This window comes from Kribbella koreensis (assembly GCF_039525325.1).
GTDB classification, from domain to species: Bacteria; Actinomycetota; Actinomycetes; order Propionibacteriales; family Kribbellaceae; genus Kribbella; species Kribbella koreensis.
On sequence record NZ_BAAAHK010000003.1, the window covers coordinates 358,395 to 458,968 of the forward strand.

Below are 100,574 nucleotides of genomic sequence, written 5' to 3' on the forward strand. Positions count from 1 at the left end.
CCCACCCCCGGCACCTACCACCTCCTCCTGAAAATCGCCGACCCCCAACTCCCCAACCGTCCCGAATACTCAATCCGCCTAGCCAACCAAAACACCTGGCACCCCACCACCGGCACCAACGACCTGGCCACAACCCTCACAGTCACCCGCTGACCAACACCGCCGTCGTCTGGCGCTGCCCTGAAAAGTCAGCGCCAGACAGGCCGCCCGCTCCCATCAGGTCCACCCGCGTTCCTGATGTCCTCAACTCCCCGAAACTCCACCGGCACCGCACTCCCCGCCCGCACCGCCTCCACCGCCGACTCCGGAGCATCGGGCCTGATCGTGAACCCCACCGCGGTGAAGTCACTGTTCGGCCCAGCTGAATTCACCACACCCCTGTTGGCCCTCATCAGCGCCCACGCAGCCGCTACGAGTTCAGTTCGGCTGTAGACAGCGTTGCGAATCGCCACCGGCACCACCTGACTCGCCGCGACCAGCTTCAACTCAGCCGGCGGCTCACCCTTCCAATACACGACCACGGTCTCGCGATCCCTGAGAATCCGAACCGTCCCCGCATCGCTACTGGGATGCTCCACCAGCCACCCCATCACAGCCTGAGCCGCCTCGTCCGCGGGCGTCGGCAGAATCTCCCCCGCCACAGCCCCTTCCGGATCCCGAGGAACCTTCGGGTCACGACCACCAGACACCATTCCCCACCCCCAACGCCACACCGATCGTCTGCAGTATGAAGCTCACCTCCCAGGTCGTGAACCCCAAACCAACCAGCCATCTGCCGCTCCTCCCCCTGGGCTCGGCCTAGTCCGCCACCACAAGCCGTTCGACCTCAAGACCCACGAACAGTCGGCTCCTGCGCCGTCCTGAGGATCGGGGCGCCAGTCGTTCGCCTGGCGACGGTCATACCAACAGTTCTCCTGCCAGAAGCCTCTTGCATCCCTAGCAGTTGTGGATCCAAGAGGCAGTTACCGAACGCCGGGCAGTCCGGTTGGCGCCCGGCATCTAACACTGTCCGGCCGGGGTCGAACGCCACAGCCTCGCTCGCAGCGAGAGAGGAGGCGTCGGGACCGGACTGACTCCGCGCGAGATTGGCACCACCCCCGAGCCCCCCAGACGACGCCGCCGTACCGCCAGTCCTGTCACCCACTCTTCGCCCCACAGTCTCATCGCCGCTACCCGCAGGACTTCATCGCGACCCACAGGACGTCATCGCGACCCACAAGATGCCGCCGCCACCCACAGGACTTCATCGCGACCCACAGGACGTCGTCGCCACCCACAGGACTTCATCGCGACCCACAGGACGTCGTCGCGACAAGGCCAACCCCAGCCCGAAGCCGGCGTCGAGCTGAAGTCCCCTGATGCCGCGCAACTAGCGGACCCGTACCGCCAACTCCGGACGAGCCTCAACACTGCGCGGTGGAACGACGCGCTCACGTCATACCCTTTAGCAGTCGCCGCCACCTCGGCTCGCGTACGGCGGGAACTTCTACGCGGTCCAGTCGCTGGAGCAGCTCGCCACTGCCGAGACAGCCGTTGTCGCACCAGCGGCGCACAGGTGGATCCTGTGCCCACCCTCTGCCGCTGCAGAAAGCGAGCCATGCCCCTGAGCGAACAACCAACGATCGAAATGCCCGACGGCAACCAGGCGAAGACACTCCACGCCCAGCCCCAGCTGCGCACCTCACGACCGAACCCTCGGTCGTCGACGAGATGTCCGATCGCAATGGCAGGCCGGCCGTTGCGGCTGGTCTCAGACGCCGTTGCGGCTGGTCTCAGACGCCGTTGCGGCTGGTGTCAGGCGCTGTCAGCCTCAGCCCACCGGTCAAATGCGGCTGCTTCCTCGGGTGCGGCCCACGGGACGCTGCCGCCACCGGCGCAGCTCCGAGTAGACGTGCTGGCCGATCCAACTACCCCAGTCGAAGTACCCGCAGTTGGCGAGCCGTCGCCCCACGGATCGACACCAGCACTGTCCTCGCCAGCGCCCCACGGGACCTCATCCCGACAAGACCAACTCCACTCCCGAGCCAATGCCGAACCTGGCGCAGCCGCCGCCCCAGCCTCGTTACCGGCCCCAGTACCGGAGCCGGAGCCGATACCGGAACCAGTACCAGAGCCGGAGCCAGAGCCGGAGCCAGAGCCAGAGCCAGAGCCGGAGCCGGTACCGGAGCCTGAGCCGGTACCGGAGCCTGAGCCAGAGCCGGAGCGGGAGCCGGCTCCGGTACCGGAGCCGGAGCCTGAGCCGGTACCGGAGCCGGAGCCTGAGCCGGTACCGGGGCCGGAGCCTGAGCCGGAGTCAGAGCCGGTACCGGAGCCGGAGCCGGAGCCGGAGTCAGAGCCGGTACCGGAGCCGGAGCCGGAGTCAGTGCCGGTGCCGGAGTCGGTGCCGGAGTCGGTGCCGGAGTCGGTGCCGGTGCCGGTGCTGGAGTCGATGCCGGTGCTGGTGCTCACCGGTACTTCGTCAGCCGCCGCCGGCCGCATCCAGGAGCCAGCGTCAGCCGCCGCGGCTGCTCTGCTCGCGCCGGTCGATGGAGACCAATCCTCAGCATCATCTGCAGACCAAGGCCCAGCACCACTTGCAGGTGTCGTATCCAACCCTGGCAACTCAGACCAGGGATCGGCGTCAACCATCGCCGACGATGCACCCGGGCCGGACCGTCTCTTCGTGGCGGGCTGTGCGCCCGGACCCGGCCGTGTGTCCCGACCAAAGCCTATGTCCGTAGCAGACCGCGTGCCCGGACCAGACCGTTTGTCCGGGCCGGACCCTGTGTCCGGGGCAGACTGTGCCTCCGTCGCAGACCGTGTGCCCGTGCCCGACCGCGTGCCCGGGCCAGGCCGTGCCTCCGTCGCAGACCGTGTGCCCGTGCCCGACCGCGTGCCCGGGCCAGACCGTGCCACCGTCGCAGACCGCGTGCCCGGGCCAGAGTGTGCGTCCGTCGCAGACGGTGGAGCTGGTGGCTGGGGATCCGCGCTTGTCGGTGGTGCGGCCGTGGCGGTTGACCGGACCCAGGGGTCAGTGGCCGTCGGCGCGGGTGCGGTCGCGGGGGTGGTGCTGGGCTGGTCGGGTTTTCGGCCGGTGTTTCGGGGTGGTGGGTTGGCCCAGGTGGGGCGGGTGACGTGGACTTGGTTGTTGATGATGGTGATGGTCCAGTGGCCGTCGTGCAGTGAGTTGTGGTCGACGCGGCAGAGCAGGACGAGGTTGGTGAGGCTGGTGACTCCGCCGTCTTGCCAGCTGACCAGATGGTGCGCGTCGCAGTAGATGGGTGGGGCGTGGCAGATGACGCAGCCTTTGTCGCGCTGGTTCAACGCGTTACGCAATCCGTTGGTGACGTACCGGAACTCGCGGCCGACATCCAGCGGCTGACTGTCCGAGCCGAGCACGATGGGGATGATCCCGGCATCGCACGCCAACCGGCGGATCGCCGCCGCCGAGAGGCCGTCGCCGTAGGTCAGGTCACCGGTGGCGTGGCGGCCGGCGTCGAGGAGGTCGTTGAGGTTGATGGTGACCGCGATGTGCGGCTTGATCCCACCCCGGGTGGGCAGGTCACCGGACGCCAGCGCGATGTCGAGGGCATCGGTCAACGCGTCGGCCTGGCGTTTGCCGCGGGACCGCGGATCCTGTTCGCCGTCGTCGGTCTTGTGGGGTTTCGCGCCGGCCTGGAGGACGGTCTGGAGTTTCTCGGCGTTCTCGCCGGCCAGGTAGCCGCCGAACTTGACGCCGTCGTCGGCCTTCTTGACCCAGACTTCTTCGCGGGCGCGGGCGGCGGCTTCGCGGGGTTCGGGGCCGTCGGTGTCGAGGATGTTGCGGACCTGTTCGCCCAGGCTGCGCAGGTCGCCGGGGTTCATGTGCCGGGCGGCCTGGACCATCGCGTCGGCGGCGGCGTCGAGTTCTTCGACGGGGATGTTGGCGCGTTGGGGGAGTTTCTCCAGCGCGGACACGATCGCGTCGGCCTGCGCCGACGACAGCACCACGGCGTCGTCGGGCAGGTCGTTGCCGGGGGTGGGGAGCGCGGCGGCCACGGTCGGGTGTTTCGGGAGTGCGACGGCGAGGCGGACCCGGCGGCGGGCATCGGCGGGGTCGAGGCGGTAGCGTTTCTCGAGCAACCGGGCGGTGTCATGGGCACCGATCTCTTCGGCGTACCTGATCTCGTCCAGGCGGCGGACAACCTGGTGGCGGCGGGCCAGCAACTCTTCGATCGTGGCCTCGATGACGTCGGAGTCGGACAGCAGCTCGTCGCCGCTCATCGTCTCCACCGCCCGGTCGTCCATACCCGTAACGTTAGACGGGTCCGGCGACAGTTTTGGGCCGGAAAGCCCTTATCCACAAGGTGAATTCCTCACCACTTCACATCGACCAAGTACCTGTAGGTTGTTTGAGGAGCGGGGCCTCGTTCGGCGTTCGCGCCGCGGCTACGCCACTCGACGTCGACAGCAGCCGACCCGCCCCTGCCTTTCACCTCGGCGCCCTTGCCGCCCAGCAACCGACCTTCGTCCCAGCACTGCGTGAACCACAGCGACAACCGGGTTGGCCTGTAGTTCTGGCCTGTAGTTCTGGCCTGTACTTCTTGCCTGTAGGTCTTCGCCCACGACCGTCGCTCCCGGCACTGCCTAAACCACAACGGAAGCCGGTCTCTATGTAGTTCTTCGCAACTGGGAGCCCGGCACAGCGTGAACCACAGCAGCAGCCGGGACTGGCTGTTGCTCTTCGCTGTTGCTCTTCGCTGTTGCTCTTCGCTGTTGCTCTTCGCTGTTGCTCTTCGCTGTTGCTCTTCGCTGTTGCTCTTCGCTGTTGCTCTTCGCTGTTTGGTTGTTGCCCAAGGCACCCATCGGCCGGCCGGGGTGTCTTGCCTGTGTGGGGTCAGCGCCAGATCAGGTGGTCGGCGGGGCCGCCGGGGACTGGTTCGAAGGTTACGTTTTCGTTGGGGACGGCTTGGCCGGTGGTGTCGATGAAGGCTACTGAGACGAGTTCGCCTGTTTGGGTGTTGCGGCGGAGGACTGTGGGGCCTTCTTCGCGGGGTTCGTAGATGTCGCCCCATTGCTGGAGGGCGGCCAGGGTCAGCTTGAGGTCCTTGCCGGCCTGGGTGAGGTGGTAGGAGGAGCGGGTGCGTTCGCCTTCGGCGCGGTAGTCGTGCTTCTCGAGGACGCCGGCTTCCACCAGGGTGTGCAACCTGGCGGTGAGGATGTTCGGGGCGATGCCGAGGATTTCTTTGAACTCGGCGAAGCGGGTGTTGCCTCGGTGAACCTCGCGGAGGATCAGGAAGGACCAGCGGTCGCCGATGACCTCCAGAGTGCGGGCGATCGAGCAGGTCGGTCGAGCTGTTTCAGTCTTCATCGGGCCTCCGCTTCCAAATTACCCCGTACTGCGAGCAGCCCCGCCACTCCGAACGCCAGGACCGTAAGCACTCCGATTGCCAGCACGCCAAGGAGCAATGCCGTGCTGAGCCCGAAGGCGGTAGCGATGGCTCCGAGCGACAACGCCACCGCGCCTTGACCGACGTAGGCCACCAAGTAGACCGCAGAGACGGTACCGCCTCGGTGGTGGGCCGGTGCGTGGGTGGCGACGAGCCCCAGTCCACCAGAGAACAGCAGGCCATAGCTGACTCCGCCGAGCAGGCTGGTCACGATGAACAGCAGCAGCGAGTGCGTCTGCGCCGAGACCTCCAGCAACGTCAGCGCCGCAGCAACGAAGCCCGTACCGACGAGAACCTGCCGTCCTGCCGGGAAGCCACGGGTCAAGATCGCCGTCACCCCACCAGTCGCCGAGAGGATCGCGAGCACCAGCCCGGTCACGAAGATGTTGGTCGACCCGATCAGGTCACGAGCCAATTGGGCGCCCAAGGCAAGGAACACCGTGCCGAACGCGAACGACGTCGTCACCGCGAGCGCAGCAGCGGCGTACAGGAGCCGGATCCCCTTGGGCACCCTGATCGGGCGCGGGCGCCACCGGCCCTGGCTCTCGTCCTTGGTGTGCCGCGGCATCGCCCACACGAACGGGAACACCACAGCGATCACCGCCACCAACACCCAGAAGTCCAGATGCCGCGGCGCCGGACCGTACTGGATCAGCCCGCCACCAACAATCGTCGCCAACGACAACCCGACCGTCGTCGCCGCAGTCGTCACAGACGAGGCCCGCGCAGCCTTCCCGCGAGCACTGAACTCGACCGCGGCAGCGTCGCCGGCGCCAGCGCCAACCCGACGCCCACCCCCATCAGCGCCCGCCCGGCATAAACCCAGCCGACCGACGGGGCCACCGCGAACAGCAGCACCCCACCGAGCATCGCGCCGAGCCCGTACAGCATGGTCGTCCGTCGCCCGATGTAGTCGGACAGCTGCCCGAACACCAGCAGGAACACCACGAGCACGATCGGATAGACCGCGAAGATCGCCGTCGTAGCGGTCGGCGTCAGATGCCAGGTTCGAGCGTAGAGCGGGTACGTCGTGGTCGGCGCCGCGCTCGTCCAGAGGCTCAGCCCCGCGACAGCCGCCGCGGTCCAGAAACTGGCCTTCCGGCTCAACGTCCGCGGTTCTCGCGCGGTCACGACAGGTAGTTCGAGTGTGGTCATGCTGATCCTCAACACCTGAATATCGATTTGCAATCCAGCTACGGCTATGACCTGGGTCACACCACTGCCTGACCTTCAGCGGGTCAGGCTGGCATTACGGCCCCGACGCATACTCGGAGACATGAACGGAAGCGGGGAGCTCGGCGAGTTCCTGAAGGCAAGGCGAGCGCGACTGCTCCCCGAAGACGTAGGCCTCAAGACCTACCTCGACAAGCGCCGCGTACCCGGTCTGCGCCGCGAGGAGGTAGCGCTCCTCGCAGGAATCAGCGCCCCGTACTACACCCGCCTCGAGCAGGGACAGTCCCACCGAGCGTCGCCCGAGATCCTCGACGCCATCGCCCAGGCCCTCTGCCTGACCGAGTCCGAGCGAACCCACCTCCGCCTCCTCGCCGACGCCAAACAGCGTCGCCCCTCCACCCGCCGGCCCGCCCCCGAGCGCGTCACCGACGCGACGACTGCTCTCCTGGATGCCCTGAACGACGCGCCGACGATCGTGCTCGGGCGCAGTACCGACGTACTGGCCTGGAACCAGCTCGGACATGCCCTGTACGCCGGCCACCTACCGCCCGACGCACCCCGGCAACCGTCGACCCGGCCCAACATGGCAAGGCTGGTGTTCCTGGACGCGCATCTGCGCGAGCTCTACCCCGACTGGCTGAGCAAGGCCCGCGCCGTGGTCGGCAACCTGCGAATCGCGGTCGGCCGGAACTCCGACGATCCCCTGCTGCTCAACCTGATCGGCGAGTTGACCGTCAACAGCCCCGAGTTCGCCGCCCTCTGGGGTGACCACCGCATCCAGCCCTGCGACGTCGCGGCCTATGCGATGAACCACCCGTTGGTCGGCAGCCTGACGGTCACCCAGCAGACGCTGCAGAGCCCCTCGCGACCGGACCAGTACATCGTCGTCGCCACCGCCGAGCCCGGCTCGCCGTCCCAGACCGCGCTGAACCTTCTCGCCCAGGCGACCGCGCCCACCAAGACTTACCAGCCAACCTGACAACACCCAAAACCCAACAAAACAAGGGATACCCATGTCCAGAATCAAGGCGCTCTCAGCCGTCGCACTAGCCGCAAGCCTCGCCGCAGCCGGCCTCCAGTCGACCGCCGTCGGCGCAGCAGCGGCCGGCCCGTCGTCTCCCAGCCTCTCGGCCGCCGCCGTCGCCTCCCGCGCGACCGCTGCCCGCATCGCAGTGCACTTCGACCTCGCAGCCGGCCAAACGCCCGAGAACGTCGCCCTAGCCCCCGGCGGCGTCCTCTACGTCACCTTCGCCGTTGGCCGCCAGATCGCCCGAATCGACCCCGACGGCACTACCCGCGTCCTCGCCACCCTCCCCGCTCCCGCCGACGGCGCCAACCACACCCCCGTCCTCGGTTTCCCCCTCACCTCCGGCATCGTCCGCGACACCAACGGCACCCTGTACTTCCTCTACGCCACCGGTACGACGGACCTGACCGGCCTCTACCGCCTCCGCCCCGGCGGCAAACCCGAACGCATCGCACCCCTCCCAGCCACCGGCCTCCCCAACGGCCTCGCACTCGACAAGCGCACCGGCACCCTCTACATCGCCGACTCAGTCCTCGGCACGATCTGGCAGGTCCCGAAGACCGGCGGCACGCCCAAGGCCTGGTCGACCGCACCAGAACTGGCCAGCACCGGCTTCCTGGGTGTCAACGGCGTCAAGCTCCGAGACGGCGCCGTCTGGGTCACCAATCTCGACAAAGGCACGGTCCTGCGGATCCCCATCGATCACCACCAGCGGGCCGGCCAGCTCCAGACCCGCGCGACCGGCCTGCCCGGTATCGACGACTTCGAGTTCACCGGTCACGGCGACGACCTCGTGGCGACGATCGACTCGGCCGGCACCCTCGTCCTGATCCGCCCCGACGGCACCCGCAAGACGCTGCTCACCGGCGCCGACGGTCTCCAGAATCCGACCTCGGTCGCAGTACGGGGAAACACGGCCTACGTACTCAGCGCCGCCTACCTCACCCAGCAGGACCCCAACCTCGTCATCGCCCGCATCCACTAGGCACGACCGCACGACCGCACGAGCTGGCGACGATTGCGCCCGGGCCACCCGGATGCAAGCCTGGCCCCGTGGCCATCGGAGATCGTGAGCTGCGCGGACGCCGGCAGGAGAACGCCGTACTCGACGGCGTGATCGACGCCGCGCGGGCCGGCCGGGCCGGCGTACTGGTACTCCGCGGCGAAGCCGGTGTCGGCAAGTCGGCCCTGCTCGACGCGTTCGTCGCCCGCGGCAAGCGATGCCAGGTCGCCCGGGCCGCGGGCGTCGAGTCCGAGATGGAGCTCGCGTACGCCGGACTGCAACAGCTCTGCCAGCCGTTCCTGGGCCGGCTCGACCACCTGCCGCCGCCTCAACGCGACGCCCTCGGTACTGCGTTCGGCCTGGTGAACGGATCGGCGCCGGACCGGTTCCTGGTCGGCCTGGCCGTCTTGAATCTGCTCAGCGACGCGGCCGACCAGCAACACCCCGTGGTGTGCGTCGTCGATGACGCCCAGTGGCTGGACCGGGTGTCCGCGCAGGTACTCGCCTTCGTCGCCAGGCGGCTGGAGGCCGAGTCGGTGGTGCTGGTCTTCTCCGTCCGCGACGGCGAGGAGCACGAACTGACCGGCCTCCCCGAGCTGGAGATCCGCGGCCTCGACGGCGACGACGCGCGGGCGCTGCTCGACTCGGTACTGCCCGGGCTCGCCGACCAGCGCGTCCGCGACCGGATCGTCGCCGAGACCCGTGGCAACCCGCTCGCCCTGCTCGAACTGCCACTCGCCTGGACCACCGCGGAACTCACCGACGGATTCACCTCGGGAGGTCTGGCCGGCCGGATCGAAGAGGGCTTCGCACGACGCCTCGAACCGCTCCCCGCCGACACCCGGCTGCTCCTCCTCACCGCCGCCGCCGAACCGCTCGGCGACGCGACCCTGCTCTGGCGCGCGGCCGAGCAGCTCGGTCTAGGCGCTGACCCGGCAGCGGCCGCGATCGAGTCCGGGCTGATCAGCTTCGGCCAGCACGTCCGGTTCCGGCATCCGCTGGTGCGCTCGGCGGCGTACCGGATGGCCTCGCCGCAGGATCGGCAGGCCGTGCATCGGGCCCTGGCCGAGGTGACCGACCCGGCGGTCGATCCGGATCGGCGGGCCTGGCACCGCGCCCAGGCGACGGCGCGACCCGACGAAGACGTCGCGGCCGAGCTCGAGAACTCTGCTCACCGGGCCGCCGGCTGCGGTGGTCTCGTCGCGGCCGCCGCCTTCCTTGAACGCTCGGCGGCGTTGACACCCGAGCCCGCCCAGCGCGCCCGACGAGCCCTGGCAGCAGCCGGAGTGATGCGCAGTTCGGGCGCGCTGCGCGGCGCGCTCACCCTGCTCGGAAGCGCTGCCTCGGGACCACCGGACCCACTCCGGGCCGCCGAGATCGAACGCCTGCGGGGAGAGATCGCCTTCGACCAAGGGCACGCCGGCGACGCTGCCCGGCACTTGCTCGACGCGGCCAAGCAGCTCGAACCGCTCGACCCCGGCCAATCGCGCGAGACCTATCTCGAGGCGTTGTCGGCCGCGATGTGGTCCACCGGATCTGAGGCCCCGGCCATCCTGATGGAGACGGCGAACGCAGTACCGGCTGCCACTGAATCGGAGCGGCCGGTCGACCTCCTGCTCGACGCGCTCGCCTTGCGCTTCACCCGTGGATATCCAGCGGCCGCACCGGTGCTCGCCAAGGCACTCGCCCATGCTCTGCAGACTGAGATCGGCGCCGACGAGGTCAGCAGCTGGCTCTGGCTGGCCGGGAACCGCGCGGGCGGCACGATCGCGCTCGAGGTCTGGGACTTCGGCGCAGCGCTCGAGCTCGCCCTCCGGCAGGACCGGCTGGCTCGCGAGTCGGGCGCCCTGGTGCAACTGCAGTTCGCGCTCAACTTCCGGGCCAACCTCCTGTGCCTGACCGGCGAGCTGTCCGTCGTGGCGGGGCTGCTCGAGGAGGACCGCCGGATCGCGGCCGCCTCGGGCAACCCGCGAGTGGCCTACGGCAACCTCATGCTCGAAGCGTTCCGGGGCAACGAGGCGACGGCGACCCACCTGATCGACACGACCATCCGCCAGGCGACGGCCCGCGACCAGGGTCGGATGACGGCGTTCGCGACGTACGGGAGGGCGGTGCTGCACAACGGCCTCGGGCGGTACGACGTTGCGCTGGAGGCGGCCCGCCAGGTGTTCGAGCAGGATGTCGTCGGGTACGGCGTACTGGTGGTGAGCGAGCTCGCCGAGGCAGCGTCGAGGACCGGTGACACCAAGCTGGTCGAGGCCGCTCTCGCGTGGCTGACCGAACGGACCAGCGCCCTCCCGACCGACTGGGGGCTCGGCATCGAGAGCCGTGTCCGCGCATTGCTGACGTCGGACGAGGCGGCGTACCGCGAATCGCTCGACCGGCTCAGCCGGACCAGCCTGCGCGTCGAGATCGCCCGCGCCCACCTCCTGTACGGCGAATGGCTACGCCGCGAGGGTCGTCGCGTCGATGCCCGCGAGCAACTCCGGGCAGCCCACGACCTGCTGATCGAGATGGGACTCGGAGGATTCGCCGAGCGTGCCCGGCACGAGCTGCTCGCCACGGGTGAGACCGTCCGCAAGCGCTCACCCGAGACGGCCAACGACCTCACCGCGCAGGAGGCCCAGATCGCCGGCCTGGCCCAGGACGGCCTGACGAACCCGGAGATCGCTGCGCAGCTGTTCATCAGCCACCGGACCGTCGAGTGGCACCTGCGCAAGGCCTACTCCAAGCTCGGCATCACCTCCCGGCGGCAGCTCCGCGGCGCGCTCGCCCGCTCCCCTGCCTGACGCACCAGAGCCTTCCACGGATGCGAACGACCGCTGCCGGCACCGGATCGCCAGTACCAGGCTCTGCCCGTCGGCGAGTTCGCCGGTGGTGCGCCTGTGCGGAGTTCAGTGACCCGGACGGCAACGGGTGGATCCTCGTGGAGGCGCCTATTGTGGCAACTCCATGAAGGTGATGGTGACGCCCGCACTCGACCCGCAGCGAACGGAGTAATGATGAGCGAACTGGACGGCCAGACCGTCGTGGTGATCGGCGGCAGCCTGGGGATCGGGCTGGAGACCGCCCGGCTGGCGCGGGCCAAGGGCGCCAAGGTGATCATCACCGCCCGCAACGCCGAACGGCTCGAAGCGGCCGGACAGGAGCTGGGCGCGGAGACCGCTGCCTTCGACGCCACCGACTTCGCCCAGCTGACGAGCTTCTTCCAAGGCCTGCCGGCCCCGATCGACCACGTCCTCGTCACCGGCCCAGGCCCGTACTACGCTCCGCTGCCGGAGCTCGACCTCGACAAGGCCCGCGAGGACCTCGAGTCGCACCTGCTGCTTCCGATCCTGATCAGCAAGCTGGCGATCGGCAAGGTGCGCCCCGGCGGCACCCTGCTCTTCATGGGTGGCACCGGCGGCCGCAAGAGCGCACCCGGGATGTCCGTCATCGGCGCGCTGACCGCCGCGGGACCCGCCCTGACCAGGAATCTCGCCGTCGAACTCGCCCCGATCCGGGTCAACCTGATCGCGGCCGGCTTCGTCGACACTCCCCTGTCGGCGACACTGCTCGGCGATCAGCTCGACACCCGGCGCGAGCAGCTCCGATCGACGCTGCCGATCGGCCGGGTGGTCGGCCCGGAGGACATCGCCACCCTGGCCGTCCACCTGATGACCAACACCGCCCTGACCGGGGCCACCTACGACATCGACGGCGGCCAGCAACTCGTTTAACCAAATGTGAAGACGTAGGCCTCCGCGCCGGCTTCGAGAAAGGTGATCTCCACCGTACGGTCCCAGACCGGCCCGTCCTGCCGGATCAGCTGGTACATCCGGCCGGCCTCGAGCAACCCGTTGCCCTCAGCATCGACATCGACCCCGTGGGACGCGCCCGGCGGCTGCCCGTCGAGCAGCACCCGGAACGGAATCGGCTCACTCCGCCGCGACGACAGCACCAGATGCGCATCCCTGGCACGGAAGGGGAAGGCGATGCTGCCACCCGCCTTGTCCAGTACGACGTACTCCCGCTCAACCCTCCAGTCGCCGGCCAGCCCCTCGATCGGCTCACCACGCGTGTACCCGAGGTAGGTCTCCGGAGTACGCAGACTGGCCCAGTCGGCCTCCGCCTCGACGCCGACACCCACGACCGACGGCGAGACCAGCTCACGCTCGATCCCGAGCAGTTGCTGGATCACGCGCTCGGACTGCTCGTACCTGCCTTCGCCGAAGTGATGATCGCGGATCTTGCCGTCGCGATCCACGAAGTACAGGGCCGGCCAGTAGTGGTTGGCGAACGCCGTCCAGATCCCGTAGTCGTTGTCGAGGGCAACGGGATAGTCGATCTCCCGCTCGGCGACCGCCAGCCGGACCCGGTCCAGCTCGTGCTCGAAGCCGAACTCCGGCGTGTGCACCCCGACGACGACCAGCCCGTCGTCGCGGTAGGCGCGCGACCAGGCCCGGACGTACGGCTCGGTGCGCAGCCAGTTGATACAGGTCAGGGTCCAGAAATCCACCAGCACCACCTGGCCGCGCAGCCGGTCCAGGGCCAGTGGCGCGGTGTTCAGCCAGGCCGAGGCCCGGTCGAACGACGGCATGTGCATCCCTGCGAACATGACCACCCCTCCAGTCGGAGTCAGCCCCTGCGTTCGATCGCCCGGAGCGTCTTCTCGAACGCCTTGCCGAGGATCCGCCGGCCGCCGACGGTCAGCAGCGCGCCCAGCAGCTTGCCCTTGACGCCCATCCCGACCCGGTCGACGACGACCGCGATGTCGGTCTTGCCGTCGGGCCGCTCGGTCAGCGTGTACTCGTGACCGGAGCCCGGGCCCCACAGGTTGGACTCGGTCGTCTTCAGCACGATGTGGTGCGGGTCGGTCCAGTCGTAGGACAGCCGCTCCCAGATACCGTTCGAGCCCTCGGTGACGTCGGCATGGCCGGGGCTCTGGCTGTGCACCTTCAGGTAGCCGTCGGTGCTGTTGCCGAACAGGTCCCCACGCCCCGGGGCCGAAGTCGGTCAGGCCGGCGATGAATTGCTCAGGTGTCGCGGTGGTGGTCTGGGTGAAGCGAATTGTCGCCATACTCGAACCATACCGGCGGCGAGGCGGCCTGGCGGCCACCTCGCCACTGCCTGTGGACGGTTACTCGGGCAGGTCGGCGCCGGACTGTTCGGCGACCATGTACGCGGCGTACCAGGCAGGCCACTGCTCATCGTGTTCGCCGGTGCGCTTCTCGTGTTCGCCGTGCGCGGTCGCTGCCCGGATCAGGGCGTCCTGGACGTCCTGCACCGAGGCGTAGGTGGTCTCGCCGGAGTCGATCCGCCCGGGCAGGCGCTTCGTGATCTCCTGCAGAAGCCAGGTGTTGCCGTCGGGATCGCTGAAGGTCGCGAACGAGCCGTAGCTGGCCCCGTCCTCGGCCCGGCCACTCTCGCGCCCCTCGCCGTCGGCGGCGAACTGGGCACCCGGCGCGACGCTGTGGAAAACCTCGCTGACCTTGGCTCCCTTGGCCAGCAGTTCCTCGCGAGCGGCCTCGATGTCGGAGACGACCAGGTAGAGCCCCTGGGCCGAACCGGCCGGCGCCGAGGTGATCTTCGACCCGAACTGGACGGACGCCGGCGACCCCGGCGACGTGAACTGCACGACCCGGAAGCCGTTGTCGAACGCGAAGTCGGCGTCGAGCCGCCAGCCGAGATCGCCGTAGAACGTCTTCGCCCGGTCCACGTCGGTGACCGGGATGACAACCGCTTCGAGCTTCAGATCGCTCATGACTCTCTTCCTCCTGAGTAGGACTGGTGACTACACCCTCGCGCTCCAGCCCCCACTCTCGCACCAGTACGACCCCCTGGTCATCGCACGGGCCAGAACCTGGCGGGGCGGATTCCGGAGGCGCATCATCGGCAGTATGGGGTGGTACGTCGTGCGGATCCAGGTGCGGATGGGCTGGCCCGCGTCGGCGTCCGAGCTCCACGAGATCCGGTACGCCGGGCGCCGGCTGCCCTGGCCGATGCGGCTGCGCGCCGACCTCTGCTTCGTGCACGGCGACGTGGAGTTCACCCTCCGGACCCGGAGTCAGACCCCGGCAATGGCGATCCAGCAGGTCAGGCTCGCGCTGCCGATGCTCCGGTTGCGGCGTGAGCTGGTCCGGCAGATCGACGTACGGCGCCTGCATCCGCTCCCCTCCCACCGGGAGCTACTGGCCACCTGGATGCCTCCGCCGGACCGGCCGCGACTCGTTCGGCGACGCTCCGTCGGCCGCTGAATCCAGCGGGTGACAAGAACAATTCGCCCAGAGTTGTTCAGCTTCTGTTCGCCTGCGGCAGTGAGGATCGGGGTCACGTCCAGGATCCAAGGAGCAACGCAATGTCTCTCGATCGTCGTTCTGTCCTCCGGGGTGCCGCCGTCGGCGCCACGGGTGTCGGCTTCGCCGCCGTCGGCGCCGTCCCCTCGCTCGCCGAGGCGACCCCCGAGCCCGCTGAAGGCGGCTCGCGGCCGTTCCCGACCAACCGCCCGTTCCCGCCGCTGATGGACGACCCCAAGGGTCTGCTCGCGCTGCCCCCGGGCTTCAAGTACACCGTCGTCACGCACGCCGGCGAGACCACGCTGAAGAGCGGCCACAAGACCCCGACGCTGCACGACGGCACGGCGGTCTTCGGCAACGGCACCAAGCAGTACACGCTGATCCAGAACCACGAGATCAGCGGCAACGACCCGCTCGGCGTACCGCAGATCGCCGGTACCGTCTATGACTCCGGCGTCGGCTCGGCCGGCGGCTGCACCGTCATCTCGGTCGACCGCGACGGCACCAACCACGGCGAGTGGGTCGGCATCTCCGGCACCCTCACCAACTGCGCCGGCGGCCCGACGCCGTGGGGCACCTGGTGGACCTGCGAGGAGACCGAGAACAAGGCCAACGGCACCACCCGGCTGAAGGACCACGGCTACGTCTTCGAGGTCTGGGGCGACGGCAAGACCGCGCACCCGGTGCCGCTGAAGGCGCTCGGCCGGTTCGCCCACGAGGCGGTCGCGGTCGACCGGGACAAGCAGCACGTGTACCTGTCCGAGGACGCCTCCGGCCCGAACGGATCCTTCTACCGCTGGACCGCCCCGGCCGGCTACCGGCTCGGCAAGGAGAGCTGGCAGGACCTGCAGGACGTCAATTTCGGCACCCTCGAGGCGATGGCGATCCTTAACGACGACGGCAAGCCGATCCCGGACGTCGCGTACCTGACCTCGGCGCAGCTGCTGCGCCCGTTCCGGGTCGCCTGGGTGCCGGTACCGGACCGCGACGCCGTCTCGGTCTCGGCCCGCAAGCAGTTCACCGACGGCCAGGTCACCCGCGGCAAGAAGTTCGAGGGCGTCTACGGCACCCACGACGGCGTCTACGTGGTCAACTCGTTCGCCAAGCTGGGCACCACCGACATCCCGGCCGACGGCGTCCCGCACGAGGGGATGATCTGGTTCTACAACTACAAGCACCAGACCATCCAGCTGGTCACCTACTTCCCGGCCAACCCGGCCGCCGACAAGGGCGCCGCGGCGAAGTACGACGACTTCAACTTCGACGCACCCGACAACGTGACCGTCACCCCGTGGGGTTCGCTGATCCTGGCCGAGGACGGTCTGGCCAGCAGCCACGTGCTCAGCTCGGTCCCCGGCGGCCCGACCTACGCGATCGCCCGCAACATGCTCAACGACTCCGAGTTCACCGGCCCGACCTTCTCCGAGGACGGCAAGGTGCTCTTCGTCAACATCCAGACGCCTGGTATCACGCTGGCCATCACCGGCCCGTGGCGCGACTACCTCGGCTGAGACCGAGCTGCTGATCGGCCGGCAGTGCGCGGTTGCGCGCTGCCGGCCGTTTCATGTCCAGGCCAGCTTGTGCAGTTGGTTCAGGTACGCGTCCACGTGGGATTCCAGGGTGGAGGCGTCGAACATGGCCGGGGTGTAGGAGATCTTCCCGGTGAGCAGGCCGCCTGGGCGCTCGTCGATGGTCCACAGACCGTCCAACGGCACTGCCACGCCGTGTGGGCGGGAGCCGGGGCGGCGGTCGAAGGACTCATAGGTCGCCGCGGGGCCGAATGCTCGGGGCTGCCGTCGGCCAAGCGGGATGTGCTGGAACGGCATCAGGACGAAGGACTCGTCAGCCAGCAGCAGGCCGGCGTCCGGTACTTCTTCCAGCAGCCGCAGGACGGGAAGTTCGTTGCGGTAGGCATCCAGACAGGTGCGGCGTACCTCGGCGAGTGCTTCTCCGGCGTCCTTCGCCGTACTGAGGTCTGTGCGGAGCAGGAGCGCGTTGAGGAAGAAGCCGACCGTCTGGTCGAGCTCGGGCCGGCCGCGGCCGGCGGTCAGGGTCGGGACGGTGAGGTCGGTGGCGCCGGTCAGCTCGCGCAGGGTGAGCAGGTACGCCGTCAGGTGGACCATGAACGGCGAGCACCTCGCCCGGCGCGCCGTCTCCGCGAGTCGCTCCGCGAGCGCTGGGTCGATGTCGAACCGGAGTTGGCCGCGGATGCCGTCGTCCTTCGGCTCCCTCGGCCGATCGGAGGGCAATGAGGTGACGTCGACCTCGGCGAGCTTGGCCGACCAGTAGTCGAGTGCCCTTGCAGCGCGCGGGCTGTCACGCCGCGCCTGGTCGTCGACAGCGAACTCCGCATAGGTGCTGGCGGCAACGGGTTGCGGCAGACGACCTTCGATGCGGGCGGCGTAGCAGGTGGCGAGGTCGCGGACGAGTAGATCCATCGACCATGCGTCGGCTGCGGAGTGATGGGCGACGAGCGCCAGTACGCCGTCCGCGGGGGCGACCTTCGCGTAGTACACCCAGAGCAGCGGTGATCGGTCGCCCGGATGGTCGCGGGTGTCCAGGCTGTCGAGGAAGTCGTCGGGGTCGCCGCCGACGTCTCCACCGCGCTCGGTGAGGTCGATCGACTCGAACCGGCCCACGCCGGGCTCGTGGATCTCCTGCCAGGGCATGCCGTCGCCGCCGTGCAGGGTGGCGCGCAGTGCGTCGTGCCGGCCGATCAGCTCGGTGACCGATGCCCGCAGCAACTCCTCATCGACGGACCCGCTCACCCGGTACGCCGCGCTGATCACGAACGCCGGCCCGGTCGCCTGCCCCGGATGCAGCACATCGAAAAATCGCAGCAGGTGCTGCGGGAACGACAACGGTACCCGCATCACAAGCCCTCCCGAGTCCCCATCAGCCCCGGACGAAACCAAAATCCCCCGCCCCTGTCAAGACGATTCCATCAGGACGCAGAGGGTCCCCCGATGAACCGCTCCCGTGCGTAGGGTCGCGACGCGCTATCCCCGGACTGAACCGCATTGCCCCCGGACCGAAGGAGTTCGCATGCCCATCGCGGCCCGCGTCGCCGAGCTAGTAGCCGACCACGCCCCCGCCGGCCCCACCACCCCGACGGCCCCCGCCCGTCTGGTGGAAGACCTAGGCTTCGACTCCCTCCACCTGATGGAACTACTCGTCAGCCTCCAGATCGAGTTCGGCCTGGAACCCTTCGACGAAGCCGACCTGATCGGCCTGACCTCAGTAGCCGACCTGACCACCTTCGTCACCACCAAACTCCCCCCAGAAACCGACGCTGAGCTCGGCGATGCCCATGCGTTGCTCGGGTGGCTTTCCTCGCCGCGGTCAGATGCAGGCATCTCCTGGCTCCGCGACGATGGAGAGTGGGCCTCAGCGTCGTACGCCGAGCTGGCGGCCGACGCCTTGGGCACAGCTGCGTGGCTCCGGGAACAGGGCGTCCAGACAGGTGATGTGGTGTCGCTGACGCTGGCCGGCGTGGACGACTTCGTCGCAGCCTTCTTCGGCGTACTCGCGGCCGGCGCCGTACCGTCGCCACTCGCTCCCCCGCTGGCCCTCGGCTCCCTCGACAACTACATCGACCACGCCGCCCACCTCCTCACCCTCGCCAACCCACGCCTGGTAATCGCCGACCCCACCATCGCCGACCACCTAACAGCCGCAGTAGCCAAAGCAGCCCTCCCCTGCAAAGTCACCGCCCTCACCCCCGGTCCCGCCCCACAAGACGACAACTCCACCCCACACGCCACTCCCCAAGACCCCGACCCCATCCCCGCCTCCACACCGCACCAGTTCGACCCGGAGGCGATCGCCCTTCTGCAGTTCACGTCTGGGTCTTCGGGGCGCCCGCGTGGGGTGCGGCTGACTGTGGGGAATCTGGGTGCGAACATCGGGATGATTCGGCGGTGGCTGGCGCTGGGGCGGGATGAGTTGACGGTTAGCTGGCTGCCTTTGCATCACGACATGGGGTTGATCGGGTGTCTGTTGACGCCGATTGTCAATCAGAGTCCGTTGCGGACCATGCGGCCTGATCAGTTCATCCGGGATCCGTTGCGCTGGTTGCGTTGTCTTGGCGCGGACGGGGCCGCCGTGGCGGTGTCGCCGACGTTTGGTTTCGCTTACACGCTCAACCGGGTACGGCCGGAAGCGCTGGACGGGTTGGACTTCAGCGGCTGGCGCGTAGCGATCGTTGGTGCGGAGCGGGTGGATCCGCTTGTGCTCCAGCGATTCGCCACGCTGCTTGAGCCGCAAGGGTTCCAGCCGGGGACCTTCCGTCCCGCCTACGGTCTGGCGGAGGCGACGCTGGCCGTGACCGGTACGCAGGGCGAAACCCCGCTGGCGATCCGCCCCGACTGGTCGACGATGGTACCCGGCCAGCTCGTCTCGGTCCTCGACGAACAACCGCTGGAAGCCGTCCCCGCCGGTCCGGGCTGGGTTACATGCTGCGGGCAACCACATCCCAGCCTGCTGCTCGAAGTACTGGATGACGAGGGTCGGCCCTTACCGCCCGGGCACCTCGGCGAAGTCGCCGTCTCCGGCCCCTCGGTCAGCACCACCCAGGCCCACCTCGGCGACTCGACCTCGGCCACCCGTCTGGCCGGGACCCAGCTCAGGACGGGTGACGCAGGTTTCCTGTACGCCGGACAGCTGGTTGTCGTCGGCCGCACTGGCGACAGCCTGAAGGTCCGCGGCCGCCACCTGTTCGCCGAGGAACTCGAAGCCCGCCTGGTCACCGAAACCGGAATCCCGGCCGGACGAATCGCAGTCGCCCTAGGCATCGCCGCCGGCCGCGAGACCGCCGTACTGGTCTGCGAGCAACCCCTCACCGACGACCAGCAGGCAGCAGCCGAAGCAGTCCTCACCCGCGAAACCGGCGGAGCCGACATCCGAATCGAGACAGGCCCCCGCGGCCTCGTCCTCCGCACCTCCAGCGGCAAGGCCCGCCGCCGCGAACTCTGGCACCGGTACTGCGGATGAGCACCCACCCGCAACAAGATCAGCGACCCGAAGCCGCAGATGTGGCCGGCGCTGCACGCTCGACGACTCCACCGGGCCGCCGCCAGATCGTCGACGGCAGCACCGGCTTCGTCGGCGCCAACCTGATCCATCGACTGCTTGCCAACGGCAACCACGTCACCGCCCTCGCCAGGCAACCACCCGACGCCGTCCGCCACCAAATCACCACCGCCGCAATCGCGGACACCGACCTCGCCTCGCCCCAGCTCGGCACGACCAGCATCGCCACGACTGGCTCCGAGCTCGTCAGCCAGGCCGCCCCGGCCAACCTCCCTGGCCTGGAGGTGCTGGACTGGTCGCTGGACAGACCGGACCTCGGGCTGGCCCAGGCAGCGTTGGAGGAGTTGTTCGCCGAGCCGTGTGACTACTGGCATCTGGCGGCGGCGATCACCTTTCGGCCTGGGAATCATGAGGAGCTTCAGCAGGTCAACGTTGACGGCACTCGGACGGCGCTGGCTGTGTTTCACAAGTACGCGCCGGCTGGGTCGCGGTTCTTCCAGGTGAGTTCTGCCTACAGTTGCGGGGTCGTCAGCGATGAAGTGCCGGAGGTCTGGCATCCGTCGGCTGAGCCGCACGAGTTCCGGAACTACTACGAGTACACCAAGCGCGAAGCAGAGCTCCTGTACGCCGATACGCCCGGCGCCGTACTCCGCCTCGGCCAGATCGTCGGTGATTCGCGGACCGGTCGCGCCGCCACCGACTACGGTCTCTACGACTACATCCGCGCCATCCACACCATCACCCGCCGACGCCCCCACGAAAGCCTCCGGGTAGTCGGCGACCCTACGGCCGAACTGCACCTCGTACCGGTCGATGCCTGCGTTCGCTGGATGACCGAGCTCGCGAACCGCGACCTCAGCCGACTCGATCAGCCGATCATCCACCTGGTCGACAGCGTCTCGGTGACCGCCGCGAAGGTCGCCGAGATGATCAGCGCGCACCTCCCCGTGGACCTGCGGATCGCCCCGCAGGACGAGGTGGCCGCCGCCCCGCTCAATCAGCTCGAACGCGTACTGGAGGCCCGGATGACCTACACCGGCAAGTACATCTCGCGATCGATCAAGTTCCGCCGCGACAACCTGCCCGCGCTCGGCATCGACGACCCGCCGACCGTCTCCGACGACGTCCTCGACCGCCTCGTCGGCAGCTACGCCCGCTCACTCCAAACCCCGAACGGAGCCCCCCGATGACCAACCAGGCCCTCGACCAGGACGACGAGCGGGACCAGGACCGCGACCAGGACCCGAAGCGGAAGCCGGAGCAGGAGCGCGACCAGGAGCAGGTGCGGCGGATCTGGTCGGAGGTGCTGGGCGTCGAGTGCGAGCCGGCGACGACCTTCTTCGAGGCCGGTGGCAACTCGCTGGCCGCCTTCCGTATTCTCGCCCGCGTCGAGGCCGAGTTCGGCGTCCAGTTAGAGGTCTACGAACTCTTCGAAGACCCGAGCGCAGCAGAGTTCGCAGCACTGATCGCAACGGCCGGTCAGACCCGGTAGCCGATCCGCTTGTAGCCATTGACGAAACTCGACGCCAGCCGCTCCGGCTCACCGGCCAACTGCAGTCCAGGCGCCTGCCGAAGCAACTCGCGGAACACCGCGGTCAACTCGATCCGAGCCAGGAACGCGCCGAGACAGTGATGCGGTCCACCCGCGCCATATCCGACATGAGGATTCGGATCGCGCGTCACGTCGAACCGGCTGGGATCGGCAAACACCTTCTCGTCCCGGTTGGCCGACCAGTAGAACAGCAACAGCCGATCCCCCTCGGCGTACCGATTGCCGTTGAGTGAGCAGTCGCGGCTCACCGTCCGGCGCATCCAAACAGTCGGCGAGGTGAGCCGCACGATCTCCTCAGCCGCCGTCCCGCCATACCGGTCGTAGTCGGCGAGCAGCACGTCGCGCTGGTCCGGGTTGTCCTGCAGCAACAGGAGTCCGTTACTGATCGCGTGCCGAGTCGTCTCGTTCCCGGCAACCAGCAGCAGGATGAAGAACGATGCCACCTCCGCCCGGGTCAACCGTTCACCGTCGATCTCAGCCTGGATCAGCGTGGTCGCCAGATCGTCGCGCGGATCCGTCTCCCGCTGCTTCACCAGGTCGTCGATCAGCTGGATCAGATCCGCGCCCGCCGTGAGGATGTTCGTCGCGACATCCGGCTGCCCAGCGGCGTACTCCGGATCGAACGCCCCCAGAATCCGGCTGGACCGGCTGAAGACGAACTCGTACTCCGACGGCGGCACCCCCGTCATCGAGCAGATGATCCGCAACGGCAGCGGCGCCGCGACCTCAGCCACGAAGTCGCCCTCACCCCGTCGCACCGCCGCGGTCACCAACTCAGCCGCAACCTTGTCGATCGTGCCCGACAACTTGGCCAGCGTGCGAGGCGCGAACGCACGAGTGACGATCCGCCGAACCCGCCGATGCCGTTCACCATCCATGCTGAGCAGCGAACTGAACCCCTCGTTGAACTCCACCGGCAGATCCATCACGCTGACAGCGCCCTGCCCGGACTGGAAGTCCTCCGGCCGCCGAGTCGCCTCCACAACATCCGCATGGCTGACCAAGGCGTGGAACCCTTGCCCACTCGGCAGCCCCCACTCGACCTTGCTGCCGCCGGCGAAGTACCGAGGCGCAGGCTCCGAGCGCAGTACTGCGAACGCCGCGTCCCGCTCCACATCAGGCAACCGCCAGAAGGCCGAAGCCGCCAGATCGATCTCCTGAGTGCTCATCGCTGAAGTCCCGTCAGTTGATCGCGGCGGAGTTTCCCGCTGGTCCGCCGAGGCAACTCGTCGACCAGCGCGAAGGACAGCGGCACCTTGCCGGCCGTCAGATTCGCCCTGCAGAAGTCCTCCAGTTCGCTCACCGAGACCGGCGCACCCGGTACGACGAGCGCATGAACGCTCTGCCCCAGATACTCGTGCGGCACCCCGGTGACGGCGACGTCGGCGACCGCTGGATGACCGGCCAGCACCTCCTCGATCTCGGCCGGGTACACGTTCTGCCCGCCGACATTGAGCACGCTGGACCGCCGATCGACCAGGTACAGATAGCCGTCCGCGTCAAGCCGGCCCAGATCGCCGATGGACAGATAACCGTCCCGCTCGGCCAGCCGAGGGCCGCTTCCGACGTACTCCGGCTGCCGCGCCCCCCGGAAGTAGATCTCGCCGATCTCCCCTGCCCCGACCGGTTCACCCGACTCGTCGAGCAACCGAATCGCCCCCTCGGCGGGCCGCCCGACACTCCCCGGATGCTCGAGCCACTCGTCACCCCGGATCGCGACCGCCCCGATCCGCTCCTGGCTCCCGTAGTCCTCGTACACCCGCTCCGGCCCGAGCAACTCGATCCACCGCCGCTTGACATGCTCCGGACAAGGCCCAGCACCGTGATACAGCGACTCGATGCTCGACAGATCGTGATCGGCAAGCCCCGGCACGTCGAGCAGCATCCGCAAGTACGCCGGAACGATCCGCACATGCTGCACGCCGTACTCAGCCACCAGCCGAGGCCACAACGAACCGACGAAGCGCTCCATGATCACCACCAGATGGCCGAGCGCGAGTCCTTGGTAGAGCGCACCGAATCCCGCGTGGTACATCGGCAACACGACCAGCTGGACCTGCCCCTCACGCACCCCGTGCGAGATGTCGCTGGCCGACAGGTAGTTGCCCTCGTCATACACCCACGGCCTCGATCGGACGATCACCCGCGGCTGCCCCGTCGTACCGCCGGTGAGGGACGCCGAGCGTGGTGAGCCGACGGGCTCGCGCGGGGTGGGGTCATCGCCGTACCAGTCGAGCGAGTCGATCAGGACGTGCTCGCCGATCGCCTCCCGGAACGCCGCCAGCTCACGCCCGGAAGCGGCGGAGTCGATCGGGATCACCAGCGCGCCCAGCTGCCAGGCGCCGAGCGTCGCGCGGACGTGGTCCAGTCCCGCCGGTAGCGCGATGGCGACGGTGCTGTTCGCCGTGACACCCAGCGCCGCCAGGGCATTGGCGGCGCAGTCGGTGTCACGGCGAAGCTCGGCCCAGGTCAAGGAGGCGCGCTCGCCTCTGGGCGGGACGCTGACGACCGCCGTCCGGTCCGGGTGCTCGGTGGCCAGTTGCGCGATCCGGGTGCCGATGGTGATCGGGGCGGGCTGCATCTGTCTCCTCGACTCGCGGGCTGCTCGGCCGCAGGCTACGTCGCCGGAAGGCCAGGCCGCTGCACCTTTCGAGCAGGCCTGAAAGGTGCAGCGGTTGACCGCCGCCGCGGCTAGCGTGGCCGGTCTGGGGAGCACGACAGTGAGGATCGATGCCTTGAGCAACCACTTGCCGCCGTTGTTCGCGGGTGCGGCCGAGTACTACGTCCGCTACCGCAGCGAGTACCCGGCTCCGATCTTCACCGAGCTGGCCGGCCGGCTCGGTCTGGACGGCCGGCAGTCCGCCCTCGATCTCGGTTGCGGACCGGGGATGGCGACGTTCGGGCTGACCGAACACGTCGCCTCGGTGACCGCGGTCGATCCCGATCGGGAGATGCTTGCCGCGGGCCACGCGCTGGCCGTCGAGAAGGGTGTCGACGGCATCGACTGGCGCGAAGGCAGCTCGGAAGACCTGGCCGGGTTGGCGGTCGGGCCGTTCGACCTCGCGCTGATGGCGGCGTCCTTCCACTGGATGGATCGGCCGGCCACGCTGGCGACGCTGGACAAGCTGATCAATCCCGGTGGCGCGGTCGTGATCATCACCGGCAGTATGAGCGGCCTCGCTCGGGACACCCCCAACAGGCCTGCCTGGGCCGAGGCTGCCTACACGACGAGGGAGCGCTGGGCACCGTCCCGGCGACGCTGGCGCGGCGATACCTCGGACAACCAGAGCACGTACACATTGCAGCGTGGCGAGAACCGGGCCGTCCTCGAGGCCTCCGCGTTCGCCGACGTCGACAGCTACGAACTGCACTGGCAGCGCACGCACACGGTCGACGAGCTGATCGGCCTGCTGATGACCGTCCCCGATCTCACCCCGACCGCGCTCGGCGACCGGATCGACGGCTTCCGCACCGAACTGCGTGAGGCCCTCCTAGCGGCGCAACCCGACGAGCATTTCGTCGAACCGATCTGGACCCAGGTCCTGATCGGCCGCCGCCCCACGGACTGACCATGGACCTCTGCCGCCTCCTGGCCACCGACCCGATCCTCCGCCTGTACGCCGCCCCGCCCGGCACCACCACCATCCCCCTCCAGCAACTACCCATCGAACCGAGCCCCATCGACCCGGTCGAGTACTTCGTGCGGCCCTTGTTGCGGGTGTTCCGGCGAGGGCTGGACAAGTACGGGCTGCTGCTGGTCGACGCCGGGTCGCCGTTGAACTACTTCGAAGTCGCCGACGAGAGGCGACCCACCGGAAGGGTGCTGGTCACCTGGCCGGGCAGGCTGACCACCAACGGACCGACCGCGGTCGAGTTGCTCGCCGATCTGTTCGGAACGGACGTCTCCGAGGTGATCCGGGGCGAGCTGCGCTTCCTGCAACCCGAGGTCGCCAAGCTGCTCGGCGCCGACAAGCGCTGGGCAGACCATGTCCACTCAGCACCAGCCACCGACCAGCAAGCCACCGACGCCGTCGCCGAACTCGTCAGCAACCAGCAGGCAGCCCGAAGGCGAGGCGCCGAGCTTCCCGCTTCGATCGTCCGCTATGTCGGAGCGCGACCGCCCGGCTGGGCCCGCTTCGAAGCTGAACTCTTCCACCTCGGCGGACGCCTCGTGGGCGAGGAGTCACCCGGCCGGAGCGTCGCCGAGCTGCACGGCCAGAGCCTCGACCGCGCTCCGCACAACTGGGGCGACGAACCCACGACCTCACACCAGACGACCCTGTCAGCGCTCCGCCTCGGCGATCTCCGCCCGGCCCCGCTCGCAGCCCGTCACGGCATCCACCTCTCCGCCCAGGAGACCGACGACCTCATCGGCCGGCTCGTCAGCGAGGCACACAAGGCCGCCGCCGCCCACGCCGAGAAGGTCCTCCGGACGACAACAGATCCACTCGAGCGGATCTACGAGGTGCTCCAGCGGCGACCGTTCCGGGCCGGCTCGCGGGCGAACTACCGCCCGGCGGACATCTGCCGCGACCTCGCGGTCACCGTCGAACGCCGGCAGCCGCTGCGCCTGAGCAAGCTTCTGTTCGCCGTCAAACACTGGCACAACCGGCTGAAGGCTGCCGGCCCGCTGCCCGATCTGACCGAGCTCGCGATGATCGTCCGGATCGTCGAGCTGGTCACGACCCTCCGGGCCGTCTACCCGCCGGGCGTCGAGGACTTCCACCTGATCAACGACGGCGAGCACTACCGCCCCCATCCAGCCGCTCCCTTCGCCGACGGCATCCGAACACTCCGCCGGTACGCCGATGCCGCCGGCGCCGACTTCCTCCGGTTCCGGGACATCGACGAGCTGGCCGGCTGGACCTACGAACCCCACGTGCTGACCGGGCACGCGAAACTGGCGAGGGACAGCCGCGAGGCCTACCGCGGTCTCTTCGACGGGCTGGACGTCACCGACGACCCGATCAACACGCTGCACCGGGCGGCGGCGCTCGACCCGTCGCGGAACCTCGTCCCGTTGTTCCGGTCTCTGGTGTTCTCGGTGCCGATACCGGGCGAGCCCGATCCACGCTGGTCACAGCGGGTGCTGGCCGAGCTGTACGACCTCGGCACGTCCGTGCCGTCCGACGTGCGGGCCGCCCGGCGGGGAGTGCTGCTGGCCGCTTGGGCGGATGCACTCGAGTACCTCAGCACGTCCGTGGCGGACGCGGAGTACGACTATGTGGACAACCTCGTACCGGGGGCGCTCCGACTCACCCAACGACCACGTCCTGGGCGAGCCGCTTTCGGTCCGCTGAGTGGCCGGTCGGTCGGGCCGGGCCACGCGACCGGAGTCATCGACGCGCGCGGCATCGTGACCGCCGACTTCCACGTGGCCCTGCTGGACCAAGGCTTCGTCCCGCTCCACACGCCACTGCTCGGCGAGCAACCGTTCGCGATGATCCCGGCGACCGCCGTCACCGACGGCCGCTTCGACCTCCTCGCGACAACCCGGCTGAGAACCAGATGACTCAGCCCGCCTGGGCAGTCTTCGCCGTACTCCGATCAGCCGGCTTACCCGGCAGGTCCTCGGCCAGGAAGGCGTCGCGCGGGTGCTGGACCGAGGCGAGCGAGACGATGTCCCGGCCGAAGAAGAACCCGGTGATCCAGATCGACAGCACCCGGATCTTGCGCTCCCAGGTCGGGACGGCCAGAACGTGGTAGCCGCGATGCATCAGCCAGGCGGGCAGGCCCTTGATGACGAGCCGGCGGTACTGGAAGATTCCGCGATAGAGCCCGAGCGTCGCGACCGAGCCGAGGCTGTGGTGGACGTAGTTCTTGGGCTCGCGGCCGCGGAGTACGGCGATGATGTTCTTGGCCAGCAGCTTGCCCTGCCGGACCGCGTGTTGCGCGTTCGGCACCGTCAGCGCGCCGGGGATCTCGGACGCCAGGTCTGGAACCGCGGCGTCGTCACCGGCACCCCACGCGTCGGGGATCACCTCGTCCTTCGTCCCGACGCGCAGGTCGGCGCGCACGCTCAGCAGTCCTCGCTTGTCGATCGGCAGATCGGTGTGGCTGCGAACCATCGGGTTCGCGGCGTTGCCGGCCGTCCACACCATCAGCTCGGTGTCGTACTCCTCGCCGGTGGACAGTACGACGTGGCCGTCGGTCGCTGAGAGCACCTGGCTGTTCAGGTGGACGTGAGCGCCGCGCTTCTCCAGCGACCGCACCACCCATTCACCAGGCTCGTCGGTGACCTCGGGGAGGATCCGGCCCTGCGCCTCGATCAGGTGGAACTGCAGCTCGCGCGCGTCCAGTTGCGGGTAGGACTTCAGCAGCGACGTCGCCAGCGACAACAGCTCACCGAAGCCCTCGACACCGGAGAAGCCGCCGCCGACGAAGGTCGTGGTGAGCAGCCGCTTGCGGAGCGGGCCGGGCTCGAGGGCCGCGGCCTGATCGAAGGCAGTGAGCAGCCGGTCGCGGATCGCGACCGCTTCCTCGACGTGCTTCATGCCGATCGCCTGCTCGGCCACGCCCGGGATCGCCAGCTTGCGGGTCACCGCGCCGGCGGTGACCACGATGATGTCGTAGCCCAGCTCCACGTCGGGTCCGAGCGACGGCCGGACGGTCACCGTCTTGTGCCGATGGCAGATCGCCGTGACGGTCCCGGCCAGGATCCTGGTCTTCTTGAGGTGCCGCCGCAGCGACACTGCCGCGTGCCGGGCCTCGATCGACCCGGCCACCACCTCGGGCAGGAACGGTTGGTACGTCATGTACGGCCGGGGGTCGACCAGCACGATCTGCGCCTCGCCCCGCCGCAACTTCTTCTCCAGCCGCCAGGCCGTGTAGAAGCCGGCGTACCCGCCACCAACCACCAGGATCGTCCGCACGATGTCCTCGACTCTCTAGGTCTCTCACTAGATAAGACCAGATAGCCCCCCGAAATGTGACAGCGCAACCCGGTCAGTCGCGGAGTTCCGGTTCGACGTACTCGAAAGTCGGCCCGGCGGTGTAGCCCTCGAGGTCGGGCATCGCCATCAGCGCCTTGGCCTTGCCCTTGAGCTGGTACATCAGGCCGATGGCCGTCCGGAGCAGCGACGGCTCGCCGTTCGCAGCCTGCTCCAGGAGCTGAAGCAGGTTGCAGTACAACCCGTTGAACTCTTCCTGGGCCTGGCGGACGGGGCTGTCAAGCCCGTGGTCGGCCAGTCGTGAGTTGGGGCGTACGGGCTGTACGCCGCTGTAGTCGACCGTGACCGGCTCGCCCGTCGGCCCGGATTCCGGAGTGTCACCGCGCTGGTACCGGCGGCCGAGCTTGAGCTCCTGGAACCGGTAGTAGTGCGCGACCTCGTCCCGATCGCGGTGGAAGATGTCGTGGTCCCCGTCCCACACCTCCCCGCGGGAGGTGCCCTCGCCCTGCTCGACGATCTCCTCCAGCGCGGCCAGTGCCGACGCGAGATCGGTGACTGCGTTCAGCGCGCCGGCGCTGTGCCCGAAGTGGTCGGCGGTGAGCTGCCGGGCCGGATCGCCGGTGAAGACCTTCTCCTCGCCGTACTGCTCGCACAGCTCGCGCAAGCCCTGCTCGACCGCATCGTAGAACTGCCCGATCGTCTCGTAGTGGTCCCCCTCGGCCACCTCACCGGGCGGCTCCGGCAACTCCAGCCGGAGGAACATCTCGATCGCCTCCGGCCCGAACGGGACCAGCGACAACTCCAGCCCCGGAGCCGCGTGCGGCAGCCGCCGGGGGTGGCGAGGCAGCATCTCGCGCTTGTCCATCCGGGGCTGTCCGCCGACCGCGTTGAGCAGGTTCGCCGCGAGCGCGAGGTGGATCATCTCTTCCACGAAGACGCTGCTCACCACCTGTACCGCATCAGGGTTCTTGTCCTCGTCGAGCGAGTACAGAGCGGTCATGTACGGCGGTAGCGTCGCGTGCTCCAGCTCCACCGCCCACTGCAAGTGCCGGCGAAGGCTTTCGAGCGTGTCGATCCGGGCTCCTGCGGAAACATGGTTCATGGAAACTCTCACTTCGAAATCGGGCAGCTGACCGCGTGGATCAGCTGCATCGAGACTTGATCACTGGCGAACAGCCGGGTCAGCCGTTCGCCCTGCCGGGCCGCGAGTGCATAGGCGGCAGCCGAGCGGTGGCGGGCGGCGATGACCGCGTTGACCTGCTCGACCCGCCGGGACCAGGACAGCGGCGCGGATTCGGGCCGGCTGGTCTGCTCGAGCAGGGTGAATCCGGTGTGCTCCAGCAGCTCAGCGAGCTCGTCCTGGGTCGGGAAGTGGTTGCCGTCCGGGACCCGCAGGATTTGCGGACCTTCGGCAACGACCACCAGCAGCCCGAGCGAGGCGCCTGGCGTCAGTACCCGATGGATCTCGCTGAGTAGAGCGGCCTTGTCCTCGACCGTGCACAGCACTCCCAAACACCAAGCGGCATCGACCGAGCCCGTCCGAAGCGGGATCCGCGTCCCGTCGGCGGTCAGTACCGGCAACCCGAACAACCGCGATGCAGCCCGACCAGCGGCCTGCATCGGCTCCAACAGGATCGGCCGTACGCCGAACCGCTCAGCGGCCCAAGCGGCCGGCCCACCGGCGCCTGCCCCGACGTCCAGCAACCTGGTGCCGGGCGACAACTCGCATGCCTCCGCCAGCCAGGCCAGTGCCGCGGGACTGGCGCTGCCCCGGCAGGCGGCCGGGATCGCGTACCGGATGCCGAGCTGCTCGACCGCGTCGGCGGTCCACCCCGCGACATCGTCGAACTCGGCAACCATCGCCGCCACAGTCACGGCATGCTCCCGTCTGATCCGGACAACAGGTCAGCACTAAAGACAGGGCAGCCGTTCCGCGTGTGACAGCGGCTCAGCTCGCGGGGCTGCTGGTGCGCAGCCGACGCAGGGCGAAGGCCGTTGCGATCGCGCCGAGGCTGAGGTCGTAGCGGCCGCCGAGTCCGATCACGACGTCGAACAGGAGGAAGAAGGCGATCATGCCGGTGAGGACGCGGTTGGCGTCGCGGCCGTGGAGTCCGCCGCTCGCGTACCGGCGGACCAGCAGAATCGCGATGGCGATCGGGAGCAGGGAGATGAGGGTGCCGATGGGCCAGGGCAGGTTCGTCGACGGGATCGCGTAGACGAGGACGAAGTGGGTCGTGGCGGCGAAGAAAGCGATCCACGCCAGGCCGCGTCGCCGGGCCGCCTCAGCGCTGGGCGGTCTGCGCGGTACCAGGAAGGCGCAGACCACAAGCAGGGCGCAGAGGGCTCCGGCGGCGATCAGCACCGGGATCGGAGGGACGTAGAAGTCCGCCGAGCCGAGTGGGACGAGGATGAGGAACGCGACGGCGGCGACCGGTAGGCCGCGGCGGCCGGCCCAGGCGCGGTCCCGGTGCGAGGGGAACAGGCGCTCGACGACCAGGATCGAGGCGCAGATGCTGATCGCGGTGTGGAAGGCGGTCAGGTGCGTCGCCAGCAGCAGGTTGGTGTGCCAGACCTCGCTGTAGTCGCCGACCTTCGTGTCGGTCCAGAACGTCGGGTCGAACCAGAAGCGGTCGATCAGGCCTTCCTCGTAGACCCCGTACGCGGCTCCGAGCAGACACAGTCCGAGCAGTCCGAACCGGTGTCGGCGGGCGATCTCCCGGCAGATCAGCGCTCCGCAGCCGTACAGACCGACCACGATCGGCAGCCGCCACGGCAGCAACAGGTCGAGGGGCGCGGTGGCGGTTGAGAAGGTCTCGCCGAAGAACGGTGCGATCAGGAGAATGGCCAGGGCAGGCGCCTTCACCACCCGCGCCACCCGTCCCATGACGATGAGTGAAGCATCGGCAGGCCCGGCCGTGACGCATCTTCGGTCTCGGACCCGCCGACGAAAGTCCCTCAGGCAGCCGCACGCGAGGCCGCGGCTCAGCCAGGCGTGGTGGTCGAGCAGACCGCGGCGTTCCGGTCTGGGTGGGAGTTGAGGAGGGGCTTGGCGCGGTGCCGGCCGAAGTTGAACTCCAGCCAGTCGTCGTCGGCGGCGTCATGGTCTTTGAGCGCGCAGTCGGCGTCCTTGGCCGGGAGTTCGGCAAGGACCGGTACTGCGTCGTCGGACAGGCCTTGCAGGAAGATCCAGTCGACCTTGCCGGTGGCGGTGTAGCGGTCGACGTTGTGTTGCGCGATCCAGGCGTCGGGGTTGATCGCGGCCAGGCCGAGCAGCAGGGTCGCGCCGCTGAGGATGGCCGCCCGGGGTAGCCAGGTTGCCTTGAGGGTGATGCCGGTGACGATGACGCCGACCACCAGCAGGCCGAGCCAGCCTTCGAAGACGTCCACCAGCAAGCGCAGCTGGGTGAAGCCGTAGGCCTCTTGGTAGAGGTGCATGCGGTAGAGCGCGGAGGCGACTACGACCAAGGTCAGCAAGCAGAGTAGGCCGAGGGAGCCCCGCAACCAGAGCACGTCGGCGGGCGTAGTACGGGGTGCTTTGCGGGCTGCTGCCCAGACCACCAGCAGGGTGAGGGCGGTGGCAACGGTGAGTTGGCCGAAGCCTTGGTGCACGTACTCCGCGTAGGTGAGGCCGGTGATGCGTTCGACGTACTCGTGCCCGCCGAAGCTGGCCGTCGCCTGGGCGATCAGGAAGACGAGGAAGACGGCGTCCACGAGCAGTACCGGGGCCAGCCACTCGTAACGGCGGGCTACCGGGCGTACCGGGCCGTTGCCGGTCTCGACGTTGGGCGGGTTCAGGCCGAGGTACGTCGCGGCCAGCACGATGCCGCCGATGAAGACGGTGAGGAAGGCGCGCAGGACGAAGGAATCGAGGTTCAGGTCGGGGACGACCGCGCCGGCCCACTTCTTGAAGAGCGCGTCGGCGGAGGCGAACAGCAGGCCGAAGACGAGGACACCCAGGACGGACCAGATGATCGTACGAACCGCCGCCGCGCTCTTCCGGACGCTGGTGACGGCTTGCAGGGAACGACCGAGCCACGGCAGGCCGCGGAGCCCGGCGAGGGGCAACGAGATGCCGGCCAGGATGAACGCGGGCACGCTCCGGCCGTTGACGAGCCCGACCAGGCAGAGCACGCCGCTGGCGAGGATGGACAGGACCGCGATCCATTCGGCGTCGCGGACGACGGTGATGAGTGAGAGGAGCACACACAGCGCCGCGCAGGCCTGGGTGAAGCGCGAGCGCCGGTTCACACTGAAGGTCAGGATCACACCGCCCGCGGCGAGGATGACGATCGCATAGCCGATACCCATGTCACGAAACGGCAAGATGATCCCGGCCAGCAGGCCCGCCGCAAGGCTGTAGAGCACGGCCCGCACGTTGCCGGGCACCCGCGCATCAGGCCAGAACCTCCCGAACAACGCATCCATCGGAGACTCAGTCCCCGGAGGTACAGGAGGTGTAGGAGTGACGACCGGTTGGGACATGACTGGCTCCTCGGCCTTGGCTGAGATCTGAGGTTGGTCTTGTGGCTTCAGTGGGAGGTCGACGCGGGCTCGGGCGCCGGGGGCGCCGGGTTCTGGTTCGACGAAGTGGATGGTGCCGCCGTGGAGGTCGGTGACCCACCGGGCGATGGCTAGGCCGAGGCCGGTACCACCGCCGCCCTCGGTCTCGGCGAGGGTGCCGAAGCGTTCGAACACGCGGTCGCGATCGGCGACGGGGATCCCCGGGCCCTCGTCGGTGACTTCGAGCCGCCAGCCGTCGGCGGTCGCGAGCGCCACCAGCCGGACGACTCCCCCGGCCGGACTGTGCCGGGACGCGTTGTCGAGCAGGTTCGCGACCAGTTGATGCAGCCGAGACAGATCGGCCGGCACCGTGAGCCAGGTCGGCGTGACCTCGACCTCGTACCGGACCTCACGACCGGACACCTTCGCCTCGGCCACCGCCTGCTCCAGCAGCGAACGCACCTCCACCTCGGTGGTCGACAACTTGGCCTTCCCTGCGTCGACCCGGGCAAGGTCGAGCAGGTCGGAGGCGAGCGCCGCCAGCCTCTCGGCCTGGTCGAGCGCAGTACGAAGCGCAACGGGATCCGGCTCGGCCACCCCATCGACGAGGTTCTCGAGGACCGCGCACAACGCCGCGAGCGGAGTACGGAGCTCGTGACTCACATTGGCCACCAGCTCGCGCCGCTGACGATCGACGGCAGCCAGATCCTCGGCCATCCGGTTGAACGCCCGGGCCAACTCCCCCACTTCATCGCTCGACGTCGCCGTGACCCGAGCGGAGTAGTCGCCGCGCGCCATCCCCCGAGCCGCTGCCGTCATCTCCCGCAGCGGCGACGTCATTCCGACGGCCAGCAACTGGGTGATGCCCAGCGCGAGCGCGACCGTCACCGGCACGGTGAGCCAGAAGGGCACGCCGCCGACCGCGCCGGTCGCCGCCAGGATCGACGCCACCGTCACGCTGACCGCGACGAGCAGCCCGAGCTTGACCTTGACCGACGTGACCTGATTGAGGATCGGCGAGCTCATGCGCCCGGCTCCAACGCGTAGCCGACGCCATGCACGGTACGGACCCGATCAGCGCCGATCTTGGACCGCAGCGCCTTCACGTGACTGTCGACCGTGCGAGTCCCTGAGGCACCCGGCCAGCCCCAGATTTCGGCGTACAGGTTCTCTCTGGTCAGTACGACGCCAGGACTGGCGGCCAAGCAGAGCAACAGATCGAACTCGGTGGGCGTCAGATGTACTTCGGTCGCCGCGACCCAAACCCGCCGGGCCGCCGCATCGACGCGCAGGTCGCCCAGGTCAGCGGTCGTCGGCCGCGCAGCCAACTCCGCCGCCCGATCGACCCGCCGCAGCAGAGCCCCGACGCGAGCCACCAACTCCCGCATCCGGAACGGTTTGGTCAGATAGTCGTCAGCACCGACGCCAAGCCCCACCAGGATGTCCGCCTCGTCGTCCCGAGCGGTCAGCATCAGCACCGGCACCGGCCGCGCAGCCTGGATCCGCCGGCACACCTCATGCCCGTCGAACCCCGGCAGCATCACATCCAGCAACACCAGATCCGGCGCCGTCGCAGTGAACTGCTGGACCGCGCCAGGGCCGTCCCAGGCCTGGACGACCTCGTAGCCCTGGCCTCGCAACCGGTCGGTGACCGCCTGGTTGATCACCGGCTCGTCCTCGACCACGAGGATCTTCGCCCCTGCACTGACTGACATGCCTTGAGACTAGAAGTCCACCCGGTCGGAAACAGCGGACGACTCGTGAAGGTTTTGTGCAGGTCCGCCGGGGCCGGCCCCGGCGAGTTGGTCAGTGGCGAGTGGAGGTCGTGTTGCCCAGGGCTGACAGCGGCTCGCGCCCGAGCGGCTGCGTCGGCCGGGGCAGCAACGGCTTGCGTGGATGGACCGCGCGGGTCACCGGCTTGCCGGCAGCCACCTGGATCTCCTGCCCCTCATGGAGAATCGCGATACTCGCGTCCGGGCCGTCATGGACGTCGTAGGTGACCTCCTCCTGGCCGATCTGCACCCGCAACCGGACACCCTGCCAGCGAACCGTGAAGGCCAGCTTGTTCAGTCCGGTCGGAAGTACCGGCTGGAAGGACAGCCCGCCCGCACGCGCTCGCAGGCCACCGAAGCCCGCGACGAGTGCGGTCCAAGCACCGGCGAGCGACGCCATGTGCAGGCCGTCGCCGGAGTTGTGGTGCAGGTCGAGCAAGTCGATCAGAGCGGCCTCGTAGGCGTAGTCGTAGGCGAGGTCGAGATGGCCGACCTCCGCTGCCGTCACCGCTTGCACGCAGGCCGACAGCGACGAGTCCCGGACGGTGATCCGCTCGTAGTAGTCGACGTTGCGCGCCTTCTGTTCCGGCGTGAATTCGTCGCCACACCAGAACATCGCCAGTGTCAGGTCCGCCTGCTTGACGACCTGCTTGCGGTACAGCTCGAAGTACGGCGCATGAAGGAGCAGCGGGTACTTGTCCTTGTACGCCTCGAAGTCCCACATCGCGTAGTCGGTGAAGCCCTCCGACTGCGGGTGGACGCCGAGCTCTTCGTCGTACGGGATGTAGACGGCGGCCGCGGCATCTCGCCAGGCGGCCTCTTCCTCCGTGTCCACGCCGAGCCGGCGGGCGTCGTCGGGAAAGCGGGTGACGAAGGACGCCGCGATCCGGAGGTTGCGCGCGGCCATCAGGTTGGTGAAGACGTTGTCATCGGCAACGGCGCTGTACTCGTCCGGGCCGGTGACGCCGGGCAGGTGCCAGTTGCCGTGCCGGTCGTGGTGGCCGAGTGACATCCAGAGCCGGGCGGTCTCGACGAGCAGCTCCAGGCCGCAGTCCTTGATGAAGGTGTCGTCACCGGTGGCGAGGTGATAGCTGTCCACTGCCGCGGCGATGTCGGCGTTGAGGTGGAAAGCCGCGGTGCCGGCCGGCCAGTAGCTCGAACACTCCTGGCCGCGGATCGTGCGCCACGGGAACGCCGCGCCGCGCAGCCCGAGCACCTCGGCGCGCTCCTTCGCCATCCGCAGGGTGCTGTGCCGCCAGCGCAACGCGTCGGCTGCCGCGTCGGGCATGGTGAAGATCAGTACCGGCAGAACGAAGCCTTCGGTGTCCCAGAAGGTGTGGCCGTCGTACCCGGCACCGGTCAGGCCCTTCGACGGGATGGCCCGCCGCTCGGCCCGCGCGCCGGACTGCAGGACGTGGAACAAGGCGAACCGGACCGCCTGTTGCAGCTCCGGATTGCCCTCGACCTCGACATCGGCCGCATCCCAGAAGTCGTCCAGGAAGACGCGCTGCTGGGCGACCAAGCCCTCCCAGCCGGAGAACTTCGCGCCCACCAGTGCCGCCGACACCTGGTCGGTGATCGCAGTCTCCGACCGCAGACTCGACCAGCCGTAGGCGAGGAACTTCACCACCCGGATGGACTCCCCCGGCTGCAACTCGGCCACGACCGTGGTCCGGCCCCAGTCGGCGCGGACGTCGACATCCACTTCGGTACGGGCCGGGCACTCGACCGTGTGGGTCATGCCGGCGGCCATCAGCTGGCCGCTGGACCGGGTCCGGTGGACCAGGATCACTTCCTCGTCGTCACTGTCCTGCGAGACCGCTTGCAGTGGGCTCTCCAGGACGGCCGAGACTCGGGGGTCGTTGGACAGCTTGGGCTGGGTCTCGTTCGCGACCAGCTCCGACTGGACGACGAAGCGGACCGGTTGGTCGACGGCCTCGACGACGTACTCGATCGCCGCGACCGCGCGCTGGGTCAGCGACACCAGTCGCCGCGAGGTCACCTTGATCCGCTTGCCGGCCGGTGAGGTCCAGTCGAGTTCGCGGGTGAGGATGCCGGTGCGGAAGTCGAGACGGCGCTCGTGCGAGTGCAGTTCGCCGTACCGGACGTCGAGGGGCGAGTCGTCGACGAGGAGCCGGATCAGTTTGCCGTTGGTGACGTCGACGAGGGTCTGGCCCGATTCGGGGTAGCCGTAGCCGGCTTCGGCGTACGGGAGCGGGCGCTGCTCGTAGAAGGAGTTCAGGTAGGTACCGGGGATCGCGTACGGCTCGCCCTCGTCGAGGTTGCCGCGCAGGCCGATGTGCCCGTTGGAGAGCGCGAACAGCGACTCCGCCTGGGCGAGCTTGTCCATCGGCAGCTCGGTCTCGCGCAGCTGCCAGGGCTCGATCGGGTGGGGTCCGCGGTCGATCATCGCTTCTGTCCTTCCGGCTCGGCACCGTCCAGCAACTCGGCGAGATCCTTCACCACGATGTCCGCGCCGTGCACCTTCAACTGGTCGGCCTGACCGACCCGATCCACCCCGACCACATAGCCGAACGCACCAGCCCGGCCGGCCTGTACTCCGGCCAGCGCGTCCTCGAAGACGACCGCCTGAGACGGCTCGACCCCGCACCACTTCGCGCCGGCCAGGAAGGTGTCCGGGGCAGGTTTGCCGCGCAGACCCTTCTCGCGGATGGTCACCCCGTCGATCCGGTGCTCCACCAGTGGTGCGAGGCCGGTGACCTCGAGCACCTGCTGGGTGTTCGCGCTCGACGACACCACCACGCGGCGAAGGCCTGCCTCCTTGGCGGCTTCGAGATAGCGCCGCGAGCCTTCGAACACCTGGACGCCGTCGTCGTGGATGCGGCGCAGGACGGCGACGTTCTTCTGGTTGCCGAGCCCGTTGATCGTCTGTTTGCCCGGCGGGTCGTCCGGGTCGCCCTCGGGCAGCGTGATGCCGCGCGAGGTCAGGAAGTCGCGGACGCCGTCAGCGCGCGGCTTGCCGTCGACGTGCGCGTCGTACTCGGCATGAGCGTCGAATGGGACGAACGGTATGCCCGCCTGCTCGGCGTGGGCGCGCAGGAAGTCGTCGAACATCTCCTTCCACGCCGCCGCGTGCACCGCCGCTGTATCGGTCAGCACCCCATCGAGATCGAACAGGCAGACACTGATCTGCCCCGGCAACCCCAACATCGCTCGCCTTCCGGTCGGTGACGTGGTACGAGCATCACGCTCGTAGTCACCGTAGCCGGTGTCCGCCCGGCTCCCCGGTCAGGACGTGCAGAGGAACGGCGGTTGTCCGCCGCCCGAGTGGTACTTGTACTGGGTGCCAGCTGCCTCGAGCACGGTCAGGGTCCCCTGGACCACGGCCTGCGTGTAGAACCTTCCGGGCTGGGGGCAACCAAGGCTCCCGTCGGGCCAGGTCACCTCCTCGGAGCTGACCACGGTCACCTCGGACTCGTCGATCCCGAGGTGGACGGCCAGATCGGCCTTCGCCCGGGCGACCAGCTCCGCGGTCATCGGTGCACCGCCGGTTTGGTGGGAGGCGGCGGCATCACCGGCGGTTTCACCGGTGGCGTCGGCGGCGTCACCGGGGGCTTGGTGGGCGGTTTCGGCGGCTTCGGCTTGTTCTTGTCTTCCTTGGCCTTCTTCGCCTCTTCGTACTTCTTGTCCAGCGCCGCCTGCGCCTTCTGCTGCTCCGGGGTGCCGTTGACCAACCGGTCGCTGGGGGCCGTGAAGCGGAGCAGCGGCATGCCCTGCAGCGCGTTCTGCATCGCCGTCTTCCACAGCGGTCCGGCGGTACCGGAACCGGTCGGGTCGGAGATGTCCTCGCCGTCGAGAGTGTGGCCGTACATCAGGTTCGTGTACGGCAGCGTCGCATCGGCGACCACCGCGGCGCCGGCCAGGTTCGGCGCGTAGCCGGCGAACCAGACCGCCTTGTTCTCCTGGATCGTTCCGGTCTTGCCGGCCAGATCCCAGTTGCCGAAGTTCAGCTTGCCGCCGGTGCCGCCCGGCTCCATCACTGCGCTCAGCACCCGGTTGACCCCGTCGGCCACGCCCGGCTGAAGGGCCTGCCGGCACGTGATGCCCGGCGTCTTGATCGGCCGGCCCGCCTTGTTCACCACCGAGGTGACGATCAGCGGAGCGCAGAACTTGCCGCGGGCGGCGAAGGTCGCGTAGGCGTTCGAGAGCATCAGCGGCGTCGTGTAGCCGACGCCGAGGGTGAACGAGACCACCTGGTCCAGCGGGCCGAGGGTCTGCGCGTTGTACATCCCGAGCTTGGCCGCGATGGTGGCCGGCGCACACAACCCGGTGCGCTGGGACAGCTGCAGGAAGTAGGTGTTGGTGGAGGCCCGGGCCGCCTCGACCATGCTCAGGTAGCCGCTCTTGGTGGAGTTCTGCGGCGTGTAGTCCGGGTCCTCGGTGGTGCCCTTGCAGGTGGTGAATTTCTTGCCGCTGAGGTCGATCTGCTTCGGCGAGTTGATCTTGTAGCTCATCGGCAGGCCCTTGGACAGCGCCGCCGCGATCGTGAAGGCCTTCATCGTCGAGCCGTTCTGGAACCCGCCGTAGCCACCGGCGTACGACTTCTCGACGTTGTAGTTGTACGCCGTCTGGTTCCGCCCGGCCCCGTACGGCCGGCTCTGCACCATCGCCTTCACCAGCCCGGTGCCGGGCTGGACGATGGTGATCGCCGCGATGGCGGAGTCGGACCGCTTCGTGTGCTGGGCGATCGAGGCCTGGGCGGCGGCCTGGATCCTCGGGTCGATCGAGGTGCGGATCGTCAGCCCGCCCGTCTTGAGGAAGTGTTCCCGCTCGTCCCGGGTCTTGCCCAGCGCCGGGTTCTGCAGCAGCTTGGACACGGCGTACTCGCAGAAGAACGGGTACGGCGAGTTGGCGCAGCCGTTCTTGACCTTGTGCATCTTGCTCAGGTCGATCGGCGTCTTGATCGCCGCGGCGGCCTGCTGGGCGGTGATCACGTTCAGCTCGGCCATCCGGCGCAGTACGACGTCACGCCGTTCCCGGGACCGCTTGAGGTTGTTGGTCGGGTCGTACCCGGTCGGGTTCTTCACCAGCCCGGCGAGCATCGCGGACTGCGCCAGGTTGAGATCCTTGGCCGCCACGTGGAAGTAGTGCTGCGCGGCCGCCTGGATGCCGTAGGTGCCGTCGCCGAAGTTCACCAGGTTCAGGTACTTCTCCAGGATCTGGTCCTTGGAGTACTCCTCCTCGACCGCGATCGCGTACCGCAGCTCGGCCAGCTTGCGCTCGTAGGTGACCGCGGTCGCCTGCTCGCGCTGCGCCTGGGTCTTCGCCTTCTCGACCAGGGTCAGCTTCACGAACTGCTGGGTGATGCTCGATCCACCCTGCTGGACGCTGCCCTCGGACTGGTTGCGGACCAGCGCCCGCAGAGTGCCCTTGGCATCGAGCGCGCCGTGCTCGTAGAACCGGTCGTCCTCGATCGCGACGATCGCCTTCTGCATGATCGGGCTGACCTTGTCCAGCGTCACCGGCACCCGGTTCTGCTCGTACAGGGTCGCCACCAGGCTGCCGTCCGCCGCCAGAATCCGGCTCCGGGTCGCCAGCGGAGCCGTCGTCAGCTCGACCGGCAGATCCTTCACCGACCCGGCCACCGTGGCCGTGCTGCTGCCCGCGAACCCCGCGAACGGAATCACCAGCCCAGCCGACAGCGCACCCGCGAGAACACTCACGCCGATCAACTTGACCAAGGCCTGAGTACCACCGCGTACGCCTCCCCTGGCTGAACGCATGAACCCAAGAGTAGTCGACACCAGCTCACCGGTCAGCCACAGGCATGTTCCCAGCCTGAATCTGCGCTCAGGACAAGGCACGGGCCTGCTACGGGCGGGTTGGTAGGAGTCTTGGGGGTGGGGCGAGGGGTGTTGAGGGGATCGGGTGCCAGGTGGCGGTGCCGGCGGGGGTGGTGAGGACTTGGCCGAAGGGTTGGTCGCCGAAGTGGCAGGCGAAGGCGATTGTGTTGGGTTTGGTTAGTTCGGTCAGGAGGGTGGTGCGGGCAGCTAGGACTGCGGCGGCGTCTACGTCTGGGCGGGACGGCCAGGTCGGGTTGGTGATCTGGGCGGGGATGTGGAAGCCGTCGCCGAACGCGATCACGCGGGTGTCACCGGCTGTGATGACGTACGCGGTGTGGCCGGGGCTGTGGCCGGGGGTCAGGAGGGCGTGGACGCCGGGGAAGATCTCCTCGCCATCGGCGATCTCGGTGTGGTCGGGGATGAGCGGTTCGATGACCGCGGAGCGGGCGGGGGCGCCTGGGATGAGTTCGCCGCGGCCGTGCGGGGCCCATTCGGAGTCTGCGATCAAGTACCGGGCTGTTGGGAAGTACTTGCTCGGTTTGTCGCCAGCGGTGAACGCCCAGCCGGTGTGGTCGACGTGCAGGTGGGTGAAGGCGACGGCCTCGATCTCGTCGGGTGAGAGGCCGGCGCTCTTCAGTACTTCGGGGAGGCTGCCGCTGTTGGCGTAGCCGATGATGCTGTCGCCGATCGGAATCGGGCCCTGGTAGTCGCCGAGGCCGACGTCGAGCAGGATCGCCCGGCCGTCGCGCTCGACCAGCAAGCCGCCGGCGGACATCGCGACCAGGCCCTGCTCGTCGAGGGCCTCTGGATGCGCGGCCCAGTACGACTCCGGGATCTCCGGGAAGAACTCCTGCGGGATCAGCCCCATCGCACCGTCGACGACGAACGTCAGCCGGACCCCGTCCTGCTCCCACACCCGTACCGCCGATTGCTCCCCCAGTGTCCCCGGCATCTGTTTCCCTCGCTCGTGGTCGGCTCTTTCGGCCGAAGTTATCAGCGGGGGTCAATGTGCTGTTGGATGATTCGGGTGCAGGCAAAAGACTCCCAGACCCCTTGCGTACTGGTCGCCCACCTCGGTTACGGGACCTCGGCAACCAAGGCTGTCGTCGCCGTTCTCCCCGACCTTCCGTTCACCGCCGAGCTCCACGGACCGGACGGAATCTCGGTACTCCGGCCAGGTCCCGTCGAGCACGTTCCGGGGTGGACCGGTGGTCCGTACTCGCGGATCCCACTCCCCGGAGTACTTGCCCCCGGCACCTATTCCGTGCGGGTCGTCGCCGAGGGTCTGGACGTGCGGTCGGAGCCCTTCGTCGTAGCGCCGGAACGCCTGCAACGACAGACGATGTCGGACGTACTGGCCTACTTCAAGGCCATGCGTTCCAGCGGCGAAATCGACCGCAAGGACCGGGCCGCGCAGTTCTGGGACGACCCATCCGGCGCAACGGTCGATGCGCGAGGTGGATGGCTGGACGCCAGCGGGGACACCAGCAAGTTCCTGTCCCACCTCACCTATACCTCAACCATGAGCCCGCAGCAGATCCCCCTCTGCGCCTGGGCCATGCTCGCCGCCCGCGACGAACTCGCCGCCCACACCCCTTCCCTCACCCCGGTCCTCGGAGCCCGGCTGCGCGATGAGGCACTCTGGGGCGCAGACTTCCTCACCCGCTTCCGTTCCCCCACCGGCACCTTCTACACCGGCATCTTCGACGCTCTCACCAAACGCCTAGAAGAACGCTTCATCACCGCCCCGCTCCAGAACTCAGTCCGCACCACCCGCTACCAAGCCGCCTACCGCCAAGGCGCCGGCCTAGCCATAGCCGCCCTGGCCCGAGCCTCCACTACCAACACCGACGGCGACTTCCCCCGCTCCGATTACCTAGCTGCAGCCCGCGCCGCCTTCACCCACCTGGAAACCCACAACCGCGGCTACCTCTTCGACCACACCGAATCAATCATCGACGACTACGCAGCCCTCCTAGCCGCCACCGAACTAGCAAGAGCAGAAGCCCTCCCCCACCCCCACCCCCAAGCCGACACGGTCGATCCCATCCAGCCGGACGCCAGCAACGACAGCAGTCCCCTCCGGCCGGACGCGGGGGACGAGAGCAGTCTCATCAGGCCAGAGGCCGGCGGGAGCGGTCCCGTCCCCGGGGCGTCGCGGGCGGCCGCTCGGCGGCGCGCCAGCGCGCTGATCGCCCGCTACGTGCGCGGCGCGGGCGCGGGTGCCGCGTCCAGTGGTCCCACCGTCGGGTTGGGTGCGGGCGCGCGTGGCCTGCGGGGCGGTGGACCCGGGTGGTTTCGGGGTGATGAGGGTGGGCGCCCGTTCTTTCATGCTGCGGAGCCTGGTCTGCCGATCCTTGCCTTGCTCCGGTTCGCCGAGGTTCTGCACGACGCACCTGAAGCGGAGCCTGCACGGGCGACCGCGCTGCAGGCGATGCTCGACACCGTGGACCGGACGGCGTCCATCGCCAATCCGTTCGGGTATCCGCGGGCGCTTACGCAGCCGCTTGGCGGCGTACCTCGGGAGAGCTTCTTCTTTCCGCATGCCAATGAGACCGGGTACTGGTGGCAGGGGGAGAATGCAGCGATTGCGTCGTTGTCGGCGGCTGCCAGCAGCTGTGCGCGGCTCGACGGGGTCAGCGACGAGGATCGCGCGCGGCTGAGGCGGTTCGCGGACGATCAGCTGGCGTGGATCACCGGCAGGAATCCGTTTGATAGTTCGATGGTGCAAGGGCGGGGGCGGAACAACGCGGACTACTCGTCCGACTTTCCCAACCTGCCGGGTGGGATCGTCAACGGGGTCACCTCGGGCTGGAGCGACGAAGATGATGTCGCGTTCCTGCCCGAGGACGCCCCCGAAGGCGACTCCTGGCGATGGGCCGAGCAGTGGATCCCGCACACGGGCTGGTTCCTGCTCGCCGTCGCGGCCGCCGGCTGATCCGACGGCCGTCACGCCTCAGACGATGAGCTGCAGCCGTAGCGGCTCAGGCGGTGAGTTGACCGTTCGCAGGGCCCTGCAGGCGGAAGCGCGCGGCTGCCGACAGCTTCGCCGCGAAGTCGTTGGGCAGCGACAGCCGGAACACCTTCGCCCACGCCGACGCGACCTGCTTCGGCAGCGGGCCGGTCGTGTACGCGAGACCGTAGTCGCGGAACAGCTGCTGCACCTTCGGCGCGATCTCCTGGTACCGGTTGCTTGGCAGATCCGGGAACAGGTGGTGCTCGATCTGGTACGAGAGGTTGCCGGTCATGATGTGCATCGCCCGCCCGCCGGAGATGTTCGCCGAGCCGAGCATCTGACGCAGGTACCACTCACCCCGCGTCTCCCCCTCGATCGACTTCTTCTCGAACGTCTGCACGCCCTCGGGGAAGTGACCGCACATGATCACCGAGTGCGCCCAGATGTTGCGCACCACGTTGGCGGTGAAGTTCGCGGCCAGCGTGTGCAGCGCCGACGGCCCGGACAGCAGCGGGTGGACGACGTAGTCCTTCGTCATCTGCCCACGGATCTTCTTGAACACCTGCTTGGTGCGCGCCTTGAAGTCCGGATTCTGCCGACGCTTCTTGGTCGCCAGGTTCTTGCCCAGCTCCAGGTCGTACGCCGCGATGCCGTACTCGAAGAACATCGCGTTGACGAAGTTCCACAGCGGCTGGGCCAGGTACGCCGGGTACCACTTCTGGTCCTCGTCGACCCGCATGATGCCGTAACCGAGGTCGTTGTCCTTGCCGACCACGTTCGTGTACGTGTGGTGCAGCTCGTTGTGCGAGTGCTTCCACTGCTCCGACGGCGACGCGTGGTCCCACTCCCACTTGGTCGAGTGGATCTTCGGGTCACGCATCCAGTCCCACTGGCCGTGCATGATGTTGTGGCCGATCTCCATGTTCTCCAGGATCTTGGCCACCGACAGGCCCGCGGTACCGATCAGCCAGGCCGGCGGGAACAGCGACGCCAGCAGGACCGCCCGGCTGCCCAGCTCCAGCTTGCGCTGCACGTTGATGACCTTGCGGATGTACGCCGCGTCGGACGCGCCGCGCGCCTCGATCACCTCGGCCCGGATCTCGTCGAGCCGCCGGCCGATCTCCTCGATGTCGTCCGCCGTCAGGTGGGCGATCGGGTTGTCGGCCTTCTTCTGCAGAACAGTCATATGAGTCGTCTTCCTCAACAGTCGATGTCGCACGCGCCGGCCGCGGCCGAGATGCAGGTCTGGATCAGGACGCCGTCGCCGGGCGCGGCAGTGGTCACGTCGCCGGAGCGAAGGTCGCGCACCGAGCCGGAGCGCAGGGGCAGGACACAGGAGAAGCAGATCCCCATCCGGCAGCCGGACGGCATCAGTACGCCGTTCTGCTCGCCCGCGTCGAGGATCGGGGTGGTGCCGTCGAGCTCGATCGTGGTGCCGGTCCCGGTGAAGTGGACGGTCCCACCCTCGCCGGGCTCGGCGAGCGCAGTACGGAATCGCTCGGTGTGCAGGCCGCCCAGTTCGAGCGAAGCCCACTGCTCCTCTAGCGCATCGAGAAGACCGGCCGGCCCACAAGCCCAGGTCTCCCGCTCGGCCAGATCCGGTACTACGTCCGCAAGCGCCGCCACGTCGAGCCGGCCGTGCGTATCGGTGTGCTGCTCGACCAGCCGCAAGTGGCCGGCGTCGGCCCAGGTCCGCAACTCGTCGCCGAAGATGACGTTCTCGGGGCAGGACTCCGAATGCACGAGGACGACGTCGTCGAGCCGATCGAGGCCGGAGCGGAGCATGCCCATGACGGGCGTGATGCCGCTGCCGCCGGTGACGAAGAGAACCTTGCGAGGCGCGCGCTCGGGAAGTACGAAGTCGCCGACGGCCTGGTCGAGGTGGACCAGCTGGCCGGGACGCAGCTCCTGCGCGAGGTGGGCGCTGACGAGGCCGTCCGGGACCGCCTTCGCGGTGATGGTGAGGAGGTCACTCCCCGGCGCGGAGGTCAGCGAGTAGGAGCGCCAGAGGCGGATCCCGTCGACCTCGAGGCCGATGCGGACGTACTGGCCCGGCTGGTGGCCGCGCCAGGCGGCGCCGGGGCGCAGGACGACGGTGACCGCGTCGGCGGTCTCGGGGCGGACCTCGATGACGCGGGCGCGCAGGTCGGCGCCGGCCCGCAGCGGGCGGAACATGTCGAGATACTCGGAAGGGTCGAGCGGATGGGTTGCAGCCGCGGCGACCTTCCAGAGCCGGTCACGCAGCCGCCCCCGGAGGGTGGCCGGGGCCTCGGCGTCGGACGCATACGTGGTCATACACTCCAGCATCCTCGACGCGAGGTGTAGTTTCATGACCAGGAGCGGTGAATCTGTTCTTCGATTTTGTTCGGAGGGAACAAAGAATGGTCGACGTCGATCCGGCCCAGCAGCCAGCCCCCGCTCAGCAGCCACCAGGTCCCGCGCAGCACCATGCGCCGGAGCACGCCAGCCGGACGGCGCGTGGGGCCGCCGAGCTCGAGCTGGGTGAGGCGGCGGTCGAGCTGCTGCGCTCCCGCCTGCCGGACATCGCCGGGCTGACCGTGACCGCGATCATCGTCGAGGTCCCCGCCTACACCAACGCCCTGGCCGGCCCGATGGGCGCCAAGATCGAAGGCGCCGTCCAGCTAGCCCTAGGCGGGTTCCTACGCCTGGCGAGCAGTGGCGACCCCGGTACGCCGCTCGCGCCCGCGCTCGAAGGCGCCTACGTACTAGGCCGAGGCGAAGCCCGCAGCGGCCGCACCATGGACGCCCTCCTGGCCGCCTACCGCGTAGGCGCCCGAGTCTCCTGGCGCGAACTCTCCCGCACAGCCGTCGAAGCAGGCCTCCCCGCCGACACCCTCGCCAAATTCGCCGAACTCGTCTTCGCCTACATCGACGAACTCTCCGCCGCCAGCGTCTCCGGCCACACAGACGAACTGGCCACCACCGGCCGAGTCCGAGAACGCTACCTCCAAGACCTGGCCCTCGGTCTCCTGCACGGCGACTCCCCCGAACAACTCACCGCCCGAGCCGACCGAGCCGACTGGGAACCACCCCGCACCCTGACGGCGGTGATTCTCCCCAGCGCCCAGGTCCGCAGCATGCTGGGTGCCCTGGACCCACGCACTCTGCGCCCCGAAGTCGACCTCACCGAGCTGGCCGAACAGAGCCCCCTCGGCCAGCCGGATCGCTCTGGCCGGGCCGGGCAGCCCGGCCGCCCTGACGAGCTCGGCGAGCCCAGCGATGCCGACGCCGCGGAGCTGGCGGTGCTGCTCGTTCCCGATGCCGACGGGTCCTCTCGGCCGGTCCTGCTCCGCAATCTCCGCGGCTACCAAGCCTGGGTCGGCCCACCCCAACCTTGGGCAGCCGTCCGTACGTCGTACCTGCGAGCACTCCGAGCGCGACAGCTTCACCTCACCGCCGAACCCGATGCCCCCGTCGACACCGAGCGCCACCTGACCACCTTCGTGGTCACCTCCGACCCGGCAGCTCTCGAAGACCTTCGTCGCCAAGTGCTCGCACCCTTCGCGGAGCTCCGGCCGGCCACCGCCGAGCGGCTCACCGAGACTCTCCGCGAGTGGCTGCTGCATCTGGGCCGCCGCGACGAGGTCGCCGCGGCCCTCCACATCCACCCGCAGACCGTCCGCTACCGCATGGGCCAGATCCGCGACCTCTACGGCCCCCGCCTCGACGACCCCCAAGTCGTCCTGGACCTCACGATCGCATTGGCAACGCCGCCCCGCTCTGCCAACGATTGAGCAATCTGGGTGGCGGTTGGCTCCGTGGATTCGGGGTTGGCGCATGGTGAGGGACTGTGGATCGCGTCGCCGGGCTGCGAAAGTGTCCTAGTCGAGGCACTGGGCGTCAAGAGCGCTTCGCGCCCCTGCGGGGTCGAACAAGTTCGACTCTTGACACCCAGCACCGCGACCAGGGAAAGACGCAGCTATCCCGGAGCCGCTGACAAGACCGGCCACAATGGAACGACCAGCCCCCAACGCCCGGCCGACCCGTCATCCGGCCCGCGACGAGCACGGCCGGCCCCGACGAGTGGACAGCGTCGGGGTTCCGGCCCTGATTGCCCTGCCAGTGGCAGGTTTCGTACCGGTGGCCTGAAGCATCACGCCAGCGACACCCAAACCTGCCAGCCAACCCCCAAAAGCAGTGGCCTGAGGCACTTTGTGCACCACCTGGGCATTTCTCGGCGACGAATCTGCTCACGTCGTGCACAAAGTCGCCTTGATCGGGGGTTGGGGAGGATTCTCCAGCGACCGGGGAGGAAAATACTCCCGATCAGGGCCAAAATCCGCCCCAACCCCGACCCGACCAGCCTTGTCAGCAGCACCCCGCAACACGAGCCGGCTTACCGGGGTGCCCCATCGGCTCAGACCCCTCCGCGGGATTCCGATAGCTGCGAACCACAATCCCTCACGGCACAGCACCCGCCAACCACAGCACCCTTGCTAGCTCAAGGACAGCCCCGCCTCCAGGGCGGCGATGAGTTGCGGGCGCAACTCCTCCGGGGTGATCACGGCGTCTACCGAGCCGACGGCTACGGCGCGGTGGATGCTGTGGACTCGGTCGAATTCGGCAGCCACCTCGCCGAGCTTCTCGGCGCGGACCGTCGAGCGGACATCGGCCAGCTCGTTGGTCAGCGCGGCGCGCTCGGCACCCTCCGACTCGGCAAGGCGAGCCGACACCTCGGTCACCCGCGGGTCGGCCGACGTGCGGTTGTTCACCTCACCGGAGAAGACGACAGCAGCCGCCGGCGCCCCACCGATCACCGAGGCGAACGACCCCTCGACGGCCAGCACCGTCATCCGCGGATTCAGCGTCTTCGAGAAGACCACGAACGCCCCACCGTGATACCGCGACACCACGCAGAACACGATCGGGCCCTGGAAGTTCACGATCGCGCGACCGATCTCGGCGCCGTACTCCAGCTGCAGGTTCCGCATCGACTCCGGCGACCCGTCGAACCCGGACAGGTTCGCCAGCACCACCAGCGGACGGTTGCCACTGGCAACATTGATCGCCCGCGCCGCCTTCTTCGACGACCGCGGGAACAGCGTGCCGCCGTTGTACGTGTCCGGCCCATCGGTGGGCGGGAACCCCCGCCGCGGCACCGGCTTCGACTCGATCCCGAGCAGACACACCGACACGCCACCAAGCCGGGTGTCGACGACGACGGCGGTCTCCGCGTCGGCCATACCCGCCCAGCGCTCCAGCATCGGGTGGTCCTGGTCCGACACCGCCCGCATCAACGTGCGGATGTCGAACGCCTTCTTCCGATCCGGGTTCGTCGCGTCGGAGAAGATCTCCCCCACCGTGCTGAACCCGCCATCGGCCGGATCATGCGGGAACACCGTCACATCACGGTCGTGCGGGTCAGAGCTGGCAGCGCGACGCGGCCCGCTCTCCCCCGGTACGACGTACGTGTGGTCGTAATGCGCCATCAGGATGTCCCGCGCACCGGCCAGATCGGGCGCCCAGTACTGCGCCTGCCCGTTCGGCCCCATCACCCGGTCGTACCCGCCGATGCCGAAGTTGTCCTCGGCCGAGACGCCACCGGCGAAGTCCAGCGTCTGCTTGCCGGTCAGCACCATCGCGCTGTCCGGCGTCATCACCAGGATGCCCTTGGTGTGCATCAGCATCGTGGCTTCGGCGTTCCAGTACGGCTGCGCGCCGACGTTGATGCCCGCGACAACCACATTGATCTCGCCGCCGGCCTGGGTGAACTCGACGATCCGCTTCAGCGCCTTCGCGACCCAGTCCATGTTCTCGGTGCCGGAGTCCATCGAGATCCGCGCACCCGCCGACACCGCGAACCACTCGACCGGTACGCCGAGCTTCTCGGCCAGGTCGAGCGCCCCGATGATCCGCGCGCACTCCGCCTCGGCGACGGCCCCGAGCGCCTTGGTCGGGTCGCCACTCAAGACGACCCGCGTGACGCCTTCGGAGTGCCGGCGGGTCGGCGTACTGACCACACCGACGATCAGGCCGGCCTTGTTGAGCCCGCGCGGCCGCTGAACCGGTACCAGCGCACCCGAGTCGTCCAGGTCGTGCTCGACGAAGGTTCCGCCCGCGCCGACGACCATGCCGGCGACCTCGTACGGGTAGACCGTGTTGCGCCGACGTGCCCGCTGGACCTTCTGCGCGTAACCGTCCAACGGCTTCAACGGCTCGGTCGCGGGCCGCTCGACAGCCGTCACGACACCAGCGCCCGGCTGGTAGTAGAACCGGCCGACAACCGGGAAAGGCTGCCCGTTCGACCCGATCACGCGACCGGTGACGACGACCTCTTCGATCCCCGCGCCCGACGTCAGCGGCGCGATGTTGCGCTGCAGCGCGGTGAGCTCGGCGACCTGACCGTCGATGACCGGCCAGACCGTCACCCAGACGTGGTTCATCTCCAGGCGGGCGCCGGCCGCGCCGCGGGCGGTACGGGCCCGGCGGATGCCTTCGAGGCAGTTCGCGATCGCTCGCTCGACGTGCGGGAGCGAGGTGACCTTGCCGTTCTCGTCGCGTACGACGGCGAACTGGCGCACCTGAGCCAGCGCGACCAGTCGCTCGTCGGCTTCGTTGTCACGGGCAACACAGTGGTAGAGCAGGACGTCCTCGGGCGCTTCCAGCCGGGTGATCCGGAAGTCGCGCAGCCGCCACAGGTTGAGCCGGCGGCCGACCATCGGGTGCACGCCGCGGACGTTGTCGTCCTCGACGATTCCTTCCGAGGACGGGCGGTAGGTGAAGTACCAGACCTCGCGCCCGCCACCCGGTGCAACCGCGATGGCGACCCGGCGGACCTGCTGGGTGAACGGCAGGCCGGCGACGATCTCGCACAGCCGGTCGGAAGCCTCCTGCTGGTTCTCCGGGGTGTCGGGCCAGGACAGGTACAGGTCGGCGACCGCCTCGTGCCCGGCCGGGCGTACGGCGATCTCGGCGGTCAGGTCGTGGACCAGGCCGCTCTCGACATCGGCCAGCTCGGCGACCGTACCGACCGTGCTGACCAGGTGCGTCGGCCGCTCGTCCAGCGTGTAGTCGGCCGTCGTGAAGGCGCGGCCGTTGACGCTCGCGTTGCGCAGATCGTGCAGCTCGTGCTCGAGGTAGTGCCGGCGGACCAGCACCTCCAGCATCGGTTCGTTGCCATTGGCACCGTTCGTCAGCCGCTTGGCGAGGAACATGACGATCTGCTCGGGGATCGTCGCCAACGCCTCGATCCGCTCGGCGTAGTCGGACGCCGCCGGGTCGAGAGCCAGCGCCGCCAGCTCGTCACCGACGACCGACAAGACCTCGGCGCGAGCCTGGTCGACCAGCGGCTGATCGAACCAGCGGAACCGCACGCTGCGCGCGAGGTCACCGATCACCGGGAAGCGCAGCTGGGTCGCGAGCACCAGGTGGTCGAGGACCGCGTTCGCCTCGGTGTCCAGCGGCGACGCGGGCAGCGGGCCGGCCAGCCACTGCTGCAAGAGCGCGGTCACCAGCAGTACGTCGGGAGACGTGCGCTGCTGCGCCAGGAAGATCCGGAAGACCGCGTCGGTCAGTTCCTCAGTGCGGTCCAGGTCCTTGACGCCGTACCAGCACAGCACCCGGGCAAGCCGGTCGACGAACTCGGCCGGCAGCCCGGCCCGCTCGGTGTCCAGCGTCTGCAGGTAGGTGTGGAAGTGCTCCTTCGGGCTGTGCACCCGGAGCTCGGTGTTCAGGTCCTCGCCGACCGGCCGGTTGCGGCTCAATTCGGCGAAGTCCGCGAACAGCCGCAGTACGCCGATCTCGTCCGCCACCGGTGCCTCGGCCAGCTCGGCGCGAGCCTCCAGGTACTCCGCGAGCGTCCGGCCCTCGTCGCGCGGGTCGATGTCGAATCCGAGCAGCATGCTGCGCAGATCGTCCAACCGCCGCGTCGCCCGCTCGGCCGCCGTCGGCCGCGTCTGCGGTTCGGGCAACTCGAGATCGGCGCCGGCCGCGTCCTCGACCTTTGCGTCGGCGTCCCCGACGAGTTCGAGGCGGACCAGCGGCGTACCGGTCTCGACCTGGCTGCCCGCCGAGACCGGCAGCTCGCGCACGATCGCCTTGAACGGCGCGTAGAGCACCGTCTCCATCTTCATGCTCTCCAGCACCAGCACCGGAGCGCCCGCCTCGACCTCCGCGCCGGCCGCGACCGGAGTCGCCACCACGAGCGCCGGAGCGGGAGCGCGCATGACGCCACCCTCATCGCGGCTGACCCGGTGCGTGACCCCGTCGACCTCGACCAGGTGCACAGGCCCATGCGTCGCGGTGACCAGCCGGAACCGGCGACCGGCGACGACGATGCGCGCGTCGTACGCGTCCAGCCGCTCGATCTCGACGTCGAGGTACTGCAGGTCACCGTTGGAGCCGACGCCCGCGCGATACCGATGCGGGCCGATCCGGGCCACAGACACCTGGTACGCCGCTCCGCGCAGCTTCAGCGCGATGGCCCGACCGACCTCGTGCTGCACCTGAGGCCGACCGCCGCGCGCGGTCTCCAGCAACCGCTGCCGCTCGACCCGCTCGGCTTCCTCGTACGCCTCGATCGCGGCCGCGATGAGCGCGACCCCGGAGTGCCGGCTCGAGACCAGTCGTCCCTCACCACGAACCCGGTCGATCCAGCCCGTGTCGGCGCTGCCGTCGATCACCTCGGGCTGGTCGAGCAGATCGAGAACGAAGCTCTTGTTGGTCGCGCCACCCTCCAGCACGACCGTGGTGTCGCCGACCGCACGCCGCAACCGCCCGAGCGCCTCGTCCCGCGTCCGCCCGAAAGCGATGATCTTGGCGATCATCGAGTCGAAGTCGGCCGGGATCTCGTCGCCCTCGCTGACGCCGGTGTCGACCCGGATGCCCGGGCCGGACGGCAGCCGCAGCCGGGCGATCCGCCCGGGCGACGGCGCGAAGTCGCGATCCGGGTCCTCGGCGTTCAGCCGGGCCTCGACGGCGTGCCCGTGCTCAGCCGGCTGCGGGCCCTCCAGCTTGTTGCCCGACGCAACGTGGATCTGCGCCTTCACCAGGTCGACCTCGGTGGTCAGCTCGGTGATCGGGTGCTCGACCTGGAGCCGGGTGTTGACCTCCAGGAAGGCGAAAAGCTTGTCGGCGGGCTGGTACAGGAACTCGACCGTGCCCGCGCCCTTGTAGCCGACGGCAAGCGCCAGCCGCTCGGCCGACTGCTTGAGCTCGAGGTTCTGCTCCGGCGTCATCACCGGCGACGCCGACTCCTCGATCACCTTCTGGTTGCGCCGCTGCACCGAGCAGTCCCGCACACCGAGAGCCCAGGCAGTCCCCTGCCCATCGGCGATGACCTGTACTTCGACATGCCGCGCCCCCGTCACGAGGCTCTCCAGGAACACGACCCCGCTGCCGAACGCCCGCAGCGCCTCGTCGCTGGTGCGCTGGTACGCCTCGCGCATCTCCTCGTCGTCGCGGATCATCCGGATGCCCCGGCCGCCACCGCCGGCGGTTGCCTTCAGCATCACCGGGTAGCCGACCTCGTTCGCCGACGCGATCGCCGCGTCGAGCGACTCGACCGCGCCCCGGCTCCACGGCGCGACCGGTACGCCGACCTCCTCGGCGATCAGCTTGGAGCCGATCTTGTCGCCGAGCTTGCGCATCGCCTCGGCGCTCGGCCCGATGAAGGTCACCCCGATCCGCTCGCACAGGTCCGCGAACGCCGGGTCCTCGGCGACGAAGCCCCAGCCGACCCAGGCGGCGTCAGCGCCCGACTCGACCAGCGCGCGCTCGAGCTTGGCGTGGTCCAGGTACGGCCGGTCGGCCGCCGGACCGAGCGGGTAGGTGAGATCGGCCTCGCGCACGAAGGTCGCCGTACGCTCGGCGTCGGTGTACAACGCCACCGTCTCGATCAGGCTTCCGGTCTCGGCGTTGAGCTCGCGGACCGCGTTGATCAGCCGCATGGCGGCTTCTCCCCGGTTGACGATGGCGATACGGCTGAACACCGGGCAGTACTCCTGTCGTCGGGAAACCTGTCAGTGCACACATTCCCAGGCTTCAACCCCTACCGTCGAGTCGGGGTGCGAACTCATGGAAACAGCCCGGGCCAGCAGGCCCGGGCTGTTCCTGTGACACTGAATCAGCTGATGTCGTAGCGATCCAGGTTCGTCACCTTGACGAAAGCGGCCACGAAGTCCTTCACGAACTTCTCCTGCGCGTCCTCGCTGGCGTACACCTCGGCCAGCGCGCGCAGCTCGGAGTTCGAGCCGAACAGCAGGTCGACGCGGCTACCGGTCCACTTGACCTCGCCGTCGGCGGTACGGGCCTCGTACGTCCCGTCATCGCCCGCGGCCGGCTTCCACGTGACCCCCATGTCGAGCAGGTTCGCGAAGAAGTCGTTGGTCAGCTGACCCGGCCGGTCGGTGAGCACACCGAGCGACGTCTGGCCGAAGTTGGTGCCCAGGACGCGCAGGCCGCCGACCAGGACGGTCATCTCCGGCGCGCTCAGGGTCAGCAGGTTGGCCCGGTCGATCAGCAGGTACTCGGCCGGCAGCCGGTTGCCCTTGCCGAGGTAGTTGCGGAAACCGTCCGCGGTCGGCTCCATCGCGGCGAAGGAGTCGACCTCGGTCTGCTCCTGCGACGCGTCCGTACGGCCCGGGGTGAAGGGCACCTCGACGTCGTACCCGGCGGACTTGGCGGCCGTCTCGACCGCCGCGACACCACCGAGCACGATCAGGTCGGCCAGCGAGACCTTCTTGCCGGTCGCGTTGAAGGTCTCCTGGATGCCTTCCAGCACGCGCAGAACCTGCGCCAGCTGGTCCGGCTCGTTGACCTCCCAGCCGACCTGCGGCTGGAGCCGGATCCGGGCGCCGTTCGCGCCACCGCGCTTGTCACTGCCGCGGAACGAAGCCGCCGCCGACCAGGTGGTGCTCACCAGCTGGCCGACCGAGAGCTCCGAGCCGAGGATCTGCGCCTTGAGGGCGGAGATGTCGTCCGCGTTGACCAGCTCGTGGTCGACGGCCGGGACGCGGTCCTGCCAGATCAGCTCTTCCTGCGGCACGAGCGGGCCGAGGTAGCGCTGGATCGGGCCCATGTCGCGGTGGGTCAGCTTGAACCAGGCGCGGGCGAAGGCGTCCGCGAACTTGTCCGGGTTGGCCAGGAAGTCGCGCGCGATCGGCTCGTAGATCGGGTCGAAGCGCAGCGCCAGGTCGGCGGTCAGCATCGTGGGCGCCCGGTTCAGCGTGCCGTCCTCCGGGTCCGGGATGGTGTTCGCCCCGGCGCCGTCCTTCGCCTTCCACTGGTTCGCCCCGGCCGGGCTCAGGTCGGGCTCCCACTCGTACTTGAACAGGTTCTCCAGGAAGCCCATGCTCCACTGGGCCGGGGTCGAGGTCCAGGTGACCTCGAGACCGCTGGTGATCGCGTCGCGGCCCTTGCCGGTGCCGAAGCTCTGCTTCCAGCCCAGGCCCTGCTCCTCCAGCGGCGCGCCCTCGGGCTCGGACCCGACGTACTTCTCCGGGTCGGCCGCACCGTGGGTCTTGCCGAAGGTGTGCCCACCGGCGATCAGCGCGACGGTCTCCTCGTCGTTCATCGCCATCCGGCCGAACGTCTCGCGGATGTCGCGGGCCGAGCCCAGCGGGTCCGGGTTCCCGTTCGGGCCTTCGGGGTTCACGTAGATGAGGCCCATCTGCACCGCGGCGAGCGGCTTCTCGAGCTCGCGGTCACCGGTGTAGCGCTCGTCGCCGAGCCAGGTGGCCTCGGGGCCCCAGTAGACGTCCTCGTCCGGCTCCCACACGTCGGCGCGGCCGCCGGCGAAACCGAAGGTCTTGAAGCCCATCGTCTCCAGCGCGCGGTTGCCGGTGAAGATCATCAGGTCGGCCCAGGAGACCTTGGCGCCCCACTTCTTCTTCACCGGCCAGAGCAGCCGGCGGGCCTTGTCCAGGTTGCCGTTGTCCGGCCAGCTGTTCAGCGGCGCGAACCGCTGCATGCCGGCGCCCGCGCCACCACGGCCGTCGCTGACCCGGTACGTACCGGCGCTGTGCCAGGCCATCCGGATCATGAACGGGCCGTAGTGCCCGAAGTCGGCCGGCCACCAGTCCTGCGAGTCGGTCAGCACCGCGTCGACGTCCGCCGCGAGCTCGTCCAGGTCCACGGTCGCGAAAGCGGCGGCGTAGTCGAACTCCTCGCCCATCGGATTCGCGACGGCCGGGTGCTTGCGCAGGATCTTCAGGTTCAGCTGGTTCGGCCACCACTCACTGTTGGTGCCGCCCTCGGTCGGGTGCTTCAGCTGCCCGTGATCTACGGGGCACTGGGCTCCGCTCTCGTCGTTCATCTCGCCGACTTCGGCGTTCGGGTGTTCAGACACGGCAAACCTTCCGGGATCAAGGGGTTCTGGACGTGGTGGAACTGGTGGAGCAGTTGGGGCACAGACCCCAATAGACGACCTCGGCCTCGTCGATCACGTACCCGTGATCGTCCGACGCCGTCAGACAAGGGGCCGAGCCGTGCGCGCAGTCGACGTCTTCGATCGCTCCGCAGGACCGGCAGACGACATGGTGGTGGTTGTCCCCGACGCGCCCCTCGTACCGGGCCACCGACCCGGTCGGCTGAATCCGCCGCAGCAACCCTGCGGTGGTCAGCGCCCGGAGCACGTCGTAGACAGCCTGATGAGAAACATCCAGCTCGCTGCGCACCGACTGGATGATCGTGTCCGTGTCAGCGTGTGGGTTCTCCCGGACGGCGGCCAGCACAGCCACCCGGGGCTTGGTCACGCGCAGCGCGGCCCCACGCAGTCGGTGCTCGAACTCCGTCGTCGCCACCCTCCGGAGTCTTCCGCGTTTTCTGGAATGAGTCAAGATTAGCTGCGGAAGCAGCGTGTCAGCGCTTGCGGTTGCCTCGCTGGGTCCGCTGAGGAGTCCTGGGGGCGGACTTCTTCGCCTTCGCCTTGGCCTTGGCTTTGTCGGTGGCTTTGACCTTCGGCGCCGCCACCGGCTGGCGGGAGCTGTTGACAGTGCGGCCGCGGATGATGCCGATGAGTTGTTCCATCAGGTCGGACGGCTCACCCTCGGGCCAGCTCAGCACGACCTGGGACTCCGGCGCGTCGGTGATCGGCCGGTACGTGAGGTCCTTGCGGTGATGGAGCCTGGCCAGCGATTGCGGTACGACCAGCAGACCGACTCCCGCGGCGACCAGCTCGATCGCCAGTGCAGTCGTTTGCGGCCGCTCGGCGAAAGGGTGACCGGGCAACTGTTCCCAGTCGAGGGTGTCGTCGAGCGGACGGAGTACGACGTCATCGGCCAGATCCGCCGCCGTGACCTCCTCCGCCGCCGTCACCAGATGATCCTTCGGCACGACGACGACCGTCGTCTCCGTGTAGAGCGGGATCGCATGCAACCCGTCCCGATCGATGGGCAACCGCAACAACGCGGCCTCGGCACCTCCGGACCGTACGAGGTCTGCCGCCTCGGCCGCCGGTACGCCGACGAGCTCGAGCGCGACCCTGGGCAGCCGCTCGTTCCAGATCCGCACCCACTTGGTCGGGGTCACGCCGGGGACGTACGCGAGCCTGAACGTCGGTGCTGTCACCGGCCCAGGCTATCTCTCGATACCCTGACCCCATGACGTCGCCGAAGACCAGCCAGACCATGAAACCCGCAACGGCGGCCAAGAAGCTCGGTGTGTACCTCGAAGCCACCCCCGCGGAGTTCCAGGAAGGCCTGATCACCCGCGACGAGCTGCACACCCTGCAGACCGACCCGCCGCAGTGGCTGCAGGACCTCCGCAACAACGGCCCGCACCCCCGCCCGGTCGTCGCCGCCCGCCTCGCCGTCTCCATCTCCGGCCTGGCCCGGGCCGGCTACACCGAGCCCCTCACCACCGCCGAGATCGAGGACCTCCGCGCCGAGAACCCCGAGTGGCTCCAGCGCGAACGCGAGATCCAGGCGGACGTACAGGCCGAAGCCGAGCGGGTCAAGGAAGCCAAGGCCGCGAAGGCGAAAGCGCGCCACTGACCTACCCATCGGTTGAGTCCTCAACTACCATGGGTAGATGGCGATCTTCCGGCTGAACCACGCTGTCCTGTACGTCCGTGACGTCACCGCGAGTGTCGCCTTCTACCGCGATGTCCTCGGCTTCGGCTACACCGAGGGCGGCGACGCCTACCAGGGCGCCGCCTTCCTCCGGGCCCCCGACTCGACCAACGACCACGACCTGGGCCTCTTCCAGCTCGGCTCCGAGGCAGGCCCGTCGGGCGCCGGCAAGTCGACAGTCGGCCTCTACCACCTCGCCTGGGAGGTCGACACTCTCGGCGACCTGGAGGACCTCGAAAAGGCCCTTACCGCCGCGGGCGCCCTCGTCGGCCAGTCCGACCACGGCACCACCAAGTCCCTCTACGGCAAGGACCCCGACGGCCTCGAGTTCGAGATCGTCTGGATCATCCCCGCGGACCTCCTCACCGACGCCGACCGCAACAAGGCCGGCGTCTCCCGCCTGGACCTGACCGCCGAGGTAGCCAAGTACGGCCGGGAAGCCCGCAGCGGCCTAGGAATCTCCCGCCCCCACTAACCGATCCGCCTCGGCCAGCAACTGCTCGCCGAAAGGCTGAAACCCGATACTGCAGGCGTAGACGCCGCTGAAGACCCGGTGAATGGTCCCCCACTCCCAGATCGCGGTGGCGTCCACGCCCGTACGAGCAGCCAACCGCTCGGTCCGCTGGTGAAGATCATCCCCAAGGCCCGGGTTGGACCGCACAATCGTCCCCAGATCACACGCCGGCTCAGCCCGCCACCCGGTCGGATCGATGAGCTTGTAGCTGCCATCACTGGCCTGCAGCGCGTTCATCTCATGAACATCCCCGTGAACCAGCACCGCGGTCCGATCATCATGAGCCACCCGCCGCCGCTCCATGCACTCCAGCGCATCCGCCACGGCCGCCATCGAACACGGCCGCCCCGCCTCGTCCCACAACCCCGGCAACCGCGCGGCATACCGCTCCGCCAACTCCGCCCCACTCGGCAACCCAACACCCGCCCCAACCGGCCGCCACCCCCGAACCGCCACCTCACACAGCAATTCAATCCGCCGCACAGGGTCCGCAACCACGTCAAACATCGGAGCCCCCAGCCGCTCCAGCAAAAGCGCCTGCCGCCCCAGATCCTCCCTCAACAACCTGGCGCACCCCTCCCCGCCCGCCAGCCGCAAAGCCAAGGCCTCCACCCCAACATCCCGACCAGGCACACCAATCTTGAGAACAGCCGGAGTTCCGTCAACCAGCCTCACCGCAACAACCAACGCAGCATGCCCACCACCGAAGCTGGTCCCAATCACCAGCCCCCACTCCCGAGCCAACGCCTCAACCACCCCCGCCACCTCATCCAGCCAGGCCACGTCACCGTCAGCCAGCACCGTCCTTCGGATCTGATCTGGAATCTCAAGCCTCACCCGACGAACCTACGTTCCATCCGCAGTTCGTGACCAAGCGATTTGCGGCACCCGATCGACAAGAATTGCAACAGGTCTACCGACTACGGACAGCCGCGTGCTGACCGTCGGCCTGACTCAGTCTTCCTCGTCGGCCGCTTCGTCACCTCTGCGCAGACGGCGCGCTCGGTCGGTGATCCGGCCGGAGAGCTTGCCTGTCGCGGACATGGACCGGCCCAAAGTCTCATTGCCGAGCCGCCTGGCGGCGTCGAGGCCGTCTGCTCCCGCGTCGAGCGCCTTGTCTCGCACCTCGGTGGCCGCATCCGTCCACCGTCTCGCCTCCAACGACTGTCTGCCGTTCTCGATCCCGAGCCTCCCCTGGAAGTCAACGACGGCATTCGTCACCTGGTTGCTCGAGCGCACCACATCCCGAGAGGTGCCCGGATGCAGCAGCACCTTCGCGTTGGCGGTGCCGGCGGCCGCGTCCATACGGGCCATCAAGCGCTCGGTGCTCTGCGAGATGAGCGCCAACCGGTTGTTACGGGCGACCTTCAGCGCCAAGCGATGCCGGTCCAGCTCATCCGGTGACGCATCCAGCACCCGGTCGAGTTCGAGGACGGCGATCGCGTCCTGCAGCTTGAAGCAGCGGGCCAGAACGGCAAGCCATTCCTGAACCTTGGGTTCGGCGTCCTTGACCGTCTTGGCGAGCTCACCGAGCTTCGGCTCGCGCTCCATCTTTCCCGCGAGCGCATCGAGTTGGCGCAACACGTACGCCTGGGTGCGGGCGATCGTCATCGTCGTGGCCTGCATCTTCGACCAGGTGACCTCGGAAACCCGGCCCACGTGCTCCCGAATCGTCATCGCCTCTTCGATCACGAAGTCCACGCCGATCATGTCCGCCAGGACAGCGTCCTTCTGCGCGCGAAGTACATCGTCGACCTTCTCGTCGATCGTGGCGAGATAGTCGGTGATCTCGTCCATGGCCTGCTGCATCGCGAGCTGCGCCATGATCCCGGCAGCACCGGCCAGCATGGCCGGATTCGTCAGAAGCGCGCCCGGACCCCTCACGAACTCGACGAAGCCTTTGATCTGACCGTGGTTCCCCTTCAGCACGCCGGTGCTGAGACCCGTCTTCGAACTGCCTCTGAGCCCGTGCTTGCCGACAAGACGCGCGGAGTCCTTCGTCAGCTTGACCCAGCGACCCGAGTTGGCGGCGATCTCAGAACCTGCCTGCGCGGCTGCGGCTCCGGTACTGAGGACTGGTCCGAGTCTGTGTAGCCCGAGGTCCTTCGACGGCAACCCTTCAGAGACGAGGAAGCGTTCGACAGCCGCCGGATCCCCGATGACGGCCAGCCCGTCACCGTCGCTGATCAGCTGAATCTCGTCGTCCATCGTCGGCTCCTGAAGTTCTGGGTACGGAACGCGGATCTTCTCAGCTAGGAGGTGGCGGAGTCGAGGGCGCGCAGCGGTCCGGAGCCGAGATTGGTACAGACTGCCACTTGACCGCCCGGCTCAACCACTACTCATAACTTCTTTGTTCTTTGTTCTTTGCTTCTTAGGTGGTTGTGGTTGTGGCGGGCCAGGTGATGGTGGCTGCGGTTAGTAGGACTACCAGGGCGGTGATGGTTGCTACTGCGCCGGTGACTGTGAGGGTGGGGGTTGCCAGGGGGATGAGGAGGATGGTTAGGACGGTGAAGGCTACGGCGAAGCGGCGGGTTATGTGGTTGGGGCTTATCAGGGAGTGGACTGTGTGGAGGAGGATCAAGAAGACGGCTACTGGGATGGCTACCGTGTAGGCGACTGTTGTTTCTGAAGCCTCCAGGTGGTGGCCTGCTTGGGCGACGCTTACTTCCAGGCCGGCGCCCAGGGCGGCCAGGGCGCAGAAGATGCCGTAGTGGACGTAGCCCCATTGGTATGACTTGTGGCGGCGGTCGGCCAGGCCTTCGCCTGCTGGGTGGAGGAAGTAGAGCCACCAGACGGCGAAGATCAGGACGAGGCCGCAGAGGGCTACGGCGATCAGGGTCAGGCTTACGTGTTCCGATTCGACCGCATCCTGGACCGCGGTGGTTGCCGCCAGCACGCTTTCGCCGAGGACGATGATGACGAACAGGCCGTACCGTTCGGCGATGTGATGTGGATGCCAGCTGGTCTTGGCGGCGCGCTCGGCCCAGACCGGGACCAGCAGTTCGAGGACGACGAGCAGGAGGAACGTCCACGCGCTGACTCCGTCGACCAGGAACAACCGGGCAATCCAGAACACCTGCAACAGGGCGATCCCGGCCGCATACCGAAATGCCGTACTGCGACACGAAGGATCCTCGACGCCGGCCCGGATCCACTGGCTCACCAACCCGAGCCGCATGATCAGGTAGCCCAGGGTGATCCACTTGTAGTCCGAGTGCGACGCAGCGGCCGGTACGCCGGCAGCGAGCACCAGCGCACCGGCCATCTGCACCATCGTGGTCAGCCGGTAGACCACGTCGTCGGTGTCGTACGACGAGGCGAACCAGGTGAAGTTCATCCACGCCCACCAGATCGCGAAGAACACCTGCAGGAAGGGTACGACCGCGTCGTGGGTGTGCCCTTCCTCGATGCCGTGCGCGAGCTGGGCCACGACCGCCGCGATCGCGACCACGAAGGTGAGGTCGAAGAGCAGTTCGAGCGGGCTCGACACCCGGTGCGGCTCGTCGATCGGCCGGGCCCGCATCCGGACCCGGAACCGCACTGACACGCCCACTGAGAAGTTCCTCCCGCTCGACCAGAAACTCAACACCCCAGGCTAACGAGTCAGCCCCGGGCCGGTGGGATCCCGCCACCTTCCAGCGCCTCGATCGCACCCCGCAGACTCCGCAGACTCGCCTCTTCCCGATCGATGTCGGTCGGGTCGAACTGCCAGCTACCGACCGGCTCGTCCGCAGGTGGCCGTGCCGATTCCTCAGCAGTCAGCTCGACGTCCACCTCGACCTCGAGCTCGTCCAGGAACTCCTCGTCCGGTGTACTCATGACGATGCCGGCACCCGCCGGTCCTTACGCGCCTCGAGCTCCTCGTCATCGACGACGACGAACATCGGCTGCCCCGGTACGCCGATCATGGTGACCACGAACTTGCTCGGAATGTCCGACCGGTTGTTGCCGTCCCGGTAGTGAATGACATCCCCGCCCGGCTCCCAGAACGCCTCGCCGGCCTTGATCACCCGCGGCGCCTCACCCTCGAGCTCGAACCACATCTCCCCCTCCAGCATGTAGCCGAAGGCAGGCCCGGAGTGCCGATGCGGCGGCGCACCCGGATCACCCGGCGGGTACTCGAGGATCGCCGTCATCACCTCGGCCTGCTCAGAAATGTGCGGCGGGTTGGTCGACTGCAGCATGGTGAGCGCCGACTGCCAGGCGCCCGAGCCCGGCACACCCTTGTCCTGCAAAACACCTTCGTCCGTCTGCATCTCGGTCATGAAGAAGTCACTTCCCTTCTGCGGCCTGGGAGGCGAGCCAGTCGCCGAAGTGGATGTCACCGAGCAGGGCGTCACCCTCCGGTACCAGCGAACGCTCGTCGACAGCGATCCCGAAGTACGTCGCGTTCGGGTCCTGTACCACCGTCCGCGGATCCTTCCGGGTGGTCAGCGCGATCCGGATGAACTCGTCCATCTCGTACTGCTCCGGCCCACCGACCTCGGTGATCCCGTTGGTCGCCGGCGTGACGGCCGCCCGCGCCACCGTCTTCGCGACGTCCTCGGCCGCGATCGGCTGGATCAGCGCACCCGGCATCCGCACCGTGTCGCCCTCGGTCCCGGTGTCGGCGATCGCCGCAGCGAACTCGAAGAACTGGGTCGCGTGCACGATCGAGTACGGGATGCCGGACTGCTGGATGAGGTTCTCCTGCAGCAGCTTCGCCCGGAAGTACCCGCTGGTCGACTGCGGGTTGTTGTCGGCCTTCGCCAGCCGCTCGGTACCGACGACCGAGAGCGCGACGTGGTGTCCCACCCCGGCCTCCTTCTCGGCGGCCAGCAGGTTGCCGTTGGAGGTCTTGAAGAACTCGGTCGCCGCGGCCTCCTCGAAGGTCGGCGAGTTGGAGACGTCGATCACCACGTCCGCGCCCTTGAGCACCTGCTCGAGGCCCTCTCCGGTGAGCGTGTTGACCCCCGACGCGGGCGAGGCGGCGACGGCCTCGTGACCGTGCTCTCCCAGCTTCGCGACGACTTTCGAGCCGATCAGTCCAGTGCCGCCGACCACGACGATCTTCATCGGGCATTCCTCCTTCTCAGCCGTCGGCACCCGTTGCCGACCGGTTCAGCAGCTAAGACAGGACAGCTCCCCAGCCTGTGACAGTGGCGTCCGGGCGGTGAGAGGGAGCACAGTGGGGCGGACGGGCAGGAGGTGGTGTCGTGGCGACTGCGGAGCTGCGAAGCACGGCGGGGGTGGCGGTGGTCAGCGCGACCATCCTGGCCTCGACCATCGGATTCCTGGACGCGTCGGTGGTGAGCGTCGCGATTCCCGCGATCGGTGCCGATCTGCACGCCGGCGTCGGGGCGCTCCAGTGGGTGGTAACCGGCTACCTGGTTACAGTCGCCGCGCTGTTGCTCGTCGCAGGCGGCCTGTCAGACCGGTACGGCCGTCGCCGCCTGCTCGTCGCCGGGCTCATCCTCACCCTGGCCGCCTCGGTACTGTGCGCGCTCGCCAACTCGGTCGGCCTGCTGATCGCGGCGAGGATCCTGCAAGGAGTGGGCGGCGCGCTGACCGTGCCGAGCAGCCTGGCCCTGCTCAACGCGACCCTGCGTCCGGAGGACCGCGCGCGGGGCATCGGTCTGTGGGCCGGCCTGGCGACCCTCGGGATGGCAATCGGCCCGTACGCCGGTGGCTGGCTGGTCGACCACGCGTCCTGGCAGTGGCTCTTCCTGCTCAACCTGCCCCTGGGCATCGCTGCCTTGCTGGTACTACGCCATGTCAAGGAGAGCCTCGACGAGAACGCGAGTGGCCGCCTCGACCTGGTGGGCGCGGTCCTGACCGTGGTCGGCTTCGGCGGCATCATCTACGCGCTGACCGAAGGCTCGGCCCACGGCTGGTCGCGTCCAGCCGTAGTACCGGCCGGCGTGATCGGACTCGTCTGCGTAGCCGCCCTCTTCCCGCTCGAGTCGCGGCGCCGCGCACCGGTCATCCGGCTCCGGCTGTTCAAGTCGCGCCAGTTCGACGCGATCAACCTGAGTACGCTCCTCTTCTATGCGGCTCTCGGCGGCGCGGGCTACATCCTGTACCTGCAACTCGAACTGCAACTGAACTACACCGCCACCGCAGCAGGCGCCGCCCTCATCCCGTCCACCGTCGTCTTCCTGCTGATCTCGCCACTGAGCGGCGCACTCGTCGCCCGTGCCGGTCCCCGCTGGATGATGGCGATCGGGATCGCGCTGGTCGGCCTCGGCTTCGTGTACCTCACCAACCTCGGCCCCGGATCGACCTACCTGGGCGGCCTCCTCCCCGGAATCCTGCTGGAAGGAGTCGGCCTCGGCATAGCCGTGACTCCCCTGACAGCCGCCGTGCTGGCCGCAGTCGACAACGCCGATCTCGGTGAGGCGTCGGCGATCAACAACACCGTCGCACGGATCGGCGGTGTCGCGGCGATCGCGCTGATTCCCACCCTGGCCGGTGGCGCCGGGCTAAGCCTCAAGGAGACGATCTCGTCCGGCTACCGCCCGGCGATGCTCGCTGCCGCCGCACTGTGTTTCGCCGCCGCCGCGGTGGCCGCCGTCTTCGTCTCCAAAGCCGCCGGCGTCGTCGCACCGAGAATCGCGCCCGCGCCACCCCACGGCTGCATCGCGGAATGCCTGCCGAGCCCACTGGAGTCCGGTAGCGCATCGGATCGCTGACCTGGCGAGGCCTTTTCACCGGGATCGAAACCGTCGCGAGCGCTGTCACGCCCGTGTTAGAAACCTGCTGCGGGCACGGGTGACGACGACGGGGTGAGGCCGATGACCGACGTGACGAGGCGGACCGTACTACGAGGTGCCGGAGTAGCAGTCGCAGCCGGTACTACGGCCCTGCCGGCAACAGCAACGCCCCAAGCCGGCACAACCGGCGCCGCCGGGGCCAGCGCCTCAGCGACCGCGACCACTCCAGCCCAGCGCGCGGTACTCGTCGAAGTCGCTCGCGCGGTGACCAAGTTCCCCGTCGACTTCCCGGCCTTCGGCGAGACCGCATCGGCCAGCAAGCGAGTCAGCGACCAGCGCGTGACCAAGGTCCTGGCGCGACTCAACGCAATCCGTCGGGCCCAGGTCAACCAAGGTGCCCAGTTGCTGCACGACGCCAAGCTGCCCAGCGGTATCGCCGGCGAGCGCTTCGCCCGGGCAGTAGGCGCAGTCGTCTCCGGCGCCGACGCCTCCCAACGCCAGGCGCTGGAAGCCGCAGTCGCCACCTCCGTGGCGAGCCTGACCGATCACTTCGCCGCGGACTCGGCGTACCCGGCGAATCTGTGGCTCGACATCGCCCGGCGGATGCACGACGGAGGGAAGCGCTGATGCGGATGGAGCGCGAACACCTGCGCGGGCTCACCGAGGTCAAGCGCCAGGTGCTGCAGGCGCACGGCGGTCAGCGTCAGTTCAACGGCGCCGGCATCGGTTTCGCCGAGGTCAACGGGGTGGAGTCCGACGAGCCGGCCGTGCTCGTCGCCGTCACCAAGAAGCGCCCCGAGGCACACGTCCAGCTCAACAAGCTGCTGCCCAAGCGGGTGGAGATCGATGGCAAGAGCTACCGCGTCGACGTCAGCCAGGCCGGGCCTTTCTACGGCGCCGGCGCCTTGCAGTCCCAGCAACTCCGCACTGCGGTCGACCGGCCGGTCTTCCATCCGCCGACCCCGGTCTACGACACCCAACGGTCCCGGCCGCTCGTCGGTGGAGTCGGGGTGGGCAACGTCAACTCGCACGGCAGTACCGGCACGCTCGGCCTGATCGTCCGGGACAGCCGGGACGGCAAGATCTGCATCCTGTCGAACAACCACGTGCTGGTGCAGTTCAACACCGGCTTCTCGCTGGAACAGGCGGCCACCAACCCGGGCGTCGAGGCCGACAAGATCATCCAGCCGGTCTCCGGCGGTGCCGGCGACGCGGTCGCGCTGCTCAAGCGGTTCATCAAGTACAAGCTCGGCCCGACCGCGAAGAACCAGGTCGACGGCGCGCTGGCCGAGCTGACCGACCAGAGCGAGGAGGCCTACAGCGGCAACACGATCGACCCCTTGATGCCCGGGGCGACCGTCGACCACCCCGCGGTCGGGATGTTCTTCGCCGCCGACCCGTTCAACGCGACCGCCTTCATCACCAAGATGAGCAACACGATCGAGCAACTGGAGTTCGACCTGCTCGATCCGGACGCGGTCTGGTTCGCCACCGTCGACGACATCGGCGCGCCGATCGAGAAGGTCGGCTGGCGGACCGGGTACAGCTCGTCCACGATCAAGAGCGTCAGCTGGACGATCCCGGTCGCGATGGAGGTGAACGCCGCCGGGGACACCAAGTTCTTCTGGTTCAACGACCTGATCATGTCCACCCGGCTCGGCTGGCCGGGCGACTCGGGCTCGGTCGTCTACATGGGCGGCTCCGGTACGACGAAGATGCCGATCGACATCAATGCCGACAAGTGCGAGTTCATGGACGCCGCCGCCGGCGTCTACGACCTGCCGCTGGACAGCCAGGAGGACCACGACCTGGCCAAGCGGATCCGCGAGGACCACCTCGGCTTCACCAGCATCGGCAACTACCTGACCACGCTGTTCTACTACAACGGCGACGTGATCCTGGACCGGCTGGCGAACAAGGAGGCCTCGCCGACCGAGAAGCAGAGCGCCGCCGCGCTGTACGACAAGTACCGCGAGCTGGTCGTCAACAACATCGACGACCCGAGCGGCTCCGGCCTGGTCGTCAGCCAGGAGAACCTCGACGACGCGGCATTCATGACGGTCTCGCTGAAGACCTGGATGCGGACCGAAGAGCAGACCGCGGCCAACTCCCTGTACGACGAACTGCGTGGCACCCTCGGCCTCGACTACACCGGCGTGATGGCGTTCATGGACGACCCGGCGCGCTACAACCGGATCTGGGACATCATGGCGAAGGTCCCGACGATCCAGTCCAGGCCACCGGCCTCCGGTACGCCGTACCGCCCGCGGTGACCCGAGTCGTTGCTGGCAGCCCCTATCGCGACGCGGTGCTGGCTGCCCTCGGCGAGTTGGTCGACAGTCTCGACGAGGTGTTCGCATCGCTGGTACGTCCGTTGCTGGCCAGTCCGGGGAAGCTGCTGCGGTCGGAGCTGGTGTGGCTGACCGCGTCGGCCGGGCAGCCGCGCCGGCAGGCGCTGGTGCGCTTCGGTGCGCTGGTGGAGTTGTTGCATATAGCAACGTTGGTGCATGACGACGTGATCGATCGGGCGGCGACACGGCGTGGGGTGCCGGCGGCTCATCGCCAGGGTGGGCAAGAGCTTGCGGTGCTGGCGGGGACAGCTTGCTTTGCCGCTGTCGGGCTGGAGGCTGCGGACCTCGGGGCGGCGATCGCGACGGCCGTCAGCCGGACGGTTGGGGAGCTGTCGTACGGCGAGTTGCTGGATATCGAGCGGGGGTTCGATCCCGGCGTACCGACTGAGGACTATCTCGAACTGACCCGGCGCAAGACGGGCGCGCTGTTCCAGTTGAGCTGCGTCCTCGGTGCCACGGCGAGCGGGCTGCCGGGGTCGGTCACCGCCGGCCTGGCCGAGTTCGGCGCCCGCTACGGCATCGCCTTTCAAGTCCTCGACGACTGCCTCGATCTGCACGCGGACGGAACCGGAAAGCCTGCCGGAACAGATCATCTCCTCGGTCTCTTCGGCCTCCCCACGTTGTGCGCCCTCCGCGGCCGAGAACCCGCTGCCACCCAGCTGCGCGATCTGCTCCTCTCCCCCGATCTCGCCGTCACCGATCTCCCTCGAATCAGCGACCTGATAGCGGAATCCGGCGGCCTCGAAGCCGCCCACGAGGTCGCCCGTACCGAACTCGCCGCCGCGCTCGCCGTCCTCGACAACCTCCGAGACGAACTTCCCGCGCCGGCCCTCAACGCGTTGACCGAGTTCGCCAACCGCACGGCTGGTGCGCCATGAACTCCGCGCCGGTTGCGCCATGAACTCCTTGCCGGTCGTGGTCCTCGGCGCCGGCCCGGCCGGTGCCGTCGCCGCTGCCGAGCTCGCCCGCCGCGGGCTCCGTACGATCCTCGTCGGCCCACCACCCACCGCCACCCATACTCTGCTGGTGAGCCGGTACGCCGCCAACCTGGTCGCCGATCTAGTCCCGGACCTCCTAGCCGCCGGCACCCCGATCAACCGACTCGACGTCTCGTTCGGCACCCGCCCGCACCGCGTCATCTACGACGACTCAGACCTCACCGCCATCTCCTACCGAGACCTCACCAACCGCCTGCTCGCCACCGCCATCGCCCACGGCGTCGATCATCGCCCCTCCGCACCTGACCTCGCCGCCAGCCATCAAGTAGTTGCCACCGGCGCCAAACCCGCCGGCGCGGCAGGCACCGGCTTCGTCGTCAGCCGCGGCTACAACCTCCCACCCACATCAGCTCGCCTCCACCTGTCGCCACCCGACGCCGCCGACCCCCACGGACCACCCCTGGTCGTCCGCGTCGTCGGCACCACGATCAGCGTCACCAGGCTGGCCGGCAGCGCTCCCCCAGACGCCGAGCAACTACTCACCAGAGCCCTCGACGAGCTGGCCGACCTCGACCCAGCCTTCGCCGGAGCCCTACCGGACGGGCCGGCCACGATCTCCGGCGCAAGCAGCGCCTTCGCCCCCGAATCGGCCGCCGACGGCCATCGCCTGTACGTCGGCGACGCGGCCGGCCTCGTCAACCCGTTCACCGGCGAGGGCATCGGCCACGCCCTCCGCAGCGGGCTGCTGGCGGCCGAAGCGATCGCCGATTCCGACGACGCCGAGGCGGTCGCAGCGGCGTACAAGGCTGCTCTGCGTCGCAGTTTCGTCGGGTACTTCGAGACGGCACGCCACGCCGCTAGGCGCTATCACCTCGCGTGGCGCGTACTCGCCGACACCGCCGGCAGCGGCAGCTCGTTCTTCGCCAAAGGCCGTCGCGCCGTCCTGATGCCCGACGGGATCGCGGGCCTGGCCGGGCACGAACGCATCGACCTCCGCCCCACCGACGAGCTGACTGTCGCCCCGTTCCTCGCTGCCGCAAGCGACATCGCCGTCGGCGCCGTCCGGGGCGAATGGCCGTTCATCGCCTCCCTCATCGCCGCCGAACACCGCAACCGGCCCTCCGACGCCCGCCCAGCACTCCTGTTCGCCGGCGCCCTCATGTCGGCGGGTCGCCCACCCGATCTCCGCCGAGCCGAGTTGGCCGCAGCCGTCGAACTCGCAGTACTCGGCTCGCTGGCTCTCGTCGGTCCGCTCTCGACCACGCCGCTCGACCGCGGCGTGGACTGGCAGACCGCGACCTCGGTCCTCGCCGCCGACTTCCTGATGGCGCGGGCGGCTGAGCTGGTCGCGCGGCACGAACCGCAGTACAGCTGGGCGTTCTCGGACTGGCTCGGTGAGTTGAGCAGCGTCCGCGCCCGGGTGTGGACCGATGCGGCGTCGCCGTTGGAGTTGTTCGCGGCGATGTTCGAGTTCCCGGCGCGGATCGGCGCCGAGGTGGGTGGGGCGAGTGACGAGCAGGTTCGTGCTATCCGTCGGTTCGGGCGGTACTGCGGTGAGCTGTTCGTGCTCAGTGAGGACCTGCGCGGCCTGGCCGGGCACCCGACGCGGTTGGAGATCGGGCTCGACGATGCGCGCCGGGCGAAGATGAGCACGCGGCTGGAGGAGGCGGCGCTTCGTAGTACCAGGGCAAGCTCTTCGGAGGCGGCCGAGGCTGCGCTCGAGGAGATAGCCGACGGACCCGGCCGGCGGGTGCTGGCCGGGTTCGCCCGGTTGCTGGCTCGCTAGGTCGTCGCGTCGTACACGTTCCAGCCCGTGCCGACGACGTGCTCGGGCAGCTCGAACACCGTCTCCGGGTGGGCCGGGTCCCAGTTGCCGCTGTTGCCGATCGCGTGCAGCTCGCCGCTCGCCGGGAACTGCGCGATCCAGTCCGGGTAGGTGTCGTTGTCGACGTCGGCGACCACGCTCGCGCTGACCGAGTTGGCGTTCGGGGCGTTGACCAGGGTGTACCACTTGCCGACCCAGTTCCCGCTCGAGTCCTGGTCGGCGAACATGTCGAACAGCCAGATGCTGCCGTCGGTCATCGCGGTGAAGAAGTCCGGTACGCCGTCCGCGGTCAGGTCGGCCATGTCGAGCTGCCGCACCACCTGGTAGTCGTTGAACACCTTGCCGCGATAGCTGAACGTCGGCTTGCCGTTCACCATGCCGTCGTTCACGTACAGGTGCAGCGCGTTGTCACCCGTACTGCGGAACAGGATGTCCGCGCGGCCGTCGAGCTCCAGCGGATTGTTCGGGTCGCTGCCGACGAAGTCGGAGATGACGACCAGGTCAGCCACCTGCCAGCCGGTGCCGAACTGGTACTCCGTGCCGAAGGTCGCCGTCCCGTTGAACGTGCCGGTGTGCGGCGCGATGTAGAGGGTGCCGGTGGTGGAGATGCTCAGCAGGTCCTCGTCGCCGTCGGCGTCCAGATCGCCGCGCCCGATCCAGCGGCGGTCCGACATCCCGGTCTTCACCGTCACCGGCGCCCCGAAGGTCGACGCGTTGTTCAAGGTCCCCGACCCCGGATGCACGGCGACCTCCGCACCCCGCTTGGTCAACAGATCGAACTTCCCGTCCCCGGTCAGATCCGCGGGTCCGTCAACAGCTGTGCGGAAACCGAGAGCCGGCTTCGGCGCTGTCTGCAAGTTCTCGGCGCCGGGCGCAAGCTTCGGAGCATGTCCCGGCTGACTCGGCGGAGCTGCCGAAGCAGTACCTACCGACGTCAAGGCAGTAGAAGTCAAGGCGAGTACCGCTGTCGCAGCGGCAATGGTCAGGCGTCGGCGCAGTGGCGGTTGCGTGGTCAGCATTTCTTCACGCTAACCACGCATTCGGCTCCCTTCCTCCCTTTGCATCTCCTTCGAATAGCCCTGCACGCGGGTCGCACCCCGGCCACCCCGAACCGACGCCATAGAATCCGCCCGGTGACCTACGACGACCTTGACCCCTTCGAGCAGTTGAACGCGGCCGGCCTCCCCGAGCGGCAGCAGAAGATCCTGGTGGCGATCCGGGACTGGGTGGTCAAGCACGGGTACTCGCCGAGCACCCGGCAGATCGGTGAAGCCGTCGGCCTCCGCTCGTCCTCGACCGTCTCCCGGCACCTGACCAGCCTGGAGGAGAAGGGCTTCCTCAGCCGCAGCCAGTCGATGTCGCGGCCGATCGACGTCCGGATGTTCCTGCAGGACAGCCAGGCGCCGGCCGCGACGGACGACTCGGTCTCCGTCCCCGTCGTCGGCGACATCGCGGCCGGTACGCCGATCTCCGCGATCGAGCACCTCGACGACTCGCTCATGCTGCCCCGCGAGCTGACCGGCCGCGGCACGATCTTCGCCCTGCGGGTCCGCGGCGACTCGATGATCGACGCCGCGATCTGCGACGGCGACATGGTGGTGATCCGGCAGCAGTCCGAGGCGCACTCGGGCCAGATCGTCGCGGCGATGATCGACGAGGAGGCGACCGTCAAGGTGTACCGCCGTCGCAACGGCCACGTGTACCTGGAGCCGCGCAACCCGGCGTACGAGGTGATCGACGGCGACAACGCGACCATCCTCGGCATCGTCGTCTCGGTCCTTCGCAGCGTCTGATCAGCAGCGTCTGAGAAGCTGGCGATATGACGACCTTGGCTGAAGTGGTGGCGCTGGCGAGTGAGGACCAGGGACTCGCGGTGGTCTCGACCCTGCGCGCCGACCAGACCATCCAGTCCTCGCTGGTGAACGCCGGCGTCCTCGACCACCCGTCGACCGGCGAACCGGTGCTCGCCTTCGTCACCTACGGCAAGGTGAAGCTGGCCAATCTTCGGGTGCGCCCGCAGTTGTCGGTCACGTTCCGCAAGGGCTGGAAATGGGGCACCGTCGAGGGCAAGGCCCAGCTGGCCGGGCCGGACGACCCGCAGCCGTGGCTCGACGCCGAGTCGCTGCGAGTGTTGCTGCGCGACATCTTCACCGCCGCGGGTGGCACCCATGACGACTGGGACGAGTACGACCGGGTGATGGCCGAGCAGCGGCGTACCGCCGTACTGATCACGCCGGACCGCGTCTACGGCTGACTCGACTGACCTGTTGGGCCGGCGTACCGGCGTACCGGCCCAACAGGTTCAGCGGTTTCAGGCCAGCACTGGCAACAGTGATGGCCGATAGAGCGTTTCGCCCGACTCGTCGTCGACGATCGCCACCCGGACCTCGTCCGGCTCGTAGCGCAGGCGCGGTACCGCGAAGACAGCCGTCGCCTCGCGGTCGTCGTACGACGCCGTGTAGCTGATGAAGCGCCAGTCCCCTTCGTCCCAGTGGTCGCGGATTCCGGATCGCAGCAGCGCATTCACGGCCCGATAAGCGCTACTGCGCAGCAACTGGTGCTCCGAGGTTGCCAGCGGTACGCCGTACGAGGCCGTGTTCGCCAACGGATGCGTGAGCCTGACCTTGAGCCGACGCAACGGCAGCAACCAGTACCGGTCGAGCTCGGCCGACAAGGCGACGAACAGCATCACCTCGACGACCACCACCGCGACAGCAGTTGCTCCCGGCAACGACGCAGCCCAGCCCGTGTCCGCCATCGACGCCCCCGCCGCGGCAACCAACAGCAACCCCGCCCTGCCGAAGGATCGCCACGTCACGGGCGCCATCGCGGACCCCGCGCAACCGCAGGACGAATCCGGAGCCGCGATCCTCGTGTACGTCAGATAGCCGAGGAAGCCTACTGACAAAGCGATCGCGGCCAGGCTCTCCACCTTCCACACCGGCGGAAGCAGCAGCGACGCGGCGAGCAGCAACTCGACCGCGCCGACCGCACGGAACGCCGGCTCGGCCCGATCCTCGCCGACGAACCGCTTCAGAGCCGTCCGCCGCGCCCTGGCACCGACCAGTGGCCCGACGAGCTTCCCGTACGACGACCACACCAGCAGCGCGCTGATCACGAGCGCCTGGAGGGCCGCCACCTGTCCCATCATCGGCGGCCTCCCTACGCCGTCGCCGCGTAGATGGTGGCGACGTCGATCTCGTTGGTGTCCGGCCGCCAGGCGCCGATCACCTGGATGTGCTTGCCGACCTTCACCTTCGACATGTCGGCCACCGCGGGGGCGCCGTTGTAGACGGCCGCGCTGGTGCCCGGCACGACGTGACCGATGATCTTCGAGCCCTTGTGGTCCAGGTGCAGGGCGTTGAGTGCGATCCCGGTGACATGCACGTTGAGGTTCACGATGTTCACCCAGACCGACTCGGCGGCGATCGTACCGTCGGGCATCGCCACCCCCCGGGCGTACAGGCCGTCGCCGACCTTGACCTGGTCGAGCGTGGTCGGGCGGAGTTTCCAGACGCTGGTACCACCGGTCAGCCGGAGCCGGTGGAACCGGCCGTCGGAGCCGGAGACCAGGATCATGCTGCCGTCGCGGGCGGTGACCCGGCCCTCGGCGAAGTTCGGGTCGGGCGCGCCCGGTTCGGCGTTCTGGGCGCGGGCTGCGAAGGCGGTCTCAGGGGCGAGGGAGCCCATGGCGGTCGCGCCGACCAGGGTCGCGGTGCCCAGTACGGCGCCGCTGAGCAGGGTGCGTCGATCCATCGTGTTCGTCATCGGTCAGTCCCCCTCAGCCTGCGTCTACCTGGCACGGAATGAGCCCGGAGTTCAGACTCGCGATGGCGCTGAACGCCGCGGGGGTCAGGTCGATGACCCGGTTCGATGCGCAGGTACCGCCGCAGCAGGCCCGCTCGCCGCAGAACAGGTCGGTCTGCGGTCCGCAGTCGGCGATGCTGGTGGTGACGCGGGCGCCGGTACACAGGTTGGTGGTCTGGTGCCGGAAGCCGCAGGTCCGGCGGGAGACGCCGGTGATCCCGCAGCGGTCGGGACGGGTGATCGAGTAGCAGGCGTCCGAGGTGTTGGTCCAGGCGTGCTGCGAGCTCCCCGAGTTACAGGTGCCGCAGGCGCCGTGCCCGGCCGTTCCGCAGGGTCCCCATGCGTTGCCGCAGCAGAACCATGACACTTCGCCTTGCAATCCAGCCATTTCTCCTCCTAGGTCCAAGGGGCGGTTCGAACCTTTCGGCACCCTTATACGTCGCTGGGAGTGGGATATCTACAACTCAGCGTGGTTGTTGGTAACTTTTCACCCTGAGGTAAAGGTTGACGCGTCATCACGGAACCGTTTCAAACGGTTGCGTTTGGCAACGGCGGCGAAGGGCACCTGGCCGGTGTACGGAGCGTCTCGGACGCGGCTGACCGCCCTGCGGAGGGGGCGAACCGCGAGGCGCTCGACTCCGACGAAAGGGACGAGAGCGACATGGGTGTCTTCGACAACATGAAGGACAAGCTGACCGGCGCGGTCGACGACCACGGCGACAAGATCAGCGACGGCCTCGACAAGGCCGGCGACGCCGTCGACGAGAAGACCGGCGGCAAGTACGGCGACAAGATCGACCAGGGCACCGACCAGGCCAAGGACCGTCTCGACGCCCTCGACGGCCAGGACGACGACATCAGCTGACCCCTCACAGCACGAACGGGCCGCGAGCACCCCGCTCGCGGCCCGTTCCGTCGTACCGCAAGACCAAGAAGGCGGGGCTGGGAAGGCCATTTGGGAGTATCCCGTGGGCGGTCGCGGGACGCTTGGGACGGGTTGGGGAATGTCTTCGCAGGTCAGCGCGCCGGCCGTTCCGCAACTGGCACCACGGGGGTGAAAACCGGCACCAGGACGCGCCGTCACGCGGTTTACCCGAGGCCTCGCGCTGGGTAACTTCGTCATGTCGGCGCGTGCAAATGCACGTGCATTTGCCTCGTGCAAACCTCCGGGAGAACGTGATGTCAAGAAGCCCCCAGCCTGTACGCCGTCCGCGTGGCCGCCGTGCCGCGGTCCCTGTCCTGATCGTGCTGGTCCTCTGGGTCGTGCTGTTCTTGTCGGCCCTCGGTATCGCCGCCCTGCTGCTCGTGCGCGGCATGGCGGTCCCGGCAGTCGTCAGCTCGGTCGTCGCACTCGTCACCGCGGCGGCCACCGTCAGCGGGGCCCTCACCCGCAAGGCCGTCGCCGCCGCCAGGGGCATCTGATGTCTGGCAAGTCACTTCTGCCGAAGTTCGCCCGGCTGCTCAAGGAGGTCCGCGTCGACTCCGGCCTGACTGTCCGCCAACTGGCTCGGGTCCAGGGGTTCGCGCACTCACATGTCGTCCGGACAACCTCGACCGAGCACCTGCCGAGGTGGCCGCGCGTCCGCGGCTACCTCGACGGCTGCGGCGTGGGCGGCGATGTGCTCTACGCCTGGTGGGAATTGTGGTGCACGGTCCGCAGCGTCGAGCAGGAGCTGCGCCGGACGCACCCCGCCGGTGAGGACCGGCACTGGTACTGGGAAATGGTCGAACGGGATTGGCAAGCCGGCCTCCAGGCCATCAGCAAGCCCGACCCGCTCCTCGCGGCGCTCGAGTCGGTGACGACACTCGACGAGCTCGGCGCGGTCATCTCCGCGCTGGTCAGCCGGGCCGGCCTCGACTCGATCCGCAAGGTCGAGGCGCTGACCGACATCCCGAGGACGACCCTCAACCACTGGTTCAACGGCACCCGTGAACCAGACCCGGAGCGACTGCAGCTCCTGGTGACCAGACTCGAGGCGACCGACGCCGAACGACGCGGATTCGCCCAGGCACTCAGCCGGCTCGCATACGTCGCCTGCCCGGAACGCACCCGCCAGTCGAGGCCCTGCGTTCTGCACGGCTCCCACCGCGGCGTGCATCGCGCCGCGAACGGCGAGGAGTGGCTGGAGGACGGCGTGCTCGACGGCGTACGGGGCCCGAAGCAGTGGGTCACCGAGAGCCTTGGCCAGTCAGCTGGACCACACTGGTAGCTCAGGCCGGTACTACGTGCTGCATGGCTTCGGGGATTGTGTTGGTGACTAGGGCGCCGGTGGACTCCAGGGCCTGGCGGGTCATGGCGCCGCTGGCTACCAGGATGCAGGGGGCGCCAACTGCTTGGGCTGCGTGGGCGTCGTCTACTACGTCGCCGATCAGGACTACGTCGGCGGGGTTGAGATTTTGGGCTTCGAGGTGGCGGATGAGGTGGTCGGTTTTGGACTCGCCGCCGAGGGTGCCGGGGAGGCCGTCTACTCGCTGGAAGAGGTCGGTGAGACCGTGGCCGGCGATGGTGGGGACCAACTGACTGTGGAACCACATCGACAGCAAGGATTGCGTGCGGCCGGTCTCACGCCAGGCGGTCAGTTCGTCCGGTACGCCGGGTGCCAGCACGCTCGTGTGGAGCAACAGGTCGTACTTGTCGTGGTACAGCCGATCGACGCGCGCCCAGTCCTCGTCGTTCAGCGGCTGATCCAGCACCCGCTCGTAGCAGGCGCGCACCGGACGCGAGTAGAACTGCTGCCACTCCTCCCACCGCAAGGGCGCCCGCCCGAACTCGGCGCACACGTCGTTGACCGCCGCGAGCACCACCTCGTTGTCGTGCAACAAGGTGCCGTTCCAGTCCCAGACGACGTGCGATGCCTTCACGATCCTCACCGGCGCAACCCTAGGCGAGGTCCGTGTAGTTGACCGAAGCCCGGGTACTGGGGCGCTATGACTGACAAGAAGATCGCATTCCTGGTCGCCGCCGAGGGCATCGAGCGAGTGGAGCTCACCGAGCCGTGGAAGGCCGTCGCCGACGCCGGTCACCGGCCGGTGCTGCTCAGCCCCAAGACCGGCGATGTCCAGACCTTCGACCATCTCACCGCGAGCGAGAAGTTGCCCGTCGACCAAGCTGTCGGTGACGCATCGGTCGACGACTTCGCTGCTCTCGTCCTCCCCGGCGGCGTCGCCAACCCTGATGCACTCCGCACGGATGAGGCCGCGGTCGGGTTCGTCAAGGCTTTCGTCGACTCGGGCAAGCCGGTGGCGGCCATCTGCCACGCACCCTGGACGCTGATCGAGGCAGGCGTCGTCCGCGGCAAGACGGTGACGTCCTGGCCGAGCCTGCAGACCGATCTGCGCAACGCCGGCGCCACCTGGGTCGACGAGACGGTCGCCACCGACGGCAACCTGATCACCAGCCGCAACCCGGACGACCTGCCGGCCTTCAGCAAGGCTCTGCTCGACGCGATCGGCTGACCGCCGCCGGCCTCTGACCGTCGCTGGCATACTGGGCGGCCATGACCAAGTACACGCCTGAGGACCTCAACAAGCTCGGTGTCGGGGCGTTGCCCGGGCTGATCGGCATCGACTTCACCTCGGTGACTCCGGAACTCCTGCAGGCCCGTACGCCGGTACGCCCCGAACTGCTCGCGCCGAACGGCTATCTCCACGCCGGCACCGTCGTCAGCATCGCCGACACGCTCTGCGGCTACGGCACGATCATCAACCTGCCCGAGGGCTCGACCGGGTTCACGACGATCGAGCTGAAGAGTAATTTCCTCGGCACCGCCCGGGAGGGCGCCGTACTGTGCGAGGCCCGCCCGGTCCATCGCGGCCGGACCACCCAGGTGTGGGACGCGGACGTCACCAACGAGGACACCGGCCGCAAGATCGCGACCTTCCGCTGCACCCAGATGGTCCTCTGGCCGAAACCGTAGCTCTTAAAGGCGAATGGACTTCTTGTTCATGAACTCTTCGATTCCGGCCGGCCCAAGCTCCCGGCCCATCCCGGAGCGCTTGATCCCACCGAACGGCAGATCGGCCTGCGACCCACCAGCACTGTTCAGGTAGACCATGCCGGCCTCGATCTGATCGGCGACGCGACGGTTGCGGTCAGCGTCGGTGCCCCACACGCTGGCGCCGAGACCGAACGGCGAGTCGTTGGCGATCGCGATCGCCTCCTCTTCGGTCTCCGCCTTGAAGACCAGCACGACCGGCCCGAAGATCTCCTCGTAGTACGCGTCCATCTCCGGCGTGACGTCGGTCAGCACGGTCGCCTCGAGGTACGCGCCGGGCTCGATCCGCTGACCGCCGGCGCGGAGGGTGGCGCCCTGCCGGACCGCACGCTCGATCTGCTCGGCGACCTCGTCGGCCGCGGCGATCGAGGCCAGCGGGGGCAGCTTGGTCTCGGGGTCGGACGGGTCGCCGGGGAGGTAGAAGTCGGCCACCCGCTTGGTGAGTTTGTCGACGAACTCGTCGTACAGGTCGGCGAGCACGATCATCCGTTTGGGCGCGTTGCAGGACTGGCCGCAGTTGCGCATCCGGGCGGTCGCGGTCGCCTTGACCGTCTCGTCGAGGTCGGCGGAGTCGAGCACGATCAGTGGGTCGGAGCCGCCCAGTTCGAGCACGGTCTTCTTGAGGTGCTTGCCCGCGTCGGCCGCCACGGAGATGCCGGCTTGCTCGCTGCCGGTGAGCGAGACGCCCTGGATCCGCGGGTCGGCCAGGATCGCCGGGATCTGCCGGGAGGAGGCGAACGTGTTGACGTAGACGTCATCCGGTACGCCGGCGTCCCGTAGTACCGTCTCGATCGCTGCCGCCGACCGCGGGCAGATCGACGCGTGCTTGAGCAGGATCGTGTTGCCCAGCACGAGGTTGGGCGCGACGAACCGAGCCACCTGGTAGCACGGGAAGTTCCACGGCATGATCCCGAGCAACGGCCCGATCGGGTTCTTGGTGATCACGGCCCGCCCGCCCCTGATCGCCACCGGCTCATCGGCCAGCAGCTCCACCGCGTGGTCGGCGTAGTAGTTGAAGATGTCGACCACGATGCCGACCTCACCACGCCCCTCGTTGATCCGCTTCCCCATCTCCAGCGTCATGATCGCGGCCAGCTCATCAGCCCGCTCCGCGAACAACTCCGCCGCCCGCTTGACCACCGCAGCCCGCTCCACCACACTCCGCTGCCGCCAGGCCTGATACCCCGAGTGCACCCGGGCAACCGCCGCCTCCACCTCCTCAGCAGTCGAGTTCGGCACCTCTTCGACCAACACACCCGTCGCCGGATCAGTCACTGAATACATCGAACGCCCTCCGCCCTCGACAACACTGAGCCCCGCCAGGCTAGCGGGTTCGGCGCATACTGTATACATGCATCTCACCCTCGCGGGACCGGCCCGGACGGCCACGCACGCACAACCCCCGCAGCCGCTGCCGACACGCGCAGAGCAAGCGCTTGCCACTCACGTTTGGCATGCACTGGCGAACGGGTTCCGGCCCCCCACCCACAGGCCGCGGTTTTCCGCGAGATCAAGGGAAAACCGGCTGGGACGAGCGCGCCGGCATGAGGCAGGATGAAGCTCCGCATGTTTCCTTCGTCGATCGGACTCCGCCCGTGTCTGAGCAACGAAAGCTTCGGCTTGCCCTGCGCGCGACCGCTCTGCTGGCCGCCGTCTCGATTCCCGGCCTCGCGTTCGCGGCACCCGGTACGCCGGCCGCCCGGCCCGGCGCCGGATCTGTCGCCGCGGCCGTAGTACCGGCCGCCGAGAAGCCGGATCCCGTCAATCCCTGGCAGTTCGACCACTGGCCGCAGCAGCAGCCGTGGCAGGAGTCGGAGTTCGCGGCCAAGCGCGTCGCCCAGCCCGGCTTCGGGGAGGCGATCGATCCGCAGAACTGGGTCAACCCGGACCACATGACCTGGGCCGACTACAAGAAGCCGCCCGGTACGGACTGGGCCGACCCGAGCAAGAAGGGCTCGGTCCGGACGTTCAAGGGCGCGCTCGTGCTGGTCGACTACTCGAACCAGCCGTTCGTGATCACCCAGCCGAAGGCGTCGACGCCGTTCGGCAACCCGAGCGCCGAGGCCAACGGGATCCCGCGCGACCAGGTCGCCGACTTCTACCGCGACTTCCTCAACAAGCCGGGCGCGCTCAACCGCGGTCACACCATCCACGAGTACTGGATGGAGGACTCAGGCGGCCGGTACGGCGTCGATTTGACCGCCTTCGGCGCATACCGGCTGCCTGGCAAGTCGTACGAATACGGCATGGAGTTCCAGGACGGCACCGCCTGCCCCGCCGGCGACACCTGCAACAAGAACCTGCGGACCGACGCCCGCGCGGCATGGGTCGCCGACCAGGGTGCCGAAGTACCGGCCGGGTTCGACTTCGTGTACTACCTCAGCGCCGGCCAGGACGAGTCGTCCACCTGGCAGGAGTTCGGGTCGATGAAGTTCCCGACCAAGGAAGACGTCACCGACGACTTCGGCCCGCCGGACCCGTTGCTGCCGAACTGGTCGCTGACCCGGTACGTCCCGTGGACCTCCTGGGCGTCCGGCTCGACGCTGTGGCCCAACGCGGGCGGCGGCTCGACGACGCAGGCCGAGAGCTCCGGGATGTCCGTCTTCGCCCACGAGCTCAGCCACATCCTCGGGATCGGCGACAACTACAACAACCCGTTCGGCGTACCGGCGCGGCGTGACTACTCCGGCCCGTGGGAGATGCTCAGCCGCGGCACGTTCAACGGTCCCGGCGGTCCCCACAGCCGCTGGATGATCCCGGCCACCGGCGGCGCGTCGATGGGCGCGCAACACATGCTGCGCAACAAGATCAAGCTGCAGATGGTCGACGAGCAGAACGTACTCCGGCTGTCGCGCGAGGCCCTCGCACAGTCCGGCCTGGTGGTCGCCGACGTCACCGCCCGCGCGATCCAGCCGGGCGCGACCGACCTGTCCGGCATCAACATCGCGCTCGGCACCGGCGACCTCTCCCCCAAGTGCGACGTCAGCACCAACCCGATGTGCGACGGCGGCGGGTACAACAACTACACGATCGAGGTCGTCGACCGGGTCGGCACCGACTCGTTCACGCCCGACTCGGGCGTCCTGCTGACGAAGACCAAGAACGCCGATGCGGCGCCGTTCGAGTGGGTCATCGACGCGAACCCGCAGGACATCAACATGACCGACTACGTGCTGCCCGACGGCACCAAGGTCCCGATCACGATCGGCGACTACCGTCAGCTGTCCGACGCGCTCTTCCACGCCGGCACCAACTCGGGCAGCGAGTACGAGTACGTCGACCAGGCGAACCGGCTGCACTTCTACATCACCAACGTGCACCGCAACGCCAAGGGCGAACTCTCCTACACGGTCGCGATCCGCTCCCTCGACGGCGCCGGCCCGCAGAAGCGCGGCGTACGGGTACTGCCGACGGTCGGCCTTCCCGGCCAGTCCGGTGTCAGCACGTGCGTCTTCCCCCTCACCAACACCGGCAAGACGGCCCCGCCGCAAGGCACCCACCCCGACGACGTTGCGAAGTACCTCGACAACGACGTCTACCGCCTGTCCGCCAAGATCACCGGCAAGGGCTGGGCCCTGTCCCTCCCGAACGCCCTCGCCACCGCCAAAACCGGCACCACCATCAAGATCCCGGTCCAGGCCAAGGCAGCCGCCAAGGCATCGCCGGTAGCCAGCATCACGTTCACCGCCACCTCGGAATCCGACCCGACGAAGAAGTCCACCACCACCTGCCTGGCGATCGCCAAGTAGTCGCCTACCACTGGTGGGCTCGGTCAGGCCTCGGCGAGTTTGGTGGTCGCGGTCTGACCGGCGGTGGTGGTGCGTTGGAGGAAGTCGGAGATCAGCTCCAGGTCGGCGGCTGAGTAGTCGGCCAGGAGGTTGTCCATCTTCGTGTTCATGCCTGAGTAGAGCTTGAAGACCTCGGTACTACGCTCGCGGAGCGCGCGGACCTCGACGGCGCGGCGGTCGGTGGCGTCGGGGTCGCGTTCGCGGGTGATCCAGCCGCCCTTCTGCAGGCGGTCGAGGATGCCGGTCATCGTCGCCGGGTGCAGGCCGGCCCGGCGAGCGACGGCGCTCGGGCTCATCGGGCCGTGCCTGGTGATGAGTTCGAGGCAGTCCAGGTCGACGTCCTTCAACTCCAGATGCGTGCCGACCTGATGGTTGAGCAGGCTGAGCTGGTTGCTCAGCTCGCGCAACGAGTCCTTGATCTCGGCCGCCAGCCGGCGCCGCCGCCGCGCGTCGTGGGCTGTTACCGGATTCATAAGATCTGCCCCTCGTGTTGTACGAATCTCGAACAACACTTTACGCAGTCGATCTCCCCGGTACGCCGATCAGCAAACCGAACGCGCCGATCGCGGCGACCGTGCGGGCCAGGTGCGCGAGCTGCCACCGATCCCGGACCTCCGCCCAGTCCGCCGGTGGATTCTGGACGGACCAGCCGGTCTGGTCGTGGTTGATCGGGAGGTTGACGACGAGGGTCAGCGCGAAGACGCCGAGCAGGAGCACGAGTGCGGCGATCGCCGGCGCGCGGCGGGATCGTAGTACCAGCGCGACGGTCGTGATGATTGCCGGGAGCAACGTCACGCTGGCCAGGGTGTCGAGCCGAACGAGCTCGACTTGGCGCACCTGGGTGTAGACATGCGCGTCGAAGCGCCGCAGGGACTGCTCCAGGACGAGCACCGTCAGCAGGAAGCCGGCGAAGAGGCCGGCGAACCAGACGTTGGCGAGCCTGATGAGCCTCATCAGTACGCGATGCCGACCGCGTGGCCGATCGTCTCCGGCTTGGCGAGGGCAGCGAGCATGTAGTGCGCGGTGTCTTCGCGGGAGACCGACAGGCCGCGCGGAAGGTTGGCATCCAGCGCCGTCCGATAGACCCCGGTGACCGGCTTGCTGACCAGCTTCGGCGGGCGCACGACGGTCCACTCGATGCCGGTCGCCGCGAGTTCCGCCTCCATCAAGGCCAGGTCGGCGTACGTCTCCTTGAGCAACCATCCGAAGAACGGATGAATGAACGCCCGGTTGAGCAAGCTGTCGCCGGGCGGAATCGGCCCGACCGGAGCCGCACTGACCCCGACGTACCGACGCACTCCGGTCTCCCACATCGCCTGGGCGATCGCCCGCGTCGACGTCGAGGTCACCGGCCCGTCCTTCCGCCCCCGCGGCCCGATCCCCGACACCACCGCCTCAGCCCCGTCAACCGCCCCAACCAACTCAGCGGCCACCGTCACCCCCGACACCTTCACCACCTCGAGCGCCGGATGCCGCACGTCATACCGCGCCGACTCCCGCACCACCGCCACCACCTTGTGCCCCGCCTCGAGCCCCTGCTCAACCACCGCAGCCCCGATCCGCCCAGTAGCCCCGAACACCGTGATCCGCATCGCCCTCACCTCTCCATCGGTCTAATATCTAAAACGTATCATATGACTTTCATACGATATGAGATGCGTGAGCTACTCCCCCACGACCGCGATCAGCTCGTCCCGACTCCACTGACCTCGCACGCCGACTGCACCGCCGAGATAGTCAACGACCCGGCCCACATCCCAACCATGCGCCTCGCGCAACCCGGCGGCGATCCATCGCAGATACGCCGCACTGGGCGCCGCCGGCACGAGCGTCCCCGCCTCGCCGTGTGTCATCGTCAGCATCGGTAGTCCGTCGCGTACCCCGACGCGGGTGATCGTTTCGTAGCGGCCGGGGCCCATCGCGTGCGCGGTCTCGACCGTCTGGGCGACTGCGCTCAGAGCCAGGGCGAAGGGACCGCCGGGTGGGCGGCGCATCTCCTGGGCGACGACGTCGGCGAACTGGTCGGTGGTGATCAGGTACGCACGGGCGGCAACTCGCGTATCGGCGTACGGGTCATAGAAGGCATTGCCTCCGGTCCATACCGTCGACTCGCCGGAGAAGACCAGGCCGCCGGGGATCTGGAGGCTGAGGATGGCGGCCGGCTCGCTCGGATCACGGCAGCCCAGGTAGTCGCGTGTGCCGCCGGCCGGGCATCCGCCGGCGACGTAACAGCGGAACCGGTTCAGTGCGAGGTTGCTGCCGTAGGCGACGTACCAGACGCTGCTCAAACGTTAACTCCGTCCGTTACAGCTTGCAATCGGTTGGAAATGAACAACAAACTTCATGTTCCGTCCACCTGAAGTTCCAGTTAGGGTGCCTCCGATGCAGTGCTGGTGCTGAACGCTCCATCCGTCCCGCCCGATGAGGAGATCCGTCATGCCAGATCTGAACCGCCGCCGGTTCATGCAGCTCGCAGGTGGCACCGCCGCGCTCGCGGCGATGTCGAGCAGTATCGAGCAGGCCGCCGCGATCCCGGCCAACCGCCGGACCGGCAGCATCGAGGATGTCGAGCACATCGTCGTCCTGATGCAGGAGAACCGTTCCTTCGACCACTACTTCGGGTCGCTGAAGGGCGTCCGCGGCTTCGGTGACCCGCGGCCCGTCACGCTGCCGAGCGGCAAGTCGGTCTTCCACCAGCAGAGCGGCGCGAAGGAGATCCTGCCGTTCCGGCCGGACGCCGACAACCTGGGGCTGCAGTTCATCCAGGACCTGAACCACGACTGGGCGGGCGGCCATCGGGCGTTCAACAACGGCAAGTACGACCAGTGGATCCCGGCGAAGACGTCGACCACGATGGCGTACCTGACCCGCGAGGACATCCCGTTCCACTACGCGCTGGCGGACAAGTTCACCATCTGCGACTCGTACCACTGCTCGTTCATCGGCGCCACCGACCCGAACCGGTACTACATGTGGACCGGTTACGTCGGCAACGACGGCACCGGCGGCGGCCCGGTCCTCGGCAACGACGAGCTGGGCTACGGCTGGAAGACGTACCCGGAGCGCCTCGAGCAGGCCGGCGTCTCGTGGAAGATCTACCAAGACATCGGCGACGGCCTCGACGCGGCCGGTGGCTGGGGCTGGATCGACGACCCGTACCGCGGCAACTACGGCGACAACTCGCTGCTCTACTTCAACAACTACCGCAACGCGGCGCCGGGCGACCCGCTCTACGACAAGGCCCGCACCGGTACGAACGCCAAGGCCGGCGAGAGCTTCTTCGCCCAGTTGCGTGACGACGTCCAGAAGGACCAGCTCCCGCAGATCTCCTGGATCGCCGCACCCGAGGCGTTCACCGAGCACCCGAACTGGCCCGCCAACTACGGCGCCTGGTACGTCTCGCAGATCCTCGAGGCGCTCACCTCCAACCCCGAGGTGTGGAGCAAGACCGCGCTGTTCATCACGTACGACGAGAACGACGGCTTCTTCGACCACGAGGTCCCGCCGTACCCGCCGATGTCCGCGTCGCAGGGCCTGTCGACCGTCGACGTCAAGCCCGACCTGTACGCCGGCGGCAACGGGTACGCCGCTGGTGCGTACGGACTCGGCCAGCGGGTCCCGATGCTCGTCGTCTCGCCGTGGAGCACCGGCGGCTTCACCTGCTCGGAGGTCTTCGACCACACGTCGATCATCCGCTTCATGGAGCGCCGGTTCGGCGTCCACGAGCCGAACATCTCGCCCTGGCGGCGGGCGATCTGCGGCGACCTCACCTCGGCCTTCGATTTCGCCAAGACGGACAACAACCCAGGCACGTTGCCCGACACGTCGGCGTACGAGCCGCCGGACCGTGACGTCCACCCGAGCTACGTGCCGAAGCCCCCGGCGGTCGGCACCATGCCGGTGCAGGAGGCCGGCGCACGGCGTACCAGGCCGTTGCCTTATGCACCGTACGTCGACGGCGCCGCGGTTGCCGGGAAGTACCAGCTGACGTTTGCCTCTGGCAACGATGCGGGTGCCCAGTTCCTGATCACGTCCGCGAACCGGACGGACGGCCCGTGGACCTACACCACCGAGGCCGGCAAGACGATCGCCGACACCTGGAACACCGCGTACTCCGGTGGCGTCACCGACTTGACGGTGCACGGCCCCAACGGCTTCCTCCGCACATTCAAGAGCAAGCCCGACACCGGCCTGGAGGTCACTGCCCGCCACAACGGCACCACAGGCGACCTCGACTTCACCCTCACCAACACCTCTGCCGCCGACGTCATCTTCACCCTGACCAACTCGTACGACGGCCGCCCCAAGCGTTTGAAGGTCCTCAAGGGGCGCACCTCGCAGTACAAACTCAACATCCACCACAGCAAGCAGTGGTACGACGTATCGGTCCTAGCCGACACAGAGACCGCCTTCCTGCGGCGCTTCGCAGGCTACGTAGAAACCGGCGAAGCGGGCGTCAGCGATCCCGCCATCATCACCGCATAACCCGCGTTGGACGGTCCTGCCCCGGTCCACTCCGGGGCAGGACCCCACCGGCGCACGTCCCCACCCGTACTCGCTTCTCGTCCCACCGTCTTGAGCCAGCCCGAACCACATGAGGTCGAGTGAGTGGGATGAGCGACTCGGCTGGCGTTGGTGCGGCGGGCGCATTCCCCCACCCGTACTCGCGTTGCGTACGGGAGTTTTGAGCCCACCCTAACCACGCGCGACCAAGCGGGCGGAGCGAGGGACTCGTCCGGCATTGGTCGGGCCGGCGCATTGCCCCACCCGTACTCGCGTTGCGTCACGCCGTCTTGAGCCCGCCCAAACCGATGGCTGCCGGCCGCATGGAGCTGACCGACCCGTCTGGCGTCAGTTCGGGCGACGCATCGGCCCACCTGTCCTCGCGTTGCGTACCAGCGTCTTGAGCCCACCCGAACCCGTCGGGCGGGCCAGCCGTGTGGGGTGAGCGACCCGTCTGGCATTGGTCGGCCGGCGCATTGCCCCACCCGTACTCGCGTTGCGTCGCGCCGTCTTGAGCCCACCCGAACCCGTCGGCGGCTGGCCGTGTGGGATGAGCGACTCGGCTGGCATTGGTCGTGCCGGCATCATGCCTCACCGGTGTCAGGCTGTCGGGTGCGTGGGTGACTGCCCCGGCTGGCGGATGCGAGATGCCGCAGTTCCGCCGCACCTGTCTTGCGAGTGATTGCGCTGCCCTGCCCAGGATTATTACTCCGGCGTGACCTGCATGGCCGCCGTCCGGCGCTTAAGCATCCACCCAGGCACGTCGGCTTCGGCCCCGGCCGAGGTTGCGTGCAGCTTCACGAGGTGGTGCGCAGGCGGGCGGCGTATGCAGCAGATGGAGGTGAGCGCCCAGGATGCACCTGGATCGAAGGGGGCGGCGCCGTTGGCACCGGCCAAGGCCGAGGAGGCCTAGCGCCACGAGGCCAACTCGCAGGCGGCCGTGGGCAACGCCGACCGATAGGTTGCTGTGGATCGGCGGGGTCGGTGCCGTCAGCATCTGGCCGGGGCCGAGGTGGCGCCCAGCGCCACGAGGCTGTACACGCGGGCGGCGTGGCGCAGACGAGAAGCCGCCCATAGGTTGCAGTGCTTCGGCGGAGCAGGTGCCGTCAGCATCAAGCTGAGGCCGAGGTGGCGCGTAGCGCCACGAGGCTGTACTAGCTGGCCCGCGAGGGTGGGCAACGCCGACCGATGGGTTGCAGTGGATCGGCGGGGTTGGCGCGTCAGCATCTGGTCGAGGCCGGGGTGGTGCCCAGCGCCATGAGGCTGTACTTGGTTAGTGGGTTAGGTGGGGGGCTAGGTCGTGGCGGGAGTGGATTTCTAGTTTTCTCATGGCGTGGGATAGGTGGTCTTCTACGGTGCTTACCGACAGGGTGAGGGTGGCGGCTATGCGGGTGTTGCTCAGGCCTTCTGCTGCTAGGCGGGCTACCTCCAGTTCTCGTGGGGAGAGGGCGTTGCCGTAGCCTCGGCGGCCTCGTTTGGGGGTGATGGGGACGCCTGCCTGGCGGAGGGCTTCGCGGCAGCGGCGGGCGTCGCCTCGGGCGCCCATGGCCTCGTAGGTGTTGGCGAGCGAGATCAGGTCGCTGGGGTTGGCGTTGGCTAGGAGAAGGAGGCCGCGGGCTTCCAGGGCGACGCATTCGTCGTAGTGGTGGCCGATTGCCCGGTATTGGTCGGCGGCGGTGGTGAAGAGGTCTGTTGATCGCTCCGACACAGCGCGGGCGAAGGAAGCGGCGGCGGTTGCGGCTGGGGCGTCGTGGTCGCTCACACCCGCGGCGAACTTTGCTACCAGTTCGTGGGTGGGGGCGGACGTGATCAGATCAGTGGCCCAGGACCAGCCGTCCTTGCGGACTACGACGGCGATGCAGTCCTCCAACGGGACGCCGGTATGGCGGTGGAGGGCCGCGAGGGCAGCCGCATGTAGGGGCCAGGGGCCGCCGTGAGCGGTTGCGGCGACGACTGACTCGAGTAGCTGTCTGCCGCCGGCGAGGTCGCCTTGGGCTAGATTGAGACGGCCGTCGACCAGGTCCAGCTCGGCACGGACGAAGGGCAGGTTCGTTGTTTCCGAGCGAGCCCGGGCCACGCGGTCGGCGAGGCCGGTCCAGTTGCCGGCGGCGAAGTCGAGGCGGGCCCGGGTGGCGGCGATTGCTGTTCTGGTGAAGGGGGTTTCGGTTTCCGCGGCGCGGTCGAGCAACGCCGTACTGCGTCGGTCGTGCCCCAACCACGCCAACAGGCTCGCGACCTCGACACCTGAGGCCTCGTCGAGCTCGCCGAGTGCCAAATGAAAGCGAGCTTGATTCCGCCGTACTGCGAGTTGCGCCTCCCCCTCCGAATACTCGCCGACCAACAGCAACGCACGCTCCAACCAGCCACGCTGCTCCCCCACAGCCTCAGGACCCGCAGTCGGCACCGCCAAAGCCGACAGCGCCCAAGCAGCCGACTCCGGATCCGAACCAAGCTCGCTCACCGCCGCCGCCAACTCCCGCCGCCCAGCACAAACCGAGCCCGCCTGCTCCTGCAGCAACAACCCCAGCGCCAACCGCAACCGTCCACGACCGGCGCTAGCCACAGTGGAAGAATCCAGTACGCCCCTCATCACAGCAACGGCAGCCGAGAGCTCCCCGGTAGGCGACGCAGCCTGCCCGAGCTTGACCGCCAAACGTGCACGGTCAGCCCAAGTCAGCGCCTCACTCCGAAGCATCTCCATCAGCTGGCCAACAGCCGCAGCATGATCGCCCCGACCTGCGGCATGCTCGGCGGCGAGTTCGGAATGAATCATCCAGTCACCAAGAGACCCACCAAGCCGAGAGTGCGAGGCGATCTCAGCATGATCCGGCGGCTCGAGACCAGCCAGCGCACCGGCAGCCCGCCGATGCAGACGCCGTACTTCGTCCGGCGGGATCGTCTCGTAGATCGCCCGCCGAGCGAGCGCGTGGCGCAGGTCGTACAAGCCGGGCTTCGGTTCACCGAGCAGCCCACGCGCAAGACCGGTATCCATCGCCGACGTCAGCTGATAGCCGGAGACCTCAGCAACAACGCCCAGGATCGCCTCCGACACAGGCGCATCGAGCACCGCGGCCGCGCGGATCACCGACCGGCAGAAGTCCGGAACCTGCTGCAGCCGGATGGTCAGCGACGCCCGCAACGCAACCGGCGCCGGCTTCGAAGCCAAGGCCTGGATCAACGCATCGCCCTTGCCCAACGTCTCACCCCGAAGCAACTCCTCGACGACGAACGGCAGCCCACCAGTCCGCTTGACCAGTTCCTCGATCAATGCCAACGGCAACGACTTCACCCCGAGCACCTCGGCAGCCAGCCCTTGTACGCCGGCCGCCGACAACGGACCGACCCGTACTTCGCTCGCCCGCGCCCCCACCGGAACGCAACCAGCCAAAGCCGTGATCTCGGCCGCCTGCAAGGCATCCTCCGGACGATAAGTACCGATCAGCACGAACTCCCGCGGCAACCGCCCCGCGAGAAACCGCAACAACTGCAGCGTCCCCGGATCCGCCCACTGCAGATCCTCAACCACCAGAACCGTCGGCCCACCCCCCGACAACTGCTCCACCACCGAACTGAAGACCGCGTGCCGCGTACCGGAGCGCAGTACCGGCTCCCCCATCGCCTCGATCACCGGAGCCAACGGGACCTGCTCCTCCACCGGCCGGCACTGTCCCATCAGCCACCGAGCCGGATGGGATCCCTGTACCTCCGCGACCAACCGGCTCTTCCCGACGCCGGCCTCCCCGACCACCAACACCAGCCCCGGAACGGCACGCACCGCAGTACGCAAGGCACGGAGCTCGTGCTCCCTCCCCACCAGCTTCACGAGCTCACCGGTGCATTCGGCGTTGGGCGGCCATGGTGGCGCCGCCAGTCAGAACGACCAGCAGCGTGGCCAGGGACCAGCGGCGGAGGACCTGGACCGTGCGGTCGGACGGAGGTGGAGTGGCCGCCTTCTGCGGAGCGATGGTGATCTCCGAAGGAGTCGGCCGAATCGGCCGAGGCGTCGGCGTGGGCGTTGAAGTAGGGGTGGGCGGAGGCGGAGGCGGCAGATCAGCCACCGGGGCAGGCGTCGGAGTAGGCGTGGGTGTGGGTTTCGGAGTCGGCGTAGGCCGCACCACAGGAGGCGGAGCGGGAGGCGGCGTAGGTCTAGGCGTGGGAGTAGGCGTAGGTGTGGGAGTGGGACTCGGACTGGGCTTAGGAGTAGGCGTAGGCGTAGGCCGCGGCGTCGGAGTAGGCGATGGCAGAGGAGGCGGCGGAGGTGCGGCGTACAGACACCCAGCGGCATCAGACCCGACAGCGGCAGGCAAAGAAGCAAGCACGCTCGAAGCCCCGTCCAGCCCTACGCGATAGAGCTGACTGCGAAACCCGTACCCCGTGCGCACGGCGTACAGAACCCCACCCGACATGACCACCGAGCTGTACGAATCCCGCCCCGGAATCCCCCGCACGGTAGCGACGACCTTCACCTTCCCCCGCTCAGGATCCAGACTCACCACCCGAGTCTTCGGCCCGGACGTCGAGATCCCGTAAAGCAACCCATCCGAAGGATTCACCGCGAAGTCGTCCACCGACAACGCCGGCAGCACCGACGACAGATGCACCACCCGGACCACCGACCTGAAAGACGGACTCCCCGGATCGATGTCCATCGTGTACAGCCGATGCCCGTCGCGCAGGTACAGCCGCGACCCCGCCACCGCCCCGGCAGTCGGGTCGGCGACCCCACCGAGACCGACCCTCACCTGACCGAGATCGGTGACGGCGCCGCGGCGATCGACGGTCACCAGGTGCGGCCGTCGACGCAACCACCCCGACTTGTCCCGGGTCGCGATCCCGTAGACCAGGTCCTGTCCTTTCGAGTACCCGGCCGCGTTGATCTGGTAGTCGAGCCGCCCGAGGTCGGTACTCCGACCAGACGGCAACTCCACCAACGCCAGCCGCGACAAAGCGGCGTACCCCGGCGTCTGGAACTGCAGCATCGAGCAATCGGCCGCAGCCTCCGACGATCCCGCTACCAGCACGGTGGTCAGGCAAGCGAGGACGAAGGCACCCACGCCCGCCGACGCACGCAGTACGGGGCGTACGCCGGCGAGCGGGGCAATCAAGGGACGGACCATCGTCATCCGCCGTGACTCAGCCTGGCCAGGGCCGAGATGAACGCGTCCGGCCCCACACTCGCGCCACCGCTGAACGGGTTCTGCAGCTGGTAGATCGCGAACAGCAGCAGCCCGATCGCGCCGGACAGCATCGACACGATGATCGCGTACGAGTACAGCCCCGGCCCGCCGAACATGAACATCAGCGCGACCGACATCACGCTGCCGACCATGATCGCGAACCAGACGACCGAGCTGACCCCGCTGCCCGCCGAGTTCAGCCGCACCTGCCTTGCCTGGTACACGTTCCAGACCTGTGCCGCCGCGTCGACCCGGCTGTTCTCCTGCCGCTCGGTCGTCGTCTTCGCTTGCTCGACCGTCGTCTGCAGGTTGGTCAGCACCGTCCACCCCTCGGCGCTGACCGGCCGGCCCGCCTGCATGTCCGGCCACTCCTGCTCGGACACGACGGTCGCGTACGAATGAGTCAGTTGCTGGACCTTTGCCCGATCCGCCGGAGCGAGCGACTCACTCGCCCACTGCACCGCGACGAGCGCGTTCGCTTCCTGGTACGTCGTGTCCTGCGCCTTGTCCGTCGCGTCGAACAACGAGATCAGCACGAACGCCGCGATCACCACGTTCACCCCACCGACGACCGTGAAGACCTGGCCGGCCACCTCGTTGTTCGCCTCGCGTCCCTCCCGTTGCCGGGCCCGGCGCAGGACGATCGCCAGCACGGCGGTCACCACCATCGTCCCGACCACCCAGAACAGACCGCTCACCAAAAGACTCATGCGTCGTCCTCACTGCGTGCCGGCCACTCGTGGCTCATCGCCTCCTCGAGCAGCGCCTCGACGATCTGGCTCTCCGGGACGGTCCGGACGATCTCCCCCTTCACGAAGATCTGGCCCTTGCCGTTGCCCGACGACACCCCGAGATCTGCTTCCCGCGCCTCGCCGGGTCCGTTGACGACGCAGCCCATCACGGCCACCCGGAGCGGTACCGGGAAGCCTTCGAACGCGGCCGTCACCTGCTCGGCCAGCTTGTAGACGTCCACCTGCGCGCGACCGCAGGACGGGCAGGAGACGATCTCCAGCCGGCGCGGTCGCAAGCCGAGCGACTCGAGGATGCCGATGCCGACCTTCACCTCTTCGACCGGCGGCGCCGACAGCGAGACGCGGATCGTGTCGCCGATTCCTTCCGCGAGCAGTACGCCGAACGCCACGGCGGACTTGATCGTCCCCTGGAACAGCGGTCCTGCCTCGGTCACTCCGAGGTGCAACGGGTAGTCGCATTTGCCCGCCAGCTCGCGATAGGCAGCGACCATCACCCGCGGATCGTGGTGCTTCACCGAGATCTTCAGGTCGGTGAAGCCGTGCTCCTCGAACAGCGAGCACTCCCACAACGCCGACTCCACCAGCGCTGCCGGAGTAGCTTTCCCGTACTTCGCCAGCAGCCGCTGGTCCAACGACCCCGCATTGACCCCGATCCGGATCGGCACCCCCGCCGCCGACGCCGCCTGCGCGATCTCCCGCACCTGGTCGTCGAACTTGCGGATGTTGCCCGGATTCACCCGTACCGCCGCACACCCCGCGTCGATCGCCGCGAACACGTACCGAGGCTGGAAATGAATGTCCGCCACCACCGGAATCCCCGACTTGGCAGCAATCTCCGGCAACGCATCCGCATCATCCTGCGAAGGCACCGCCACCCGAACGATCTGACACCCCGCCGCCGTCAACTCAGCAATCTGCCGCAACGTCGCCTCGACATCGGAGGTCGGCGTCGTAGTCATCGACTGCACCGAGACGGGTGCGCCGCCGCCAACCGCAACGCTGCCAACAGCCAGCGCGCGCGAAGCGCGCCGCTGCGCGGCGGGTGGCGAGCCCGGCGCGGCGATTGCCGCGCCCGGCATGCTCGGCATGCCGAGCGTGACTACCGAGCCGGCCCGCCCGAGCGGCGCCGCCGTGACCGGCCGCGCCGCCGGATCAGCAGCGGGGTCGACGGCGGTCATGAGTTCCTCACCGTGGACGGGAGGGTGAAGTGGATTGTTTCCTGGGTGATTTCTCGTTCGACGACCTCGACCGGGCCGAACTCGCGGAGCCAGTCGATGACTCCGTCGACGAGGCGTGGCGGAGCTGAGGCGCCCGCGGTCAGGCCGATGACGCGCACCCCGGCGAGCCAGTCGACTTCGACTCCCGACGCGTCGTCGATCAGGTACGCCGGGGTGCCGTGCTTGTGCGCCAGCTCCACCAGCCGGCGCGAATTGGACGAATTGGTGGACCCGACCACCAGCACCAGGTCCGACTCCTCCGCGATCGCGGCCAGCGCCTCCTGCCGATTCGTCGTCGCGTAGCAGATATCGGCCTCCGAGGGTCCCTTGAGACCCCGGAACTTGTTGCGCAAGGCATCCAGGATCGCCGTCGTCTCGTCCACCGCCAGCGTCGTCTGGGTCAGGTAGGAGACTCGCGAAGGATCCTCCACCTCCAGCCGGGCAACGTCCTCGACCGTCTCGACCAGCAGTGTCCGGTCGAGCGCCTCCCCCATCGTCCCCTCGACCTCTTCGTGCCCCGCATGACCGATCAGGATCACCGTGTCCCCACGAGCGGCGTACCGGCGTGCCTCGGCATGCACCTTCGTGACCAGCGGGCAGGTCGCGTCGATGACATCAAGCCCCCGACGGTCCGCCTCACTGCGGACCGCCGGGGACACTCCATGGGCCGAGAAGACGACGGTCGCGCCGTCCGGTACGGCGTCCAGCTCGTCGACGAAGACCGCGCCCCGGCTCTCCAGTTCAGCGACGACGTGGGTGTTGTGCACGATCTGCTTGCGCACGTAGACCGGATGACTGCGCCGGTCGAGCAACTGCTCGACCACTTCGATGGCCCGCTCGACACCGGCGCAGAACGAGCGCGGCGAAGCCAGCAGGATGGTGCGTGTCGTCACGATTCCCCCCTTCGAAAGGACCACGGCTGTAGGGCAAGGTCAGCGATCGCGACGCGTGGCCAATCTGGCCAGTTGTTCCAGCTCACCGGCGGCCGGCTCGAGTGCCCGAGCCGAGGCCAGTTCGCCCAACGAGTCGGTCAGCAGAGCGTCTGCCTGGAGCTGGCTCTGCTCCCGTGCTCCGGTTGCCTCGATCAGGTCCGCCGCGCGCGCCAGCTCGTCGTCGGACAGTTCGTTCTTGCGGTGGTACAGAACCGCCAACTCCCGACCGGCCTCGGTCCCCGAGGTCAGCGCCGCAATCGCAGGCAGCGACTTCTTCCTCCGGCGCAGATCCGAATGCACCGGCTTGCCCGTGACCTTTGGGTCCCCCCAGATCCCCAACAGGTCATCGACGTACTGATACGCGAGCCCGAGATCCTCGCCGTACAACCGCAAGTGATCGACCTGCTCCGTCCGACCGCCACCGAAGAGCGCGCCGAGCGCGGTCGAACACCCGAGCAGCGCACCCGTCTTGAGCTGAGCCATCCGCACGCACTCCGACAGCACCACGTCATCGCGAGTCTCGAAGTGCGAGTCCGACAGCTGCCCATCGACCAGCTCCTGAACCGCAGCGCCGAGCATCCGGGCCGCTTCGTCCGAACGCGGGTTGCCGCTGTCCACCAGTACGTCGAACGCCAGGCTGAGCAACGCGTCACCAGCGAGGATCGCCGGCCCGAGCCCGAACACCGACCAGGCCGTCGCCCGGTGCCGCCGGGTCAGGTCGCAGTCCATCACGTCGTCGTGCAGCAGTGAGAAATTGTGGACCAGCTCGACCGCTACCGCAGCTGGAACCGCAGCTTCCGCAGTACCGCCAACGGCTTGAGAAGCCAGGAGTACCAGCGCGGGCCGGAGTGCCTTGCCGCCGTCAGCGTTGGCTGGAGCTCCCTCCTCGTCCTCCCAGCCGAAGTGGTAGTTGGTGATCCGCTGAGTTGCCAACGGCATACTTCCGACCGCGGCGCGAAGTGCGGGCTCGACCTGATCGCGGCTCCAGGCCAGGAGTTGCTGGGCAGACCGGCCGGCACCCGCGGCTTGGCTCGCGTGCTGGAGAGTGGACATGACATGCTCCTCATCCACCGAGTTCGACGTTTTCCAGAACGCCGAGCGCGTCCGGGACGAGCACGGCCACCGAGTAGTAGGTGCTGACCAGGTACGAGCTGATGGCCTTCTCGCTGATCCCCATGAAGCGGGCGTTCAGGCCGGGCTCGACCTCGTCGGGCAGGCCCGTTTGCCGCAGGCCGATGACGCCTTCGTCGTCGAGCCCGGTGCGCAGGACCAGTACCGAGGTGGTGTTCGTGGTGGAGATCGGGATCTTGTTGCAGGGCAGCAGCGGTACGCCGCGCCACGCCTGCGCCCGCTTGCCGTCGACCTCGACGGTCTCGGGCATGACGTGCCGTTTCGTGCACTCGCGATCGAACGCCGCGATCGCCCGCGGATGAGCCAGCAGCAGTCGCGGCTTCCGTCGCCGGGTGAGCAGCTCGTCGAAGTCGTCGGGCGTCGGCGGACCGGTCCGGGTGTAGATGCACTGCTGGAAGTCGGCGTTGTGCAGCAGGCCGAAGTCGCGGTTGTTGATCAGCTCGGACTCCTGCCGCTCCCGCAACGCCTCGATGGTCAGCCGGAGCTGCTGCTCGGTCTGGTTCATCGGGTTGTTGTAGAGGTCCGCGACCCTCGTCTGCACCCGCAGGATCGTCTGCGCGACGGAGAGTTCGTACTCCCGCGGAGCTGGGTCATAGTCCACGAACGTGCCAGGCAGGTCGTCCTCGCCTGCGTGCCCCGAGGCGAGCTCGATCGCAGCCTCACCGTTCTTGTTCTGTGCCCGCTTCGGCCGCTGCCGGACCTCGTCGAGATGCTGCCGGAGCGACTCGGACTGCTCGACCAGGTTGTTGAAGTCGTTGCGATGAAGCTTCAGTACCGTGCACTGGGTCAACGCCTTCGCGGTGTACTCCCAGAGGTTCTCCGGCGGCTCGGTCAGCAGCCCCTCACCGAGATAGTCGCCGTCGGCAACGGTTCCGAGGTCGGTACCGTCGCCGTACTCACCGATCCCGACCTTGCCGACCTTGCCGTGGGCAATCAGTACGACGTCGTCCACCCGGCTGCCGAACTCCGCGATCACGTCACCCGGCTGATACTCGACCTGGTAGAACCGACCCGCCAGCGCGGTCAGTACATCCTCGTCGTCGAAGTCCCGCAGCGGCGGCAACTCGGTGAGCTCGGCCGGGATCACCCGGATGTCGGCACCGGTGGCCGAGAAGCTCAGCCGTCCGTCGCCGACCGCGAAGCTGGTCCGGCGGTTGACCCGGTAGGCGCCGCCCTGCGTCTCCACCCAGGGCAGCATCTTGAGCAGCCACCGGGGCGAGATGCCCTGCATCTGCGGCACCGACTTGGTGGTGGTCGCCAGTTGCCTGGCGGCCTCGGTCCCAAGACTCAGCTGCGGCTTGTCCTGATCGATCGCCGTCACGAGACACCGTCCATTCTGCTCGCACCAACGAGGTGCCGTGGTCTGGGGAGTCGAGCCGCGGAGGTACCGAAACCGGTGGCACCGCCGAGAAGCCGGAGTTTCTTGACCGGTTCGCCGGCCCTGGCCAGCAGGGTCGGCTCCTGGTAGCGGTCGACGCCGGCATGCCAGACGAGAATTCCGGACATCCAGTTCTGCAGCTCCTCGGCGTACCCGAGCAGCGTGCGCCGGACCTCCTCGTCCAGACCGAAGTCGGTGAACAGCGTCGGCAGGTCGACCGCCACCAGCTGCTCGAACTGCTGCATCCTGGCCGTCATCAGGTCGTTGACCAGGCCGAGTGCCTTGTCCCGGTCGCAGCCGAGGAAGTTCTGCACGACCATGACTGCGTTGTGGAACTCGCCCTCGAACTGGATCTCCTTCTGGTACGAGAAGACGTCGTTCAGCAGGCAGGCGTAATCGGCGGCGGCGTTCTCCATCGCCCGGATCGGCCGGGACCGGTAGATCTCCGGCGGTACCGTCCGCCCGTGACCGATCCGGCACAGGCTCATGGTGAGATCCGAGCCGAAGGTCCGGCGGCGCATCTCGATGTAGTCGACCGGGTCCGGGATCCGGTTCTGAGCCTGGTTCGCCAGCTCCCACAGCCAGCTCTGGGTCATCGTGTCGACGGCTGCCTTGAAGTCCCGCCGATGATCGACGGTCATCGGGCCCGCCGTCCGGACCCAGAGATCGGCCAGGCTCCGTTCCAGCGGTGTCACCGGAGCCGTCGCGGCCGCGCCTTCGATCGGCATCAGGCCGGACAACCGCTTGGTCGTCGCCTTCGCGCCAGCCAGATCGCGGGTCCGCCCGAAGACGATCGGGTAGTAGTCGTCGGCGTACGTCCCCCAGGCCAGCCAGTCCGAGGAGAGGTTCAGCGCCTCCGGCGACGCGTCAGGATGGATTCCCGCCGCGCACAACGGGAGGTCGTTCGCCTCGAGGTAGCCGGCGTCCCAGACGGCGCCGTCGAGCAGGCCCATCTCCGCAGCCCATTCGCGGAGATGAGCCCTCGACTCGTCCAGGTGCGGGCTGCGCTTGGCGGAGTACGGCATATAGAAGCCCGGTAGCGGCGTCGGCCCCACCGGCTGAAACGGGGTGAAGGTGTGGCTTCTGATCCGGTACGGCGCGGTCGCAACGAGCGACTGGAGGATGCGTGCGGCTGACGTGCCAATTCCCGTCGGACCGCCTAGTGCTGCCTTGCCGCCGTTGTTCATGTACCGACTGGATCGCAGATGCCATTCATGGCCGCCGGACTGCCAGTCCTGCAGGCCTTTCACGTAGTTCAGTACGTCGAGTTGGCCCTGCGGACCAACTAGGTTCTCGGCCAGCAGCGGCGGGATCTCCGCCACCGCGGTGTTCTCGAACTGGTGCAGCCGCGAGGTGAGGATGTCGTTGACGACCTCGGCCGCCTCTTGCGGACTGCAGCCGAGGAAGCGCTCCACGACGAGGACGCCGTTATTGACCTCGCCCTCCGTCTCCACCTCGCGCTGGTAGGAGAAGAGGTCGTTGCGCAGATGGACCGCGTCGGAGAACGTGTCGCTGAGCACCTGCATCGCCCGGGTCCCGGCGATCTCGACCGGTACTTCGGCATTGCTGGCGTACTCGACCAGGTTGGCCGACCACGGCGCCCCGCCGACCTTGCGACGCATCTCGACGTACTCGATCGGGTTGGCGACGCGGCCGGCGCTGATGTTGGTGAGTTCCCAGAGCGACTCGGCCAGCAGGGCTTCCGTAGTACCGATGAATCGTTGCCGCCAGCCCGGTGACATCGATGGGACTGTGCGGTTCCACAGGTCGACCAGACCGCGTTCCACCGGGTTCTCCGGGGCCTGCGTGATCGGGCCCTCGACCGGCATGAACAACGGCAGCCGGTCGAGATAGGCCTTCGCGCCGGCCATGTCCTGGGTCTTCTTGTAGAGCTCGAGGAAGTGGTCGTCGAAGTAGAAGACCCAGACGTACCAGTCCGTCACCAGGTCCAGCGCCGGACCGGTCGCGTCGGGATGGGTGTACGCGCACAGCAACGCGTAGTCGTGCGAGTCGAAGTCGCGCTCGTCCCAGATCGCCTTGCCTGCTTGCGGAACGTCGATCATGTCGAACTCGTAGGCCCAGGCCTTGCTGTGCGCCCGGGCTCCCTCCAGGTGTGGATTGATCCTGGCCGGGTAGGGCACATAGAAGTCGGGCAGCTGGTAGGGCTGCGCCATGGTTCAGCCTTCCCGGCCGATCTCGACGCCCTCGAGGATGCCGAGCGCGTCGGGGACCAGAACGGCCGTGGAGTAGTAGGCGCTGACCAGGTAGTTGATGATCGCCTTCTCGGTGATGTTCATGAAGCGCACGGACAGCCCCGGCTCGTACTCGTCCGGCAGACCGGTCTGGTGCAGGCCGATGACGCCTTGGCTGTCCTCCCCCGTGCGCATCAACATGATCGAGCTGGTCCTGGTGTCGCTGATCCCGAGCTTGTTGCACGGGAAGATCGGTACGCCGCGCCAGGCGGGCAGCCGGTGACCGCCGACGTCGATGCTGTCCGGGTAGATGCCGGCCTTGGTGCACTCCCGGCCGAACGCGGCGATCGAGCGTGGGTGCGCCAGGAAGAAGGCCGGCTCCTTCCAGACCAGGCTGAGCAGCTCGTCCAGGTCGCCCGGCGTCGGCGGGCCGCTGCGGGTCGGGATCCGCATGCTCAGGTCCGCGTTGTGCAGCAGGCCGAAGTCGCGGTTGTTGATCATCTCGTGCTCTTGCCGCTCACGCAGCGCCTCGATGGTCAGCCGCAACTGCTGCTCGGTCTGGTCCATCGGATGGTTGTAGAGATCCGCGACCCGGGTGTGCACCCGCAGGACGGTCTGGGCGACGCTCAGCTCGTACTCGCGCGGGGTCGTCTCGTAGTCGACGTACGTACCGGGCAGGTCGGCCTCGCCCGCGTGGCCGGCCGCCATCTCGATCGCCGCCTCACCGAACTCGTTCTCGGCGCGCTCGGGGCTGTTGCGGAACTGCTCGATGTGCTGGCGCAGGCTGTCGGCCTGGCCGACGAGTTCCTCGAAGGCGTCCTGCGTGAGGGTGAGCAGCGTGCACGGCGTGATCGCCTTGATGGTGAATTCCCAGAAGTCGTCCGACTCCAGGATCGCTCGGTAGGTGAAGTGGTCGCCATCGATCAGCGTCTCCAGCACCGCTTCGTCGCCGTACTGGCCGACGCCGATCTTGTTCACCTTGCCGTGTGCGATCAGGCAGATCTGGTCGGCCGGGCGGCCGCGCTCGACGATCACGTCGCCGGGCTGGAACTCCTGCTGCACAAAGCGATCCGCGAGCGCGGACAGTACCTCGACGTCGTCGTAGCTGCGCAGTAGCGCGAGCTCGCACAGCTCCTGCGGGATCACCCGGACCTCGGCGCCGTTGGTCGTGAAGGTGACCCGGCCGTCGCCGACGGCGTAGCTGAGCCGCCGGTTCACCCGGTAGGCACCACCCTTGGCCTCGACCCAGGGCAGCAGCTTCAGCAGCCAGCGCGAGGTGATGCCCTGCATCTGCGGCTCGGACTTGGTCGTCGTCGCCAGGTTGCGCGCTGCCGCGGTCCCCAGGCTCAGCTGGGACTTCTGCCCATTGGCATTGACGTCCGACGAGGCCGGCTCGGTCAAAGTCACACTACCCACCACCATTCGTTCGCGGTTCGTTGTGGCCCGGTTTTCGGGCAGGGGAAACCTGCCGGCGGGTGGACCGGCGCAGGCTCGGGCACAGGTGCGCACAACGCACCCGTTCGATGGATTGTTGGATTCAGCTCAGCGCCGAAAGAACTCGGCGCTGCGTCGGCTCGGCCGACAGCCCACCAAGGAGCTCCAGTCGGACCACAGACTGCCGGCGCCCAGTTCGCCCTGTGTCCCCACCGTCTCGACCGCTACGTGACAAACGGTAACCGAGCCCTCACCGCACCCGTCAAGATGAGCACACCTGCAAGTTTTTCCAAACCTTCCAAAACCCCGAAACAATCGCCTTCACACCCCGAGGAAACGCCGTTTCCCCCCGATCCCCTTGCCCGAAGCAACCGCCCCCGATGCCATCGGCAACCTCTCGCCACGAACGGTTATGGAATCGATACCACCATTGTCCTGACATCAAACAAACGCTCCACTTGCCCCGGCCCGCAAGTGGTGGCCTTGAACAGGCAACGGCGACCTTGAACACGAAATATCTTGTTCAA

General features: G+C 68.2%; 80 protein-coding genes and 1 pseudogene. 30 read left to right on the forward strand and 51 right to left on the reverse strand.

What is annotated here, in order from left to right; all coding sequences use genetic code 11:
- The coding region (locus ABD116_RS05535) for a hypothetical protein (protein ID WP_343966586.1) at window positions 1-153 on the forward strand (153 nt) is incomplete at its 5' end.
- A 1,641-nt stretch (window positions 154-1,794) separates the two neighbouring features.
- Here ABD116_RS05535 and ABD116_RS05540 read toward each other — a convergent pair.
- From ABD116_RS05540 to ABD116_RS05550, 3 genes and pseudogenes are all read right to left on the reverse strand, one after another.
- The gene (locus ABD116_RS05540) at window positions 1,795-4,266 is read right to left on the reverse strand and encodes a DUF222 domain-containing protein (protein ID WP_343965485.1); all 2,472 of its coding nucleotides are present in this window, start codon (window positions 4,264-4,266) and stop codon (window positions 1,795-1,797) included.
- Window positions 4,267-4,855: 589 nt separating this feature from the next.
- Window positions 4,856-5,329 (reverse strand): winged helix-turn-helix transcriptional regulator, encoded by a 474-nt coding sequence (locus tag ABD116_RS05545; RefSeq protein WP_343965488.1) that lies wholly within the window; start codon window positions 5,327-5,329, stop codon window positions 4,856-4,858.
- Window positions 5,326-6,563, reverse strand: a pseudogene (locus ABD116_RS05550) (MFS transporter). The gene ABD116_RS05545 and the pseudogene ABD116_RS05550 overlap by 4 nt, the downstream one beginning before the upstream one ends.
- Window positions 6,564-6,684: 121 nt before the next feature.
- Between ABD116_RS05550 and ABD116_RS05560 the strand changes: the two are divergent.
- The 4 genes from ABD116_RS05560 (at window position 6,685) to ABD116_RS05575 (ending at window position 12,330) form a co-directional block, all read left to right on the forward strand.
- Entirely contained in the window at window positions 6,685-7,560 is an 876-nt protein-coding gene (locus tag ABD116_RS05560) for a helix-turn-helix transcriptional regulator (protein WP_343965492.1), read from the forward strand.
- Between the two features lie 34 nt (window positions 7,561-7,594).
- On the forward strand, window positions 7,595-8,593 hold the full coding sequence (locus ABD116_RS05565) for a hypothetical protein (protein ID WP_343965494.1): 999 nt from the start codon (window positions 7,595-7,597) through the stop codon (window positions 8,591-8,593).
- Window positions 8,594-8,661: 68 nt separating this feature from the next.
- Window positions 8,662-11,400: a helix-turn-helix transcriptional regulator gene (locus ABD116_RS05570; RefSeq protein WP_343965496.1), complete on the forward strand. Its 2,739-nt coding sequence runs from the start codon at window positions 8,662-8,664 to the stop codon at window positions 11,398-11,400.
- Window positions 11,401-11,613: 213 nt separating this feature from the next.
- The gene (locus ABD116_RS05575; protein ID WP_343965498.1) at window positions 11,614-12,330 is read left to right on the forward strand and encodes an SDR family oxidoreductase; all 717 of its coding nucleotides are present in this window, start codon (window positions 11,614-11,616) and stop codon (window positions 12,328-12,330) included.
- Here the strand turns inward: ABD116_RS05575 and ABD116_RS05580 are convergent.
- The 3 genes from ABD116_RS05580 to ABD116_RS05590 form a co-directional block, all read right to left on the reverse strand.
- Window positions 12,327-13,208, reverse strand: a complete 882-nt coding sequence (locus tag ABD116_RS05580) for a redoxin family protein (protein WP_343965500.1) — start codon at window positions 13,206-13,208, stop codon at window positions 12,327-12,329. The genes ABD116_RS05575 and ABD116_RS05580 overlap by 4 nt on opposite strands.
- Before the next feature lie 20 nt (window positions 13,209-13,228).
- Window positions 13,229-13,546, reverse strand: coding sequence for a hypothetical protein (locus ABD116_RS05585; RefSeq protein WP_343965502.1), 318 nt, complete (start codon window positions 13,544-13,546; stop codon window positions 13,229-13,231).
- A 184-nt stretch (window positions 13,547-13,730) separates the two neighbouring features.
- Complete coding sequence (locus tag ABD116_RS05590; protein ID WP_343965504.1) at window positions 13,731-14,354, reverse strand: VOC family protein; 624 nt, start codon at window positions 14,352-14,354, stop codon at window positions 13,731-13,733.
- Window positions 14,355-14,490: 136 nt separating this feature from the next.
- Here ABD116_RS05590 and ABD116_RS05595 point away from each other — a divergent pair, with 136 nt between their 5' ends.
- Window positions 14,491-14,847 (forward strand): hypothetical protein, encoded by a 357-nt coding sequence (locus ABD116_RS05595; RefSeq protein ID WP_343965506.1) that lies wholly within the window; start codon window positions 14,491-14,493, stop codon window positions 14,845-14,847.
- A 101-nt stretch (window positions 14,848-14,948) separates the two neighbouring features.
- Window positions 14,949-16,397 (forward strand): alkaline phosphatase PhoX, encoded by a 1,449-nt coding sequence (locus ABD116_RS05600; RefSeq protein ID WP_343965508.1) that lies wholly within the window; start codon window positions 14,949-14,951, stop codon window positions 16,395-16,397.
- Window positions 16,398-16,448: 51 nt separating this feature from the next.
- Here the strand turns inward: ABD116_RS05600 and ABD116_RS05605 are convergent, their stop codons facing one another.
- Window positions 16,449-17,759: a condensation domain-containing protein gene (locus tag ABD116_RS05605; protein ID WP_343965510.1), complete on the reverse strand. Its 1,311-nt coding sequence runs from the start codon at window positions 17,757-17,759 to the stop codon at window positions 16,449-16,451.
- A gap of 172 nt (window positions 17,760-17,931) precedes the next feature.
- Between ABD116_RS05605 and ABD116_RS05610 the strand changes: the two genes are divergently transcribed.
- From ABD116_RS05610 to ABD116_RS05620, 3 genes are read left to right on the forward strand one after another with little or no spacing between them, the layout of a single operon-like run.
- A complete protein-coding gene (locus ABD116_RS05610; RefSeq protein WP_343965512.1) occupies window positions 17,932-19,878 on the forward strand; it encodes an AMP-binding protein in 1,947 nt (648 codons plus the stop codon).
- Window positions 19,875-21,107 (forward strand): SDR family oxidoreductase, encoded by a 1,233-nt coding sequence (locus ABD116_RS05615; RefSeq protein WP_343965514.1) that lies wholly within the window; start codon window positions 19,875-19,877, stop codon window positions 21,105-21,107. Before ABD116_RS05610 ends, ABD116_RS05615 begins: the two co-directional genes overlap by 4 nt.
- Window positions 21,104-21,409, forward strand: a complete 306-nt coding sequence (locus ABD116_RS05620; protein ID WP_343965516.1) for an acyl carrier protein — start codon at window positions 21,104-21,106, stop codon at window positions 21,407-21,409. Before ABD116_RS05615 ends, ABD116_RS05620 begins: the two co-directional genes overlap by 4 nt.
- Here the strand turns inward: ABD116_RS05620 and ABD116_RS05625 are convergent.
- Window positions 21,397-22,638, reverse strand: coding sequence for a cytochrome P450 (locus ABD116_RS05625; protein WP_343965519.1), 1,242 nt, complete (start codon window positions 22,636-22,638; stop codon window positions 21,397-21,399). The genes ABD116_RS05620 and ABD116_RS05625 overlap by 13 nt on opposite strands.
- A complete protein-coding gene (locus ABD116_RS05630) occupies window positions 22,635-24,050 on the reverse strand; it encodes a class I adenylate-forming enzyme family protein (protein ID WP_343965521.1) in 1,416 nt (471 codons plus the stop codon). Before ABD116_RS05630 ends, ABD116_RS05625 begins: the two co-directional genes overlap by 4 nt.
- A 139-nt stretch (window positions 24,051-24,189) precedes the next feature.
- Between ABD116_RS05630 and ABD116_RS05635 the strand changes: the two genes are divergently transcribed.
- Window positions 24,190-25,038, forward strand: a complete 849-nt coding sequence (locus tag ABD116_RS05635) for a class I SAM-dependent methyltransferase (protein ID WP_343965524.1) — start codon at window positions 24,190-24,192, stop codon at window positions 25,036-25,038.
- A gap of 2 nt (window positions 25,039-25,040) precedes the next feature.
- Entirely contained in the window at window positions 25,041-26,981 is a 1,941-nt protein-coding gene (locus tag ABD116_RS05640) for a hypothetical protein (RefSeq protein WP_343965526.1), read from the forward strand.
- Window position 26,982: 1 nt separating this feature from the next.
- On the opposite strand, the gene ABD116_RS05645 is transcribed toward ABD116_RS05640, so the two are convergent.
- The 11 genes from ABD116_RS05645 to ABD116_RS05695 all read right to left on the reverse strand — a co-directional run bounded on the left by ABD116_RS05645 (window position 26,983) and on the right by ABD116_RS05695 (window position 41,387).
- Window positions 26,983-28,341: an NAD(P)/FAD-dependent oxidoreductase gene (locus tag ABD116_RS05645; protein ID WP_343965528.1), complete on the reverse strand. Its 1,359-nt coding sequence runs from the start codon at window positions 28,339-28,341 to the stop codon at window positions 26,983-26,985.
- Window positions 28,342-28,414: 73 nt separating this feature from the next.
- Window positions 28,415-29,461, reverse strand: a complete 1,047-nt coding sequence (locus ABD116_RS05650; protein ID WP_343965529.1) for a ferritin-like domain-containing protein — start codon at window positions 29,459-29,461, stop codon at window positions 28,415-28,417.
- Window positions 29,462-29,469: 8 nt separating this feature from the next.
- Entirely contained in the window at window positions 29,470-30,234 is a 765-nt protein-coding gene (locus ABD116_RS05655; protein ID WP_343965532.1) for a class I SAM-dependent methyltransferase, read from the reverse strand.
- A gap of 73 nt (window positions 30,235-30,307) precedes the next feature.
- Complete coding sequence (locus ABD116_RS05660) at window positions 30,308-31,243, reverse strand: hypothetical protein (protein ID WP_343965534.1); 936 nt, start codon at window positions 31,241-31,243, stop codon at window positions 30,308-30,310.
- 98 nt (window positions 31,244-31,341) lie between these two features.
- Window positions 31,342-33,885, reverse strand: coding sequence for a DUF4153 domain-containing protein (locus ABD116_RS05665; RefSeq protein ID WP_343965536.1), 2,544 nt, complete (start codon window positions 33,883-33,885; stop codon window positions 31,342-31,344).
- On the reverse strand, window positions 33,882-34,574 hold the full coding sequence (locus tag ABD116_RS05670; protein ID WP_343965538.1) for a response regulator transcription factor: 693 nt from the start codon (window positions 34,572-34,574) through the stop codon (window positions 33,882-33,884). Before ABD116_RS05670 ends, ABD116_RS05665 begins: the two co-directional genes overlap by 4 nt.
- A 91-nt stretch (window positions 34,575-34,665) precedes the next feature.
- Window positions 34,666-37,041: a glycoside hydrolase family 65 protein gene (locus tag ABD116_RS05675; protein WP_343965540.1), complete on the reverse strand. Its 2,376-nt coding sequence runs from the start codon at window positions 37,039-37,041 to the stop codon at window positions 34,666-34,668.
- Window positions 37,038-37,802, reverse strand: a complete 765-nt coding sequence (locus ABD116_RS05680; RefSeq protein ID WP_343965543.1) for an HAD family hydrolase — start codon at window positions 37,800-37,802, stop codon at window positions 37,038-37,040. The genes ABD116_RS05675 and ABD116_RS05680 overlap by 4 nt, the downstream gene beginning before the upstream one ends.
- Before the next feature lie 78 nt (window positions 37,803-37,880).
- Window positions 37,881-38,129: a hypothetical protein gene (locus ABD116_RS05685; protein ID WP_343965545.1), complete on the reverse strand. Its 249-nt coding sequence runs from the start codon at window positions 38,127-38,129 to the stop codon at window positions 37,881-37,883.
- Window positions 38,126-40,375, reverse strand: coding sequence for a transglycosylase domain-containing protein (locus ABD116_RS05690; RefSeq protein WP_343965546.1), 2,250 nt, complete (start codon window positions 40,373-40,375; stop codon window positions 38,126-38,128). Before ABD116_RS05690 ends, ABD116_RS05685 begins: the two co-directional genes overlap by 4 nt.
- Window positions 40,376-40,463: 88 nt before the next feature.
- On the reverse strand, window positions 40,464-41,387 hold the full coding sequence (locus ABD116_RS05695; protein WP_343965548.1) for an MBL fold metallo-hydrolase: 924 nt from the start codon (window positions 41,385-41,387) through the stop codon (window positions 40,464-40,466).
- Window positions 41,388-41,462: 75 nt separating this feature from the next.
- Between ABD116_RS05695 and ABD116_RS05700 the strand changes: the two genes are divergently transcribed.
- The gene (locus ABD116_RS05700; protein WP_343965550.1) at window positions 41,463-43,373 is read left to right on the forward strand and encodes a glycoside hydrolase family 9 protein; all 1,911 of its coding nucleotides are present in this window, start codon (window positions 41,463-41,465) and stop codon (window positions 43,371-43,373) included.
- Between the two features lie 46 nt (window positions 43,374-43,419).
- Here the strand turns inward: ABD116_RS05700 and ABD116_RS05705 are convergent, their stop codons facing one another.
- Together ABD116_RS05705 and ABD116_RS05710 are read right to left on the reverse strand one after the other, a co-directional pair.
- Window positions 43,420-44,577, reverse strand: a complete 1,158-nt coding sequence (locus tag ABD116_RS05705; protein ID WP_343965552.1) for a fatty acid desaturase family protein — start codon at window positions 44,575-44,577, stop codon at window positions 43,420-43,422.
- A gap of 14 nt (window positions 44,578-44,591) precedes the next feature.
- Window positions 44,592-45,686 carry a ferredoxin reductase gene (locus ABD116_RS05710; protein ID WP_343965554.1) on the reverse strand — a complete coding sequence of 365 codons (1,095 nt, stop codon included), beginning with the start codon at window positions 45,684-45,686 and terminating at the stop codon, window positions 44,592-44,594.
- Between the two features lie 86 nt (window positions 45,687-45,772).
- On the opposite strand from ABD116_RS05710, the gene ABD116_RS05715 reads away from it, so the two are divergent.
- Window positions 45,773-47,146, forward strand: coding sequence for a PucR family transcriptional regulator (locus ABD116_RS05715; protein WP_343965556.1), 1,374 nt, complete (start codon window positions 45,773-45,775; stop codon window positions 47,144-47,146).
- A gap of 702 nt (window positions 47,147-47,848) precedes the next feature.
- Here ABD116_RS05715 and ABD116_RS05720 read toward each other — a convergent pair.
- The 4 genes from ABD116_RS05720 to ABD116_RS05735 form a co-directional block, all read right to left on the reverse strand.
- Window positions 47,849-53,341, reverse strand: a complete 5,493-nt coding sequence (locus ABD116_RS05720; protein ID WP_343965558.1) for an ATP-binding protein — start codon at window positions 53,339-53,341, stop codon at window positions 47,849-47,851.
- A gap of 134 nt (window positions 53,342-53,475) precedes the next feature.
- The gene (gene katG / locus ABD116_RS05725; protein ID WP_343966590.1) at window positions 53,476-55,665 is read right to left on the reverse strand and encodes a catalase/peroxidase HPI; all 2,190 of its coding nucleotides are present in this window, start codon (window positions 55,663-55,665) and stop codon (window positions 53,476-53,478) included.
- Window positions 55,666-55,714: 49 nt separating this feature from the next.
- Entirely contained in the window at window positions 55,715-56,152 is a 438-nt protein-coding gene (locus tag ABD116_RS05730) for a Fur family transcriptional regulator (RefSeq protein WP_343965561.1), read from the reverse strand.
- A 58-nt stretch (window positions 56,153-56,210) separates the two neighbouring features.
- The gene (locus ABD116_RS05735; protein WP_343965563.1) at window positions 56,211-56,918 is read right to left on the reverse strand and encodes a LysR family transcriptional regulator substrate-binding protein; all 708 of its coding nucleotides are present in this window, start codon (window positions 56,916-56,918) and stop codon (window positions 56,211-56,213) included.
- Window positions 56,919-56,950: 32 nt separating this feature from the next.
- Here ABD116_RS05735 and ABD116_RS05740 point away from each other — a divergent pair, with 32 nt between their 5' ends.
- Both ABD116_RS05740 and ABD116_RS05745 read left to right on the forward strand, forming a co-directional pair.
- The gene (locus tag ABD116_RS05740) at window positions 56,951-57,343 is read left to right on the forward strand and encodes a DUF5997 family protein (RefSeq protein WP_343965565.1); all 393 of its coding nucleotides are present in this window, start codon (window positions 56,951-56,953) and stop codon (window positions 57,341-57,343) included.
- Window positions 57,344-57,380: 37 nt separating this feature from the next.
- Window positions 57,381-57,896 (forward strand): VOC family protein, encoded by a 516-nt coding sequence (locus ABD116_RS05745; RefSeq protein ID WP_343965567.1) that lies wholly within the window; start codon window positions 57,381-57,383, stop codon window positions 57,894-57,896.
- On the opposite strand, the gene ABD116_RS05750 is transcribed toward ABD116_RS05745, so the two are convergent.
- From ABD116_RS05750 to ABD116_RS05775, 6 genes are all read right to left on the reverse strand, one after another.
- Entirely contained in the window at window positions 57,873-58,772 is a 900-nt protein-coding gene (locus tag ABD116_RS05750) for an aminoglycoside phosphotransferase family protein (protein ID WP_343965569.1), read from the reverse strand. The two genes, ABD116_RS05745 and ABD116_RS05750, sit on opposite strands and share 24 nt — an antisense overlap.
- Before the next feature lie 117 nt (window positions 58,773-58,889).
- A complete protein-coding gene (locus tag ABD116_RS05755) occupies window positions 58,890-60,143 on the reverse strand; it encodes a hypothetical protein (protein ID WP_343965571.1) in 1,254 nt (417 codons plus the stop codon).
- Between the two features lie 163 nt (window positions 60,144-60,306).
- The gene (locus ABD116_RS05760; protein ID WP_343965573.1) at window positions 60,307-61,488 is read right to left on the reverse strand and encodes a low temperature requirement protein A; all 1,182 of its coding nucleotides are present in this window, start codon (window positions 61,486-61,488) and stop codon (window positions 60,307-60,309) included.
- A 50-nt stretch (window positions 61,489-61,538) separates the two neighbouring features.
- Window positions 61,539-61,754 carry a hypothetical protein gene (locus tag ABD116_RS05765; RefSeq protein ID WP_343965575.1) on the reverse strand — a complete coding sequence of 72 codons (216 nt, stop codon included), beginning with the start codon at window positions 61,752-61,754 and terminating at the stop codon, window positions 61,539-61,541.
- Entirely contained in the window at window positions 61,751-62,200 is a 450-nt protein-coding gene (locus ABD116_RS05770) for a cupin domain-containing protein (RefSeq protein WP_343965577.1), read from the reverse strand. Before ABD116_RS05770 ends, ABD116_RS05765 begins: the two co-directional genes overlap by 4 nt.
- 7 nt (window positions 62,201-62,207) lie before the next feature.
- Complete coding sequence (locus ABD116_RS05775; RefSeq protein WP_343965579.1) at window positions 62,208-62,990, reverse strand: SDR family oxidoreductase; 783 nt, start codon at window positions 62,988-62,990, stop codon at window positions 62,208-62,210.
- Window positions 62,991-63,130: 140 nt separating this feature from the next.
- Here ABD116_RS05775 and ABD116_RS05780 point away from each other — a divergent pair, with 140 nt between their 5' ends.
- The 5 genes from ABD116_RS05780 to ABD116_RS05800 all read left to right on the forward strand — a co-directional run bounded on the left by ABD116_RS05780 (window position 63,131) and on the right by ABD116_RS05800 (window position 69,702).
- Complete coding sequence (locus ABD116_RS05780; RefSeq protein WP_343965581.1) at window positions 63,131-64,606, forward strand: DHA2 family efflux MFS transporter permease subunit; 1,476 nt, start codon at window positions 63,131-63,133, stop codon at window positions 64,604-64,606.
- A 102-nt stretch (window positions 64,607-64,708) separates the two neighbouring features.
- Window positions 64,709-65,254 carry a hypothetical protein gene (locus ABD116_RS05785; RefSeq protein ID WP_343965584.1) on the forward strand — a complete coding sequence of 182 codons (546 nt, stop codon included), beginning with the start codon at window positions 64,709-64,711 and terminating at the stop codon, window positions 65,252-65,254.
- Window positions 65,254-66,900 carry a hypothetical protein gene (locus ABD116_RS05790; RefSeq protein WP_343965587.1) on the forward strand — a complete coding sequence of 549 codons (1,647 nt, stop codon included), beginning with the start codon at window positions 65,254-65,256 and terminating at the stop codon, window positions 66,898-66,900. The genes ABD116_RS05785 and ABD116_RS05790 overlap by 1 nt, the downstream gene beginning before the upstream one ends.
- On the forward strand, window positions 66,897-67,856 hold the full coding sequence (locus tag ABD116_RS05795) for a polyprenyl synthetase family protein (protein ID WP_343965589.1): 960 nt from the start codon (window positions 66,897-66,899) through the stop codon (window positions 67,854-67,856). The genes ABD116_RS05790 and ABD116_RS05795 overlap by 4 nt, the downstream gene beginning before the upstream one ends.
- A 19-nt stretch (window positions 67,857-67,875) precedes the next feature.
- On the forward strand, window positions 67,876-69,702 hold the full coding sequence (locus ABD116_RS05800) for a hypothetical protein (protein ID WP_343966612.1): 1,827 nt from the start codon (window positions 67,876-67,878) through the stop codon (window positions 69,700-69,702).
- Here the strand turns inward: ABD116_RS05800 and ABD116_RS05805 are convergent.
- Window positions 69,699-70,760 (reverse strand): FG-GAP repeat domain-containing protein, encoded by a 1,062-nt coding sequence (locus tag ABD116_RS05805; protein WP_343965591.1) that lies wholly within the window; start codon window positions 70,758-70,760, stop codon window positions 69,699-69,701. The two genes, ABD116_RS05800 and ABD116_RS05805, sit on opposite strands and share 4 nt — an antisense overlap.
- 114 nt (window positions 70,761-70,874) lie before the next feature.
- Here ABD116_RS05805 and lexA point away from each other — a divergent pair, with 114 nt between their 5' ends.
- Window positions 70,875-71,534 (forward strand): transcriptional repressor LexA, encoded by a 660-nt coding sequence (gene lexA, locus ABD116_RS05810; protein WP_343965593.1) that lies wholly within the window; start codon window positions 70,875-70,877, stop codon window positions 71,532-71,534.
- Window positions 71,535-71,560: 26 nt separating this feature from the next.
- Window positions 71,561-71,995, forward strand: coding sequence for a TIGR03618 family F420-dependent PPOX class oxidoreductase (locus ABD116_RS05815; protein WP_343965595.1), 435 nt, complete (start codon window positions 71,561-71,563; stop codon window positions 71,993-71,995).
- 57 nt (window positions 71,996-72,052) lie between these two features.
- Here the strand turns inward: ABD116_RS05815 and ABD116_RS05820 are convergent, their stop codons facing one another.
- From ABD116_RS05820 to ABD116_RS05830, 3 genes are read right to left on the reverse strand one after another with little or no spacing between them, the layout of a single operon-like run.
- Window positions 72,053-72,892, reverse strand: coding sequence for a MauE/DoxX family redox-associated membrane protein (locus ABD116_RS05820; protein ID WP_343965597.1), 840 nt, complete (start codon window positions 72,890-72,892; stop codon window positions 72,053-72,055).
- An 11-nt stretch (window positions 72,893-72,903) separates the two neighbouring features.
- Complete coding sequence (locus ABD116_RS05825) at window positions 72,904-73,509, reverse strand: cell wall protein (protein ID WP_343965600.1); 606 nt, start codon at window positions 73,507-73,509, stop codon at window positions 72,904-72,906.
- A gap of 13 nt (window positions 73,510-73,522) precedes the next feature.
- Window positions 73,523-73,936, reverse strand: coding sequence for an RlpA-like double-psi beta-barrel domain-containing protein (locus ABD116_RS05830; RefSeq protein ID WP_343965602.1), 414 nt, complete (start codon window positions 73,934-73,936; stop codon window positions 73,523-73,525).
- Window positions 73,937-74,209: 273 nt separating this feature from the next.
- On the opposite strand from ABD116_RS05830, the gene ABD116_RS05835 reads away from it, so the two are divergent.
- The 3 genes from ABD116_RS05835 (at window position 74,210) to ABD116_RS05845 (ending at window position 75,758) form a co-directional block, all read left to right on the forward strand.
- On the forward strand, window positions 74,210-74,413 hold the full coding sequence (locus ABD116_RS05835) for an antitoxin (protein ID WP_343965604.1): 204 nt from the start codon (window positions 74,210-74,212) through the stop codon (window positions 74,411-74,413).
- 314 nt (window positions 74,414-74,727) lie between these two features.
- Complete coding sequence (locus ABD116_RS05840; RefSeq protein ID WP_343965606.1) at window positions 74,728-74,970, forward strand: hypothetical protein; 243 nt, start codon at window positions 74,728-74,730, stop codon at window positions 74,968-74,970.
- Window positions 74,970-75,758 (forward strand): helix-turn-helix domain-containing protein, encoded by a 789-nt coding sequence (locus ABD116_RS05845; protein ID WP_343965608.1) that lies wholly within the window; start codon window positions 74,970-74,972, stop codon window positions 75,756-75,758. The genes ABD116_RS05840 and ABD116_RS05845 overlap by 1 nt, the downstream gene beginning before the upstream one ends.
- A 1-nt stretch (window position 75,759) precedes the next feature.
- On the opposite strand, the gene ABD116_RS05850 is transcribed toward ABD116_RS05845, so the two are convergent.
- The gene (locus ABD116_RS05850) at window positions 75,760-76,419 is read right to left on the reverse strand and encodes an HAD family hydrolase (RefSeq protein ID WP_343965610.1); all 660 of its coding nucleotides are present in this window, start codon (window positions 76,417-76,419) and stop codon (window positions 75,760-75,762) included.
- Between the two features lie 57 nt (window positions 76,420-76,476).
- Between ABD116_RS05850 and ABD116_RS05855 the strand changes: the two genes are divergently transcribed.
- Window positions 76,477-77,004 (forward strand): type 1 glutamine amidotransferase domain-containing protein, encoded by a 528-nt coding sequence (locus tag ABD116_RS05855; protein ID WP_343965612.1) that lies wholly within the window; start codon window positions 76,477-76,479, stop codon window positions 77,002-77,004.
- A gap of 41 nt (window positions 77,005-77,045) precedes the next feature.
- The gene (locus ABD116_RS05860) at window positions 77,046-77,465 is read left to right on the forward strand and encodes a PaaI family thioesterase (protein ID WP_343965614.1); all 420 of its coding nucleotides are present in this window, start codon (window positions 77,046-77,048) and stop codon (window positions 77,463-77,465) included.
- Window positions 77,466-77,468: 3 nt separating this feature from the next.
- Here the strand turns inward: ABD116_RS05860 and ABD116_RS05865 are convergent, their stop codons facing one another.
- The gene (locus ABD116_RS05865) at window positions 77,469-78,827 is read right to left on the reverse strand and encodes an NAD-dependent succinate-semialdehyde dehydrogenase (RefSeq protein WP_343965616.1); all 1,359 of its coding nucleotides are present in this window, start codon (window positions 78,825-78,827) and stop codon (window positions 77,469-77,471) included.
- Window positions 78,828-79,138: 311 nt separating this feature from the next.
- On the opposite strand from ABD116_RS05865, the gene ABD116_RS05870 reads away from it, so the two are divergent.
- The gene (locus tag ABD116_RS05870) at window positions 79,139-81,292 is read left to right on the forward strand and encodes a M6 family metalloprotease domain-containing protein (protein ID WP_343965618.1); all 2,154 of its coding nucleotides are present in this window, start codon (window positions 79,139-79,141) and stop codon (window positions 81,290-81,292) included.
- Between the two features lie 23 nt (window positions 81,293-81,315).
- On the opposite strand, the gene ABD116_RS05875 is transcribed toward ABD116_RS05870, so the two are convergent.
- The 4 genes from ABD116_RS05875 to ABD116_RS05890 all read right to left on the reverse strand — a co-directional run bounded on the left by ABD116_RS05875 (window position 81,316) and on the right by ABD116_RS05890 (window position 83,619).
- Window positions 81,316-81,804: a MarR family winged helix-turn-helix transcriptional regulator gene (locus ABD116_RS05875; RefSeq protein ID WP_343965620.1), complete on the reverse strand. Its 489-nt coding sequence runs from the start codon at window positions 81,802-81,804 to the stop codon at window positions 81,316-81,318.
- A 40-nt stretch (window positions 81,805-81,844) separates the two neighbouring features.
- Entirely contained in the window at window positions 81,845-82,285 is a 441-nt protein-coding gene (locus ABD116_RS05880; protein WP_343965622.1) for an anthrone oxygenase family protein, read from the reverse strand.
- The gene (locus tag ABD116_RS05885; protein ID WP_343965625.1) at window positions 82,285-82,923 is read right to left on the reverse strand and encodes an NAD(P)-dependent oxidoreductase; all 639 of its coding nucleotides are present in this window, start codon (window positions 82,921-82,923) and stop codon (window positions 82,285-82,287) included. Before ABD116_RS05885 ends, ABD116_RS05880 begins: the two co-directional genes overlap by 1 nt.
- Before the next feature lie 72 nt (window positions 82,924-82,995).
- The gene (locus ABD116_RS05890; protein WP_343965627.1) at window positions 82,996-83,619 is read right to left on the reverse strand and encodes a histone deacetylase; all 624 of its coding nucleotides are present in this window, start codon (window positions 83,617-83,619) and stop codon (window positions 82,996-82,998) included.
- A gap of 148 nt (window positions 83,620-83,767) precedes the next feature.
- On the opposite strand from ABD116_RS05890, the gene ABD116_RS05895 reads away from it, so the two are divergent.
- On the forward strand, window positions 83,768-85,816 hold the full coding sequence (locus ABD116_RS05895) for a phosphocholine-specific phospholipase C (protein WP_343965629.1): 2,049 nt from the start codon (window positions 83,768-83,770) through the stop codon (window positions 85,814-85,816).
- Between the two features lie 1,291 nt (window positions 85,817-87,107).
- On the opposite strand, the gene ABD116_RS05900 is transcribed toward ABD116_RS05895, so the two are convergent.
- From ABD116_RS05900 to ABD116_RS05940, 9 genes are all read right to left on the reverse strand, one after another.
- On the reverse strand, window positions 87,108-89,657 hold the full coding sequence (locus tag ABD116_RS05900; protein ID WP_343965631.1) for an ATP-binding protein: 2,550 nt from the start codon (window positions 89,655-89,657) through the stop codon (window positions 87,108-87,110).
- 4 nt (window positions 89,658-89,661) lie between these two features.
- Entirely contained in the window at window positions 89,662-90,957 is a 1,296-nt protein-coding gene (locus ABD116_RS05905) for a DUF6923 family protein (RefSeq protein WP_343965633.1), read from the reverse strand.
- Window positions 90,954-91,721 (reverse strand): bestrophin-like domain, encoded by a 768-nt coding sequence (locus ABD116_RS05910; RefSeq protein ID WP_343965635.1) that lies wholly within the window; start codon window positions 91,719-91,721, stop codon window positions 90,954-90,956. The genes ABD116_RS05905 and ABD116_RS05910 overlap by 4 nt, the downstream gene beginning before the upstream one ends.
- Window positions 91,718-92,851 (reverse strand): flavodoxin-dependent (E)-4-hydroxy-3-methylbut-2-enyl-diphosphate synthase, encoded by a 1,134-nt coding sequence (gene ispG, locus ABD116_RS05915; RefSeq protein WP_425552063.1) that lies wholly within the window; start codon window positions 92,849-92,851, stop codon window positions 91,718-91,720. The genes ABD116_RS05910 and ispG overlap by 4 nt, the downstream gene beginning before the upstream one ends.
- 86 nt (window positions 92,852-92,937) lie before the next feature.
- Window positions 92,938-93,873 (reverse strand): 4-hydroxy-3-methylbut-2-enyl diphosphate reductase, encoded by a 936-nt coding sequence (gene ispH / locus ABD116_RS05920; RefSeq protein ID WP_343965637.1) that lies wholly within the window; start codon window positions 93,871-93,873, stop codon window positions 92,938-92,940.
- Between the two features lie 39 nt (window positions 93,874-93,912).
- The gene (locus ABD116_RS05925) at window positions 93,913-94,965 is read right to left on the reverse strand and encodes a family 2 encapsulin nanocompartment cargo protein polyprenyl transferase (protein WP_343965639.1); all 1,053 of its coding nucleotides are present in this window, start codon (window positions 94,963-94,965) and stop codon (window positions 93,913-93,915) included.
- A 10-nt stretch (window positions 94,966-94,975) separates the two neighbouring features.
- Window positions 94,976-96,364 (reverse strand): family 2B encapsulin nanocompartment shell protein, encoded by a 1,389-nt coding sequence (locus ABD116_RS05930; protein ID WP_343965642.1) that lies wholly within the window; start codon window positions 96,362-96,364, stop codon window positions 94,976-94,978.
- Window positions 96,361-98,595 carry a terpene synthase family protein gene (locus ABD116_RS05935; protein WP_343965644.1) on the reverse strand — a complete coding sequence of 745 codons (2,235 nt, stop codon included), beginning with the start codon at window positions 98,593-98,595 and terminating at the stop codon, window positions 96,361-96,363. The genes ABD116_RS05930 and ABD116_RS05935 overlap by 4 nt, the downstream gene beginning before the upstream one ends.
- A gap of 3 nt (window positions 98,596-98,598) precedes the next feature.
- Window positions 98,599-100,020 carry a family 2B encapsulin nanocompartment shell protein gene (locus tag ABD116_RS05940; protein ID WP_343965646.1) on the reverse strand — a complete coding sequence of 474 codons (1,422 nt, stop codon included), beginning with the start codon at window positions 100,018-100,020 and terminating at the stop codon, window positions 98,599-98,601.
- Window positions 100,021-100,574: the final 554 nt, after the last annotated feature.

Excerpts from the sequence above, each read along its gene's own strand:
- ABD116_RS05540 (WP_343965485.1), bottom strand. The coding sequence starts at position 4,266 with ATGGACGACCGGGCGGTGGAGACGATGAGCGGCGACGAGCTGCTGTCC.
- ABD116_RS05545 (WP_343965488.1), bottom strand. The coding sequence starts at position 5,329 with ATGAAGACTGAAACAGCTCGACCGACCTGCTCGATCGCCCGCACTCTG.
- ABD116_RS05560 (WP_343965492.1), top strand. The coding sequence starts at position 6,685 with ATGAACGGAAGCGGGGAGCTCGGCGAGTTCCTGAAGGCAAGGCGAGCG.
- ABD116_RS05565 (WP_343965494.1), top strand. The coding sequence starts at position 7,595 with ATGTCCAGAATCAAGGCGCTCTCAGCCGTCGCACTAGCCGCAAGCCTC.
- ABD116_RS05575 (WP_343965498.1), top strand. The coding sequence starts at position 11,614 with ATGAGCGAACTGGACGGCCAGACCGTCGTGGTGATCGGCGGCAGCCTG.
- ABD116_RS05580 (WP_343965500.1), bottom strand. The coding sequence starts at position 13,208 with ATGTTCGCAGGGATGCACATGCCGTCGTTCGACCGGGCCTCGGCCTGG.
- ABD116_RS05590 (WP_343965504.1), bottom strand. The coding sequence starts at position 14,354 with ATGAGCGATCTGAAGCTCGAAGCGGTTGTCATCCCGGTCACCGACGTG.
- ABD116_RS05595 (WP_343965506.1), top strand. The coding sequence starts at position 14,491 with ATGGGGTGGTACGTCGTGCGGATCCAGGTGCGGATGGGCTGGCCCGCG.
- ABD116_RS05600 (WP_343965508.1), top strand. The coding sequence starts at position 14,949 with ATGTCTCTCGATCGTCGTTCTGTCCTCCGGGGTGCCGCCGTCGGCGCC.
- ABD116_RS05605 (WP_343965510.1), bottom strand. The coding sequence starts at position 17,759 with ATGCGGGTACCGTTGTCGTTCCCGCAGCACCTGCTGCGATTTTTCGAT.
- ABD116_RS05610 (WP_343965512.1), top strand. The coding sequence starts at position 17,932 with ATGCCCATCGCGGCCCGCGTCGCCGAGCTAGTAGCCGACCACGCCCCC.
- ABD116_RS05615 (WP_343965514.1), top strand. The coding sequence starts at position 19,875 with ATGAGCACCCACCCGCAACAAGATCAGCGACCCGAAGCCGCAGATGTG.
- ABD116_RS05620 (WP_343965516.1), top strand. The coding sequence starts at position 21,104 with ATGACCAACCAGGCCCTCGACCAGGACGACGAGCGGGACCAGGACCGC.
- ABD116_RS05625 (WP_343965519.1), bottom strand. The coding sequence starts at position 22,638 with ATGAGCACTCAGGAGATCGATCTGGCGGCTTCGGCCTTCTGGCGGTTG.
- ABD116_RS05630 (WP_343965521.1), bottom strand. The coding sequence starts at position 24,050 with ATGCAGCCCGCCCCGATCACCATCGGCACCCGGATCGCGCAACTGGCC.
- ABD116_RS05640 (WP_343965526.1), top strand. The coding sequence starts at position 25,041 with ATGGACCTCTGCCGCCTCCTGGCCACCGACCCGATCCTCCGCCTGTAC.
- ABD116_RS05650 (WP_343965529.1), bottom strand. The coding sequence starts at position 29,461 with ATGAACCATGTTTCCGCAGGAGCCCGGATCGACACGCTCGAAAGCCTT.
- ABD116_RS05660 (WP_343965534.1), bottom strand. The coding sequence starts at position 31,243 with ATGGGACGGGTGGCGCGGGTGGTGAAGGCGCCTGCCCTGGCCATTCTC.
- ABD116_RS05665 (WP_343965536.1), bottom strand. The coding sequence starts at position 33,885 with ATGAGCTCGCCGATCCTCAATCAGGTCACGTCGGTCAAGGTCAAGCTC.
- ABD116_RS05670 (WP_343965538.1), bottom strand. The coding sequence starts at position 34,574 with ATGTCAGTCAGTGCAGGGGCGAAGATCCTCGTGGTCGAGGACGAGCCG.
- ABD116_RS05675 (WP_343965540.1), bottom strand. The coding sequence starts at position 37,041 with ATGATCGACCGCGGACCCCACCCGATCGAGCCCTGGCAGCTGCGCGAG.
- ABD116_RS05680 (WP_343965543.1), bottom strand. The coding sequence starts at position 37,802 with ATGTTGGGGTTGCCGGGGCAGATCAGTGTCTGCCTGTTCGATCTCGAT.
- ABD116_RS05685 (WP_343965545.1), bottom strand. The coding sequence starts at position 38,129 with ATGACCGCGGAGCTGGTCGCCCGGGCGAAGGCCGATCTGGCCGTCCAC.
- ABD116_RS05690 (WP_343965546.1), bottom strand. The coding sequence starts at position 40,375 with ATGCGTTCAGCCAGGGGAGGCGTACGCGGTGGTACTCAGGCCTTGGTC.
- ABD116_RS05695 (WP_343965548.1), bottom strand. The coding sequence starts at position 41,387 with ATGCCGGGGACACTGGGGGAGCAATCGGCGGTACGGGTGTGGGAGCAG.
- ABD116_RS05705 (WP_343965552.1), bottom strand. The coding sequence starts at position 44,577 with ATGACTGTTCTGCAGAAGAAGGCCGACAACCCGATCGCCCACCTGACG.
- ABD116_RS05710 (WP_343965554.1), bottom strand. The coding sequence starts at position 45,686 with ATGACCACGTATGCGTCCGACGCCGAGGCCCCGGCCACCCTCCGGGGG.
- ABD116_RS05715 (WP_343965556.1), top strand. The coding sequence starts at position 45,773 with ATGGTCGACGTCGATCCGGCCCAGCAGCCAGCCCCCGCTCAGCAGCCA.
- katG (WP_343966590.1), bottom strand. The coding sequence starts at position 55,665 with ATGAACGACGAGAGCGGAGCCCAGTGCCCCGTAGATCACGGGCAGCTG.
- ABD116_RS05740 (WP_343965565.1), top strand. The coding sequence starts at position 56,951 with ATGACGTCGCCGAAGACCAGCCAGACCATGAAACCCGCAACGGCGGCC.
- ABD116_RS05745 (WP_343965567.1), top strand. The coding sequence starts at position 57,381 with ATGGCGATCTTCCGGCTGAACCACGCTGTCCTGTACGTCCGTGACGTC.
- ABD116_RS05755 (WP_343965571.1), bottom strand. The coding sequence starts at position 60,143 with ATGGACGACGAGATTCAGCTGATCAGCGACGGTGACGGGCTGGCCGTC.
- ABD116_RS05765 (WP_343965575.1), bottom strand. The coding sequence starts at position 61,754 with ATGAGTACACCGGACGAGGAGTTCCTGGACGAGCTCGAGGTCGAGGTG.
- ABD116_RS05770 (WP_343965577.1), bottom strand. The coding sequence starts at position 62,200 with ATGACCGAGATGCAGACGGACGAAGGTGTTTTGCAGGACAAGGGTGTG.
- ABD116_RS05775 (WP_343965579.1), bottom strand. The coding sequence starts at position 62,990 with ATGAAGATCGTCGTGGTCGGCGGCACTGGACTGATCGGCTCGAAAGTC.
- ABD116_RS05785 (WP_343965584.1), top strand. The coding sequence starts at position 64,709 with ATGACCGACGTGACGAGGCGGACCGTACTACGAGGTGCCGGAGTAGCA.
- ABD116_RS05790 (WP_343965587.1), top strand. The coding sequence starts at position 65,254 with ATGCGGATGGAGCGCGAACACCTGCGCGGGCTCACCGAGGTCAAGCGC.
- ABD116_RS05800 (WP_343966612.1), top strand. The coding sequence starts at position 67,876 with ATGAACTCCTTGCCGGTCGTGGTCCTCGGCGCCGGCCCGGCCGGTGCC.
- ABD116_RS05805 (WP_343965591.1), bottom strand. The coding sequence starts at position 70,760 with ATGCTGACCACGCAACCGCCACTGCGCCGACGCCTGACCATTGCCGCT.
- ABD116_RS05815 (WP_343965595.1), top strand. The coding sequence starts at position 71,561 with ATGACGACCTTGGCTGAAGTGGTGGCGCTGGCGAGTGAGGACCAGGGA.
- ABD116_RS05820 (WP_343965597.1), bottom strand. The coding sequence starts at position 72,892 with ATGATGGGACAGGTGGCGGCCCTCCAGGCGCTCGTGATCAGCGCGCTG.
- ABD116_RS05825 (WP_343965600.1), bottom strand. The coding sequence starts at position 73,509 with ATGACGAACACGATGGATCGACGCACCCTGCTCAGCGGCGCCGTACTG.
- ABD116_RS05830 (WP_343965602.1), bottom strand. The coding sequence starts at position 73,936 with ATGGCTGGATTGCAAGGCGAAGTGTCATGGTTCTGCTGCGGCAACGCA.
- ABD116_RS05835 (WP_343965604.1), top strand. The coding sequence starts at position 74,210 with ATGGGTGTCTTCGACAACATGAAGGACAAGCTGACCGGCGCGGTCGAC.
- ABD116_RS05840 (WP_343965606.1), top strand. The coding sequence starts at position 74,728 with ATGTCAAGAAGCCCCCAGCCTGTACGCCGTCCGCGTGGCCGCCGTGCC.
- ABD116_RS05845 (WP_343965608.1), top strand. The coding sequence starts at position 74,970 with ATGTCTGGCAAGTCACTTCTGCCGAAGTTCGCCCGGCTGCTCAAGGAG.
- ABD116_RS05855 (WP_343965612.1), top strand. The coding sequence starts at position 76,477 with ATGACTGACAAGAAGATCGCATTCCTGGTCGCCGCCGAGGGCATCGAG.
- ABD116_RS05860 (WP_343965614.1), top strand. The coding sequence starts at position 77,046 with ATGACCAAGTACACGCCTGAGGACCTCAACAAGCTCGGTGTCGGGGCG.
- ABD116_RS05865 (WP_343965616.1), bottom strand. The coding sequence starts at position 78,827 with ATGTATTCAGTGACTGATCCGGCGACGGGTGTGTTGGTCGAAGAGGTG.
- ABD116_RS05875 (WP_343965620.1), bottom strand. The coding sequence starts at position 81,804 with ATGAATCCGGTAACAGCCCACGACGCGCGGCGGCGGCGCCGGCTGGCG.
- ABD116_RS05880 (WP_343965622.1), bottom strand. The coding sequence starts at position 82,285 with ATGAGGCTCATCAGGCTCGCCAACGTCTGGTTCGCCGGCCTCTTCGCC.
- ABD116_RS05885 (WP_343965625.1), bottom strand. The coding sequence starts at position 82,923 with ATGCGGATCACGGTGTTCGGGGCTACTGGGCGGATCGGGGCTGCGGTG.
- ABD116_RS05895 (WP_343965629.1), top strand. The coding sequence starts at position 83,768 with ATGCCAGATCTGAACCGCCGCCGGTTCATGCAGCTCGCAGGTGGCACC.
- ABD116_RS05905 (WP_343965633.1), bottom strand. The coding sequence starts at position 90,957 with ATGACGATGGTCCGTCCCTTGATTGCCCCGCTCGCCGGCGTACGCCCC.
- ABD116_RS05910 (WP_343965635.1), bottom strand. The coding sequence starts at position 91,721 with ATGAGTCTTTTGGTGAGCGGTCTGTTCTGGGTGGTCGGGACGATGGTG.
- ispG (WP_425552063.1), bottom strand. The coding sequence starts at position 92,851 with ATGCCGAGCATGCCGGGCGCGGCAATCGCCGCGCCGGGCTCGCCACCC.
- ABD116_RS05925 (WP_343965639.1), bottom strand. The coding sequence starts at position 94,965 with ATGTCCACTCTCCAGCACGCGAGCCAAGCCGCGGGTGCCGGCCGGTCT.
- ABD116_RS05935 (WP_343965644.1), bottom strand. The coding sequence starts at position 98,595 with ATGGCGCAGCCCTACCAGCTGCCCGACTTCTATGTGCCCTACCCGGCC.